We start from the raw sequence: 115,343 nt of genomic DNA on the forward strand, positions 1-115,343 counted from the left end.
CATCGCCGCTTAAAAGCAGGGAAAAGATGCCGCCGGAGCGACCCGCCGTTTCTCGCGGCAGGCTTCGCTGCCGGTAAGGCTGAACAGCGAAGGGGGCGAATCTTAGCGCTACCCCGGCCAAGTCGCAAGGGATAGACGCAATCAGGTCGCACTCCCGGCCACCTCAAACGCCAGCCACCGCGCAATCCAACTTTTTTATCTGATAGGAAACAATTAAGTCCGTCGAGAACCACAAACCGGACGATAACGGCGCCATCTGGCGACGTTCAAGTCTGTCGGGCCTTACTGGACGAGGGCTTCCGCTGTCGTTTCTCCACATCACGGCGCCACCGAATCTTTGTAGACCACTTTGTGAGCCGCCACATGTAGTTCCCGTACCGCTGGCTTACCTGGCCAGCGTAGAGGGGGTATCGGTTGCAGCTGTCGAATCAGGCTGAACCTTGGGCGTCGAGGTGGGAGCAGTCGTCTCGGCATCGTGAGCAATAGACGGCGTTACTGGCTTGCCGAACGAGACCGTGATGTCGTCGGGGTACGCGAAAAGGCCCCCGTTAGCCCGGTCGATTCCCAACGTAATTGGCGTCAGAAGACCCAGCCAGGCTACGTCTCCGACGACTGCACCTGCGCGGGTTGAGGACTGCACTGAAGTAAGCGCCGGCTCTTCACCACCCTTCGTGCAATGAACGCTAAGGTCGTCCTTGCCGCGATGCACCTTGACCTTGCCCGGCGTCACCACTTTGTAGGTTCCCTCCGAATTGGCCAGGACACAGTCCGCGCCGGTGACGTCCACGGAATCTTTTTGAGTCTTCACCGACACGTTCTGCGTGGTACCGCCAGTGACAGTCGCACAGCCCGTAGTCAATGTGACAAGTCCAATCGACGCGACCAGCGCAGCGCATTGCACGTATTTCATGGGATTGGCCTGCTCTGTGTTTGCGTTGTTTTGATTTGCCCGTCCTATCGGTCATAAGAATTCGGGCGGCAAATGGGATATCCAGCTAGTTGGTTTGTGCAGGCGCTGGGTTGGTCAAGACCGTCGACTGAGTCGTAACCAGCGGTGTTGACGCGGCAAGAGGCACAGATGCACCGGCAACCGGTTGCTGCGCCTCAGGCTTTCCGAAAGAAACAGTGATGTCGTCTGGATAAGCCCACCACGCACCGGTAGCACGGTCGATGCCGCCAGTGACGAGCGTGCCGACGAAACCGGTCATGAGGAGGTTACCGGCAAGCGCACCCTTGCGAGTTGATGACTGAACCGTAGTCGTCGCGTCCACATCTCCGGGCTTGTTGCACTTGATGTTCAGGTCATCTTTCTCGCGGCGCACCTTAACGTTGCCGGGCGTTGTTACCTCATACCTGCCGCCGGAATTGGTCAGTACGCAGTTTGCTCCCGCGACGTCAGTAGCAGCTTTTTGCGTTTTTACTGACACATTTTGCGTTGTTCCACCCGTGATGGTTGCGCATCCGGTAGCCATCGAAACAAGCCCAACTGAAGAAAGTAGCGCGGCGATTCGTATATATTTCATGATTTTTACCGCCTCTTATTTCTGATACCGTCACATCCAATTGGCGTGACCGGTCATATCGAAGCCCGCGCATGAGCCGTCGACGTTGTCAAACGCAGACCTCGTCGACGGGTTGATACACGCGGTGAATGGCACTCGACGGCCATCGTCATAGGTGCGCACACAATTCGCGTTGACGCACCGGGTCACCCATCGCTGCGGGGTAGGAGGAGTCAGGCGCCCATCGCTAAACACCTCGGCGGTATTGATGGGGCATCCCGTGCCATCGCGCTCGCATCTTTGATATGCCGTCTCGATAGCCTCCTGCCGATCTGGCGAGAAGCCGGCTGCAATGCCGCCCGCGTCTGCGTGATAAATCGCCCACCACCCTTTCCGTTTGTCCGAGGCAAACACCTTGCATCCACCGGCCGACGCTCCGTCTCGTGAAGCACCTTCGCGGCAGGAAGTCATGGCGCAGCTCTTTGCGACCGCCACGGATTTCTTGTCCGTGCACCAGTAGTACGCAATTCCTTCCGCAGTTTCAGACGTCGCAATTGCGCTCGCTGCGTGAGCCACGGCATGCGTCAGAAGCAAACCGACTGCAAGTGCAATTCGAATGAAATATTTCACTTCGGCGGCAATGATTCGCAATGAAAGCGTGACCGATTGCATTACGGTTGAACCCAATCGGTCCGGATTTTCTGTGACGGGGCGTCAGTGCGTGCCGAGCTTGTCCACCCACGGCAACTGGTCGCCGGCGATTTTGGGCTGACCTTCGATTTGCATGACCTGCGCGTGCGAAGCCGACGCAATGTTGCGAACCGTATCCACAATCGTTTTGTTCACCCACTGGTCGGGCGTGCCAACCAGGCTACCTGCGAGACCTTGCTCGAGACCCGACAGGCCGCCGGAATTTTTCTGGAATACACCGTAGACATCCAGCTGGTAGCCGCCCTTGTAGGCGTACAGGCAGCTGTAGAGATTGAGATTGTTGTATCCGGGAATAGCGCGCGTCGCCTTCGACGTCCAGACGGCACCGTCGCATTTCGCTATGCGCATTGTGGTACTGCCGGCCTGCGACTGTGCGGCTTGCAGAAATGCGCCCATGCCGGTTCCGGCGAGCGCCGACGCCGCGTCGACGAGCTGGAATCTTCCCGGCTTTGCCGGGATATCCGTGGACATCATGAGCGGCCGGTTCTGCTGAATCCTGTTTGTGTTCTGGGCGAGCCCATCGGCAGCGGCCGTGGCTACCGTATCGATATCAGCCGACGTCTTGATGTCAAAGACATGGTACAGCTCGGTGGTCTCGCTACGGTCCGCAAGATACTGGTTGACACCGCCGCATGCGGTCAGTGCGAGCACGGGCGCAATGCCGGCAATCACAAGTCTCGTTCGCTTCAATTCTTACCCCGTTTGGTGAAAAGCTCTCAGATTATTTTGGTCCGCCCATGCACCATGAAATCAGGGCGGCATGATGGATATCGGCATGCTATTTGTCAGACTTTAGGCCAACAGAGTCGCGGAAAGGAGGCGTGGGCCGAAACGCACCGTCTATCAAGCCGAGACTCAGTCCAGGGTATCTGGTTTTCCGCACGAGCAGAGTGACAGCACTGAGAATCAGGGGCGATGCGCGGTGCCGCGCTCTTGATGCTTCATCGTTAGCAGTTCGGTCACCAGAACGCCCACCTCGAATCTGAAGCAAAGTCGCGCCGGGCCGGGCATGGTGTGGCTATTCAGGTCATTACGCACACGTTCTGAACCGGGTGCTCGCTTGCCCATCGCCGTATCATCGTGCCTGTGCGCCGCCCGTCGCGGCATTTCCCGTCTTTCACCAGTCACGCGACGTCCAAGTCTGCAAAGCTTTCCGAAGTTCTCACGCTTGCCGAAGTCCAGTCGCTGGCCGACACGAAAACGTTTGTGCGCGGCAAGCCCTATTTCCACGATGGCGCCGTCTCCCGTCTGGACGAGCGCGACGAATCGGTTCGTGCGACCGTGCACGGCACGCACAGGTACCGAGTCGAACTCGCCGTTGACAATGGCGAACTCGTATACGACGGCAACTACCCCGTGGGCGACGACGGCGTCATCTTCAAGCACGCTGTTGCCGTTGCGCTCTCCTGGCTCGAAAACTACGGTGAAGAGGTGTTTCACGCCGATGAGCCAGCGCCGGGGAAGCCGCGCAAGAAGCGGAAAACCTACGAGGAAGTCATTCGGGGATATCTGGCGACGTTAGGCAGGGACGCGCTTCAGGAATTGTTGATGGACGCCGTCGAACAGGACGTTGCTCTGCGCGACAAGCTGCTGCTCGCCGCGCGCGCGGCGGGGCCTCCGACCTGCGCGGCATGAAGGCCGCCGTCAAACAGGCGACGCGCATTTCACGCCCGCTGGACTGGTGCGAGTCTGGTGCGTACGGCGACGGGCCGATGTCGCTGGCCGACATGCTGCGGCAAAGACTTTCCGGACCTCACGCCGCGCAGGTGGTCGAGCTATGCGAGCTGGCGATTGCCGGTGCGGAAAAGAGTCTCGAACAGATTGACGACCCCGATGGCGAGGTGATGCCGGCGATTCTGCGGCGCAGCGAATTCGACAAGGCCGATGCGTCCGCGCGGCGTCGTTTCGAGATGCATCCGACGGCTGCCTGCCGACAAGTTCCTAAATACGTCCCGTCTCAGTCGTCCCTGCCATGGCGACCGGGTCGAACGTCACTATCGGCGAACTGACGCGCCCCGAGCGGTCAAACATATCCACGCCAACAAAATGCCGGCTTCCGTCCTCGGTCTCGAAAACGCGCCATCGAGACAATGGAATCCTCCGCAATTCGGAAACAGCACGGGGTCTCCAGACGGGCATCGCAATCTCCTGTGAGCGCTAAAAACCTATCTATCCTCTCGACCTGACGGGACTACGTGCAAGCTCAACGATGTCCCGACCTGCGCATACCTTGACCGCAGCATGGTCGCGCAACGTCCTGCAACCCACTCTCCGCTTATACAGCAAGCGAAGCTGCGGAAGCCTTGTCTAAAGAACCGCATGGCATAGCGGCAGCGTACTTCGCAGATACTATTGAGACAGTGCCTTGAGCTGGCTAATGCCGCCTTCGCAGCCAACCTCCTGCACCTCTCTCAGCAGCACAGTCGCAGGAATCCAATGCAGCCCGTCAGGTATCTGCCGAGAGAATAAAAACTATTTATATATAATTCCCATAGCCATAAACTAATGCGTCCGTTGTTCTCGGGTTAAGGCTATCTACGGTCACGGTCCAAGCCCCGACAAACCTTATCGTCGTCCGACAGACTTAATCGTTTCCTATCAGTATCAACCCTATTGCAATCAGTGCCATCGCCCATATCGTAGATTTGCGATATACAATTCGCACAGTAACGATGTAAACCCCATGAACATCCCACAACCTCCAGCCATCGACCTCGACGCAATCTACAAAGCGCTCGCCAATCCCGTGCGCCGCGAGATCCTCGCTTGCCTGCGTGAGCCGCAACTCCATTTCGCCGATCAAGCCCTCCCGCTCGACCACGGCGTCTGTGCGGGACGGCTCGACGCACACTGCGGGCTATCTCAATCGACGGTCTCCGCGCATCTGGCCGCATTGCAGAAAGCCGGGCTCGTCACGTCGAAGCGGGTTGGCCAATGGGTGTTCTTCAAGCGCAACGAGCCGGTCATCGAGGCGTTTCTCGCCCATATGCACCAGCAGTTGTGACGGCACGCATCGTCGGAAACTCCGGTTCATTCCCTTTACGCTTCAAGGCTGCGGGCCGCGCCCGCTACAAGGTACTCACATGCCAACGCTTTTCGACCCCATTCAGATCGGCGCTCTCACGCTCCCTAACCGCGTCATCATGGCGCCGCTCACCCGTCAGCGCGCCGGCGAGGCACGCCAGCCCAACGCACTGATGGCGAAGTACTACGCCGAACGCGCGGGCGCCGGCCTCATTGTCAGCGAAGCAACGTCGGTGACGCCGCAAGGCGTCGGCTACGCAGAAACGCCGGGCATCTGGTCGCAAGAGCAGGTCGAAGGCTGGAAGCTCGTCACCGAAGCCGTGCACGCCGCCGGCGGGCGCATCTTCCTGCAGTTGTGGCACGTGGGCCGCATTTCGGACCCGATCTTCCTCGATGGCGAACTACCTGTCGCCCCCAGCGCGATTGCCGCAGCAGGCTTCGTGAGCCTCGTGCGCCCGCAGCGCGCATTTGTGACCCCGCGCGCGCTCGAATCCGATGAAATCGCCGGGATCGTCGCCGCTTACCGCCAGGGCGCGCTCAACGCGAAGGCTGCGGGCTTCGACGGCGTTGAAGTTCACGGCGCGAACGGCTACCTGCTCGATCAATTCCTGCAGGACAGCACCAACAAGCGCACCGATGCCTACGGCGGCCCGATCGAAAACCGCGCACGCCTGCTGCTCGAAGTGACCGACGCCTGTATCGACGTGTGGGGCGCGGATCGCGTCGGCGTTCATATCGCGCCGCGCGGCGATGCTCACACGATGGGCGATTCGAACCCGGCCGCAACCTTCGGCTACGTCGCGCGCGAACTCGGCAAGCGCAAGATCGCCTTCCTCTTCGCTCGCGAATCGCTTGGCGACAATCGCCTCGGACCGCAATTGAAGGCCGAGTTCGGCGGCCCGTACATCGCGAACGAGAAGTTCACGCTGGAATCGGCGCAAAAAGTACTGGCAGATGGCGAAGCCGATGCCGTCGCCTGGGGTCAACTCTTCATTGCGAATCCGGATCTGGTGCGCCGTTTCGAACTGAACGCGCCGCTCAACGAGCCGAATCCGTCGACCTACTACGCGCGCGGCGAAACGGGCTACACCGATTACCCCGCGCTCGAAGAAGACCTCGCGTAACGCGTCGAGCGCGGCGTCCAACGCGTAACCCGCGAACTACCCACTATCCAGGTAGCGCGGTATCGCCCTGAAACAGAGCCCCGGCCAAGGCAATCGCCTTCGCCAGGGCTCTTTCATGCGAAGCGGCGTATTCGACAGAACTAAGCACAAGCCCCATTTCGTTCAGCGTGTTCCCGATAGGACGTTTCAATTGGCATCGCAAGCTGAGGTGTCCTTGAATTCGAATCCTGTCTGCCCGCCCACCCGCTGACCGGAGGACCGTCATGCCGCAAGTCGACGCCGCGCAAATCGTTCACAGCATTGCCGAAGAGACTCACACGCCTGAGGAAACGGTAGCCCGCATCTACGCCGACGCACTCGATCAATACCGCGCCGACGCGCGCATTCACGACTATCTCCCGCTATTCGCGGCACGCAAGGTACGCGCGACGCTGCGGCAAAACGGCACAGACACGCACTGAAATCGCGCCGGATTCCCAGGGAATCCGCACCGCCCGGCCCGTCTCTTCCGATCCACCTGGTTGCAGCGTCCCGCACGGATTTGCAGTCCGCGCGGGCGTCTGCGCGCGCGAAAGTCCTTGCTGACAGGGCTTAAGCGCCCTGGCGCTTTTAAGGCTGGTTTAATTCTTCGCTGCAACCATACGCTCACCCCTGTTGAGCCGCCGGAACATCGGCGGCGTTTTTTTAAGCGGTTAGTCGAGGAGGAGCGAAGCCATGATGGAAGACAACGACGTGCTGGTGCACCTGCAGTCCCTGCTGCGCGACGGCTCGACGACTCGCGTGGCGTCGTGCCGCGTCTCGACGCCGTTGCAGCATCCCTGGGGCCGCGCCTACCGGCTGGTCGAATGGACCACCCCGCTTGACGACGGCGCGCGCCGCCAGGTCGTGCCGGCAGAAAGTTCGGCGTTCGAAATTGCGAGGCTCGTCGCGGAGCATGTGCCCGGTCGCCGGATTCTGCTCAATGGCGAACCCGTCGACGCAGAACGCCCGCGCACGCGACGTCGCGCACGCAGCAGCGCAAGCGCACGCGCCATTCGCTAGCCGCGCGCGGCCACAGCCGATCGATCGTCGACGATCGAAGCGCGGCGCGTCCCGTCATCCGGGCGCGCCGCGCTTGACCATTTCAGGCCAGCAGTTTATCCAGCGTTTCTTCCAGCTCATCGCTCACGCGCATCATCGGCGCGCGCAGTTCATTGCGCAGCAAACCATGTCGCGCGAGCGCGGCCTTGACCGGTCCCGGATTCGGTTCGGCGAACATGGCGCGCACCAGCGGCACCAGCGTGTGCCAGAGCGCGCGCGCTTCGTCCAGACGCCCTTCGCGCAATGCACGCTCCATCGCCACGAAACGCTCCGGCAGCACGTGCGCCGATGCCGCGATCGCCCCGCTCGCGCCCGCACACATCATCCCGAACATATCGAGATCCTCGCCGCACAGCACCTGCAAGCGGCCATCGAGAATCAACGCCAGCGTCTTGTCGAGCGAACCGCCGCAATCCTTCACCGCGACGATGCGCTCGTGTCCAGCGAGTTCGAGCAGCGTCGGCAACGCCAGCGCCACGCCGGTACGCGCGGGAATGTCGTAAAGGATCACGGGCTTGCGGCTCGCATCGGCGAGCGCCGTGAAGTGGCCGATCACGCCGGTCTGCGACGGCCGGATGTAATACGGCGCGGCCGCCAGCACGCCCGCAACAGGCGTGTCGTTGAGCGCGGCAATGCGCTCGCAGACCGATTGCGTGTGATTGCCGCTCACACCCGCGACCACCGGCAACGCGCCCGCAGCGCCAAGCACGGTGGCGAACACCGCATCCTGCTCGCGAACATCCAGCGCGGCGGGTTCGCCGGTCGTACCGAGCGCAACGAAACCCGCCACGCCCGCCCGCACGTAGCGGCGCACCAACACGTCGAGCGCATCGTGATCGACAGCGCCACCGCTGAACGGCGTGACGAGCGGAATCCAGATACCTGAAAACGAAGACATGACTATCCCTTGAACGCGACCGCAATAAAAGGTCCGTCGAGCGGTGCGCGGGAGTCAGCGAGCCAGGGAGAAGAGAGAGGCGGGGTGCCGGCAGGCCGTTCCATCGCAACATCCGACGGAACAGCAAGCTCCGGTCAGATGAGCGACTGTTTTTTGGCTTTGGCTTTCACGCCGACCGAGGCTGCCAGCACGCGCGCACTCGTCGCGCGCGATGCATACGCGGCGGCGAAGGGCGAGGCGAGGAGGCTCGGTTGACGTGACATGCCCGCAAGTGTAACTGCAAACCACGCGATTCACGAAATTGCGAGATAACGCGCCGCGTGCCGCATCCCACTACGTTGCTCAATCCACCGCATGCACATCGACGATCGACGTGTCGAGCAGCAGGCTCGGCGCATCGGCAGGATCGCGGCGCGTGAGCTTGCCGTCCACGGTCGCCCCACACTCCATCTGCAACTGCTGATAGTAGATATTGCCGACCACATGCGCGTTCGCCTGCAACTCGACGAAATGATCGGCGATCACGTCGCCGACGATACGCCCGTTCACCACGATGTCGTAGCCGTGCACGTTGCCCTGCACCGTGCTGCGCTCACTGAGCACGAAGAGCGTCTGCGCGCCCGGTTTGCTGCTGACGTTGCCGGTGATCTGGCCATCGAGACGCATACCATCGGCGAATTCGACGTTACCCGTGACGCGAACATCTTCGGAGATCAGCGTCGCGAGTTTGGTTTGCTGGATGCCCGGCTGGGGCTTCTTCTTGTTGAACATGGAGGTGACCGTTGTGCGATGAGCGTTGCGTTGATTGTCGAAATCCGGATCGATGCTCTTTGAGGAGCGACTGCTTTAATGCGCGCCTAGTGCGTGCCTTCGCGGCTGCCGTGGCTGCGCAGGAACATCACCTCGGTTTGCAGCGAGGCAGCCTGGGCCTGCGCTGCCGAAGCCGACTTCTGCAGGGCGTCGCGCGCCGCCCGTTCCTGTTCCAGCGCGAGTTCGGCGTTGGTCAGGCGAATTTGCAGGGCGTCCGGCGCGAGCACGGGGCAGCGCTGCGCGTCATTGACGTGGTGAATCCACGCCACCGTTCCCGCGCCCGCACCGGCAGCCAGCAGCGTCCAGACGAACGCGATGCTCCAGCGCGAGGCGCGCGAGCGCACCGGCTGCAATTCGAAAGCGCGCTGTGCATCCCTGCGCGCGCGGACCGTGCGGCGTGCGTCAGCCATTGTGGTAGGCCCCAAACAGCGCGAGATAACCGGCGGGGTTGACCTGGGTGCCGCTCACGATCACCTCGAAATGCAGGTGCGGCCCGGTTGAACGGCCAGTCGAGCCGACGTCGGCGATATGGTCGCCCGGCAGCACGATCTGCCCCACCTGCACGTCGATCTTCGAGGCGTGTCCGTAGCGCGTCGCAAAACCGTTGCCATGGTCGATATCGACACAATTGCCGTAGCCGGCCTTCGGTCCCGCAAAGACCACGCGCCCGCCTGCCGCCGCGAGAATCGGCGTGCCGGTGGGCGCGACGATGTCGAGCCCCGGATGAAAGCTCAAGCGCTGGGTGAAGGGGTCGATGCGGTTGCCGAACGGCGACCCAAGGCGGCCCGTCCCGGTCGGACGGCGGCCCGGAAACGCCTGCCAAGCGGCCTCGTGCTGCGCCACCGCCTGTTCGAGCGTGGCAAGCGTCGCCGCCATGCAATCGACCGCGCCGCTGACCGCGCGCGCATTCGTGCGCGACGCCGAAGCCTCCACGCAACGGCGCGGCGCGAGCGCCGGACCACCCTCGCCCGCCCTTGCCCCTGCGCCCGCCGCAGCGTCGTGGCCGTGATCCGCTTCGTCGGGACCCTCTTCGTCGTCATCGCCCGAACGCGCGCCCGGCGCGGCGGGGGCCACCACCGCGCCGCCCCGTTGCGGCTGTGTGCGCAGCCGCTGGTCGAACTCGCGCAATTCGGCGATCTGCGCGGAAAGGCGGGCGATGCGCGGATCGAGCAAGGAAATCGACGCGTTCATCCGGCCGATCTCGCCCACGACGTAATGATGCGTGGCCACGCCCTCCGGGCCGGGGCCGGTGGGCACATCCACGACGCTGCTGTAGCGGCCAATCGCGACGCCGCCCGCGAGCGCGGCGACGCCTACCGCGCAGGCGGTGCAGATGGCCGTGCGACGCGCGGCGCGATGCGTGACGAAACGGGTATCGCCGCTCGAAAGTTCATCGACCGAACTGGTCCAGGGCATCTTCATGACCGGTCCCGGTGGCGGCGCTTTGCGCGCGCGAGCGAGGCGCACGAGAACAGGGTGCAAAACAGTGCGTACATCAGGCTGCAACGGCCGCCAGGGCGGCCCGTCGAAAATCAAAACGGCGATTATCGCGGCGTCTGAAAAATCGCCATCCCGATAAAACGTCTAGCCTGAACAGGCGAATCGACGCGGCTGAGCCGCGGTCCTGCCGCGAGGACACGCAAAACCGCTTGACTTCTCGCGCCACCGAACTAATATACGCACCGCGTATATCAACCAGCTATCACGGGTGCCAGCATGAGCGTTCCGCAACAAGCCTTCCTTCGTGACGCCATGCGGCGTCTGAACATGACCCGCGACGCCTTCGCGAGCCGTATCGGCGTATCGCGCCGCGCGCTCGACACCTGGCTGCTGCCGGAGGAATCGCAGGAATCGCGCGCCATGCCCGAGATCGTCGAACGTTTCGTCTCGGAGATCGTCGGCAATGTCGAACCGCGCGAAGGCTATACGCAAAGCGTAGATTCGCACTCGCTGATTAGCCAGATCCAGTTCGAGGGCCGTCCGCAACTGCTTTCGACCAATCAGTTCTCGCGCGATTCGGTGGAAGCCCTGTTCCGCGTGGCCGACATCATGCAGCCCATCGCGCGCCGCCGGAAAATCTCGCGCGTGCTCGAAGGCGCGGTGCTCGGCAACCTTTTCTTCGAAGCCAGCACGCGTACCCGCGTGAGCTTTGGCGCTGCGTTCTGCCGTCTGGGCGGCTCGGTGTGCGACACCACCGGCTTCACGTTCTCGTCGATGGCCAAGGGCGAATCGATCTACGACACGAGCCGCGTGATGGCCGGCTACGTGGATGCGATGGTGATTCGGCATCCTGAACAAGGTTCGGTGGCCGAGTTCGCGCGCGCCGTGAACATCCCCGTCATCAACGGCGGCGACGGCCCCGGCGAGCACCCGAGCCAGGCGCTGCTGGACCTCTACACGATCCAGCGCGAGTTCTCGCGTCTGGGCAAGATCGTCGACGGCGCACATATCGCGATGGTGGGCGACCTCAAGTACGGCCGCACGGTGCACTCGCTCGTGAAGCTGCTCGCGCTCTATCGCGGCATCAAGTTCACGCTCATCTCGCCGCCGATGCTGGAAATGCCGACCTATATCGTCGATCTGATCTCGACCAACGGTCACGTCGTCGAACAAACCACGGATCTGCGTCAGGGCCTGCGTGGCGCCGACGTGGTGTACGCCACGCGCATCCAGAAAGAACGCTTCACCGACGAATCGTTCGAAGGCTACACGCCCGACTTCCAGATCAATCAGGCGCTGCTCGACGAATGCTGCAGCCCGGAAACGCTCGTGATGCACCCGCTGCCGCGCGACAGCCGCCCGGGTGCGAACGATCTGTCGACGGACCTGAATCACGATCCGCGCCTGGCGATCTTCCGCCAGACCGATAACGGCATTCCGGTGCGCATGGCGATCTTCGCGGTGCTGCTGGGTGTGGAAAACCTCGTCCAGCATTCGATGCGCGACGCGGCATGGCGCCCGCCCGCATACCTCGGCCCGGACGACGCCGTATTCCACGGCATCGACTGATACGCCATTCGCATCAAACAAAAATGCCGGTACTTTCCCGGCATTTTATTCAGGCAGATTGATTCGCCATCCTTATCGTCTCAAAACAGCGTGAATTCGCCGCCGCGCTTGAGCGCACGCTGATACGCGGGCCGCGCGTGAATACGATCGACAAACGCGCGAATCGATGGATGCGATTGCGCGCCCGCACGCTTCGCGCCGGCTTCGACGGGAAAGCTCATCTGCACATCGGCAGCCGTGAACTCGCTACCCGCAAACCAGCCGGTTGCCTCAAGCTCGCTGGCGATATAACCAAAATGCAGCTTGAGCTGCGGATCGACGAATTCGCTTTCGAGCGATCCGGCGATCTTGCGCGTAATCGGCTTCACGAAGAACGGCACTTTCGCATTGGCGATCCGACTGGCAACCAGCTTGAGCAGCAGCGGCGGCATCGCCGAGCCTTCGGCGTAGTGCATCCAGTAGCGGTAGCGCAGATACTCGGCCGTATCGCGCGGCGGCACGAAGCGGCCCTTGCCGTAGCGCTCGACCAGATATTCGAGGATCGCGCCTGATTCGGCGAGTGTGAAATCGCCGTCCGTCACGACCGGCGACTTGCCGAGCGGATGCACGGAGCGCAGCGCGGGCGGCGCGAGCATCGTCTCCTTGTTGCGTCTGTACTCCACGATCTCGTAGTCGACGCCCAGCTCTTCGAGCATCCAGAGGATGCGCTGCGAGCGCGAGTTGTCGAGGTGGTGAACCGTCAGCATGGGGTCTCCTCCCGGTAGCCTGGACTGCGAGCATTGTAGGGTGCACCGATCGTCTGTCACACGTCGAAACCGGGCATCCGAGGCGGGCCTCTATTTCGCCCGGCCCAATCATTCGCGCATCATGCCAGCGCCACAATCTGTCCGCCGCGCCAGCTCGCGGACCGCCTCGCGTCAGGCGTCAGACAGCCCTGCGCCAGAAGGCGCGCTGTTACGAAAGTTTCGCCCGCAACGCCCTCCAGACGCTTTACTTTCGCGCACGGCGCGCGCAACGTGCAGATCTGTCGCGAGGTGATCGCAGCCAATCTCGCGGCATCGAAATTGCTCCAGCCGTTGTTGCTCCACCCGTTGTTGCTCCACCCGTTGTTTTCCCCGATACGCTGCAAACGAGTTCCGCACGCTGCGCGACGACGGCTCACGCGGCATCGCGTCATAGGCGTGCGCATGCGAAATCATCGCCATCCCATCCCCAGATGGAGCCTGCGAACGCCATGTCCCTTACTCCGCACGATGCGCGTCGCGACGCGCAAACCGAAGCCACCGGCGAACCCACTGCCCCCAGCGAACCCTCCCGCCGACGCTTTCTTCAATCGGCGGCAGCGGCTGCAGCACTCGGCGCCGCGCCCCATCTGCGCGCGCAGAACGCCCCCGAACCTGCGACCGCCGCCGATACGCCCACGCCACCGCCCGTGCCTGCGCAGCCCGTACGCCTGAACATCAACGGCCGCGAATACGCCCTGCATATCGAACCACGCGTGACGCTGCTCGACGCGTTGCGCGACTACGCAGGCCTCACCGGCACGAAGAAGGGCTGCGATCGCGGCCAGTGCGGCGCGTGCACGGTGCTGGTGGAAGGCCGGCGCATCAACGCCTGCCTCACGCTGGCCGTGATGCACGAAGGCCAGCGCATCACCACCGTCGAAGGACTCGCCAGCGCGAGCGCACCCAGCACGATGCAGCGCGCCTTCATCGAACGCGACGCCTTGCAGTGCGGCTTCTGCACACCGGGCCAGTTGTGTTCGGCCACGGCATGCCTCACCGAATTCGCAGCGGGCGCGGCGAGCGCCGCCACCGCCGACGTGCGTGCCCGCCCGCCCGAGTTGAGCGATGCGGAAATCCGCGAGCGCATGAGCGGCAATATCTGCCGCTGCGGCGCCTACGCGAACATCGTGGCCGCCGTGCGCGACGCGCACTCGGCCAGCGCCTGAGCGCGGAGGCCACGTCATGGACGCACTCGCCTACCAGCGCGCCGCCGATATCGATGCCGCGCTCTCAGCCGCCCAGCAGCCCGGCGCAGCCTTTATCGGCGGCGGCACGAATCTGCTCGACCTCATGAAAGGCGGCATCGCGCATCCGCTCAGACTGATCGATATCACGCGCATCGCCGCGCTCGACGGGATCGAGGCGCTGCCCGACGGCGGCCTGCGCATCGGCGCGCTCGTGCGCAACAGCGACGCCGCCAATCACACGCTCGTGCGTACGCGCTATCCCTTGCTATCGCAGGCTTTGCTCGCGGGAGCCTCCCCGCAACTACGCAATATGGCGACCGTGGGCGGCAACCTGATGCAACGCACACGCTGCGGCTACTTCTACGACACCGCCTTCGCGCAATGCAACAAGCGCGCGCCCGGCAGCGGCTGCGCCGCGCGCGACGGCTTCAACCGGATGCACGCGATCCTTGGCGCGAGCGCGCAATGCGTGGCGGTGAATCCATCCGATATGAGCGTGGCGCTTGCGGCACTCGACGCCACGGTGCAGGTGCGCGGGCCGAATGGCGCGCGTGCGATACCCATCGCGCAGTTTCACCGGCTGCCGGGCGATCGGCCCGAACTCGATACCACGCTCGCGCACGGCGAACTCATCACCTCGGTCGATCTGCCGCCGCCCGCCTTTGCCGAGCACGCGCACTACCTCAAACTGCGCGATCGCCAGAGCTACGCGTTCGCACTGGTGTCGGTAGCGGCGGCGCTGCAACTGGACGGGCGACGCGTGCGCGCCGCGCGCATCGCGCTGGGCGGCGTCGCGCACAAGCCGTGGCGTGCGAGTCTTGCGGAACAACAGCTGATCGGACAGACACTCGATGCGGCCACGCTGCGCGCCGCAGCCGCCACCGAGCTGGCTCACGCGCAGCCGCTTGGCGACAACGCGTTCAAGGTCGAACTCGCGCAGCGCGCGATCGTGCGAGCGGCGCTGCAAGCCGCAGGCGGCGCCGAAAACTTCGCCGATAACGCCTTCGGAGGTCTCGCATGAGCCAACTGATCGGACAACCCGTCGACCGTATCGACGGCATGCTCAAGGTAACCGGCAACGCGCGCTACGCAGCGGATTTCCCCGAAGCGCGTCTCGCGCATGCGGTTCTCGTCACGAGCACGGTGTCGAGCGGCACGATCGCATCGATCGACACGCGCCGCGCGCAGGCGCTGCCCGGCGTGCTGCTGGTGATAACGTGGCAGAACGCCATGCGTCTGCCCAACGGCGGCCGCACGCCGCTTGCGCCGCCCGCTGGACGACACATCACGCTGCTGCAGGACAACGTCGTGCGCTACAGCAACGAACCGGTCGCGGTCGTTGTGGCCGATACCCTCGAACACGCCAGCGACGCCGCGCAGCACGTCAGCGTGACCTACGCCGCCACGCCGTCCACGCTCGATTTCGCGCAGGCGAAAATGCAGGCGCATAAGCCGCCGGAGCAGCCGGGCAGACCTGTCGATTCCCAGCGCGGCAACGTCGAAGCGGGCCTGCGCGAAGGCGCGGTGCGCATCGACGCGGTCTACACCACGCCGATTCAATTCCACAATCCGATGGAGCCGCACGCCAGCATGGCGCGCTGGGACGGCCCCGAGCTCACGCTCTACGACTCGACCCAAGGCGTATCGGGCGCGCGCACCGCCGTGGCGGCCGTGTTCGGCATCCCCGCCGACAACGTCCGCGTGATCTCGCCGTTCATCGGCGGCGGGTTCGGCTGCAAAGGCTCGTCGTGGTCGCATGTGAGCCTGTGCGCGATGGCCGCGAAACAGACGGGCCGGCCGGTGCGCCTCGCGCTGGCGCGCCCGCAGATGTTCGGTCCGGTCGGCTCGCGCCCACGCACGGAACAGCACTTCTCGCTGGCCGCGCGCCGCGACGGCACGCTCACGGCGATCCGCCACGACACCTTCTCGCACACCTCCACCTTCGAGGACTGGACCGAAATGTCCGGCCTCGTCACGCGCATGATGTACGCCACGCCGAATCTGAGCACGAGCCACCGCGTCGTGCCGCTCAACGTCGGCACGCCCACTTTCACGCGCGCGCCCGGCGAAACCACCGGATCGTTCGCGCTCGAATCGGCGCTGGACGAGCTCGCGTGGCGGCTGGGCATGGACCCGATCGCGCTGCGTATGAAGAACGACGCCGAAGTCGAGCCGCAGGAAGGCAAGCCGTGGTCTTCGAAGGCGCTGCGCGAGTGCTACGCGGCGGGCGCGGAACGCTTCGGCTGGTCGCGCCGGGTGAATGCGCCGCGCGCGATGCGCCAGGGCAACACGCTGATCGGCCTCGGCATGGCGGGCGCGACCTACCCCGCCAACCGCAGCGAAGCCGCCGCGCTCGCGCGCATCCTGCCCGACGGCACGGCGATGGTCGCCTCGGGCACCCAGGACATCGGCACCGGCACCTATACGGTGATGACCCAGGTGGCCGCCGATGCGCTCGGCTTTGCGCCCGAGCGCATCCACTTCGCGCTGGGCGATTCGAGCTTGCCGCGCGCGCCGGTCTCGGGCGGCTCGCAGTCGGCCGCGAGCGTCTCGCCCGCCGTGCAGGCCGCGGCGAGCGCGGCGCGCGACAAGCTGGTCGCGCTGGCCGTGGCCGATCCGGCCTCGCCGGTCCACGGCGCAGCGAGCGCCGATGTCGCGGTCGTCGACGGCTGGGTCGTGCTGCGCGCGGATGCGACCCGGCGCGACCCTGCCGCCGCCATCATCGCCCGCGCGGGCGGCCAGCCCATCGAGGCGCAGGCCACCGCGAAACCCGGCGCGGAAAAGCAGCAGTTCGCCTTTCACTCGTTCGGCGCGGTGTTCGCCGAAGTGCACGTCGACGCCGATCTGGGCACGCTGCGCGTGGCGCGCATCGTCGGTGCCTACGACGTGGGGCAGGTGCTCAACGCCAAGACCGCGCGCAGCCAGTTGCTGGGCGGCATGGTCTGGGGCGTGAGCACGGCGCTGCACGAGCACGGCCAGCTGGATACGCGCACTGGGCGCTTCGCCAACGGCAATTTCGCCGATTACCACGTGCCCGTGAATGCCGATATCGGCGATCTGGACGTGCTGTTCGTCGGGCCGCCCGATCTGCGCTTCAACGCGCTGGGCGTGCGCGGCATCGGCGAAATCGGCATTACGGGCGTGCCGGCGGCGATTGCCAATGCCGTCTATCACGCGACCGGCGTGCGCGTGCGCGACCTGCCCATCACGCTCGACAAGGTGATGCTGCCAGCGCACACGATGACGTAGCCGCTTCGGTGCCTTGGTGATTTAGTGCTTTAGTGATTTAGTGCTTTAGTGCTTTAGTGCTTTAGTGCTTTAGTGCTTTAGTGCTTTAGTGCTTTAGTGCTTTAGTGCTTTAGTGCTTTAGTGCGAGGAAAGCGCGTGAAGAGAACGCGTGAGGCAGCGCCACGCACCGCGCGCTTGCCTCACGCGCGGTTGCGCCGCACAATCTGCGTTCACCCCTCTCGCGCGGCGCACCCGCGGTACACCCCATGGCCTATGCATCGCTCGCCACCGGCGTACTGCTCGCCGCCGGCACAGGTTCGCGCTTCGATCCCGAAGGTCTGCGCAACAAACTCCTCGCACCGCTCCCGAACGGCATCGCCGTCGCCCATGAGGCCGCGCACCGGCTGCTGCTCGTGGTGTCGCGCGTGATCGCGGTCGTGCGGCCGGGCGCGGAAACGCTCGCGCACACGCTCAACGAAGCGGGCTGCGATGTGGTGTTCGCGCCCGGCTCGGTGCGCGGCATGGGCGCGAGTCTCGCCGCCGCCATCGAAGCCGACACCGAAGGCGAAAGCTGGATCGTGGCGCTCGCGGACATGCCGCGCATCGCCGTCACCACCATCGAGGCAGTGGCGCGCGAACTCGACGCGGGCAAACCGCTCGTCGCGCCGTTCTACGACGGGCAGCGCGGCCATCCGGTGGGCTTTGGCTTCGGGCACCGCGAGGCGCTGCTCGCGCTGGACGGCGACGCAGGCGCGCGCGCGCTGCTGGGATCGCAGGCGCTCACCCGCATCGACGTGAACGACCCCGGCATCCTGCGCGACGTCGATACGCCCGCCGATCTCGACGGAATTTGAAGCGCCCCGGCACTCGCCGGGAACCGGCATTGCGCGCGGGGTGACGGGCCAGAAACTCCGCGCACGCGGTTTTTCATCGCCTACGCTAGTAAGACCACCCACACGTCCTGCGCGGCTCCAGTGGCTCACGCAGTTGCCGCACGAGGTATCCGCGATGATCTGCTCGCATACGAACCCGATCCCCGATCCGCTCGCCGATCCGACGCGCGATCCCGAACGCGATCCGCTCACGCCGCCGCCGCCGGGCCACGTCGAAGAACCGCAACGACCTGACGGGCCGCCGAACAAAGACCCGGTCTAGGCGCCTGCGCGCCTCGCCCTGCTCTCCCGTCGTTCCCGTTCCCCCACCCGCCGCGAACCTGGCTCGCGGCGCGGTCTCCATGCCTCACTCTGCCCCTCAAGCAGCCTGCTTGATCTCTGCCACCCATGCTTTCGATAAGCTTTCGATGAAGCTTGCATCCGTCACGCTCACTCCGTAAAATGCAAACGATTCGCATTTGCGATCAACTATTTGCAGCCATTCCGACCGCCGACGCCATCGTGACCGTCTTACTCCACGCGCCCGTTTCAGTCCGTCGGCGCACGCGCCGCCACGCCAGCGCCACTGCCCTATGAGACCGCTGCTGGTACGCCTGCATCGCTGGTTCGGCCTGGGCATCGCGGCCTTCCTGTTTCTGGCCGGCATCACGGGCGCCGTGATCGCGTGGGACCACGAACTCGACGCCGCGCTCAATCCGACCTTCTACCAGGCCGTCACGGTCGACGCGCAGCGCACACCGCTCGCGCCGCTCGATCTGGTAAAGCGTTTCGAAGCCGCCAATCCGCACGCCGTAGTGTCGTTCATGCCGCTCGCGGTCGAGCCGGGGCAAACGTTCATCGTGCGTGCATCGCCGCGCCTCGATCCGCAAACGCAACAACCCTACGCACTCGACTACAACCAGGTCGCGCTCGATCCCGTGACGGGCGACGTGCAGGGCCGCCGCATGTGGGGCGCGCCCTCGCTCGCGCGCCTGAACCTCATCCCCTTCCTGTACCAGCTTCACTACACGCTGTTCCTGCCGACCAAGATGGGCATCGACTTCAGCGTCTGGACCATGGGCGTGGTGGGAATGGTCTGGCTGCTGGACGGCTTCATCGCCATGGTGCTGGCGTTTCCGAACCTGAAAAGCTGGCGCAAATCGCTGGCGTTTCGCGTCAAGCGCGGCGGCTATGCGCTCACGTTCGACCTGCACCGCTCGGGCGGCGTCTGGCTGTGGGGCCTGTTGACGGTCGTTGCACTGACATCGGTTTCCATGAATCTGGGCAGCCAGGTCGTGCGCCCGGTCGTTTCGGTGTTTTCGACGCTTGCGCCGGACCCGTTCCGCACCGTCGCGCCCGGTCCGGCGCTCTCGCTCGACGAGATAGTTCAGGCGCGCGATCGCATCATTGGCGAAGCCGCCGAGGTGGGCCGCCGCGAAGGCATCAGCGCGCCGCCGGGCGGCCTGTTCGCGGTGCCGTCGCTGGGTTACGTCGGCGTGGGCTATTACGAGCCCGGCAAGGATCACGGCGATGCGGGTCTGGGCAATCCGTGGCTCATCCTGAGCGCGCGCACCGGTCAGGTGCTGGCGAGGCAGATTCCCGGCGAGGGCAGCGCGGGCGACATCTTCATCCAGGCGCAGTTTCCGCTGCACTCGGGCCGCATTGCCGGCTTGCCGGGGCGTATCGCCGTCAGCTTTGTGGGCGTCATGGTCGCGGTGCTCAGCGTGACCGGCGTGCTGATCTGGCTAAAGAAAGCGCGTGCGCGGCGCAAAGCCGCCGCCAAGCCTGCGAAAAAGGCCTCGGCCGTGCGCGCAAGCGAGCGCGCGACGGGCTGAATCGCAGTAGAAACCTCGCGCGAAAAACACAAAAGGCCTCGCTGCGATCGCTCGCGGCAAGGCCTCTTTTTCGACTATGGCGTGCGCTTAGTTCGCGATCTCGTCGAACGACGCCAGCAGGCGCTCGACGTCGTCGGCGTGGATGTCGCCCATCGTCGAAATACGGAACAACTCCTTCGACAGGCCGCCCTGGCCCGCATAGATCACGAAACCGCGCGCCTTGAGCGCGTCATGCAGCTTCGGATAGTCGATCCCCGCGGGCAGGCGGAATGCGCGCAGCACCACCGACGACTCTTCCCTGGGCAGCACGCTAGCCATGCCGCGTGCGGCGAGACCCGCGCGCACCTGCTCCGACAGCGCCGCATAGCGCGCGTGACGCGCCTTCCAGCCGCCTTCATCGGCGAGTTCGCGCAGCGCTTCGACCAGCGCGTAGTACGCGTGCACCGACGGCGTGAACGGCGTATTGCGCTGATCCTGCAAGGTGGCCAGGCGCTTGAGGTCGAGGTAATACGTGCGGCTCGCAGCCGTGGCGAGCGCCGCGCGGCGCGTCACCACGAAAGCCGCGCCAGGTACGCCGTGCAGGCACTTGTTCGCGGTCGCGGCCACGGCGGCAATGCTCGTATCGTCGAAATCGATCGCCTCCGAACCGAAGCTGCTCACGCCATCGACGAGCATCTGCACGCCGCGCGCGCGGCACGCTTCGCCCAGCGCGCGCAGATCGTTCAGGCGGCCCGTGGTGGTTTCGTGATGGATGATCGCGACGTGCGTGAACGACTTGTCGGCGTCGAGCGCGGCGGTGATGCGCGCGAGGTCCGGCGCGTCCATCCATTCGTGCTTCACGACTGCGTGCGCGATGCCGTACTGCGTGGCGATCGCGGTAATGCGCTCGCCGTACACGCCGTTCTCGACGACCAGCAGCTTGCCGTCAGCGGGCACGAGCGAGGCAATCATGCTCTCGACCGCCGCCGTGCCGGAGCCGGTCATGAGCACCGCTTGCCACTGCGCCGGGTCGAGCTCGTAGACGCCGACAAGACGCGTGCGCGCCTCTTCCTGCACGTCGAAGAACTCGCTTTCGCGGTGGCACAGATCTTCCTGCAACAGGCTGCGGCGCACGCGTTCGGTGAGCGTGACCGGGCCGGGATTGAGCAACAGCATGGGCGGAATGTTCCTTAATTGGCGGCAGCGCCGATGTGGCGCATCAAACGCGTCTTCACGTCGGGCGGCGTGATGGTCGGACGCGGCAGGCCATCGGGCGTGCCGCGCTTGATCTTCAGGCCTACGAAGCGAGTTCCGGCGACACCGCTTGGGCCCGTCGCGCGTTCCTGCGCGGCGGCCAGGACGGCGTCGAGCGTGGCGAGATCGTCGCCTTCCACGGCATCGGCATAACCGCACGCCGCCGCCACGTTGGCGAACGAAACCTGCTGCGAGACGGTGGCCTGGCCGCCGGTCGAATCGTGCGCGCCGTTGTCCAGCAGCACATGCGTGAGGTTCGACGGACCATAAGCGCCGAGCGTCGCGAACGCGCCCATGCGCATGAGCGCCGCGCCGTCGCCGTCGAGCGCCACCACGTTGAGATCAGGGCGCGCGAGTGCGAGACCCAGCGCGAATGACGTCACGCAGCCCATCGAGCCCACCATGTACAACTGGTTCGAACGATCGTCGATAGCGTAAAGCTCGCGGCCGCAAAAGCCCGTCGATGCCACCACGACCGTCGATTCCGCGGGCGTCGCCGCGATCACGCGTTCGAGCGCCTGCTGGCGCGTTGGCAGTTCGTCGTAGCCACGGCCCGTGAACTTCGACTGCGCAACCGGCAGCGCATGCTTCGCGGGCATCGCGCCGCCGCCCTTGAGTTCGTACGACGCCACGCTGCCCTTCTGCATCACGAGCGCATACGGGCGGCCCGTTTCGTCCATGTGCTTCACGGCGCGTTCGAGCGCGGGCGCGATCTGGTCGGCTTCCGTGGGGAACAGCTCCCAGGGAATTTCCATCGTGTCGAGCATCTGCGGCGTGACCGGGCCCATCAGCGCATGCTGCGGTTCGTCGGCGACGCCGGGCTGGCCGCGCCACGTCACGATCAGCAGTTGCGGCAGACGGAAGGTCCAGGTGAGCGAGGTGAGCGGGCTCACCGCATTGCCCAGACCCGAGTTCTGCATCATGGCGATACCGCGCTTGCCCGCGAGCGCCACGCCCGCCACCAGTGCGACCGCGTCGCCTTCATTGGCCGCCGAAACGTAGTGCAGGGTGTCGTCCTGCAGCACGTAGTTGATGAACGGCGTGAGGTACGAGCACGGCACGCCTGCGTACCATTCGAAGCCGCGCTCACGCGCCGCTTCGACAAACTGTGCCGCTTCGATCATGCCTTTGCCTCCGGCTTCGCGCTGGCCGTGCCGCCACCCGCATTGCTGCCGATAGGCGATTGTGCGTGCGCGAAGTCACCCGCGCGACGGAAATCTTCGAGGTCGTTCACGCCGCGCCAGTGGCCGCGCACGAATTGCACTTCGATCTTCTCGCCGTCATCGATCAGCGCGTTGAGCAGCGCCGGCATGTCGAGCGTGTCGAAATCGGCGCGCGTCTGCAGTTGTGCGAGCTTGGCCTTGAGCTTGTCGCGGCCCGCGCCGCGCACGCTCGTGAGGCCGATCCAGCGACCGCCCGGCGCAGTGGCTTGCGATGCTTCATCCGACGACACGCGTTGCAGGTACACCTTGTTGCCGAACAGACCGCGATCGTCGCCCGCCGAGCACCATGCGAAGTCGCGCACGCTGGCGTTTTCCGAAGCCGGCGACGAGTCGATCACGACGCTGAATTCCGCGTCGCTTTCCACCAGGTCGCGCAGGATGTAGCTGCGGAACAGCAGATCGCCGTACGAGATCACCGTGTCGTTATCGAGCGCATTGACGGCGCACGCGAGCGAGGCGAGTTCGTTGGTCTGTGCATAGCGTTCGTTGCGCGCGAGCTTGATGCCGGCCGTATCGATCGCTTCGGCCTTGTAGCCGCCCACCACCGTGATGTCGTTGATCGATTCCTTCTTGAACGCATCGACCAGCCAGCGCAGCAGCGGCTTGCCCGCGACCGGCAGCATGACCTTCGGCTTGTCTTCGGTGACGGCGTCGAGGCCCGATCCGCGGCTGGCCGCCAGCACGATCGCCGAACCCGACGAACGCGTGGTCGACAGATAGCGGTTTTCCGCTTCCGAGTATTCGTCGGCGTCCTGCAGGCGGAAAATTTCGTTGACCGTAGCAATGCGGTCTTCCACGTCGACGAGCGTCTGCGTTTCGTAGATCGTCTTGGTCACGGCCTGCATCGCCGAAACCGCCGCGCGGATCTGGTGATTCGCCCAGATGATGGTGCTGATGCCCGCCTTGCGGAACACATCGGTCGGCGTGCTGTAGTACTTGGTCGGCACGATCACGAGCGGGCCACGGCCAGCCCATTCGCGCGCGAACGTGAGGATCTCGTCGGCTTTCGAGAGCTTGCTGTGGATCAGGATCGCGTCGGCGCCCGCCTGGCGATAGGCCTCGGCGCGCTTGAGCGCTTCGTCCATGCCCCAGCCGGCGATCAGCGCTTCCACGCGCGCCACGATCGAGAAGTTCTCGTCGGTCTGCGAGTCCTTGCCGGCCTTGATCTTGCCGCAGAATTCGTCGATGTCGGCGAGCGGTTGCGCTTCGCCGCCGATGAAGCTGTTGGTCTTCGGGAACACCTTGTCTTCGATACAGACGCCGGCGATGCCGCGTTGTTCGAGCTTGCGCACGAGGCGGCGCACGTTGTTGAAGTTGCCGTAGCCGGTGTCGCCGTCGAGCAGGATCGGCAGATCGCTGGCGTCGGCCATGAATTCGAGGTTGTCGACCACCTGGGTCCAGCTGGCTTCGTTGTTGTCCCGCACGCCGAACTGCGCCGAAATCGACAGGCCCGAACCCCAGATCGCCTTGAAGCCCGCCTCGCGCGCGATTCGCGCCGACAGGCCGTTGTGCGCTTCCATCAGGAATTCGAGCTCGTTGCTCAACAGCATCTGACGCAGGCGTGCACTGCGCGAGGTGGAAACAGTTTGGGGAACCAGTGAGGGTTCGCGTGCGTTCATTTTTCTAGCTCCAGTGGACGTCGTCGCGCCGCGCTTTTCAAGCTGCGTCGCGTGCGTCGCATCGTTGGTTAAACCGGATTCAGATCCGAGGTTCGCCGCTGTGAGAGTCGATTTTTCATCGCCGCATTGGCCGCCTGTAAAGCGCCATTCAGCGCGGCAATCGATGCAAAGACTCATAAAAAGCGAGCCCAAAAACATCACGGGCTTTGGACCGAAGCCGCGACTATAACGGAAATGATTCGCACTTGCCGTCGATCCCCGCCAGAAGTGGCAAATCATGGAGTTGCTGTGAAATTTGTGGCTTTTAAGGGATTTTTCCGCCACTTTTTGTGCACTTTCGCGGCATGTGCTCCAACCCGTCCCACGCCCGGAGATTGGGTCGGTTTCCTATGAGGAAACAGGGTTCGTCCCAGGTCACGCGGCGGTTTGCGCGGGCCGTAAACACAGGAAGGCGAAGCGTCTCATTCGCCGGATTAAAGCGGCTTCGAAGCCAGATTCAAGCCGCCATGAAGCCCACGCCCCTCTGACCGACCAAGCAGACGATGACTCTCAACAAGAAACTCCGCTCGATGATCGCGATCCTCTGGATCGGCCTGCTCCTGATCGTTGCCTTCGGCGCCTGGCAAAGCCGCGACGGCATGATCCGCGAACGGCGCACACAACTGACGACGCTCGTGGAAGAAGCCACCAGCATCGCCAACTATTATTACGGACTCTCGCAGCACAACGTCATGCCCGAAGCCGATGCGCAAAAGCAGGCGCTCGCCGTGATCGGTTCGATCCGCTACGGCAAGGACGGTTATCTGAGCGTCAATAACTCGCAGGCCGTGATGCTGATGCATCCGATCAAGCCCGAACTGAACGGCAAGACGCTCACCGATTTCGCCGATCCCTCGGGCAAACACGTTTTCACGGCGCTTTCGGCGGCGGCCAACCAGCCCGGCGGCGGCTTCGTCGACTATCTCTGGTCCAAGCCCGGCCATAGCGAGCCGGTGCCCAAGCTGAGCTTTGGCAATCGCTTCGCGCCGTGGGACTGGGTGATCGTCACCGGCATGTATATGGACGATGTGAGCGCCACGTTCTACAGCAGCCTGCTGCGCTGGCTGCTCGTGACCTTCGTGCTGGGCGGCGTCGCGACCGTGGTGATGGCGCTCGTGGTCAGGAGCGTGCGCGGCAGCATCGGCGGCGAACTGGAAACCGCGGTCGACACGGCCCGGCGCATCGCCCAGGGCGATCTCACTTCGCGTGTCGACGTGCACGGCTCCAACGAGCAAAGCCTGATGCACGCGCTCGCCACCATGCAGGCCGCGCTGGTGCAGACGGTCGCGCGCGTGCGCAGCGGCGCGGAAAACATCAACGTGGGCGCGAACGAAATCGCCGCGGGCAACACCGACCTCTCGCAACGCACCGAGGAACAGGCCGCAGCACTGGTACAGACCGCGTCGAGCATGGACCAGATGACGGCCAACGTGCGGCAGAACGCGGACAGCGCGGAGCACGCGGCGACGCTCGCCAGCCAGGCCGCCGACGTGGCCACGCGCGGCAGCGTCGTGGTGGACGACGTGGTGCGCACGATGGGCGACATAACGCACAGCTCGCAGCAGATCGGCGACATCATCGGCGTGATCGACGGCATTGCCTTCCAGACCAATATCCTCGCGCTCAACGCCGCCGTGGAAGCGGCGCGCGCGGGCGAACAGGGGCGCGGTTTCGCGGTGGTCGCGGCGGAAGTGCGCAGCCTCGCGCAGCGCTCGGCGGCGGCGGCCAAGGAGATCAAGGCGCTGATCGAAAAGTCGACCGGAACCGTGACCGAAGGTCAGCAACTCGTGACCCATGCGGGCACGACGATGAGCGAAATCGTGCAATCGGTGCGGCGCGTGCACGAAATTCTCGAAGAGATCAGCAACGCCTCGCGCGAACAGAGCGCGGGTATCGAGCAGGTCAATCGCGCGGTGGGCGAGATGGATCAGGTGACGCAGCAGAACGCGGCACTGGTGGAACAAGCGGCGGCGGCGGCGCATTCGCTCAAGGATCAGGTGAGCGGGCTGCGCGAGTCGATCGCGAGTTTCAGGCTGCCGGCGATGGGGTGAGGCGGATGTAGCGAGGGAGTGCGGACGCCACGGGTCGGGGAGGCTGTGGCGCTTAGCTTTATGGGATAAGTCGGGTGCGCACCTAAAATTTCATTTTAATTACTCTATGTTTACAATAATATTCTAGCCACCCCCTGCTCCACCCCGATGATCCGTTCCAGGAAACCGCCGCGCGATCCGCACGCCACCGCGACCCGGCATCCGATGCTGGCGCCGCAATTGCCCGCGTGGCGCTCGAAACTCGTCGTGTTCATCACCTTTGCGGCCTTCGCTGCGCTCGCGGGCCGCGCGCTCTGGGTCCAGGTCGTCAATCACGGGTTCTACGTCAAGCAGGGGCAAAAGCGCTATCAGCGCACGCTCGAACTCGACGCCATGCGCGGTCGCATCGTCGACCGCAACGGCGCGTTGCTCGCGGTGAGCCTGGAAACCTTCGAAATCTGGGCCAATCCGAAGCTGCTCGACGAAGCCGCGCACGGGCCGCTCGCGAAGCTGCTCGACATGCCCGTCTCCGAGCTGCGCCGCCGTCTGCCGGCCGAGCGCTCGTTCGTGCTGCTCAAGCGCCAGGTGGACGCCGAAACCGCCGCCCATATAGACGAGATGGCCACCGGCGGCATCACGCTGATCGCCGATTCGAAGCGCTTCTATCCCGAGGGCGAATCCGCCGCGCACGTGGTGGGCTTTACCGATGTCGAGGATAAAGGCCAGGAAGGCGTCGAGCTGGCCGCGGATAAACGCCTGCACGGCACGCCGGGGCAACGCGAAGTGATCCGCGACCGGCTGGGCCGCGTGATTTCGGAGCCGAGCGAGCGCGTCCAGCCCAGAAACGGCGACACGGTCCAGCTCACCATCGACCGGCGCGTGCAGCAGCTCGCTTATTCGCAGCTCAAGGCCGCCGTCGCGAAAAATCACGCGGAAGCCGGCAGCGTCGTGGTGCTCGACGCGCAGAACGGCGACATTCTCGCGCTCGCCAATTACCCGTCGTTCGATCCGAACAATCGCTCGCGGCTCACCGGCCGTCAGCTACGCAACCGCGCCGTGATCGACACGTTCGAGCCTGGATCGACGATCAAACCCGTGGTCGCGGCACTCTCGATGGATCTGCGCAAGGTCAACGCCAACACCATCATCGATACCACGCCGGGCACCTTCCGCATTGGCCCCGCCGTGATTCACGATACGTCCAACCACGGTCGCATGACGGTGGCCGAGGCGATCCAGAAGTCGAGCAATATCGCGCTTGCGAAGATGGCGCTCAACCTGCCCGCGCAGACCATCTGGAACAAGTATCAGGACTATGGCCTTGGCTTGCGGCCCGAAGTGACGTTCCCCGGCGCCGCGGCGGGCCGCGTGCGGCCGTGGGCGCGCTGGCGTCCGATCGAGCAGGCGACCATGGCCTACGGATATGGGCTGTCGGCTTCGCTGCTGCAGATCGCCCAGGTCTACACGGCTTATGCCGGCGACGGCACGATGTACCCCGCGAAGCTCTTGCATGACGGCGCGCCCGGTTCCGCCGCGACGCAGCCGCGCACGGTCACCACGCCCGCTACTGCGGCCGCTTTGCGCACCATGCTGGAATCGGCCACGCGTGAAGGCGGCACGGGCCGCGCGGCGAACGTCGAAGGTTATCGCGTCGGCGGCAAGACCGGCACGGCGCGCAAGCAGATCGGCGCGGGCTATGCGAAGAACCGCTATCGCGCGCTGTTCGTCGGCATGGCGCCGATGAGCGCGCCGCGTGTGATCGTCGCCGTCATGATCGACGATCCGGCGGGCGGCTCGTTCTATGGCGGCACCGTTGCGGGTCCGGTGTTCTCGGGCGTGATGCAAGGCACGCTGCAAATGATGGGCGTTGCGCCCGACGCATGAAAAAAGCGCCGCATCGATGCGGCGCCTTCGCTTGCAACCTGCTCCTGCCGATCAACCGTGCGGCTCAATGATGGCTGTAGGCCGCCGGTTCCGCGCTGCGCGCCGCTGCTGCCGGGCCGCCCGCTTCGCTCGTCTGAGCCGGCTGTGCGCCATAGCCCGATCGCGCGATATCGTTCTGCGGCTGCTGTTGCGCGACGCGCGCTTCGCCGGCGCGCTTCGCTTCCAGGCGGCGCAGGGCGGCCTGGATGTCATCGGGATAGTTGACTTCGTTGCCCGACGCCGGGCTGTAGCCGACCGATTCGAGGTCGACCAGCTCCTGCACCACCTGCGCACGCGTCAATGGGCCATTGTGGTTCGATTGTGCAAACGACATCGCCGGAATCACCGCGATCATCGAAACCAGCGCCGTGCGTAGCATTGCGTTCTTCACCGTACTCTCCTGTGGTCTGAACGGACTCGCTGCGCGGGCGATCTGCCGCGCGAGCGGCGAGTCGATGCGACAAGTCTACGCAGCACCCGCGCACCTAAAAACCGGGCTACGAGGGGAGGACTGTTCCAGTCTGCGGAAGATTGGTGAGGACTTCTGCGCGAGGCATGCCGTGCGGGCGCGCGCGCTTCAGATCTGGTCGCGCCCGAAGGCCCGCAGCGCGTCGAGATCGGCGACATCCACGCGGTTATACGAAAGCGTGACAAGACCTTCGCGTTCGAGCGTCTGCAAAGCCTGATTGACGCGCTGGCGCGACGCGCCCGCCAGCATGCCGATCTCCTCCTGCGAGATCTCCAGCGCGTGGCCGGTCTCGGGATAGAGATCGGGATTGAACATCTGCGCGAGTGCCTGCGCCACGCGTGCATCGACATCGAGCAGGCGGCTGTTCTGGATCAGGCCGATGAATTCGCCCATGCGGTTGTTGAGCTGATGGATCACGAAGCGGTTGAACGGCAGGCTGCTATCCATGAGCCGATGGAACGTATCGGCGGGTACGGCCATCACGAGCGAGGGCTGCAGCGCAATCACGTCGTATTTGCGTGGCTCGCGTTTGATCACACTGCCCTCGCCGAACCAGCCGCCATGCGGCACGCCCGAAAACGTGCAGCCGCGCCCCGACGCATTGAAAATCGCCAGCTTGACGAGCCCGCTGCTCACGCCCAGCCAGTACGCCGACGGCGCTTCGCGCGCGGCCACCGTCGCGCCCGGCGCATACGACTGCGCGTGCGAGGTTTCGAGCACCCACGCGCGATGTTCGGGCGCGAGAGCGCGATACCAGGCGCAGCGCTCGAAGAGCGCCGCGAGTCGCGCGGCGGTGTCTTTTTCCGGGGGCATAATGGTTGAATCAGTGGATTGCATCGCGGCCGACCTCGCAAAGAAGCGCCCCGCGCACCGGCTCTGTCGCGCCAGCGACAGACTCCCGTACACGGTCCTGCTACGGTAGAGCGAATCATACCGGCAGCAGACAAGCCCACAGCATAAGCCGATAAAACCCGCCAGGAGACAGCACCATGCCGAACCCGTTCGAACAAGGACTTGCGCAGCGCGAGGCCAACTACGTGCCGCTCACGCCCATCGACTTCATCGCGCGCGCCGCCGAAGTCTACGGCGAGCGCCTCGCGATGGTTCACGGCGAGGTGCGCCGCAACTGGCGCGAGACCTACGCGCGCACGCGGCGCCTCGCGAGCGCGCTCGAACGCGCGGGCATCGGTCGCGGCGACACCGTCGCCGTGCTGCTTCCCAACGTTCCGGCGATGGTCGAAGCGCACTTCGGCGTGCCGATGCTCGGCGCGGTGCTCAATACCCTCAACACGCGCCTCGACGTCGCGACGATGCTGTTCATGCTGCGTCATGGCGAAGCAAAAGTGCTGATTGTCGATACGGAATACGCCGCGCTCGCGCAACGCGCGGCGCTCGAATTCCCCGAGCTGAAAATCATCAGCGTCGCCGATATCGCACCCGCCGATGCCGAACACTTCCCGCGCGCCACCGACTACGAAGCCTTCCTCGAACAGGGCGACCCCGAGTACGTCTGGCAGCCGCCCGCGAATGAGTGGGATGCCATCGCGCTGAACTACACCTCGGGCACGACCGGCGATCCGAAGGGCGTCGTTTATCACCATCGCGGCGCCTATCTGAACGCGGTGAGCAATATCCTCGAATGGGATCTGCCCAAGCATGCGGTCTATCTCTGGACGCTGCCGCTGTTTCACTGCAACGGCTGGTGCTTCGCGTGGACCGTGGCGGCGCGCGCGGGCGTGAACGTCTGCCTGCGCAAGTTCGACGCAAAGCTCGTATTCGATCTGATACGCAGCGAAGGCGTGACGCACTATTGCGGCGCGCCCATCGTGCAAGGCGCGCTCGCCGATGCACCGGCCGCGTATCGCGAAGGCATCGCTCACACGGTGCGCACCATGGTGGCGGGCGCGCCGCCCGCACCGGCCGTAATCGCGAAGATGAAGACCATCGGCATCGAACTCACGCACGTCTATGGACTCACCGAGGTCTATGGCCCGGCGTCGGTGTGCGCCGTGCAGGAAAGCTGGAAGATGCTGCCCGACGAGGAACAGGCGCGACTCGCCGCGCGTCAGGGCGTGCGTTATCACCTGCAAAGCGGCATCAGCGTGCGCAACCCCACGACGATGGAGCCGGTGCCCAACGACGGCGAAACGCTCGGCGAAATCATGTTCCGCGGCAACATCTGCATGAAGGGCTATCTGAAGAACGAGCGCGCCACCGACGACGCGTTTCGCGGCGGCTGGTTCCATACCGGCGATCTCGGCGTGATGACGCCCGACGGTTACGTGCGCATCACGGACCGCAGCAAGGACATCATCATCTCGGGCGGCGAGAACATTTCGAGCATCGAAGTCGAGGACGCGCTGTACCGCCACCCCGCCGTGGCGCTCGCCGCCGTGGTGGCGATGCCCGACGCGAAGTGGGGCGAAGTGCCCTGCGCATTCGTCGAACTGCGCGCAGGAGAAAGCGCCACGCCGGAGGAAATCATCGCGCATTGCCGGGCTCTGCTGGCCCATTACAAGGTGCCGCGCGTCGTGAAATTCGGCGAGTTGCCGCGCACCGCAACGGGCAAGATCCAGAAATACGAACTGCGTGCGCAAGTGGGATCGCAGGCGGCAATCGACGTCGCCAAGGACGTCGCCAAGGCAGGCGACACCGGCAAACCCGTCGAATGAAGGGTTTTTGAATTTAAATCGAAACCTTATTGAAATGTTGTGGGCGCAACGGTTGCGAGGCATTGAGCGCAGCCGGGCGTCGAATGTAACGCCTCTTGACAATCTGACCCTTTGAAAACGAACGGCAAGGTTCAGAAACGGCCTGTAATCCTTTTTGCATCAAGGCCTAAACGTTAATTCGCCCATTTCGTGTGTCGGTGGGCTCGAAATGAAAGCTTACAAGTGCTCACGTATTCACGGACTTCCGCCCGATAAGCTTTGTTCCATGGTCGAACGCAACGCAGCGCACCGCGCACTGCAAGAAGCGGACGACGGACTTCGATGAGGAGGAAAGAATATGAATACGAAGAGCTGGAAGACCCCGGCACGCGCTCTCGCCGCTGCTCTACTGGCAGGCGGCGCGCTAATGGGTGCCTCGAGCGCCTTCGCCCAGTCCGCGCCGTATGGCTTGCGCGCCGACTCGGCGCCGCGATACGGTGAAGCGCACATGATGCCGGTGGGCGTGCAACTGTCGATCGGCTGGCATGACAACCGTTACTGGGACGGCCACCGCTACTGGGAACATGACGAGTGGATGCACCACCATCCGCACGATCCGGGTCCCCCGCGCTGGCACGACGACCATCGTCCGCCGCCCCCGCCGCGCTATTGATCGGCTAGCCGATCAGGTGTGACGCCACCGAGGCCGGTTGCTTGTTCGCGCAAGCAACCGGCCTCGGTGCATTTCGCAATCTGAAGCGCTCCGCGTAAGCAAACTTCTGAGGACTGTCTCATTTCACTTGCTTACTCGATACATTTGAATACGTTTGATCGAAACCCCATTAAATTGATTCGATATCCGAATTGATTTTCAGGCCGATAGCCCGTGAATAATGCACTCACCCTGCCGCACCATGACCGAATAATCGCTTTCTGGCGAACATCGGCCAAGGCCGGACCTATGCTGAACGCACATCCGCGGTAATGCAGGGTAATGGTCCGGCGTTGCTTCGCTCGCGCGGTGACGGTAACGTAGTTGGGCGTTTCGTTCCCCGGAGCGCACGGTGTATTCTCATTGCCCCGACCACCATTGGTTGGGGCTTTTTTCTGGTTCATCGCACATATCACCGAACCAGGCGAATCACGCACAACGATCAGTCGATGAGCTTGTTCAACGTAGCGAATTCGATCAGCGCCGCCAGCGACGATACTCCCAGCTTGTCGAGCACACGCGTCTTGTAGGTGCTCACGGTCTTGTCGGACAGACCCAGACGCGCAGCCACGCCCTTGTTGCTCATGCCGCGCGCGAGATACTGCAGCACTTCGACCTCGCGCGGCGACAGCCCGTTAAGCGCCACATCGCGCCCGCCGCCGCAACTGCCCGCCGGGAAGCAGTCGTAGCCCAGCAGCACCGCCTTCACCACGCTGCACAGTTCTTCCACGCCACGGCTCTTGCTCACGTACCCGTTCGCGCCCGCGATGCGCGTGTGATTGGCCATGACCTGCTCGGGTTTCGCGGACAGCACCAGAACGCGCGTGCCGGTCTGCTTCGTGCGAATGCCGCGAATGACCGAAAGGCCATCGAGCTTCGGCAGTTCGAGATCGAGAATCACGAGATCCGGCTGCAAGGCGTGGACGAGACGCAAGCCTTCCTCACCGTCACCGCATTCGCCCACGAGTTGATATTCGGTATGCAGGACGTTGGCGAGCATCTTGAGGACGATCGGGTGATCGTCGATAACCACGATGCGCTTCATTTTTTGTTCCATGTTTTCGGAGGCGTGAATGCGAAGCACCTTTCGGCGCGAAAACTACAGCCTGAACGACGCACTCCCCTTTTTGGATAGGAAAAATCTGAAACGCTTCCAGCCGATTGTCAGGCGGGTTAACCCGCAAACCGGGCGACAACCCGCCAATCAGCCGTCATCCCCTGGCGGCAACCGCCGCTTCACGCGGCAACCAGCCGTTACCTTTCGCTCGCGAGTTTGACGCGCGACAATAAAGCGCCCCCTGTTCCATCCGCAACCCATCGTTAAATCCATCGCCCACGAGAGTCACGCATGAATCAGGCATCGCCCGCCACCCCCCAGGACATCGTCGCCGCCGACGCCCTCGATCTGTCGCAGTGGATTCGCCTGCGCCGTGTCTCGTGCCGCGAAGTCATGACCGCCTTCCTCGATCACATCGCGCGCGTGAATACGCCGGCCAACGCGATCGTGTCGCTGCGCGATCGCGCGGTGCTCCTCATGGAAGCCGGCGAGCGCGACGCGCAGCTCGCGCGCGGCGAGTATCTGGGCTGGCTGCACGGCATTCCGCAGGCGCCGAAGGATCTCACCGCCACCGCGGGCATTGCCTCGACGCAAGGTTCGCCGATCTTCCGCGACGAAGTGCCGAAGGCCGATGCGCTGGTAGCCGCCCGAATGCGCGCGCAGGGCGCGATCTTTATCGGCAAGACCAACTCGCCGGAATTCGGGCTTGGCTCGAACACCTACAACACGGTGTTCGGCGCCACGCTCAACGCCTATGACGCCACGCGCAGCGCGGGCGGCAGCAGCGGCGGCACGGCCGTGGCGCTCGCGCTGCGCATGCTGCCGGTGGCCGACGGCAGCGACATGATGGGTTCGCTGCGCAACCCCGCTGGCTGGAACAACGTGTTCGGCTTCCGTCCCTCGCAGGGACGCGTGCCGTCGGTGCCCGCCGTCGATCTCTACTACAACCAGCTCGGCTGCGCCGGTCCGATGGGCCGCAGCGTCCCCGACCTCGCCATGCTGCTGTCCACGCAAGCCGGCTACGATGCGCGCGCACCGCTCTCCATCGCGCAAGACGCGGCGCAGTTCGCCCAGCCGCTGGCGCGCGACTTCGGCGGTGCGCGCATCGGCTGGCTCGGCGATTACAACGGCTATCTGGCGATGGAAGACGGCGTGCTCGCACTGTGCGAAACGGCGCTCGAAGATTTCGGCGCGATCGGCTGCACGGTCGAGGCCGCCCGCACCGACTATCCGCTGGAAAAGCTCTGGGACTGCTGGCGCACGCTGCGTCATTTTTCCGTGGCTGGCTCGCTGGGCGCGCTCTATCGTGATCCCGCGAAGCGGGCGCTGCTCAAGCCGGAGGCGCAATGGGAAGTGGAAGGCGGATTGGCGCTCTCGGGCGAGGACGTGTGGAACGCGTCGGTGGCGCGCAGTCAGTGGTACAACGCGCTGCTCGCGCTGTTCGAGCACTACGACTATCTGGCGTTGCCAAGTGCGCAGCTCTTCCCGTTCGATGCGAAGCTGCATTGGCCCAGCTCGGTCGCGGGCCGTGAGATGGACACTTATCACCGCTGGATGGAAGTGGTGATCGGCGCGAGTCTGGCTGGCTTGCCGGTGATCAGCGTCCCGGCGGGCTTCAATGTGCAAGGCTTGCCGATGGGCCTGCAGGTGATCGGCAAGCCGCAGGCCGATCTATCGGTGCTGCAGATCGCGCACGCCTACGATCAGGCGACGCAGTGGGTCAAACGACGCGTACCGTCGATTCTCGCGGCATAAAACAGAACGAGGCGCGCAGCCACGCCACGCGCCTCGTTCGCCATTACTTGATCGCCAGATCGGCGAGATCACTTCAAGCCGAAATCCACCCGCGTCGTCGCACCCTTGTCGTCGATACCCTTGGCATCGAGTCTGGGCGCGACCACGAACACGCGGCTCGGGTCCACCTTGCCTTCGAAATACTGCTGCACCGCCTGCGCGCGCTTTTGCGCCAGGTTGCGCAGCGCGGCGTCGTCCACCGGCGCATGTTCGGCGAGCGCCTGTTTCATGTCGTCGACCGGCAAGGACTTGGTGAAACCGATCATAGTGTGCGGCTTCTTGAAATCAGCGGATTTATAAGCCCTGGTCAGATATTTTTCGTATTCCTTCTGATCGACCTGCACCTCGGACGTATCCACGCTTTCACCGTTGCCCACGGTGTCCTTGACCTTCTGCAAACGCACCAGACGATCCACGTATTGCTCGCGCAGGGCTGGCGTGTCTACGGCCGGATCGACGCGGCCGATCAGGTCGATCTTGATCGACGGCTTGTCGTCCAGCGCCCGGGCGATGGTGTCGAGCTTCGTGCCGTCGGCGTCGGTGAGTTTCGCCGAGCCCGCGGCGAATTCCACATACCCCAGCTCCTGCCCGCCGCCGCCGAATGCATTTGCGAGCAGCGAGAACGGCGCGGTCACGGCCTTGGCGATCAGGTTGAGCACGGCCTTCCAGATCAATCCGCCCAGGCTGAACTCCGGATTCGAGAGCGAGCCGGACACCGGAATATTCACGTCGATCTCGCCGCGCCGGTTCTTGAGCAGTGAAATCGCCAGACGCACCGGCAGTTTGGTCGCCGTGTCGTTATCGACGTGATCGCCAAAAGTCAGCTGGTCGATAAAGATATGGTTGTTCGCCGAGAGCTGGTCATCCGCAAGCTGGTAATGCAGATCGACGTTGAGCTTGCCCTTGGTGATCGGATAGCCCGCGTACTTGCTTGAATACGGCGTGAGATTGGTCAGCTCGATATCGTGCGCGCTCGCGGTGAGATCGAGCGACGGTTTGGCGATCAGCGGATTCACCGAGCCCTTGATCGAAATCGGGCCGTTCGCCGCGAGCTTCGCCGATACGTCCACCGGCGCGGGCGTGGTCGATTCAGTGCCGAATGCGCCCACCGTGCCCTGGATCTGCACGAGGTCGGCGGTGTAGTTTGGCTTGATGAAGTTGTCGGTGTAATTGACGCGGCCGGCCTGCAACACCAGTTGGCCGAAGTGCAGGCGCACCGGTTTCGACGGCGGCTGCGCAGCGGTCACGGTCGTCGAAGCGACCGAAGCCGGCACGGGCGCGGACGCCATCTCCGGCGCGCTCGCAGCCTGCGGCGTGAGCGGCACCGGTTCGCGGCCGCGCTCGGCGGCGCTGGTGTCGCGTGTGAGCGATTGGGCCTGGCCGCTTTGATGCGCCACCACGTCCTTGAGGTTGAGCTTGCCTTGCGCGTCCAGCAGGACGCGGCCATAGAAGCCCGCGAAGGTCACGCGGCTCGCGTCCACGTCGGTGCCGCGCGCGTCGTCGAAGCTCACCTTCATGTTCGACAGCGCGAGCGAGCGCCAGCCCGCGAACGGGTCGGAGGTCGCCTTGTCGAGCATGCGCACGTCCACCAGCGCCGCGTCGCCGCGATAGTTGGCCTTGAGCGCCTTGCCCTGCTCCACCGCCAGTTGCCCCTTCATGTTGAGCAGCGCGCTTGCAATCACGGCGTTGAGCTGGCTGCCGAAATACGGCTCGAAGGCGGCAGCGTCGAGCCGGTTCGCGTCGATCTTCAGTTGCGCCTTGAGCGGCGCCGGGTTCACATCGCCGTTGAGCGCGAGCGTGCCCTTGCGGTTGACGGTCGCCTTGAGATCGATGGGCAGCGCATGACGCATGTCGTCGCTGATCTGCTGGACCTTGAAGTCGAGCGGCGTGATCGCGAGCTTGACCGGACGCGGCGTCGTACTGTCCGTGAAGTTAACCAAGCCGCCACTCACGCTGACGTTATCGATCTTGTAGTGCCATGCCGGGCCTTCCTGCACCGACTTCTGCGCGGCGTGAATGGCGGTGCGCTGCGGCGCGGCTTCGTGAGGCGCCGCCAGCTTCAACAAATCGATGTCGCCGCTCTTCAGGCGCTCGACATTCAGGGCGAGGCCGTTCGCTTCCACCGATGCGATTTGCGCCGTGCGCGCCGCAATGTCGATTTTGCTGACCTGCACCGTGCCTTTGGCAAGCGCCAGCGCGGGCGCCTTTGCACCGCGCGCGGCGATCTTGAGCGAATCGAGGCCGAGCGTGCTCGCGCCCACCTGCACTGCGGCGGGCGATTTCGACCAGTCCGCCGTCACGGTCGAATCGAGCGTGAGCTTGCCGTCCACCACCTGCGCGGCAGTCGCGCTATCGATATAGGGCTGCCAGACCGGCAAAGGCAATCCCTTCACGGCGATCTTCGCGTCCGCGCGCTTCGCCGCCATGCCGAAGTTGCCCGCAACCTGCACCGTGCCGCCGTTACGGTCGTCGAGCGCAAGCGTGTACGGCGCGCTCGCTTGCGCCGTGGTCGAGAAGTGGGTGAGCGTCGCGGTGACGTTGTTGAGTTCGTTATCGACGGGCCGCGACGCGGCTTCGTCATGCACATGCAGCGTGCCGCCGGCGATCGCAAGCTGATGAACCGAGAGATCGAGCGGCGGCGCTTTTTCAGCCGGTTCAGCCGGTCCAGCGGCTCTGGCAGTCTCGCCCGATGCGGGCGCGGGGGCGCTCGCGGTCTTCGCCTTTGCTGGATTTTCGCCCTTCGCTTCGGCCTTCGCCGCCGGCGCGCCCACGAGTTTTTCGATGCTCAGCACGCCTGCCTTGTCGCGCGACAACCAGACCGAGGGCGCATCGAGACGGATCGCGTCGAAGCGATAGACGTTGCCAAACGGTTCGAGCGAGGCCGCCGCCACATGCAGCCCGTGCGCGCCGAACAACGGCGCATTGGCATTGTCGGTCGCATCGATATCGTTCAGATCGGCCGTACCGGAAACCCGCAAGCTGGGCTTCTCGCCCGTCATCACGAAATCGAGTTTCAGATTGGTCGAGAGCAGACCGCTTTTCACCGTGACGGGCAGCTTCGTCGGCGAATAGGTGAGCAGTTTGGGCACGTCGAGATCGGTCAGACGAAGTTCGACTTCGGACTCGCGCGAGGCGGCGAAGGGCTTGGTCTTGCCGTCGATGGCGAGCGTGCTCGCGCCGTCGATACGCGCACGCAACAGCGGCTTGACGAAGATATCGGTTTTCGACGCCAGCGTGGCGATGAACGGAATCCCCAGCGTCCAGCGGTCGACCAGATGCTTCTCGTTGAGCAGTCGATCGTCGAAGGTGATCTGGCCGTTTTCGACACGGATGTTCGACACCGAAAACTGCGCGGGCTTGCTGCCGGGCTTTTCGGAGGGCTTCGAGAATTTGTCGATCAGATCCGAGAAGTTGAAGCGCTGCGCATCCATGCGCACGATCGTCACGCGCGGCGAATCGAGCCGCACTTCATCGACGATGGGCGCAAGGCGAAAGATCGACGACCACGACGGCTTCACCACGAGCCGTTCGACATCGACGAAATCGCCCTGCCCGCCGCGCTCGCCGATATGCACGCGATCCGCTTCGAGCCGCAGCGTGTAGGGATTGAGCGCGATGCGCGCGATCGAAACGGGACGATCGAGCTGCTGGCCCAATTGCTGCTCGGCGATATGGCGAATCAGCGGCGGCGCGGCGAAGAAACCAAGCAGCCCGAAGATCACGAGGAAGATCACCAGCCCCGTGAAGATGCGGCGGGTACGCGGTGCGCGGGCGACGGCGCGCACCGATTGCAGGGAGGTTGTCAGCGATGCTTTGTTGAGACTTGCCATGCTTGCTGGCCAATGACGCGGCGACAGGCGCACCGCGGATGGTGAAACGGCTTGGGCCGCGCCCGGCCGAACAGGCAGCCCCCGCAACAACGGGCAACGGCAGGCGGCATTCGGCAGACGGACTGGCCCGACAAGCGGGAAGTATAGGCCCGATGCCGCCTTGCGCGGCTGTAAAACGCCGGGTGGCGCAAGCGTGTTGGGGCACGAAAGCACACGACGCAGAACGCAGCGCGCAAAGAAAAAAGCGGCGTGGCCGCCGCTTCACGAGGTTCGAGGAGCGGCGTGCGCGCCGCTCCGCTGACACCTTATTGACGCATTACTGACGCTCGATTGCGGGCGGCTGCCAGCTGCCGTCGGTCGCCTGCGGCTTCGGTGCGTACATGCGCAGCACGAGACGGAAATCGCCCTTCGGCGCGGGCACCCAGTTGCTGCCGCCGCGCGCACGATCGGCGCTCACATGCACGTCGATCGAACCGTCGCGGTTGCGGTGCGCGCCATTGCGATCGCCAAACGCAATGCGCACCGGCGCGTCGCCGTCGAGCGCGCCGTCCGTCGTATAGGCCGTGATCGACCAGAAGCCGCGCACTGGCGGCACCTGCTTCGCCGGGAAGTGGATCACATAGCGGTTCGCGCCGTTGAGCGCGTGACCATCCGCATCCTGCGCGACGCGCGCGCGCACTTCGTCGCGACTCGTCGGCAGGCCCGGCGACGCCCACGCCGCATAGGCGCGCAGCGCGTAATCCGGACCGTAGTTGCCCGCATCGTCGCCGATCCAGCTCCAGCCGTTGCCGGCCAGCAGATTCGACGGCGGCGTCGCGACGCGCATGCGGCCATCGGCCAGACCCGCATTGACCAGCGCCATGTCCTTGCTGCCCGAGGGCAGTTGCGCCGCGTCGCCGGCGTGCACGCCGATGTCGCCGAGAATCTTGATCGCGTGCTGATCGTCGGGCACCGGCGCATTGTCTTCCATCGCCAGCGCGAGGCGGCTGAAGAAGCCATTGGCGTCGAGCGCCGCAACCTGCGCCGACGGCGCGCCCGACGCGACCGGATCGCCGCTCAGACCCGCGCCCGCCTGGGCGTCCGCCTGCCCGGCGCGCTTGCCATGGGCGTCCCACGCCGACAGCGGCGCCACACGCAGACCGCGCTGCAGACGGCGCACCGCGTTCAGATCCGCGCCGCCGCGCGTCTGGATGCGCGCGATGAACCATGCATAACGCGTGCTCACGTCGATACGCTTCACGCGCGCGGGCAGCGTGCCCTTCCAGCCAGCGGGCACGAACGCAATCGTTTGCGCCTTCAGACCGTTCACATGTTCGTTCAGTTGCGACGCCGTCGACCAGAGCACATTGGTCCACATGTCGAGCGCGCGCGCATCCATGTATCGGCCATGCGTGTCGGGCAGCGAAATCAGCACCGGCTCGCTACCCAGATCGAGCCAGCCGGATGACACCAGCGTGTCGAGATTCGGTTCGGGCGGGCTGGAGGCGCCAACGGGCGGCAGCGACTGGGCGTTGCGCAGCGTGTTCGGCGCCGCCTGGCCAGGCGCGCTGCCGGTAGCGGCCGCGCGCGACACGTCCATCAGCACGAGCGGATAGCCGAACACGTAAGAATCGGAGACTTCGTCCTTGACCCAGCCGTTGCTTTTGGGCGCAACGCTTTCAGGCGTGGACGCACATCCGGCGATGAGCGCGACGCCCGCCAAAGCGGCGCAGGCGCGAAAGAAAGGAATAGTGCGACGTTTTGTTGTCATTTGTTGGTTCTGTACGAAGCGGGCGGCCCATGAAGTGACGTCGACCGGCCTCAAGCGCCACGCGCCAGCCCCCCGAAGGGCTGTTGGTCCGGTGCGCGCAGCAGGGCCAATGCCGCCGGATGGTATCGTATCGTCGGCTTTGGCCCAAGAAAAGTGTGAGGGGCGAAACGCTGAGTTACGCAAGCGACGCATGATCGCAGCGTTCAAAACAGGCGATATCAAGGGGACAGAACATACGCCTCTTGACCTTCCCATCATGGGAACGTAGATACTGCTTCACATCGAATCAGATCGCCTTTGCGTTTGAACATCATGAACGAACCCCTTCTCGTCGCGAGCGCCGAAAAACCCGGGCAGACGCAACTCGACATCGGCGGCATGACCTGCGCGTCGTGCGCGATGCGCGTGGAAAGGGCGCTGGCGAAGGTGCCGGGCGTCACGCGCGCCAGCGTCAATCTCGCCACTGAACGCGCCACCGTCGAAACCACCGTTGATCCGCACGGTGTCAGCGCCTTGAGCCAGCAACTCGTGGCCGCCGTCGAGAAAGCAGGCTATGAAGCCACGCCCGTAGCGGCTCCCGAACCCAGCGCCGTCGAGAACGGCAGCGCCAGCTTCGCCATCGGCGGCATGACCTGCTCCGCGTGCTCGAATCGCGTCGAAAAAGTGCTCGCGCGCGTGCCGGGCGTGACCAGCGCCAGCGTCAATCTGGCCACCGAGGAAGCCTCGGTGCGCCTGAACGCGCCGCTCGACGACGCCATGCGCGAGCGCCTCGTGGCCGCCGTGCACAAGGCCGGCTACGAAGCCACGCCCATCGAAAAGCACCCGCCCGCGGCCGCCGAGCCCTCGTCCGGCGCAGAAGCCCCGCCCTCGCGCGCGGCGCTCGCCGAAAGCGCCGCGCGCCGCGAACTGCGCGCCGTGCTGATCTCGGGCGTGCTCACCGTGCCGCTGGTCGTGCCGATGTTCGGCCACTGGCTCGGCCTGCACTGGATGCTGCCGGCGGCCGCGCAGTTCGTGCTCGCCTCGATCGTGCAGTTCGGCTTCGGCGCGCGCTTCTACCGCGCCGCCTGGAAAGCCGTGCGCGCGTTCGCCGGCAATATGGATCTGCTGGTCGCACTGGGCACGTCGGCGGCCTGGGGCGTGAGCGTCTACGCGATGCTCGCGCATCCTGGCCAGACCGCGCATCTGTACTTCGAAGCCTCGGCGGTCGTCATCACGCTGGTGCGCTTCGGCAAATGGCTCGAAGCGCGCGCGAAGCGTCAGACCACCGACGCGATCCGCGCGCTCAACGCGCTGCGCCCCGAGCGCGCGCGCATTCGCGAACACGGCGTGGAGCGCGAGGTGCCGCTCGCCCAGGTGCGCGTCGGCGCGATCGTCATCGTGCGGCCCGGCGAGCGCCTGCCAATCGACGGCGTCGTGCTCGAAGGCCGCAGCCATATCGATGAATCGCTGATCACAGGCGAAAGCCTGCCCGTACCGAAGTCGCCTGACGACAGCGTCACCGCCGGTTCGATCAACGGCGAAGGGCTGCTGGCCGTGCGCACGAGCGCCATCGGCGCGGAAACGACGCTCGCGCGCATCATCCGTCTGGTCGAAAACGCCCAGGCGGAAAAAGCGCCGATCCAGCGTCTGGTCGATCGCGTGAGCGCCGTGTTCGTCCCGGCCATCCTCGTGATCGCCGCGCTCACGCTGGGCGGCTGGCTGCTCGCGGGCGCCTCTGCCGAAACGGCCATTCTCAACGCTGTGGCCGTGCTGGTGATTGCCTGCCCTTGTGCGCTGGGGCTTGCCACGCCTGCCGCGATCATGGCGGGAACGGGCGTCGCGGCGCGCCACGGCGTACTTATCAAGGATGCCGAAGCACTTGAAACCGCACACGACGTCGGCGTGGTCGCCTTCGACAAAACCGGCACGCTGACGCTCGGCCGGCCTTCGCTTGCAGCATTCGAAACGGCGGATGGCGTCGCGCACGCCGATGCGCTTGCGCTCGCGGCGGCCGTCCAGCAGCACAGCGATCACCCGCTTGCGAAAGCGGTCGTCGGTGCTTTCACGGCGCAGGCGCTGGGCGCGGCGCTCCCTGCGGCCGCCAACGCGCGCGCAGTGCCTGGGCGCGGCGTGGAAGCCGTTGTCGATGGTCGCCGCCTCGCGATCGGCAGCACGCGCTGGATCGACGAACTCGAACTCGCGATTGCGCCTGCGCTCGACGACCGCGCGAAAGCGCTCGAAGCGCAAGGCAACACGGTCTCGTGGCTGATCGACATGCAAGCGCCAACCGTGCTCGCCCTGCTCGCTTTCGGCGACACCATCAAGCCGACCGCACGCGACGCCATCGCGCGCCTGACGGCGATGGGCATCCGCAGCGTGCTCGTGACCGGCGACAACGCAGGCAGTGCGCAAACCGTGGCAAAGCAGCTCGGCATCGACGAAGTGCATGCCCAGGTGCTGCCCGACGACAAGGCGCGCACGGTGCGCGACCTGAAGATCCGCACCGGTGCGATCGTCGCGATGGCCGGCGACGGCATCAACGACGCACCGGCGCTCGCCGCCGCCGATATCGGCATTGCCATGGCCACCGGCACCGACGTCGCCATGCACGCCGCCGGCATTACGCTGATGCGCGGCGATCCGGCGCTGGTGGCCGCCGCCATCGACATCTCGCGACGCACGTGGCGCAAGATCCAGCAGAACCTGTTCTGGGCTTTCGTCTACAACCTGATCGGCATTCCGCTCGCCGCTTTCGGCCTGCTCAACCCTATGCTCGCGGGCGCCGCCATGGCGTTTTCGAGCGTGAGCGTGGTGACCAACGCGCTGCTCCTGCGCAGCTGGCGCGAGCGTCGCTGAGGCGATCTCTCAAGGCGCGGCTTCGAACAGGCCGCGCCTGGCCCCATTCCCGGACGATTGCGCACGCAACAATTCATTATTTCAGCGTACGAAATATCTCGCTGGTTATAGCGCTCTTCCACCGCGCATCCGGTGCAAACCCTCGCGCTCTGGCGTCTTGCGTTCGCGCCCCACATAGACGCATTCCTCTATAGCGGCGCAAACGTTCGCGCTTTTTGCGTCGCGACCCTCAAGGATCGCAAAAGCTGGCCGTAATCCGTATGCCAGCGCTTCGAAAGCGCCAGTTCCCAGCATCGCTTTTTCAGGAACCGCTTCCATGATTTCTTTCGTCCTGCGACGCACCAGTGTTGGTGTGCGCCTCGCGCTGCTCTCCTGCGTGATCGTCGCGGCGATCTTTATCGCCTTCACCCTGGCTCTCACCCATGGCGCCTCCACCCAGGTTGGCGAGCAGGTGCGCGCGCGCATCGCCGAAAAGGACAGCTCGGTTGCCTCGACGATCTCGCTGATCGACAGCGCGCTCGACGCCGAAGTCGACCGCGCGATGACGCTTTTCGCGAGCTTCCTGCCCGGCGACTTCGTGCTCGATCCGACGCAGACGGTCGATATCGGCGGCAAGGCCACGCCGACCTTCAAGGTGGGCGATCACGTGCTGAACCTCGATTTTTCGATTCCCGATCAGTTCCTTTCGCGCAGCGGCGCGATCGCGACGGTGTTCGCGCGCAGCGGCGACGACTTCGTGCGCGTGACGACCTCGCTCAAGAAGCAGGATGGCTCGCGCGCGATCGGCACGCTGCTCGACCGCAAGGGCCCGGCCTACGAGCCGATCATGGGCGGGCGCAGCTACGCAGGCCTCGCGCAGCTGTTCGGCAAGCAGTACATCACCGAATACAAACCCATCACCGATGCAAGCGGCAAGGTGATCGGCGCGCTCTTCGTTGGCGTGGACGTGGACCGCCAGATCGAGGCGATCAAGGCCGAGATCGGCAAGCTCAAGCTCGGCGACACCGGCTACTACTTCGTGATGGACGCATCCGGCGGCCCGGCGCGCGGCACCTTCCTCGTGCATCCGGCGGCAGCGGGCAAGCATTTCGACGATGCCAACGCGCCGTACTCGCGCATGCTGGACGCGCACGACGGCACCTTCGACTACACCAGCGCCGACGCCACGCTCGGCGAGCACGACCCGCGCGCGAAGCTCGTCTCCTTCGTGAGCGCGCCGCAATGGCAGTGGATCGTGGGCGGCGTGGTGCCGCGCGACGAAATCATGGCCGAGGTGAACGCCACGCGTAACCGTTTCCTGACGATCGGCTTCGCGCTCGTGGTGCTGTTCGCGGCGCTGTCGATCTACGCCGCGCGGCGCATGGTGAGTCGGCCGCTCGACGCCGCCGCGCAAGCCGCGGGACGCCTGGCGGCGGGCGACCTGACGGTGCGGATCGGCGCGGCGCACGACGCGAATGCCTCGCACGGTGCTCTCGATGCGCTCTCCGGGGCTTCGGGCGCATCGGGCGCAGCGGGCGCGTCTCCGGCCGCGCAGAGCGCCGACGAAATCGGCCGCCTCACGCAGGCCATCGACGGCATCGGCGTGGGTCTTGCGCAGATCGTGGCGCAAGTGCGCGGCGCGAGCGCGCAGATGAGCGACGACACCGGACGCATCGCCGCCAGCAGCGGCGAGATCGCCGAGCGTATCGCGAGCCAGGCGAGCAGCCTCGAAGAAACGGCGGCGAGCATGGAGGAAATCACCTCGACGGTGCAGCAGAACGCCGATCACGCGCAGCGCGCCAATGCCGTGGTGACGGGCGCCGCCGATGCGGCGCTCGATGGCGGCCGCGCGGTCGAACGCGTGGTCGCGACGATGCAGGACATCAGCCGCGCCTCGCAGAAGATCACCGACATCACCAGCGTGATCGACGGTATCGCGTTCCAGACCAATATCCTCGCGCTCAACGCAGCGGTGGAAGCGGCGCGCGCCGGCGAGCACGGCAAGGGCTTTGCGGTGGTGGCGAGCGAAGTGCGCGCGTTGGCACAACGCAGCGCGGCGGCGGCGCGTGAGATCGCGGTGCTGATTGCGGAATCGTCGCAGACGGTCGACACGGGGTATCGCATCGCGGGCGAAGCGAGCACGACGATGCGCGACATCGTCACGCGCGTGGAGGAAGTGCGCTCGATCATCGCGGAGATCAGCGTGGCGTCGCGTGAACAATCGGGCGGCATCGAGCAGGTGAACATCGCCGTTTCGCAGATCGGCGAGGCGACGCAGCAAAACGCCATCCTCGTGGGCGACGCCGAGCGCGCCGCGGCGGCGCTGTCGGAGCAGGCCGCCACGCTCGCGCAGCTCGTCAGCGTGTTCAAGCTGCGCGGCGAGCGGTAATCCAGCATGGGCGCCTGAGCGACATTCAGGCGCCCAGCTAGCGACTCGCGCTCGTTACTGAACGATGGTCGCGCTCTGCACCAACGATTTGACGAGCTTTGCTGCGCCCGCGTCCATCGCCTCGGCGGTCAGCTCGCGGCGGATTTCGTCCTTAACCTCGTTGAACGGCTGCACCTTCATCGCGCGCTTGTCCTGGAGCTTGACCACCACCCAGGCCTGATTCGAGCGCACCGGCTGCGGCGCCACGCCGCCCACCTTCAGTTGCGCCAGCGCGCGCGCGAAATCAGCCGGCACGCCGTGCGTCTGCCCTTCCTTGACCGGCGTCTTGAAGCTGACCCACGGCATTTCGCCGCCATTCGCCTTCGACGGCACCATGCTGTAGTCGCGCGCCAGCGCGTCGAACGGCTGGCCCGCCTTTGCCTTTGCGATCACGTCCTGAGCGAGCTTCTGGTCGGCCACCACGATCACCTGCGGCTTGAATTCGAACTTGCCGAGTTCGATGTTGGTGCTGTCATAGCGCGCGCGGATTTCACGTTCAGTGGGCGCGGGCACATGCACGTTGTCCTGCATCCATGCGCGGATCTCGATGTCGGTCTTGGCGGCGTCATTGGCCTGGACGACTTCAGGGCGCTGGTCGTAATGCGCCTTGACGGCTTGCTGACGCATCACTTCACGCACGATCAACTGCTGCTTGAGCGCCTTGCGCAACTCGGGCGTATCGGTTGCGTCCTGGTTGCGGCTGATGACGGTCTGCACTGCCGAATCGAGCGCGCTTTGCGGAATCTGCACGCCGTTGACCACGGCCATCGCGCCGGCCGGCAAGCCAGAGGACGCACCCGCGCCTGCTCCAGTGGAACTGGCGGCGCTGGCCGGGGCAGCCGGAGTAGGCAGCGCCTGCGCGAAGGTCGGCAGCGAGGTGGCGAGCACGGCACACGCACCGAGCGCACGCAGGAGAGAGGACTTACAGAACATCGTGTTGGACTCCAAGGGTGGGAGGGCCAGCGGCCCGCGCCCGGCATTATCCCCCGTGCTGGGTCGCGCGGACGAAATGGGCATGGCGACGCCAATGCGCGCTGTGTTGGCGCGCTTCGTGGCCGTTGGGGAAAAAGGCCATCGGATCAATAACTTGAGCAGGATGCGGACAGGTTTTCCACAAGGCTGTGAACAAAAACTGTGGATATCCCCCCTCCCCCTGCGCAACATAACGCAACGTTTTGCCGCGGCGCCCCACCAGCCCGCTTGCGCCTCAGCCCCTTACCGGGCATAGAACCCGCCCGGCTTTCGCTTGCGCAGGATCAACCGCCTCCGCGCGACCCCATGGGCGGCTTACGAGATGCTGCTAACTTTCGCCGTCATTTTCAGCTCGCATCCAACCGCGCGCCTCGCCCCAAACGTCATGCCCAGACTCACCCGCTTTTCCGGCCCGCCAGCCGCCGCTTCACTCTCGTCTCGCAGCCAGGGCGCCGGCATCGGCCTGCCCGCGCGCATCGTCTGCGCCGAAGGTCTCGCCGCGCAAGCCGTGACGCGCCACGGCGCCTGCGCGCTGGGCCTCGCGCATACCGGCCCGCTGCCCGCGGGCGCCTGGGTGCTGGCTTCGGGCGGCGCGGCGCGCGCGGTGATCGATTCGGGGCGGGCGCGAGCAATCGACGCTGCGCTCGATTTGCTCGACGCCATCGCACGAGGCGATCTCGACGAGGCTCTAGCGTCAGGCTGCCTCGCCCGCTACTTCGCCATCGTGAGCCGGCACGCTGACATCTGATATCACACACTCAAGATGAACAAAGGATTCCGAAGCGACTCCGAAATCGCGCATCCGGGCGATTCCGGCGAGATCATCCCGCCATGAAACCCACCGACGACCTCCTTCACTCCGTCCTCGCACGCGGTCTTTGCGCACGCATCCACGACGCCGTCGAACTGCGCCGCCAATATCGTTTAATGAGTTTTTGCCGCTGCCACGCGCTGGCGATCGCGCGTCACGGTCTCGCCGCGCTGCTGCCGCCGCAGGTCGAGCTGATACACGGACCGGGCTGCCCGGAGTGCGTGCTGCCCGCCACCCAGGTCGATCGCGTCATCGAGCTGGCGCGTGGGCACGGCGTCACGCTCTGCGTGAGCGATGCCATGCTGCGCGTGCCGGGGGCGGTCCATGCGAATCTGCTGGAAGCCCGCGCGGCGGGCGCGGACATCGTCGTGCTCGACGCGCCCGGCGATGCGTTGGCGCTCGCATCTGCCCAGCCCCAGCGTGAAATCGTCTATCTCGCAGCCGGCTTCGAAGCGACCGCGACCGCGACCGCCGACGCGCTGATTCAGGCGCGCGCCCTCGCGTGCCCCAACTTCAGCGTGCTCTGCGGCCATCTGCTGACGCCCGCGGTCATGCGTTATCTAGCCGCCGACGATGCCATCGGCGAACGCGCGCAACTCAACGGTTTCCTCGCGCCCTCGCACGTCAGCCGGGTGATTGGCGTGGCGCCTTATCGGTCGATTTCGCTCGACTTCGTCAAGCCGGTCGTGATCGCGGGACCGCAGCCCGTCGATGTGCTGCAAGCCGTGCTGATGCTCGTTACACAGATCAACGGATGCCGCGCCGATACGGAAAACCAGTACGCACGCGCCGTAACCCAGGCCGGCGACACGCACGCACAGAGTCTGGTGGAAGAGGTGTTCGAGATCCGCGAGTCGTTCGTCTGGCGCGGCCTCGGGCGCGTGCCGCGCAGCGCGCTGGCGCTGCGGCCCGCGTTCGCCCAATGGGACGCCGAACGGCGTTACGGGTTCGCATGGACCGAGAGCGCCAGCGCCGCAGCGGCCAATACGTTGACGTTTGCAGCATATGGGCAATCGGGCGCGATATGCGCGCCCTTCACACCCTTCACACCCTTCACGCCCTTCATGCCGTTTGCCCTGCGGCCCGGTTCAAACGCCTCCGGTTGCGACGGCCAGGCGTCCTTCCGGGCGCGCACGTCCTGAGCGCCGGCCGCGCGCCGCCGCCTCAGTTGTTCTGCGGCGGCGTGTACTGAGCCGGTGCGCCGCCGCTCGAATCGTTGTCGTCGGGCGTGGGCGTCGGCGCGAGCGACGGCTCCTGCGCCGGATACGGCGGCTGTTGTGACGACGGCGGCGTCGCAGGCTGCGCGGCGGCAGCATGCGAGGCTCCCGACGGCCCGAGAATCGGCGGCAGATTCGAAGCGGGCGGCGAAACGCCATTCAGGATCGCGGACGCAGCAGCAGCCTCCGATGCCGCCGCTTCCGAAGCCGCCGCACTCGCAGCCTGCACGCCGCTCGACGGCGGCACCTCGGACGGCTCCGGCGCCGGAGCACGCTTGATCGGCGTAAGCGGACGCGGCGCTTCAGCTTGCTTCGACCCGAACAGCGAATCCATCCACGTCTTCAGACGAGCGCGGAACTGCTCGAACGCGCCCGGCGTCACTTCGGTATCGAAGCGCGCACGCGGATCGACGATGCGCTGACGCAGCGCGCGCTGGAAAAAGTCGCCGACGATCGGCAGTGCGCTGCGCGCGCCCTGCCCCCAGTAATCGCTGTTGAGCGTCACGCGGCCATCGTCGAAGCCCACCCACGCGCCCGCCACCAGTTGCGGGTCCATCAGGATGAACCAGCCGTCCGCGTTGTCCTGCGTCGTGCCGGTCTTGCCCGCCACATCGGCGCGAATGCCAAAGCGCGTGCGGATGCTCGAACCAGTGCCGCGATTCACCACGTCGCGCAGGGTGTCGAGCAGCGTGCGATCGGCGTCCGCCGAAAGCGCACGCTCGGGCGAGGCGCTGCCGAATTCCGCGAGCACCTCTCCCTTGCTGTCCTCGATGCGCGTGACCATGCGCGGCTCCAGATAGACGCCGTCGTTGGCGATGGTGCTGTACGCCGACACCATTTCCTTGAGCGTGACCGGGCTGGTGCCCAGCGCAAGCGACGGCACCGCGTTGAGCTGGCTGTCGCGCACGCCCATTGCCCGCGCGAGACGCGCGACCTTGTCCGGGCCCACCGCCTGCATGACCTGCGCGGTGATGCGGTTGCGCGAAAATGCCAGCGCGTCGCGCAGCGACATCGGCTTGTTGCTGGGCGGCACGTCATCGTTAGGACGCCAGATTTCGCCGCCTTCGAGCGGCATTTCCACCGGCTGGTCGATGATCGTATCGGACGGCTTCGCACCATTGGCGAATGCCGCGCCGTACACAAAGGCCTTGAACGTCGAGCCAGGCTGACGGCGCGCCTGCTGGACATGATCGAAGGGCTCGTCCTGGAAGTCGCGGCTGCCCACCCACGCCTTGATCTGGCCGTCACGCGGGTCGATGGCGATGAAGCCCGCCTGCACATCGGTTTTCGCCTTGCACAGGCCGCGCATGAAATTGCGGTCGGCGGCGAGCTTCTTGAGTGCATCCGCGTCGCTTGCGCCCGCGTCGTGCGCGGCCTTGTAATCGGGCGTCTCGCGCATGAAGCTCTTGAACAGATCGTTATCCGCCGAGCAACCGTTGCGCCCGCTCCACGCCCCGTTCGCGATGCCCTGCAACTGATTGGCGTGCTGCTTGAGCGAGGCCGTGGCCATTGCCTGCAGACGCGAATCGATCGTCGTGCGAACGATCAGCCCATCGGAATAGATGTTGTAGTCGTTGCGGTCGGCCCACGCGATCAGCCACTTGCGCAACTGCTGCGCGAAATGCGGCGCGGGTCCGGGCGGCTCGGTCTGACGCTCGAAATCCAGACGCAGCGGCTTTTTCGAAAGCGTCGCGAATTGCGCGGGCGTGAGCTTGCCGTACTTCACCATCTGCGACAGCACGGTGTTGCGGCGCGCGAGCGCGCGCTCGGGATTGATCACCGGGTTGTAGTAAGCATTGCCCTTGAGCATGCCGGTAAGCGTCGCGGCCTGCAGCACCGTGAGCTGATCCGCCGACACGCCGAAGTACGTGCGCGCCGCCATCTCGATGCCGAACGCGTTGTACAGGAACGGCACCGTGTTCAGATAGGTTTCGAGAATTTGCGGCTTGCTGTAGACCGCCTCGATCTTGAAGGCCGTGATCGCCTCCTTGATCTTGCGCGTGAGCGTGGGCGCGCGGCCGATTTCATCGGGATACAGATTGCGCGCGAGCTGCTGCGTGATGGTCGAGCCGCCCTGGCGGTCACCCGAGAAGGTATGCAGCGCCGCGCCGGCCGTGCGCTTGAAATCGATGCCGTGGTGTTCGTAGAAGCGGTGATCCTCGGTCGAGATCAGCGCGTCGACCATATGCGGAGAGATCTGCGCGAGCGGCACCCATTCGCGGTTCGAGGGCTTGAATTCGGCGAGCACCTTGCCATCGGCCGAGAGAATCTGCGCCGGTTGATCGACGCGCGCCTTGCGGATGTCGCCGATGCCGGGCGTAAACGGAATCAGCACCAGCACGTAGAGCACCACGGCGGCGGGCAAGGCGGCAACCGCCATCAGCACGACGCGCCGGGTCGGATGGCGCAGATGATGGAGGCCTCGCTGGGACAAATACGCCAGACGCGGGCGCGCGAGCGCGCAGACTCGCGACATCAAAGGCTTCAGGCGGGAGGACCACTTCGCGGCTTGGGCGCGGATAAACGACACGGAACGCTTCACGCGGGCAACAGGATGGCTGGCAAAGCGTGCATCGTACCAAAACTGCGCGGGCCGCCTTTGAGGCGATCTTCAACCTTCGACCGGCGCCCGCCGCTAGAGCACCAGCGACAAGGCGATCGAAATCCACACCGCGCCCGCGCCCGCCGCGAATGCGCGGCGCGCCAGCAGGAAGCGCCGCTCGTCGCCGGGCGGCGCGGGCGAGGTGGCCAGCCACGGCACGCTGCCCAGGCACGCGAAGCCCGCAAGCGCCAGCAGCACGATCACGCGGTCGCCGAAGCGCCACGGCGACGGCTCGTGCAGCCCCCAATAGCCAAGAAAGATCATGCCGATCGAAAACATCGTCGAGGCCGCCGAACTGAGGGCCACGACCGAGCCGGTCGGTGATTGCATGGACGCTCTCCCCCGCGCGACGCGCGATGTGGGGCCATTATCGGCGCGAGCGGCGTGGGGAGCAATCCGCGCGGCAAGCGCGTCGGCCACGCTCAAGCGCTGGGCCGCACCATCTGGAACATCTCGCCGATCTGCGCGTAATCGGCACGATAACCGGCGCGCATGATGGGCTGTGCGGCGTGGGTATCGAACAGACCGTCCTTCAGATATTCCTGGCGGATATGTACGCCCACCACCTGGCCGAGTGCAAGCCAGTTGTCCATCGGCGTACCGTCGAGCGCGTTCAGCCGCACGATCTGCAGCAGCTTGCATTCGAGCGCGGCGGGCGCTTCGGCCACGTGCGCAACCGCAACATTGCGGCCCGGCGCGGGCGTGAGGCCGGACAGCGCGAATTCGTCGACATCGGCTGCAACGGGCGCGGAACTGCGGTTCATCTGTTCGGCGAGCGGTCGCGAGGCGAGGTTCCAGACGAACTCGCCGGTGGCTTCGATATTGCTTATGCTGTCCTTGCGGCCTTCGCTGCAAAAGCCAATCACAGCGGGAAAGGTGGCGAACGCGCCAAAGAAGCTGTACGGCGCGAGGTTGAGCACGCCTTGCGGCGACTGGCTGGAGATCCAGCCGATCAGACGCGGCGCCACGATGGCCTTGAAGGGATCGTGGGGCAGGCCGTGGCCGGCGGCGGGATCGTAGAAGTAGGTGTCGGACATGATGCGGGCTCTGATTTAAGGCGTCTCACACTATGACATGAGGTGCGCGATCGTGCAGGGGACGGCAATCCGGGAGAGGCCGCGTGGCGCTCACGGTATACTTCTGCGCTCGTTTTTTGTCCCGGTTCGTACCAAGGATCACCGCCATGAGCACCCTCCCCGCCTGCCCGCAATGCAACTCCGAATTCACCTATGAGGACGGCGATAACCTCGTCTGCCCGGAATGCGCGCATGAATGGCCGCGCCACGCGGCTGAGCCCACCGACACGGCGAAGGTCTATCGCGATTCGGCGGGCAACGTGCTTCAGGACGGCGATACGGTGACGGTCATCAAGGACCTGAAGCTCAAGGGCTCCTCGGGCGTGGTCAAGATGGGCACCAAGGTGAAGAACATCCGCCTGGTGGACGCCGACCACGACATCGACTGCAAGATCGACGGTTTCGGCGCGATGAGCCTGAAGACGGAATTCGTCAGGAAGGTGTGAGGTCAAGGGGTGCCAAGGCTCCCGGTTATCCACAGAATTTCTGGACAGCCTTGTGGGCAACTCCGGGAAATCCGCAGCAAGTCGCTGATGTAAAAGAACAAATCCTCAAACATCGCGCTGCAGGCGCGCCGCACCCAAAAAAGTTTTCCACAGAAATTGTTGAGAGGCTTGTGGATAAGCTCTGGGCGATTCACCCAAGTGTCTGAGCCAAAACGTAAACCGCGCCGTGCACCGGCGCGGCGTTCCCAGCCCGTCACGCGCCCGCGAATCAGCGGAAATACGCCTTGGTGTTCTCGTGAACGTCGTCGCGCGCGAGCAGCGCGTCGGGCCACAGCCAAGCATATTCGCTGTGCTGCTCGGGCCGCCCGAGGCTGCGCGCATCCTCGATCGTCATGATGTGCGCCAGCACCACATAGTGCGTCGGCACGCCTTCGCGGCCCGCGAAGTTGTCGGGGTAGTGATGCTCGTAGAGCCCGTAGAACGACGCCTGGCTGCGCACGACGTCCGCCACGCCCAGTTCGGCCTCGACGATGCGCGTGAACGCCGCGTCGAGCGTCTCGTTCTTGCGGATGCGCCCGCCCGGCACGAACCAGCTGCCGCGCGCGGGCCGGTTGCGCCGATAGCCCACCAGCACGCGGCCCGCCTCGTCGGCGACGATCAGGTCGATGGCCACCAGCGGCGTGAGCCGCACTGCGCTCAGGAACTCGCCTTCGTCGAGCGCAGGCGAATCGCCGCGCGGCACATCGCAGCTTTCGATGCCAGCGCCATCACTCGCCCGCACCAGCGTCAGCGGCGCGCTGCTCATGCCACCTTCGCCCGCTGCGCGGCCGCCTCCGTCTCGAACGCCAGTTCTTCGAGGTAACGCTCGAAGCCCTCGGCCACCTCCGGGTGGCGCAGCGCGAACTCGACGGTCGCCTTCAGATAGCCGATCTTGCTGCCGCAGTCGTAACGCTTGCCGCGAAAGCGATAGGCCAGCACCTGTTCACGCGCGAGCAGCGAGAGGATCGCGTCGGTCAGCTGGATTTCGCCGCCCGCGCCCGGCGTGATGCGGCGCAAGTGCTCGAAAATGCCCGGCGTGAACACGTAGCGCCCCACCACCCCCAGGCGCGAGGGCGCATCGGCGGGATCCGGCTTTTCGACGATACCGTTCATGCGGAAGATACGGTCGTCCCACGCGCGACCATCGATCACGCCATACGAGCGGCTCTCGTGCGGCTCGATCTGGTCGACGCCCACCACCGAACACGCGTAATGGCCGAAGACGTCGAGCATCTGCGCCAGCACGGGCGGCTGGCCATCGAGCAGATCATCGGCGAGGATCACGGCGAACGGCTCGCCATCGACGATCTTTTCCGCACACATCACCGCGTGGCCGAGACCCAGCGCTTCGGCCTGACGCACGAACAGGCAGGTCACGTGACGCGGCTTGATGCTTTGCACGACACGCAGCAGTTCGGTCTTGCCGCGGCTCATGAGTTCGGCCTCGATTTCGTAGGACTTGTCGAAATGGTCTTCGATGGCGCGCTTGCTGCGCCCCGTCACGAAGATCATTTCCGTCACGCCCGCCGCCGCGGCCTCTTCCACGGCGTACTGGATCAAGGGCTTGTCCACGATCGGCAGCATCTCTTTGGGGCTTGCCTTGGTGGCGGGGAGAAAGCGCGTGCCAAGACCCGCAACCGGAAAAACCGCCTTGCGTATTGTGCGCATTGTTATTTCCTCGACGTAATGGTGGGTATTTCCGGTGCTTTTTCGCTCCGTGGTTCGAGCGTATGGTCAACGCCGCCAACGCGCTCGCCATTGCCTCGCCGGTGGCGGCCACCGCGCCGCGATCTGTCTATCAACGTGCGCAAGCGCACATGGGCCACTGCACTTCGCAACGCCGATGGTGTCGATGTCGCACAACGCCGAGACCGTGGCGCACAACGGCGCCTTTGCGGCAGTAGCATCGTTCGAACCATTCAGCCTTTGCGAACGGCCGCTGGCGTTCGCCCCGACATTCGCATGCATTCGCCACGATGAAGCCAGGGCTTAGCACCTTCCTCGATCTATCGCGCTGGTTCGCCGCGTTGCTGGTGGTCGTCAATCACGCACGCGCGCTGGTGCTCGCGGATTTCGCGGCCGCCGCTTCTGCGCCCGGCGGCGCTGGCGCGCATGGGCCGATGCTGCGTGCGCTGTATTTCTTCACCGGCCTCGGCCACGAAGCGGTGGTGATTTTCTTCGTCATCAGCGGCTTTCTGGTGGGCGGATCCACGTTGCAACGCTGGCAGCAGCGCGGCCCCGATATGCGCGCCTATGTGTCAGCGCGCGCGAGCCGCATCTACACCACGCTGATTCCCGCGCTGATCGCGGGCATCGCGCTCGACAGCATCGGACTGCGCTGGTTCAACGCGAGCGGCATCTACACCACGTTGCCCGAGCCGCCCATCGCGACGATCACCTACGTGATCGCCTCCACGATGAATCTGCCGACCTTCCTCGGCAATCTCTTCATGATGCAGGGCGTGCTCACGCAGACGCTCGGCAGCAACGGCCCGCTCTGGAGTCTCGCGTGCGAGTGGTGGTACTACTGCGTATTCGCGCTCGGCGCGTATGCGCTCACGAGCGCGAAAGGCCGCCGCATTGGCTGGGCGACGGCCGCTTGTGCGCTTGTCGTACTCTTTCCGCTTTCGGTCATGCTATGGGGCATCGTCTGGTTGATCGGCGTCCTGACATTTCGCTGGGTGAACTCGGGCGCCTGGCGTCCCCACCCGCTGGTGGGCTTCGCCCTGTTCGCGCTGGCCCTGGCCGCTTCGCGCATGACACACGGCATCGGCGCTATCGAGACCAATCTGTTCGCCGCCTTCGCACGCGACTTCGTGCTCAGCATCGCCTATGCGGCGGCGCTGGCGAGCGCAAGCCGCCTGGCGCAAGCGCTGCCGCTCGCGGCGTGGCACCACCAGCTCGCCGAGTTCTCATACACCACCTATCTGTTTCATTTCCCGGCGCTGCTATTGATTTGCGCGGCAGCCGCGCAAAGCTTCGGTTTGCATTTCACGCAGCGCCCCGACGCGCGCGGCATGGCGCTGTTTGCCGCGGCCGTGGTGCTGGTCTACGCGTACTGCTACGCCGTTTCGCTGCTCACCGAGCGGCACACCCCGCGCGCGCGCCACGCACTCGATACGCTGTTGCGCGCGCGCCCCGCCTTACAGGTCGAGCCGTCACGCTCCCCCGCGTCCGAAGCCTGAAGAGGCGGACGAACGGAGGATCGCTCCAGGAGAGAAGAAGATGGCGCCAGGTGCCCTGCGGTTTTTGCTCGCAACCCTTGTCGTGGTGTTTCACTACACCAGCTTCGGCATCGGCCATATGCCGGTCTATCTGTTCTTCGCACTGAGCGGCTATTGGGTCTTCACGATGTGGCAGAACAAGTATTCGGCTACGCGCGAGCCCTACACAACCTTCATCGTTTCGCGCGTGTGGCGGCTTGCGCCGGTGTTTCTGCTGTGCAGCTTCGCGGCGCTCACCATCGTGTTCGTGCTGCCGCTCGTCGTCGCGCCCGCGGTGCCGGTCACGCCACCCGAGCCGCTCGCACTGGTCTCCAGCGTCGTCATCCTGGGCTATAACACCGCCGTCAACGCACCGCTCGTGCCCGCGTGGTCGCTCGATATCGAATTGCAGTTCTATCTGGTCGCGCCGATCCTGATTGCGCTGCTGCAACGGCGCGCCCTGTTCGCCGTCGTGCTGTGCGCGGGCGTGAGCGTGGCGTCGTTCGCACTCTTCCACGATCGCGCCGCTACCTCGTATTTGCCGTGGTTTCTCGCGGGCATGCTGGCCGCGCGCTTTCCCGCGCTGCTGCCGCGCCGCCGCGTGGCGCTGACATCCGCCGCGATCACGGTGGGCGCGCTCGCGCTGTTTGTCTGCGTGCCGGCGCTGCGTCCCGTGCTGTTTGGCGGCGCGCATCGCGGTGCGATCTATCTCGCGTGGAATCCGCTTCTCAATGCCGCGCTTGCAGCCGTCGCGCTGCCTTTTGCGCTGGGTACGCTCAGCGTGCGAAGCGGCAAGCTCGATCGTCTGCTGTCCGACGCTTCGTATTCGCTCTATCTCGCGCACTGGCTGCCGTTGCTCTTCGTTTCGTATTACGTCCCGCAGATCGCGGCGCTATCGCACTCTGCACGCGCGCTCGTTACGCTGCCGCTCGTGCTGTTTGCCTATGCGGCTGCCTTCACGATTACCGTTTATGTGGACCGTCCTTGCAGCCACGCGCGCGAGCGCTTCGTCAAGGCGCGGCGGGCGGCGCGTGAAGAACCCGCTGCCGCAACGCTCGCACGTTGAATTTTCCATCTTCAATCGCACCGCATGAGCGACTTGCGTTACTGACTCGCGGCATCGACGAACCGCAGCTTGCCCCATAGGTTCGGCGTCAATTCAGCCTCGCCTGGCAAGTCGCTGACCAAACCCCCGGCCTTGTTCGACCAGTACGCACGCTGCAGCGTCTGAAAGCCATTGCCGCGCAACACGCCGATATCGCCGGCCAGCGTGCGTCCCGCCGTGGCATTCAGACCCAGCACGCCCAGCGGCACCGACACCTTGTACAGCACCTCAGGCGCACGCTGCGCCGCAGTTTGGCCATTCCCCGCCTGCAGGCGCTCGATCGACACATCGACCTTGTCGCTCACCTCATCGACGCGATCGAAATGAATCGTGCGCAGCGGCGAGCTATACGTGATCGGCGCAAGCCCATCGGAAGCCGCCACGGGACGAAAAAGCATGGCCTTGGTCATATCGTGCACGCGCGAAACCACCAGGCGCTCGTCGCCTTTCACGGCGTTGCTGCGATTCGGGTCGGAGTCGGCATTCGCGCCCAGCATCAGGTCGATGCCGCCGCCCGTGGCGAACAGGTTCTGCAAGGCCTCGCCACTATTGTCGAGCAGCGTGGGCGTATCGGTCGTTACCGCGATATAGAGCCGGTCGCCGAATATCGCCAGCGCGGCTTTTGTTTCGCTATCCTGATGACCCCAATCGCCCACCTGAACCGACCGCGTGTCGATGCTCGCCCACTGCGTGGCCGAGTCGGGCCAGTTCTGCGCACTCGCTTCGGCGTGAATCGCAACGTCCAGAACGGTGTTGCCCGCGCTCGACCCGGCGACGCGCGCGGCGGATTCGCGTGTTTCGCGCTGCGCGTCCACGAGTTGTTGCGCGCTCAAGGTAATCTGCCGATCCGGCAAACGACGCACACCCTCCAGCCCGACAATGCGCAGCAAAGGCGCGGTGGAACCGGCCTGCATATAGACGTTGCCATCGTCGGCGCGCACGATGGTCGGATGAAAGCACTCCGGTCCGAGGCTCGTTGCGGCAAGATCGAGACCGCGCGTGGCCCGGGCCGGCGGCGGCGCGGTATCGAGGCGCGTGTCCTTGAACAGCGTCGCAACGAACAGGCCATCGGTCGTGAAGAGATAGACACTGCCTTCGTTGCCGTTGATCGCCCATAGTTGCCCGGCGTCCGAAGGTGCGGGCGCGTCGAACGGGTTGCCCAGCACGCGTGTCGTGCCGATCAGTTCGCCGGGCTTCGCGGGCACCGGCGCGGCGTGCGAGGCGTGCAAACCCGGCCACAGACTCGGATACGACCACGCAGCGCCGCTCGCGTGAATGCCACTGACGCCTTGCGGCGCGAAGGGCGCGGGCGGCGTGGTGGCGATGGTCCAGCCGTCGCGCGCCACCAGTATCTGGCCGCCGCCCGTGCTCACCGGCGCCTGCACATTGCTGACGAGCGTTTTCGCGTGCACGAGATCGTAGACGGGCACGCCGCGCGACCCAGTCGAGGTGGCGGGCACCATCAGCGCCCCATTGCCCGCGTAGGCAATCGCGAACGAAAGATCGTCGAGCACGGTGACATTGCCGAGCATCGCCGCGTTGCCGCGCGCCTCGCCCGGCGGCTGCCAGAACGTGACTTCGTCCGGCGATAGATGACCGTCGCCATTAGCGTCGCGCCACAGAAACAGCAGCGCACGGTGCTGCGGATCGCTGCCGGCCGGCATGCGCGCGCGCATTGCGTCGCTATTGAAGGCGGGCAGCAGCTTGCCCGCGCTGTCGAAGGTGCTGCCCGCAGCCGCCACCGCATGCGCTACGCCATCGGCGCCCAGATGCCAGACGATCGCACTCGGCCTGCCCGTCACCTGGGCGCTGTGCGCGTTGGTCAGATAGCGCTCGCTGCCGCGATAGAGCGGATAGTCGGGCATTGCGCCGGTATCGTTGCCGCTCAGGCCCAGGTCGTCGCCGTCGGCACGGTAGGGAATCGCCCATGGCACGCTCGTGCCGTGCGTCCAGTCCAGCCTGAATTCGATAGCCCCCGCTTCATCGGCGTAATAAAAGCGTGTGCGGTCGCGCGGATCGAGCGCGCCGCCGCCACCGTAGCGCGGCGGCCCATAGAACGCGTTCACGAGGCGGCCAGTGGCGGCGTCCCATACGCTCACGCGCTTGGGCGTCTTGTCGTTTTCAGCGACCCAGAGACGCCCGTTGCCATCGAGCGCAATACCGGCGGGATGATTCATATGCTGCGGATCGTACAGCCCCACAGCAGGCGCGCCTGCGTGGCCGATAGCGCGCAACAGCTTGCCGGACCCATCGAATACCCTCACCTGATGGCTCTTGCCCCAATCGCTCACATAGATCGTGCCGCTCGGATCGATGCATAACGATTGTGGATCTTCGAGCCCCGATGCGATGACCGCTTGCGGCGCAGAAACATGCAACTGACCGCCAGCGTCCAGGCTCGCATCGAGCCGCACCAGATGCACGCCCGACAAAGCCAGCAAATGTCCCTGCGCATCGAACGCAAGACCGCGTGGATCAGCGAGAGGCGCACGCTGAACGACGCGATGCCGCGCGGCGTCCACGAACAGCAATTGATTCAGCGCCCGCAAGGACACGACGACGAGACCATCGTGCGCCGCCAGCCCGGACACCGCAGCGCGGCGCTCGGGATACGGATCGTCCGCCGATGGCTTCGCCGTATCGGGCGGCTCGTCGATCCGATAAGCGGGCGTGAGCACGGGCGCATCCTCGCCCGTGCCCAGGCGCGCATCGGCAGGCGCGTTGCGTTGCCCGCCCACCGTCATGAGCGCGCTCAGACGCAGTTCGCTGGCGTGGTCTCCCGGCTGATCGCCGCGCCACGACGTCGCCGCGTAGGCATAGACGCCCGGCGCGGCATGCGGGCCCGTGTCGCGCGCGAGTTGCGTCGCTCCGGTCCACACGCCCCCCATCCACGTCTGTCCCCAGCGCTTCCTGCCTTGCGTATCGAGCCACGCCAGCCCGCTACCGCCTTCGGTGACATAACTGCCTACGAGTAGCGTGCCATCAGCGCCTGCATGCGGCGAGCCATTCGCACCGCCCGGCACGAACAGCACCGCCGAAGGCGCGGCGTGATTGGCCAGCCACTCGCTGTCGCGCTGCGCCGTCTTCCACGGCGGCTGGCCCGGATCGTAGGGATTGAATTCGTAAAGCGCCTTCAGCGCCGGTCTCACCAGCCCACGCACGCGATATGTACCCGGCGCAACCAGCCGCCCAGGAATGCGGTATTGCGCGTGCGCGGCCGCATCGGGGTCTCGCCCCAGATCGTCGAGGCCATCCCACCACGCGGTGTTATCGCCTGCGGGAAACGGTGTTTCGCTGATGAGGTTGCGCACGCGGTGCCCGTCCGTGGTTTCGATCACGAGCGTCACGTAACCCGGCTGGGCAAGCGAGAAGTGAATGGCGATGGGGGGATGATCGATCACGGCGTTGGCGGCGGCGGCCCCGGTTGGCGCATTCGATGCGCTCACAACTTCCTTCGCGCTGGCATCGCTCGCCGTGCTCACTGCGTCCGCCGCCTGCACCACGGCTGAAGAGCGCATCATATCGAGCGCGATCCACGCAGCGTAACCGAGCGCAATCGCCACGCAAATCGACAGGCTCCAGCGTACGATGCGTCTGCGCGACGCCGTCCGTTCGCCGTGTCGTGAACGCTGCCGCTGCATCATTTGAAAGGCTGCCGGTGACGCGTGCTGTCTTCGAGTTGATCGTCACGCCGCCCGATCGCGCGCGCGGGCACGCCCGCAACGATCGCATACGGTTCGACCGATGCCGTCACCACCGCGCCCGCCGCCACCACGGCGCCCTCGCCTATCATCACACCCGGCATGATGAGTGCATCCAGGCCGATCCGCGCGTAGTCGCCAATCACCACGCCGCCTTCGTAGCCGGCGGACCCCGCACTGTTGGGATCGCGCGAGGCGGTGAGAATCGTCGCGCGCGAACTGATCGACACATTGCACCCGAGCACGATGCCGCCGCGCGTATCCATGCGCGCCTCTTCGTTGACGACCGAGTTCGCGCCCATCGCAAAGCCGCGCCGCGCGTCGAAGGTCACGCCCATCAGGATCGCCGAACTGGGCGCGACGCTGAAGCCCATGACATTGCGATACCAGATGCGTCTCACGCACTGCCAAGGCAAACGGCTCGCCAGGGCGTTATTGAGGTAAACGAGCAGTTCGCCGATGACGGTTTTCATCCTTCCATCCTGCCGAAATGAAGCACGGCCGAAGCCAGATACACGGCGATCGACACCACCGGGCTGATCGACGAAAAGATCACGACGCGCGCAATCGAATCGATGGGCATGAAGGCGAGCAAGACGGCCTGTAACGCCAGCGTGACGACCACCTGTATCCACGACGGCGTGATCCACGCGCGCGCCATATTCAACGAGTAAATCAGCGCCTCGATCACGTAGAGCGCGGCAGAGCCGAGAACCAGCAGCAATTCGCCGTGCATCCCCGCATACTGGCCGCCAAGCACCGACAACACCACGCCGGGAAATAGCCAGGCCACGCAGAGGAACGCCGCGATCAGCGCCAGAAACGCCGCCAGCGCGAGCACGTACTTGCGCTTCATGTCGGCCTTCTCTTTCAGAACGGCAAAACGCGGCATGACGATACTGGTGAACACCGACTGCGCGACCATCAACAAGGCTGAAATACGCCCCAGCGCGCCCAGTTGCGCGACCTGCGTGGCGCTGCCGAAATAGCCAAGCAACAGCACGTTGAGCTGGCCTTGAATGCAGAAGTAGATCGATGCCGGCGCCTGGCGGCGCGCGACTTTCGAAAACTCCGCGCGCGCTTCGTCGAGCGGAAACTGCATATCCTGATCGGCGATGTCATAGCGGCGGCGCAGCGCCCACGCCTGCCAGGCCATGGCGACGAGCGCCGCGCACAATGCAGTGAGCGTATTGGCCGAAACGAGCAAAGCGGCCAGCAGTACCAGCCGCAGCGCTGCGCCGGAAATCGTGATCTGCTGCAGCGCCTTGAGGTTCTGCTCAAGCTTCGGCAGCACGGAAAGCAGGCTGAAATTGAGCTGGAAGAACGTCGCCGCCACCACGCACGCCATGATCGCGGCGGCCCATAGCCACGAAGCCTGCGCTTTCATCAGCAAAAAGAAGCCCGCGGCAAATACCGCCGTGCCGAACAAGGCAAAGAATTTCGCGCGCGCTTCGTACGCCACCGTGAAGATCCGGTTCACCTTGGGGAGATCGGGCCACAGCCGCCCGGCCAGACTGATGAGCGCGGCGCTCACGCCCATATCGCTCAACACAGCGCCCGCCCCCAGCATGGTGATGGCGATGGTGTACCACGCGTATTCATGCACCGTGAGCGCGCGCACGACCCAGATGCCGCCAACGAAGTTGAGCCCCTGCACCAGCGCCTCGCGCGAGAGAAACTTGGCCACAAAGACCGGCAGGCCGCCCGACTTGCGCGCAGCGCGCGCAGAGGCGGCGTCGTCGGCCAGATAGTGCGCTTCGCCTGAGGTCTCGCTGTGTGGAGTGCTCATCGTGACCGTCGTTCCCGGAAAGGGTTTGGTTTGCCGACCGGCGATGCCTATAATCGTGGCGACCGGCTGCGGATTCTTTCGCTCAACGCTTGACTCAATTTAATTCGGACTACGATGAAACACTCGACTCTATCGATGGCGCTTCTTTCTGCCTTGATCATCCTGCTGAGCTGCGCGCAGGCCAATGCCGCCTCGGGCGATAACACGGCTCACGGGCAAAGCTCCGGCGCAACGGCCCCGCCTGCGCCTGAGGATTCGCTTGAGGCGTCGCTTGAGGCGTCGCTTGAGGCGTCTTCTCCCACGAGCGACAGCGGACTGGCGGCCAAAGACGCGTCGCGCACCAACGAGCAACCACTCCTGGGCTTGCCGCGCGTGCCGAAGGACAACAACCCAGGCGCGTCGGGCGATGGTGACGCCACCTCCGCCACGCGCGTCGCGACGCGCCGCTCGACGCCAACGCGGCTGGCTACTGCGAACCGCGCGGAAGTCTTCCCCGCCCCCTTCCCGACGTCCATCTACTCGAACGGCGCAAACCGCACCGTCTACAAAGCCCCCTGGTAAGCACCTCGCCGAACTGCCGCGCTTAACTACCGAGCCTACTGCGGCTGCGGCACGCGCCGCCTCACCGGCTGGCACGGGTGGCCAAAACACACCATGCCCTCGGGCATATCGCCGAACACGCTGCTGCGCGCGCCCACGATCGCCCCTCGGCCGATCGTCACGCCCGGCCCCACAAATACATCCGATGCCACCCACGCCTGCTCAGCCACACGGATATCGCGCGCGCGAATCGGGAAGTTCTCCTGCGTGGCATCGTGATCTCCCGCGCACAGATAGCAGCCCTGCGAGACCACTGCGTGATCTCCCACGACGATTTCGCCCAGGCTGTACAGCACGGAGTTATCGCCAATCCATGCGTAATCGCCGATGCTGACCTTCCACGGATACGTGATCGTCACGGAAGGCCGTATCACCGTATTGCGCCCCACGCTCGCGCCAAAGCGGCGCAGCAGCCACGCGCGAAAGCCATAGGCGAATTGCGGCGAGGGCTTGAACAGCAGCGCCTGCGCAATCCACCAGCACTGCACGAACCATTTCGAGCGGCCGCGAAAACCCGCCGGCACGCTGAATTGCGAAAGATCCTGATACATGGCGCGCTCCATCCGGTTCACGCGAAGCGCTCGACGGCGTCGATCAGGCCGTGCGCCATCGCCTTCACGGTGAAGTGCGATTCGTAGAGCGATTGCGCGCGCACTTTCATGCGTTCCTTATCGCCCAGTTTCAGTCTCAGCCAGCGGTCCAGGCTATGTTCGACGCCATCCACAGTGTCGTCGCTGACGAAACCGGCCTCGTTTTCCAGCACCTCTCGCCAGATATTGACCTTGTTGGTAATGAGCACCGGCAACTGGCAGGCCAGCGCCTCCGCGATCACGATGCCGAAATTCTCCTGATGCGAAGGCAGTACGAACACGTCGCTCGCATAGAACGCCGCCCATTTATCGTCGCCTTCGAGCATGCCGGTCCAGGTGATGCGCTCGCTCAAGCCCAGCTCGCTCGCACGTGCGCGCAGTCGCTCGCCCAGGTTGCCGCTTTCGGGCCCGGCCACCACGAGCTGCCAGTCAGGGTGAGCCTGAGCCCGACGTGCGAATGCCTCGATCAGCAGATCGCAGCCCTTCTTCGGATGCACACGGCTCAGGAACAGCATCAGGCGCTTGCCGCGCAAATGCGGATGACGCGCGAAGAACGCATCGCGCAGGGATTCGCCTTGCACGGGCGGGCTCGCGGTTCCACAGGGCACGATGTGCTCCTTCGCGCGATACAGCCAGAACGAATCGCGCGAGAGCAGACGTTCTTCTTCGCTGGTGAACAGCACCGCGCTGGCATCCCTCAACAGCCGGTATTCGGACCACGGCCAATAAAGCCACTTCTTCAGATGCTTGAGCGGATACGTGCGCTTGAACCACGGATCGAGCATGCCGTGTGTGAACACGAAATACGGCACGCGCGAGCGCCGCAGAGCGCGCCACGCGCCAAAGCTGTGGTATTGCCACAGCCCGTTGACGATGACGGCGTCGTAGCGCTGCGCGTTCGCGCGCAGCCACGGCACGAGGCGCGAGTTATAGCGATAATGCCCGGCCGAAGGCCCGATTGCATGCACCGGCAGCGAGAACGCGGCAACATGCGCCTCGCCGGGATCGTCGAGCGACAGCACGTCGACGGTATGGCCCGCTGCGCAAAGCCACGCCCCCGACTGGCGGACCGCTTCCACCGTGCCGCCCAACTGGGGATTCGTCGAAGGCAGAATATGCAGTATCTTCATGCGTGCGTCCCTATGGATTCCTCATGAATAACGGTAGATCGCGATGCATGCAGGCCGAGCGTGGCGATAAGCCTGCGGGTCATCTCTTCGATGCTGAAGCGCGCCGCGTTATCCAGCCCGGCCAGCGTCATACGCTCGAAGTTCGCCGCGGCCACCAGTTCCGCCGCGCGCGCCGAATCGGCGGGATCGAAATAGAGCGCCGCCGCGCCGCCCACTTCGGGCAATGGGTCGATGCCCGATGCGAAAACCGGGCAACCGCACGCCTGCGCCTCGATCACGGGCCAGCCGAAACCTTCGTTGAGCGATGGAAAAATCATCGCTTGCGCACCCGAATAAAGCGCCACGAGCAGATCGTGCGAAACGTCTTCGATCGAATGCACGCGCGTCGCGAAACCGCCTGTGGCGATCACCTCTCGCATGGCGGCATTGGGCGGCGGCCCAATGAAGACCAGTTGAGCATCGGCGAAACGCGGCAGGCGCTGCAGATGCGCGAAGATGCGTGCGACGGCCACACGATTCTTGCGAGGATGTTCGGAGCCGACATGCAGAAAATACGGATGCTCGCCCAGCGCTGCGTAGCCGTTTTTGGCGAGCGTGTCGCGCCAGCCCGCATCCGGATGAAACGCGCTATGCAGCGCATTGCGCACGACAAAAGCACGCTGCGTGAAATCCTCGCTGAGATCCAGCAGATGCGCGCGGGTCAGATCCGACACGCAAACGATGCGCCGCGCGCGCGCCATGCCGTGAAAATTCAGCGCCTGCAGCACCTTGCCTGTAAAACGCGTCTGCCAGCCATCGACCAGTCCGCGCGCCGCCTGAATCGCAATCACATCATGACAGGTGATGCTGCTGCGCTCGCGCGGCAGCCAGAACAGATACATGCCGTTCGAGTGGTCGCAGACATGCGTGCGATCGAAGCGGCGCGCCGCACGCGCCAGAAAAAACGGAAAAATCACGAACTTGTCGATATAGCCGATCCACTTCGCGAGCCCCTCCTCCGATGCATTCGCGCGCAACAGCACCGCGCGCGGCGCAATCAATTCCACTTCCACACCTGCCGCGCGCAGCCCGCTCAACAGCATTTGCGCGTAGGCTTGCATGCTTTTCTGGCCATCGGAGGGATAGTTGCCTACCAGCAGCAATTTCATGAGCGCGCTCCCCAGTTGAGCACCGGTTCGCCGAGCGGCAAGGTCACCGGCAGGTCTCTCGTCGCGCACAGCGCCAGCCCCAAAGCGATATAGCCGAACGCGTTCGCGCTCACCTGCCCGCTCACCGGCCACGACGACATGCCGTATGCGGTGGTAGCCCACATCAGCAGCGGCAAGGTCTCACCGCAGCGCACGAGCCGCACGAGGCTGCGCGATATACCCACCGCGAACATCAGGCACTTCGCAAGCAGCCACGCGAAGCCCACCACGCCCATTTCCAGCAGCACGCGCGCGGGTTCGGACTCGGCCAGCTCGAACGCGTTCTCGCCTGTCAGCAGCACCGATCCCGCGTTGGTGCCCGCGCCCAGCCCGTGGCCCACGAAGGTCATTTCCTTGCGCGCCGCTGGCTCGCCCAGCAATTCGGTTTCGATACGGCCCATCACATCTTCATCGGCGGCCGCGGTCTGGAAGCGCTCCTGGGTGGCAACGAGCGCATCGCTAAAGAGTCCGAGCGTCACCACGAGGGCCACCACGGCGAGCACCGTGCGCGCGATCGACTGCATCAACGCCTTGCCGGTTTTCGCGGCGCCAAAGCCCGCGAGCGTCTGCACCGCGAGCAGCCCGCCGAAGAACATGATGGACGCGCGCGAACCGCTCACGAGCGTGGAAATTGCCACGGCGATAAACGCCACCACCGCGAGCCAGCCGTGGCGGTACAGGCGTATGCCCCGCCATGCCGTGCTGATCGCAAGCGGCGACACCACCGCGATGAAACACGCAAAGCCCATCGTGAACGTGAAGGTGCCGCTCACACGCACGATATCGGCGCTCACGCGAAAGATGGCGTCTTCGTCGGTATCGGGCTGCACGTTGAGCGGCGACGACGGCGGCAGAAAATGCTGGAGCATCACGAGCGGCGTCATGACGATGCCCAGCGCGATCATCACGCGCATCACGCGCACGACCTCCGTATTCGTGAGCGTGCAGGCCATCGCCAGCGCCATCCAGAAGTACAGCAGCCAGAAGCGCAGGCCCAGCAGAAACAGCACGATCGGCCCTTGCAGCACGATGATCTGGAACAGTCCCCAGCCCGCCACCACGAAGGTCCACGCCAGCAGGCATTGGGTCGCGAATGGCATCGCCGCGAAGCGCCCGCGCAGCGCGCTGCGCATGACCAGCACAAACGCGGCGGCGTCACGGCAAAGCAGCAGCGGGCTCGTCAGGCCGGGCGCGATCCATTTGCGCACCGCGCCTTCGAACACCGTTACGAGGATCACGGTCAACACGAGCACGAAATCGAAGCGCAGCGGCTCGCGCTCGATCACATTCGCGTGGGGCATAGGCATGCGCATCGGCTACTCCAGCGTTTCGGCGATCAGGTCCGCGACGCGTCCGCGATACGCGCGCCACGTGAAATAGCGCGAGGCCGCGAGCGAACTTTCCGATGCTTCGCGTATCGAAGCGCGGTCCATCACTTTCTCGCGCATCGATTGATAGATCGCTTCTTCGGTGGGCTCGACCACCCATCCGCTACCGGGAAAGCGCGAGATGACTTCGCGTGCGCCCGTCATCGTCGAAACGATGGCCGGCGTGCCGGTCGCCATCGCCTCCACCACGACCATGCCGAAAGCGTCGAAGCGCGAAGGCAGCAGCAGGCAATCGGCGTCGGCAAACAAGGCGTAAAGCTCTTTCTGCGGTACGCCCGCGAGACAGCGCACATGCAGCACCTGCTTCGCGAGCGTGAGCCATTGCGGCTCCTCGGTGCCGCCCACGAGCGTGAGATCGGCGCAATGGCGCTGCGCGTTCAGGCGCGCGAACGCATCGAGAATCAGATCGATCGACTTGCGCGAAGACAGCGTGCCCGCAAAGATGAACTGCACGGGCCGCGCCGTTTCCGCACGCCGCGCAACGCCCGCCGGCAGCTCTGCGCCCAACAGCACCGAGCGCACCTTGCGTTCGTCCACGCCCGCACGCAGATACGATTCGCGCGCCATATCCGAGCAGGTGATGACGAGATCGGCCAGTTGCACCTCTTCGTCCTTGCGGCGATTGATCTCGTCGATATAGCCGTTCGAGTGCACCTCGATCAGGCGCTTCGCATCTTCATGATGCAGCGACGGGGCGTCGAGGATGCAGGTCGCGCCCACTTCACGCGCGGCCTTGAAGGTATGCCAGGCCGAATTTTCATAGCCCACCACGGCGGCCGGCTTCAACGCTCGCACCTGTTGTGCCACCCACCAGTCGAACCAGTGAAACACGCGATGCGCGTAGTCGTGGCGCGTCGGCGCGGTACGTGCGAGCGAACGCGCGCGCAACAGCATCTGCCACCAGACAGGATGGCGGCGCAGCGCCTGCGGAACGGCCGTGCTGCGTATCTTCTTGCGCCATTGTGCGGGAATGTATGCGGGCGGCTTGTCATCCACACATTGCACCGGCACGCCGGACCAGAACGTCTGCAGCATGCCGCGCTCGTAGAGCCCCCAGGCAAGCTGATGCGAATGCTGCAAGCCCGGATGAAAAACCGCGACTGTCTTGCCGCGCCGCGCGCTACCCACCGCTGCACCGTTCATGAGGTAATCTCCACGATCTTTTCGATCAGTTGGGCGCTGCGCGCGTGCTCGGCGAAGACGCGTGCGCCAATCGCCGCCGAGGTCGTATCGAGCGAATCGTCTGCTTCGCGAAACGCGTTGCGCGTGAGGAAATGACGCTCCGGCAGCGGGTAATTCGTCGGCACCGGATAGTTGCCCACACCGTCGAAGATCGACACGGGCGCGACGCCGTGACATGCGTAGGCCGCATAGACGCTCGACTTCGACGCCTGGCCCCACGGCGTGTTGAACAAGCCCCACTTCGCTCGCATCAGGCGTTGCGAGATCACTTCGGATGGCAGCGGGCCGGTCGCTTCGAAGGGCCAGGGCATGAAGGCCTGCGCCACCTTGTCGAGCCACGGGCCGCCGCTGCCGATGTCGACCACGCGCTCGATGTGGCCGCGTCCCAGTTGCTCCGTCAGCGCCGGCAAGACTTCGCGATAGATCTCTTCACGTGTGCGCGCCGAACCGAACACCACCGCCACGTCGTCTCGATCGCGCCAGGCGCTTACCGCATCGGGTTCGCCCACGTTGGAGAACGTGGGCGAGTAGATCGCGCGTTCGCCCATGCGTTCGACGCCCCACGTATAGGCCCAGTCGGTGTTGAAGAACGCGTAGTCCGCAAGTTCGGCGATGCGTTCGCAGATGCGCCGCTGCATTGGCGCGAGCCAGTACGCGCTCGACAAGCCGCGCGCGACCAGCACCCAAAGCTCGTGAAAGTAGACCACCACCCTCACGCCCCGCGCGCGCGCCGCATCGACGAAGGCTGGCAGCCAGAGCGGCACGCCCTTGCGGCTAAAGCCGTAGATCGACAGTTGCAGGATCCACACGTCGCCCGCCACCACCGGCACGGTGCGCGCGGCAGCGCGATTGGGCACCGCGTAGCGCTGCGCCTCGCGCTGGCGCTCGCGCAACAGCCGCACGAGCACGCCGGAGTGATCCGACACGCCGCAACCGTGCTCCTTGATCTCGGGTTGAACGATGCGAAAGCTGGTCATATGCGTGGCATTCGTCGGATTCAGGCGCTCACCAGCCCGCGCACGGGCTGCGCTTCACGTGCTTCATGCGCTTCGTGCGCTTCGTGCGCGCCAAGGAAGGCGTTATAGGCGCGCGCGAGACCATCCGCCAATGCCACCGTCGGCTGCCAGCCCAGCGCGCGCAGGCGTGCGCTGTTCATCAGCTTGCGCGGCGTGCCATCGGGCATCGACACATCGAACTGCACCTCGCCGCCGTAATCGACCACGCCCGCAATCGTCTGCGCGAGTTCGGCGATCGTCACATCGCTGCCAAAGCCGACGTTGATATGGCTTTGCATCGGCGAGGTGCATTGCCCATAAAGCGCGCGATCCATTTCCATGACGTAGACGCTCGCAGCCGCCATATCGTCGACATAGAGGAATTCCCGACGAGGACGGCCCGATCCCCATACCTGCACCGTCCGATCGCCCTTGCTGCGCGCTTCGTGAAAGCGGCGGATCAGCGCCGGCACCACATGACTGGTCTGCTGGCTGTAGTTGTCGCCGGGGCCGTAGAGATTGGTCGGCATCACGCTGCGATAGTCGGTGCCGTGCGACTCGCCGAACTGGCGGTTATAGCTCTCGCACAGCTTGATGCCCGCGATCTTGGCGATCGCATAAGGCTCGTTGGTGGGTTCGAGCTTGCCGCTCAGCAACGCTGCTTCGTCGATGGGCTGGTCCGCGAACTTCGGATAGATGCAGCTGGAGCCGAGAAACAGCAGGCGCTGCACGCCCGCACGCCACGCTTCGTGAATCACGTTCGCTTCGATCATCAGGTTCTGATAGATGAAGTCGGCGGGATAGTGATCGTTGGCGAAGATGCCGCCCACCTTCGCAGCGGCAAGGTAGACCTCATCGATCGATTGTTCGCGAAAGAAGGCGCGCACCGCCTCCTGGCTCGTCAAATCCAGCTCGGCATGCGTGCGCGTAATGAGTTGGACATCGGGCCGAAGCGCCAGAATGCGGGCGATGGCCGCGCCCACCATGCCGCGGTGGCCCGCGATGTACACGCGCTTGCGTTCGTTCTCCATGATCCGCTCCTTGCTCTAGCAGTGACTCACAGTCACTCGCACTCATTCGTGGTAGTCGTAGGCGATGTAGCCGTGCTCTTTCACCAGCTCGTCGCGTCCGGCCAGCTCGTAGTCGGACCAGACCATTTCCTTCACCAGCTGCTCGAAGCTCGTGGTCGGCTCCCAGCCCAATTTCTCCCTCGCCCTGGTGGGGTCGCCCAGCAGCGTCTCCACTTCGGTCGGGCGGTAGTAACGCGGATCGATGCGCACGATCACGTCGCCGGGCTTCACGTGCTTGCCGTCGCTCACGCCGGCCACCGTGCCGATTTCCTGCGCGCCGTCACCACTCCATGCGATCTCGATGCCCATTTCCGTCGCCGCCGCTTCGACGAAATCACGCACGCGGTACTGCACGCCCGTGGCGATCACGAAATCCTCGGGATGTTCCTGCTGGAGCATCAACCACTGCATCTGCACGTAATCGCGCGCATGGCCCCAGTCGCGCTTTGCATCGAGGTTGCCCAGATAAAGCGTCTTTTGCAGGCCCAGCTTGATGCGGGCGATGGCGCGCGTGATCTTGCGCGTGACGAAGGTTTCGCCGCGATTGGGGCTTTCATGATTGAAAAGGATGCCGTTGCAGGCGTACATGCCATACGCCTCGCGGTAATTCACCGTGATCCAGTAGGCGTACAGCTTGGCTACCGCATACGGGCTGCGCGGGTAGAACGGCGTGCGCTCGGTCTGCGGGATTTCCTGCACCAGACCATAAAGCTCCGACGTCGATGCCTGATAGAAACGTGTTTCCTTAGTCATGCCAAGGATACGGATGGCTTCCAGAATGCGCAGCGTGCCCACTCCGTCGGCATTGGCCGTGTATTCCGGCTCTTCGAACGAGACCGCCACATGGCTCTGCGCCGCGAGGTTGTAAATCTCCGTGGGCCGCACCGTCTGGATGATGCGGATGAGGTTGGTCGAATCGGTCAGGTCGCCGTGATGCAGCACGAAGTTGCGGCCCTTCTGATGCGGGTCCTGATAGAGATGGTCGATGCGGTCGGTATTGAACAGCGAGGCGCGGCGCTTCACGCCGTGCACCTCGTAACCCTTGTCGAGCAACAGTTCCGCGAGATAAGAACCGTCCTGCCCCGTGATGCCGGTGACCAGTGCAACCTTGCGTTCCATGATGGCGCTCTCCAGTGTGCGCGCACGTCCCGTGCGGTGTGATTTCAGTGCAGTTCCACGGCATCTGCCGCGTAGGTGGGGAAATTCGAGCCGTATCCAAAGGGGCCGCGCGGCACATCGGTGAGCACCACGCCCTTCACGGCAATGCCGCCATGACGCAGCCGCCGCACCGTCTCGCCGATGCCGGACAAGGCATCGCGGCCATGACGGCAGACAAGCAGCGTGGCGCCCGCGCGGCGCGCGATCAGCGCGGCATCGGTCACGGCCAGCACCGGCGGCGTATCGATCAAGACCACGTCGTAGCGCGCGGAAAGCTCGTCCAGCAGCGAGCGAAAGCGCTCGCTCATCAGCAATTCGGAAGGATTGGGCGGCACGGTGCCTTGCGGCAGCGCGTCGAGACCGGGCAGCACGTTGCGGACCAGCGCACTATCGAGATCCGCACCCGCGATCACATCCGATAGACCGGGCCGGCGGCGGATGTTGAGATACTCGTGAATATCGCCGCGCCGCATATCGCCGTCGACGATGACGGTGCGCTTGCCGCCCAGCGCCAGCACCGCGGCAAAGTTGACCGACACGAACGACTTGCCGACCTTGTTGCGCGGGCCCGTGATCGCGACGATATTGTTGCTGGCCGCCAGTAGTCCGAACTGCATCGCGGTACGCAGATTGCGGATCCCTTCGATCGCCACGTCGTGCGCCGCGCAACCCGCGAGCACATGCTGGGCGCGGGTGCCGCGCTTCATCGCTTCGTAGATCTTCAGTTGCGCCGGGCTGCGCGGCACCACCGCGTAGACCGGCACGCCGATCACATGCTCGATCTCCTTGGAGTGCTCCACGCCGCCAAACACCATCTTGCGGCACAGCGCGATGCCCACACCGACGAGCACACCCAGCAAGGCGGAGAACAGCAGGATCACCGATCGATTCGGCCGCACCGGATATTCCGGCGTGGACGCATGATCGACCACGCGCACGCTGCCCACCTGCCCGGCCTTCACCACACGCAACTGCTGCGCGTTGTTGAGCAGATTGGTATAGAGCTGCGTGTCCACGCGCACGTCTCGCATCAGGCGCAGCGCGTTCTGCTCGGTATCGGGCATCTTCTCCACCCGCGCGGAGAGATCGGCCATCTGCTGGCGCAACGTGCCCATCTGCGCATCGAGCGCGGCGACCGCCGGATGCTTCGGCGTGAAGCGCTGGATCATCTCGTCGCGCTGCTGCTGGAGATCGACGAGCTTGGTCTTGTCATCCACCACCTGTTGCAGCAGCAGACGGCTTTCCTCGCTCAGATCGACCGAGCCGTTTTCATTGCGAAAGCGGTTGTACTTCTCTTCGGCGTCTTCGAGTTCCGCGCGCAGTTGCGGCAGCTGCTGCTCAAGGAAGGCGAGCGTATGCTCGGCTTCGCCGGAGCGGCTATCGATGTTCTGCTTGACGTATTGCTCGGTGATCGTGTTGAGGATCAGCGCCGTGCGCGCGGCGTCGTTGCCATGCAGACTCACGCCGATCATGCCGGACTGCTTGGCCTTTTCCGCCACGGTGAGATGGCTTTGCAATTCGCTCGTGGCATGTTCGAGCGACACCCTGGTCACGCCGAACTGCGTGCCGGGGCGAGCCACCAGCGTATCCACGCGCACCGTCACCGTATCGCCACCGGATTGCGCGGTCGCCGTCGTGCCTGCCCGGCCGTTGAGCACGAGTTGTCCGCCCTTCGTGACGAGGCTGTACGCCTCGCCGCCCTGCGCGACCAGCACCACGCCTTCGCGCATCAAGCGCGGCGGCAGATCGAGCGCGCTGATCACCACCTGCTCGCCGCCCCACGCGTACTGCGAGAGACCGAAGCGCGGCGGCGCCAGCTCGCCCGCCGGTACATGCCGCGCGAGCGCTGCACCTATCAGCGGAAAGTAATGCGGCTGCACCTCGATATCCAGATGCAGCCGCGAGACGGCCTGGCCGACCACGAGATCGGAGCGCAGCAGCTCGATTTCCGCCGCTGCCGTACCGCTTCTGTCGAAGATCGAAGCCAGCTCGCCCAGCGAATCGCGGTCTTTCGACGACAGCTGGTTGTCGAGAATCTGGATCAGCGACTGCGCTTCATACACAGGCGTCGCGACGAAGGCATAGAGACCGCCGAGCAGCAAGGCGAGCACGGTCATCGCGAGAATCAGCCGCCAGCTTTCCGCGATGCGCGAGAACCACATCGATAGCGGCACATCCATTTGCGCGGCGAGCGGCTGCGTTTCCACCGGCGGCACGGCGCTCAGGTGATCGGCAGCGGGCTCTCGAACGAGGCGAGGAGTAGGTGCGTTCATTTCGTCAACACCGCTGCGGTAAGGCCCGCGTTAATGGCCGGAAGAAGGAGGTTCAGCACGCGCGAGAGGCGTACGAGCCCGTTGCTGTCGACATAGACGACATCGTTCGATTGCAGCTGGAACTGGTTGGCGAGAATCATCGACACCGGCGAGCGCGCGTCCAGGTGATAGACCTGCGGCTGGGTGCCTTCCGCGCCGCGAATGACATAGAGCTGTTGTGGATCGGCTGTGTTGGAGTCAATGCTGCCGGCCTGCGAAATCGCATCGCTGAGCATCAGCTTGCCGTTACGCATGGGTACCGCCGTCACGGGCTTCGACACTTCGCCCATCACATAGACGCCGTTGTCTTCGCGCGCCACCACGCGCAGCAGGTCGCCCTTTTGCAAGCGGATTTTCGCGGGGTTTTCGTTGCGCGCAAGCATGGCGGGCAAATCGAGCCGATACGACTTGCCGTCGCGCACCAGCACCATCTGGCTTTGATCGGCATTCTTCGTGAAGCCGCCGGCGCGTGCCACGGCCTGATAGAGCGTCATCGGCACGTCGTTGATGGCAAGCGAGCCGGGCGACTGCACTTCGCCGTCTACGTAGATCTGCTTCGAGCGATACGAAACGATGCGCACCGTTACCTGCGGTTTCTGGTAGACCTCGGAAAGCCGCGATTGCACGAGACGTTGCACGTCTTCGATATGCATGCCCGCAACGTGCTCGCGACCCACATAGGGAAACTGTAGATAGCCGTCCTGATCGATCACGAAGCCGGGCGCCGGATCCGCCGAGCGTTGCGCCGACACGCTATTGGCCTGGCCGCTCTGCGCGGCGATCAGTTCCGGGTGGTCCCAGACGGTAATGTCGAGCACATCGCCGGGTCCCAGCGTGTAATGCAGGGGCTGGCTGGAGGCTTCGAGCATCGTCCAGGTGTTGTCAGGCGCGGCGGCGGCGCGCAACTGCTGGATCAGCCGCAGATTGATCTCGGTGATGGGAATCTGCTGCTGGGCCTGCGCGGAATCGCTAGACGCGCCATCCGCGCTATCCGTGCCTTCGCCCGTGGGCAAGGTTGCGGGTTGCGACATCCGCATACCCGGCGCGCTCGAGCAGCCCGCGAGTGCGCCGGCAAGCGCAAGAATGGCGATGAGCGCCGCCAGTCCGCCGCGGCCCAGGCGGCGAGACTGCATTGAACGGCGTAAAACGCGGCGCGCCGCGCGCATCGCGCCGCGTGCTCTCTGGCACGCGTGCAGGATGGCGGCAACGATAAACCCTTCCAGCATCTGGATGAACACGATCATTCTTCCCCAACGTTGAGAGGATACTCAGGACAACGATCGAAGACCCCGGATCAGACGCGATTTCCCCCCGCGCCCGCCATTTCCCGATCGCTGCACCCATGAAGGCGCGATCAATATGCGTTGCTATGCACGAGCCCCTTGAGAACGGTGGCCGCCACGATGCGCATGTCGAGCGCGAACGACCAGTGGTGAAGGTAGTAGAGATCGTGCTCGACGCGGCGCTCCATTTTTTCCACGCGATCGGTCTCGCCGCGATAGCCATTCACCTGTGCCCAGCCCGTGATGCCGGGCTTGATGCGGTAGCGATGGATATACCCGTTGACGACCTTGCGATAGAGTTCGTCGTGCTCGATCGCGTGCGGACGCGGGCCGACCACGGACATTTCACCGCGCAGCACGTTAAGGAACTGCGGCAATTCATCCATGCTCGTGCGGCGCAGAATCCCGCCAATCTTCGTGATGCGCGAGTCGTTGCGCGTAGCTTGAACGACCTGTCCCGCCACTTCGGCGTGCTGGCGCATGGTGCGAAACTTGTAGATGCGAAATACGCGGCCATCCGCGCCCATGCGCTTTTGCGTGAAGAACACCGGCCCGGGCGAAGAAAGCTTCACGGCAATGCTTACCGCGATGAACACGGGCAGCAAGGCAAATAGCGCCGCAGCCGCAAAGACGCGGTCGAAAATCTCTTTCTTCGCCAGCGCATGAGCGGGCATGGGCGACGCCACCAGATTCATCGCCGGCATCCCAATCAGATCGATCATCGCGCTGCCGAACAGCGCCATGCTGCGCACATCGGGAATGAAGCGCACGTTCACCAGGTCGTCGCGAAACGCATTCACGCATTGCAGGATCGCCTGCTCTTCGCAGAGCGGAAGCGCGAGCCATACTTCCTGAATGCCGTTACGGCGCACGAAATCGACAAAACTCGCAAAGTTATCCGGGCCTGCATAGGCCGGCACGCCGATGATTGAAGCGCCGCCCGCGGGCTTCGCGTCGTAAGCGGCCATGGCGCGAAAGCCCGTGGCGGGGGCCTGCTGGATACGCTCGACGATATGCTGGCAATGCTCGCCGTAGCCCACGATCGCCACGTTGCGCAGGTTCATGCCCGCATGACGCGCGCGGGACAGCGCCGCGCGCACGATCAGCCGCGCGCCCACCATCGCCACCGCCGTGTAGCCGATCCACCAGCTGAACCACAGGCGCGAGACGGCGTCGGCGCGATGCACCGCGAACATCATCACCAGCGCGCAGACGTCCACCACCATCCACGCCAGCACGACCCGCGAAACCAGCCGCAGGATCGAGCGCCCGCGCCACGACTGATACACGCCGAACACCGGGAACACCGCCAGCGTGAACGCGCAGGCAAAAAGCGTAAATGCGCCTTCCACGCCCTGCGAAATGCTATCGGTGGCATGCAGGCTCGTAGCCAGCCGCGCGCAGACGACGATCAGCGTGACATCCAGCACGCGCGCCAGCAAGCCTTGCACGCTGCCGAACGAGGCCGGCGATTCCGGCACGAACTCAATGGTACTCATGGCCCGACTCTCCAGTTGCGAGCGCAACGAGTGCGCTCATTGCATGCTCAGGTGCATTCAGGCCCGGCCATAGGTGTCGTCGAAGCGCACGATGTCGTCCTCGCCCAGATAGGCGCCCGATTGCACCTCGATGATCTCGAGCGGCAATTTGCCGGGGTTTTCCAGCCGATGGCGCACGCCGATGGGGATAAAAGTGGATTCGTTCTCGCTCAGCATGAACTGCTCGTCGCCGCGCGTGACCAGCGCCGTGCCGCTCACCACCACCCAATGCTCGGCGCGGTGGTGATGCAGTTGCAACGAAAGCTGCGCGCCGGGCTGCACCACGATGCGCTTGACCTGGAAGCGCGCGCCCTTGTCGATCGAATCGTAATAGCCCCAGGGACGGCGTACCTTGCGGTGTGTGTTGGCTTCGGGTGCATGCAGCGCCTTGATCTTCGACACCAGGCCCTTGACGTCCTTCACCTGCGAGCGGTCGGCGACCAGCACGGCGTCGTCGGTTTCCACCACCACCACGTTGCTCACGCCCACGCAGGCCACCAGACGCCCCTCGGAATGCGCAAGACTCGAAGTCGAGTTCTCGAACATCACGCGGCCACGGCCAACGTTGCCGTCCGCATCTTTATCGAGTGCGTCCCACACGGCATCCCAGGAGCCCAGATCGGACCAGCCCGCATCGAGCGGCACCACCACGCCAGGCGCGAGCGCCGGATCGGTGCCCAGACGCTCCATCACCGCGTAATCGATCGAGTCGGACGGCGAGGTCTTGAAGTAGTCGCGTTGCGGGCGAAAGAAGGCGCCGTCGTGCTGGCCCGACACGTAGGCCGCCATGCAGGCCTCATGCATCGCGGGCTGCAGGTGCTGGAGTGTGTCCAGCCAGACCGATGCGCGCACAACGAAAATGCCGCTGTTCCACCAGTAGTCGCCGGTATCGACATAGTGCGCCGCCAGTTCCGCGGCGGGTTTTTCGACGAAACCCGCGATATTGCGCGCGCCATCTTCGAGCGGCTTGCCCAGACGGATATAGCCGAAGCCAGTATCGGGCCGGGTGGGCGGCACACCCAGCGTGGCGATGGCGCCCGCTTCCGCATAACGCGCGGCGCGGCTGACGGCGCGCTGGAACGCCGCCAGATCGCCGATCGCATGATCGGCAGGCATCGCCACGACGATGGCGTCGCTGCCTCGCGAGCAAGCCGCGGCGCAGGCCAGCGTCAGTGCGGGCGCGGTATCGCGCCGTTCGGGCTCAACGATGATCTCCGCCTTCGTGCCGCCGGCGCGTGTCTGTTCGGCGGTCAGGAAGCGATGTTCGTCGCCGCAGACGACGATCGGCTCGGGCACGATCTCCCACGGCGTGGGGAAACCTTCCAGACGGCGCATGGTCGATTGCAGCAGCGTGTCCTGGCCGATCACGCCGATCAACTGCTTGGGGAACTGTTCGCGCGACATCGGCCACAGGCGCGTGCCCGCACCGCCCGCCAGCACCACAGGCACGATGCGCAGCGTCGGAACATGCGTCATGGGCGCGCCAGGCGTACTCACATCGAGCACGTCGACGGTCACGAACACCGGCGCCGCCTGAAGCCCCGCATGAGTGGTTTCCACGGGCTTTGCGATTTTTCCGTAATCGATTTCCATCGTTTCGTACTCCTATCATGTGTAGCGAGTTGAAACCGCCGGGGCAGCGCTGCGCGTGCGCGCAGGCGCCTCGCCCGTCGTCGAAATGGAATGCGTGTGCTGTCTTCGCCCCGCACGGCGTTGCGCCGCGCGCTACGTACAGTTAGCGCTGGACCGCGCTATTCAGGTGAGTTCGCCCAAGCGGCGCTCATTGACCTTATTGACCTTATTGACCAATCGCGTCGTCCACCCGAACCCGGTGGCGGCTGCGATATTCGGTAGGTGAAACGCCCAGCCGGCTGCGGAATACCTTGGAGAGACGGTCGCCGTCGCGCATGCCGCTGCGACGCGCGATCTTGTCCACCGGCAGATCGGTGTTGACGAGCAACTGGCAGGTCAGTTCGAGCCGCACTTGCAGCAGGTAATCCGAGGGCGTCATGCCCAGCACGTCCTTGAAACGCCGCAGGAAATTACGCTCGCTCATCGCGAAGGCCTGGGCCGCGTCCGCCACCGAAATCGCGCGTTCGCAGTTCTCCTGCAGCCAGCGCGCCGACGCCCACACCTTGTCGCCCGAGGTGGGCCGCGAGGCATCGGCAAACAACGCCGAAAGCCGCGTGGAAAGACTCGGCAGCGCGCGCTCGCCCACCTTGCGCGCGGCGTCAGCGCCCATGTCGCGGCGAATCAGCACGAGCGCCGCGCGCAGCGCTTCGTGATGATCGTCGGCGCTCGCGTCCTCTTCCGAGCCCGCAAGACGCACGCGCTGACCGAACGGCGCGCCACCCTGCTCCGATTCGAGCCCGGCCGCTTTCAGCAACTGATGCCCTTCACCGATCGCGCGCACCTCGTCGCTCGCGGGCACCACGCGATGCAACCATGCCTTCAGGCGAGCGTCGCCCAGTGCATTGGCCACCGCGCGGCCACCGCCGATGAAAAGCGCGTCGAAACCGCGGATAGTCGAATCGCCCACTTCGTCGATCGCGGACGTCGCCAGCTTGAGCGACGACGAACAGGCCACGGCGCCCCCGTCTACCGAGAGCAGCCACACACGATAGGGCAGCGTCCTCGCGCCTTCGGACATTGCAAGATCGTTGGCCAGCTGGAATACCTCTGCCACCATCCCCGCGCCAAGCAGGGAAAAACCTTCAAACAGCACAATCCCGATTTGTCGGGTAACCCTTTCCCGGGTGACGCGCGTCGCGGTGTTTCTGGCCGACAGCGACGCGGCCGAACCTCGATCATCTATAACGACGTATGCCATGACTGTTCCCCAATGTGGACGGTCCGCTGGCTCCCTTGTTTCGCATTCCGCGATGCGATTTTATTGTTCCGTGTGCAGTGCATCATAGCTGGTCGAAATGCATTGCGCGTGACGTGACCGATTATGGCGAGGTGTTGGCGGATCAATAAATCGGATATTTATGTGGGGCTTCGCACATTGATAAGACGAGTATCGAACGCAATCCACCATTAAAAAATCCGAAAGTGATTCGATGAAAAAGTACTCGCTGGCACGGTTGCAGCATCGCAGCCCGGGCATTTGTGGAACCCATTCCGCTGCATCGCAGCATTCCATTCGAGCCCATTTTATAAGGCTTTTTGGCCGATTTCAGCGGATTCATGACGCATCGAACCTGGATAGATTGATTTGTCTGATTAAAACCCTGAATGCGTTTTCGGTCTCCCGGAAATTTTTGGCTATGGGCATCCAAGCAGTAACTGTTCCATTCAGAGGGATTTGCCGTGTTTTCCATCTGACGAATAAAGTTATCAATCGAAAGTTAAAAACGGGTTTTCCCCTACATTTCCTTTCCACGTCGATAAAGTACGAAAAAAACCACGGGAAAAATTGCTTTTGTATGGTGCATGGCAAAAAAATTCGGGTGCATTTACCGCGCGCGAACTCCCGGGTGGCCGATTAAGCCGAAGACTTGGCGACGGAGGCATTCTCGCGCGTAGTAAGGTGGTCCGAAAACCTTGAAGCGGGTCACGTCTTGTCTGGCGTGGCCATTCCCGGCGGCGCGCCATCTCGATACGACAAGAAAGGCCCGGCCATGAACACAGGGGTAAGGACTGAGAGCGGTCTCATGGACGAATTCATCAGGGAATTCGTTGGCGTCGTGCCGGCCGATCTGCTCGCAAGCATCAATGCGGCCATCGAGGCCGCGCGGCATGAATGGCAGCCGCCCGACGGGCGGCGGGCTTCGGCGGCCGCACGCCAGTTTGCCGATGCGATGCGTCTGCACGATGCATTTAGCGCGATGGAAGCGCAGGTTTGCGCGGCGGCGCGACAGTGGATCGGCCAGACCATGGCGCGAGAGCCGAACGACGCGCCCATTCATGTGCTGCGCTGTGTCGGGCCTCGTATGTCCGCACAGAGTTATTTGCGCCATTTCGATTCGCATGTGCTGACCGTACTGATTCCATTGCAGCGCGCGCCCGACGGCGATCAGAACGGTGACCTGATCGTGCATGTGCGCCGGAACCAACCGCTCGCGCCGCTCATGCATCTATTCACCAAGGCATGGCTCTTTTTCGAACACGGTCTGCCATTCGCACTGCGGCGCGCGATCGTCAATAGCGGCTTCAGCATGCGTCATTGCCGCCGCATTCGCTGCGAGCCGGGCAATGCCTATGTGTTCAACGGCCTCGTCACGCTCCATCACAATCTGCACGTTGCGGATGGCGAGCGCCGCTCGCTCATCATCCACCACTACGACGCGGGTCTCGAAGCGAGATTGCGCACCATGCTGCGCGTCGTGCGTCAGGTGCGCGACCGGCTTGCCGGGTACTCCTGATCGGTGAATGACCGTCTTGCGTCTGCGGGCGATTGTCCGATCGCCGCGAGATCGTGGCGGTCGCGCCGGTGTTTTGCCGCCTCATAATCGGCCACTCATGAGCGATATTCCGGCAATCCCCACAGCGCGCACGGAGGCCCAGTGAAGATCCTGATCTACGGCATCAACTACGCACCGGAAATGACCGGGATCGGCAAATATACCGGTGAGATGGCCGCGTGGCTCGCCTCGCGCGGCCATGAGGTGCGCGTGGTGACGGCGCCGCCCTACTATCCCGAGTGGCGCGTGACGCAGCCGTACTCGGCAAAGCGCTATACGAGCGAATCGCGCGACGGTGTCCAGGTCTCGCGCGCGCCATTGTGGGTGCCGTCGAAGCCGCGCGGCAAGGCGCGTCTCGTGCATCTCGCGAGTTTCGCGCTGTCCAGCCTGCCGCTGATGCTGCGCTTCGCCTTCTGGCGTCCCGACATAGTGTTCTGCGTCGCGCCCAGTCTGCTGAACGCGCCTACGGGATGGCTTGCCGCGCGGCTGTGCGGTGCGCATGCATGGCTGCATATTCAGGACTTCGAAGTGGATGCCGCATTCAAGCTCGACATTCTGCGCGGATCGTGGCTCAAGCGCACCGCGCTTGCGATCGAGCGCACGCTGCTCAAACGCTTCGACAGCGTTTCGACGATCTCCGGCAAGATGCTCGAACGCGCCGCCGACAAGGGGGTGCGCGCCGCGCAACTCGTGCGCTTTCCCAACTGGGCCAGCACGGATGCCGTATTTCCGCTCGGACGCACGAGCCGTCTGAAGGCGGCGCTTGGCATCGCTTCTGACGCCGTGGTGGTGCTCTATTCGGGCAACATGGGTCTGAAGCAGGGCCTGGACGTGCTGACCGACGCTACGCTCGCGCTCAAGGATCAGGCGGATCTGGCCTTCGTGTTTTGCGGCAGCGGCCCGGCGCGCGCGGCCATCGAAGCGGCTTGCGGCGAGCTGCCGAATTGCCGCGTGATCGACCTGCGGCCCGTCGAGGAGCTGAACGAACTGCTCAATCTCGCCGATATTCACGTCCTGCCGCAACGCGCCGATGCCGCCGATCTGGTGATGCCATCCAAGCTCACCGGCATGTTCGCAAGCGGTCGCGCGGTGATTGCAATGGCCAGCCCCGGCACCGAATTGCACGACGCGGTCGCGCCGCGCGGCATGGTGGTGCCTCCCGGCGACGCCCATAGCCTCGCCCACGCGATCCGCACGCTGGCCGACGATCCGGCGCGACGCGAGGAGTACGGCAGCGCGGGCCGCACATTCGCGGTGGCGTCGCTATCGCGCGATGCGGTGCTGGAGGATTTCGAGATGCGGCTACGCGCGGTAGGGCCTGCACGCAAGCAGCCGGCGATTGCGCGTGCCGGGGAAGAAAGCGCATCCGCGCTGGAACGGGTGCAAGACGCAAAGCATCCCGGCTGAAGTCAGCACGGCACTTTTTTCAGGCTCCAGAAGCAACAAAGCCGGCTCCTTTACAAGAACCGGCTTCGTTCGCTTCGTTTCGGTCGACCAGCAGATGGGCGGATAGTGCCCCGATTGCGGTCAGATCGTCGTAGCGATGTACAACAGTGATGAACAGCTTAGTCGCGCGGCAGGCCGAACGGCGCGTAGTGCGAGCGGCGGATGCGTTCGGCTTCGCGGGCACGCGCAGCATACGAATAATCGGCATCCATCGGCAGGTAGGGCGACGCGAAAAAGTCGTCCACCTTCTGGAGCAGTGCGAGGATAAAGCTCATGATGACTCCTGGTGAGGCGGAAGTTAAGGGTTTTCCCTGACTGAAAGCATTATAGGGTTTTCCCTGAGCCAACACCAGTGCAGTGCAACAAAAAAAGCGCGGCGCCGCGTCGCAGTCCGTCAGTAGGCCTGCCTATGCGTTGCCAGCGTTGCGCCGAGGCAACACATAGGCATCCTGCTATTTAGGGGTCGGAAAAAACGGCGAAACGATCAGTTTTTCGTCGTCTGATGCGTGCCCGACTGGGCGTGCGCCTTGGCTGCGGCGTGGGAAGCCGACTTGTCTTTCTCGGCCTTTTCAGCAGCCTTGGCCCTGGCGGCGCGTGCGGCATGGCGCGTGGGCGCGGAGGCCGATTGCGCACGGGCCGGCGCCGCAGCGGCCGGTGCGGCCACCGACGCAGCCGCCGCAGCGCCGGTTTCGACAGGCGGCGGCGCGTCCAGGCGGGCCGTGAGCTTGTCCAGCGCGGCCTGCTGGTTCTGCAGCAGAAGCTCGATGCGTTGCTGCTGGGCTTGTGAATCGGCCGAAAAGTTGGCCAGCATGGCGGTTTCCACCACCGCCACGAGCGTCGTCACCACGAGGGCCGCCACGGCCGCCGTGAGCATCCACCGGGTTCTGCGCGCCTGTACGGCCAGCGCGCCGGCAAGATCCGCCCGCGAGGTTTTATCCGCGTGCTCGTGGACCGGACCATGCACCGCCGCCTCGAAATCCGAGGCATGCACCACCGAGTTCAAATGCGCCGGACTGCCGCTTGCGCTCGTCGGCGCATAGGAGAAGCCGTTTGCGGGCTTCGCCGCGGCCTCGAGCGCGATTTCGGCAGGTTTGGGCGTCTCGACCGCTTCAGCGGCTGGAGCGCTTTCAGCGCTCGCAGGCGCCAAGGCCTGGTCAGCCTCGTCAGCCACGGCGGCAGGATGTGCAGGTTGTGCGGATGCGTCTGGTTGCAGCGGATCGGCGTGGAAAAACGGCTCGGCGGGATCGAGAACGGGGTCGAGCGCCGCTTCCTGCGCGAGCGGTGCGGTCTTCTGCCGCGCTGCGCGGCGCGCGGCGAGCGACGCCATCGCGCGGCTGACTTTCGGGCTCACGCCCTGGGTCGCGCCGACGAACTCCGGCACGGGGCCGTCCCCGGCGTGCCCAAATAGATCGAGGGTAGGCTCGGCGGGCTGGGCGTCCAGCGGGGCGCCGATCGTTGCGTCAGGCGACGCTGCGCGCCGGCGGGAAGTCGTGCCGCGCGCACTGCGCCCAGCTTCCGACGATTCATTCTCTGCGTTGTCTGCGTAATCTGCGTGATCGGCCATGGGTCAACGATGAGGCTCGCTTCGGATGAACTCGCGTCGCACGGCGGTCTAGCCTGGCCGCAGCCCGACAGCCGCGATCGCTCTTCGGGCGCCCGTGCGTCGATCTCGTCGATCGGCCTTTGCGCCCTGGACAGGCATCTTAGCCGCAAACGTTGCCGGTGTGCGTCCCTAAAATATGAAGTATCCATGACGCATCGACGCATCCGTCAAACCGATCAGTTCCGCAGCCCGTCCTCGCCGAACTCCTTGACGACTTGCAGCTTGCGCAGCGCCGTGCAGATTGCCTTGTACTCCATCGACGGCACGCGCGCCAGCACGATCATGATGAGCCGCGAGACGAGTTCGTTCCCGGCGGTTGAGCAGGGTGCGGTTTTCCTTGTCGTTGGCTGGCGCGAGCAAGCTTTAGAAAGGCATCGATTCGAGACGGATCGCGCCGCAGCGTACAATCGGCGGCACCGTATTCGTCCTGCGCACACGTCTTTCATGAACGCATTCACCGGCGCAGCCAGCCTGCGCGAACATTACGACCGCACCATCCTGCCGCTGTGGCGCGGCCCCGGCTTCAACGCCGCGTTGCGCCTGCCGCACGAAGCGCTAGACGCCAGCGGCGCGGCGTCCTTGCCCGACGCGCGCTACCGCGCCATGGCCTGCGCCCGCCAGCTTTTCGTGTTTTCGCAGGCCGGCGACGCCACGCACGCGCATGCGCTGTTCGAATCGCTGCGCCATTACTTTCAGGACCGCACGCATGGCGGATGGTTCTACAGCGTCGATCCGCAAGGCGCGCCGCTCGACACCACCAAAGACCTCTACACGCACGCGTTCGTAGTGTTCGCGTGCTCCGCCTACGGCCAGCGCTTTGGCGTAAGCGAAGCGCTCGACACGGCGCGCGAGACCTCCGCGCTGATCCTCGACCGCTTCAAGGCGCCCGACGGCCTGCTGCAATCGGCCCTCGACGCCTCGTTCGCGAACGTCACCGGCGGCCCGCTGCAAAACCCGCTGATGCATCTGACCGAAGCCTGGCTGGTGGCCCGCGAGGCCACCGGCGATGCCGCCTTCGACACCGCCATCACGCGGCTGTGCGAAGCGCTCGCGCGCGGCTTCCTGCACGCGCCCACGGGCTGCATCGCCGAATTGCCGCTCGGCGCGGCTGGCAACCGGCTGGAGCCGGGGCATCAGTTCGAATGGTTCTGGCTTGCCGCGCAGGCAGGCGAGAAGCGGCTGGGCGAATCCGGGCTGCAGAAGGCACTGGTGCGCGCCTTCGCGTTCGCGGTGAAGCACGGCGTGGACCCGCTCACGGGCGCGGTGGCGGCGGCGACCGACGAAAGCGGACGCGTGACCGACGCCACCCAGCGCATCTGGGCGCAAACGGAATACTTGCGCGCGATCGCCACGCACGGCGACACCGTTGTGCGCGCAACCTTAAACGGCCAGATCGAAAAATTCTCCGCTCGTTTTCTGACGCCGCAAGGCTGGATCGAATGCCGCGCCGCGAACGGCGACATCGCCCGCGCCGATATGCCTTCAACCACGCCCTATCATCTGCTCACGGCGTACAACGCGCTGGATCGATAGAAAGCAAACAGGGCGGCTCACTTGCATGGCCGCCCTTTCGTCAGGCTGAAACCAGACCGGTCTGAAACGCTCAGGCCGTCGCGAACGCCCCCTCCGGTTCCTTGCGCAACGTGCTCGCCGTCATCTCCGCGAGACGGCGGCCTTCGGCCAGCACCGCCGGCGAAATCTCGAATGCCGCCACGGCTTCGGCAAGCTGGCGCGTCTGCTGATGCAGCGAAGCCGCGGCAGCCGCCGCTTCCTCCACCAGCGCCGCGTTCTGCTGCGTCATCTGGTCCATCTGCGACACGGCCGTGTTCACCTGATCGATCCCCGCGCTCTGCTCCAGCGACGATGCGCTGATGCCCGCCATCATCTGCGTGGCGCGCGAAATCGAGGTGGACACTTCGCGCATCGACTCGCCCGCGCGCTCGACCAGTTCCGAACCGCCGCGAATCTGCGAGACCGATTCACTGATCAGCGTCTTGATCTCCTTGGCCGATTGCGCGCTGCGTTGCGCGAGTCCGCGCACCTCGCCCGCCACCACGGCGAAGCCGCGGCCCTGCTCGCCCGCGCGCGCTGCTTCCACGGCGGCGTTGAGCGCCAGAATATTGGTCTGGAAGGCGATGCCGTCGATCACGCCGATGATCTCGGCGATCTTGTCCGAACTTTGCGCGATCGCATGCATGCGCTCGACCACTTCGCCCACCACCGCGCCACCGCGCGAAGTCGCGTCGAGCGCGGCTTCGGCCAGTGCATTGGCTTCGCGGGCGTTTTCGGCGGTGTTGCGCACCGTGCCCGTGAGCTGCTCCATGCTGGCTGCGGTTTCTTCGAGCGAAGCGGCCTGCGATTCCGTGCGCGCCGAAAGATCGGCGTTGCCGGTAGCGATTTCGTCCGCGCCCACGTTAATGCCGCTCGCCGTCTCGCGCACCGTATGCACCGTGCGCGCAAGGCTCGCCTGCATCATCGCGATGCCGCGGAACAGCCGGCCGATTTCGTTATCGCCGCGCGCAGCCACGGTTTGGTCCAGACGCCCGCGAGCGATGCGGTCGAAGTGACGGCCCGCCTCCTCGAGCGGCACGACCACGCCGTTGCGCAGCCCGAAGTACACGCCGGTGGCCAGCGCGATCAGACCCAGCAGGATCACGATGCCCACGCCCTCGAATACGGCGAGGCGCGAATCGATCGACTCCAGCGAGCTGCGGCTGGCCGCGGCGCTAAAGCGCGCGAATTCCTGCAGCTCGGCCAGGTAAGCGTCCTGATACGACTGCGTCGGCTGGTCGAGGAAGGCCTGGATGTTGTTGGCGTTGAGGTCGTCCACCAGTTCGGCGAGCGCCTTGTGATAGACCTGATAACGCTGGCCGAGCGCCGCGACGCGGGCGCGGTCCTCGTCGTTGATCGGCTCGACCGCGTTGAGCGTGGCGAACGACTGGTCGGCCGCGCTCAGTTGCTCCTGGGCGTGGCCGATGATGTCGCTCGGCGCCGCGCCGCCGCGGATCAGGCGCGTGCCTGCGCGCGAGAGGTTGATGCGGGCGTCCATCAAATGCTGGGTGGTTTCGTTGGCGGCGCTGGCCTGGCGCAGCGCGACCTTGGAGAGATCCTTGACGTCGTCGTGGGTGCGGGTGAGCGACCAGAAGCCCAGCCCCTCGGTCACGAGCTGAAGTACGCAGAATGCGACTAGAACGCATAGAAGGCCGGAAGCGACCTTGATCTTGCTGAACATCTTGAACACCTGGGATGGCAGTGAGTGTGGGATCGGCGAACGCATGGGTATCGCGCGCGCCTCCACTGGGGTTTACGGCAGGAGCAAACGTTGTATTGAGCCTAAAAGTGTGAATTTTCAGCATTAAAACGGCGACAGATCGTTTCAAAACTGCAATGAGCCCGTTTTCGCGGCGATTCCATTCGTTTCCCACAACAATTTCTCGCGCGGCGGCCTTCGATTCACCTTGCGCCGCCGCAACTCGCTTCCTAGAGTGGTTATGAATTCATGCGGGCACAGTCCCGGGGAAGGCCGCCATGACCGATCTCGTTGACCGCGCACGCGGCGCGCTGATGGCGCAGCCGTTCAGCATGTTGCTGGGCACTGAATTGATGCACGTCGGCCCCAACGAGCTGACGCTGCGCCTGCCCGTACGCGACGAACTCAAGCAACAGCACGGCTTCGTGCACGGCGGCGTGATCTCGTATCTCGCCGACAATGCGCTGACCTTCGCGGGCGCGCTGGCCCTCGGGCCGCGTGTCGTTACAGGCGAATACAAGATCAACTATCTGAGGCCGGCGCTGTCGGGCACGCTGATGGCGCGGGCGCGCGTCGTCCACGCGGGGCGTCAGCAGGCGACCTGCCAGTGCAGCGTGTTTGTGATGGAGGACGGCAGCGAGCGGCTTGTGGCGCTCGCGCAGGGAACCGTCAGCAGGATGGCGGAAGCGGGCCGCCCGGAAGAATATGCGTCATATGCGTCATATGCGTCCGTCAAATGACGGAGAAAGCGCACGGGCCAACGCGCGGCCAGATTGCCTGAAAAGTTTCCGGATCTGCAAAACAAGGACAAATCCGCGCGCGCGCCTCATATTTCAAAAGCATTACGCTTGACCCTGATTCCTTGCAACCTCTAACCTCCGGCGCGTGATCAACCAGCCAGCGCCGCCGTGTCACCCTCCAGCAAGACCACCTTCGCCGCCGCCGCTCTCGCGATATACAGCCTGCCCACGCTCGCGCAAAGCGAGGGCGCGTCGTTCGTCGACGGCCTGCCGGGCGTCGATACACAACGCCTGCAGCAGCAGCGTCTCGAAGCGACCTCGAACAACGGCGCGCTTGGCGATGCGCTCGACGGCAATGCGCACAGCCGCGAAGCCGGCGCCACGGACCTCGCGCATCTGCCCGCAGAAACGCCGTGCTTCCAGATCGACAAGATCGAGATCGCCAATAATCCGTTCCGCTCGCTGTCTGGCGTGGTCGCGCCGGTGGCGGGCCAGTGCGTGGGTGCGCTCGGGCTGAAGGCGATCCAGGACGCCGCCACCAATGCGCTGATCGCCAGAGGCTATGTGACGTCGCGCGTGAGCGTGCCGCTGCAGTCGCTCGCGTCCGGCGTACTCAGGCTCGATGTGCAGGCGGGACGTGTAGGGGAAGTGCGCGACGAGTCCGCCGCGTTCGACGAATCGCCCGACGCATCGCCCGACGAATCGCCCGACGATCTCGCCCAGGCATCGGCGGCCGCGGCGCGGCCCGAAGCGATCGGCGCTCTGGCGCGCGCCCTGCCGCTGCAGCGCGGCGATCTGCTCGATCAGCGCGGCATCGACCAGGCGCTGGAGAATATCCGGCGTCTCTCCTCGCAGGCCAACGCGCGTTTCGACATCCTGCCGGGCGCGGTAGAAGGCGAATCCGACATCGTTCTGTTTCCCGGCGATCAAAAACGCTGGCACGCGGCGCTCGGCTATGACAACGCCGGACAGGCGGTCACCGGCAAGAACGAACTGTATGGCATGCTAACGATCGACTCGCCGCTGCATCAGTACGACCAGTTGCAGGTCGCCGGCCTGACGAACGCCGATCGCGGCGCGCCCGGCAAAGGCTCGACTCAGGCAAGCGCGTCCTACAGCGTGCCGTTCGGCTATTCGATGCTCACGCTCGATGCCTCGCGCAGCAGCTATCTGCAAACGCGCGCCTTCACGTTCGGCGAGGCCCAGTTCACCGGCGAGCAAAAAGGCGCGGGTGTGAAACTCGCGCGCGTCGTGCAGCGCGGCGCCACGTCGCGCACCGAACTGAGCGCACGCCTCTATCGGTCGATCAATCATCATTACGTGAACGACAGCTGGATCGACGTACAGGACCGCGACGTCTATGGCTACGAGCTTGGCGTATCGCATCGTCATTATTTTGGACGCGTGCAGGTGGATGCCTCGCTCGGCTGGCGCGCGACGTTGCGCGGCCTTTCGCGCGAGCCGGGCTATGTCCTTGACGATCCCCATTTCAATGGGCGCGAGCAGATCGAAACGGCCTGCGTTTCGGTGCTGGCGCCGTTTCGCTTGGCCAATCAACCGTTCTCCTGGCAGTTCGCATGGACCAGGCAAAACGCGCGCACACGCGTGACTTCTCCCGACTTTTTCACGATCGGCACCCGCTACGCCGTACGCGGCTTCGACCAGCAGACGACACTGGCGGCGGAAAGCGGCTGGACCGTATCGAACGAACTCGACTGGTACGCGCCAACGTCCTTTGGCGTGCAGGCGTTGTACGCGGGGCTCGACGCAGGGCGCGTCAGCGGGCCGACGGCGCAGTATCTGGCGGGTAACACGCTGGTGGGGACAGTGGTGGGCATCCGGGGCACGCTCGCGCCGAAGAATCGCTTTGCGGCCAGCGTCAATTACGACGTTTCGCTTGGCTGGCCGCTCTATCGGCCCGCAACGTTTCCCAATCGCACACCTACCATGCTGGTTCAGATAAGCGCACTCGTCTGAGCGCGTCTCCACGGCTTCCTCAATGCTTTATCCATTCACAATATTTAGCATGACAAAACATATCGACAATACCCGACTCTCCGGACACCCCCTCTGGTTCGCGGCCCGTGCCAGCGCGTTTGCCGCGCTCTGCGCCTTCGGCATGCAGCCGTTCGCCGCCAGCGCGCAGATCACGATAGACACCGGCGCTGCCGCCCGCGCGACGCTGGGCGCCTCGGGCAACGGCACGCAGCTCGTCAACATCGTGGCGCCGAACGCGGCCGGCGTGTCGAACAACCGCTTCACGCAGTACAACGTCGGCGCGAATGGCGTGATTCTGAATAACGCCACGCAAAACGTGCAGACGCAAACGGGCGGCGCGGTGCTGGCGAATGCCGCGCTAGGCGGGCGCAACGCCAATCTCGTGCTCATGCAGGTCACGGGCGGCCAGGCGTCCCAACTACTCGGCACGACCGAAGTCGCGGGCCGGGGCGCCAATGTCGTGCTCGCCAATCCGGCCGGCATTACCTGCTCGGGCTGCGGCTTCCTGAACGCGCCGCGCGTCACGCTCGCGACCGGCACGCCGATGCTCAACGCCGACGGCTCGCTCGGCGTCATCGACGTCAGGCAAGGCGCGATCGCCGTGCAGGGCAAGGGGCTGAATGCGTCGTCGAGCGCGGTCGATCTGATCGCGCGCGCGATCACCGTCAACGCCGAAGTACGCGGCAAATCGATCGATGCGATCGCGGGTGCAAACCGCGTGGACTACGCCTCGAACGCCGCCGCCGCGCAACAAGGCGCGGGCGCGAAGCCGCAGGTGGCAATCGACGTGCAATCGCTCGGCAGCATGTATGGCGACGGTGCGGTGCGGCTCGTCGGCACCGAGGCCGGTGTCGGCGTGCGCGACAATGGCGCGCTCACTTCGTTGACGGGCAACCTCAGCATCGCATCGAACGGCGACGTCTCGATCGGCGCGCCTGCGCGTCTGAACGCGGGCAGCGGCGTCGACATCCGGGGCGTCAACGTGCGTAACGACGGCGCCATCGCGGCTCAGGCGGTGGGCATGGTCGGCCAAAGCTCGTTGACCCAGACCGGTACCCTCGCGGCGACGCGCGACGCCACGCTCTCCGGCGAACAATTGACGCTTTCCGGCGGCAGCATCAAAGGCGCGGCAGTCGCGCTCCAGGGCGGCAACATCAGCAATCAGGGCGCGACGGTGAGCGCCGTCCAGCAACTTTCGGTCAACGGCGCGCGCGTGAACAACGCGGGCACGCTCAGTTCCGGCGGGGCTGTCAGCATTGGCGCAGCGGATACGTTCACGAACGCGAAGGGTGTGGTGCTCGCCCAGAACACCGTGCAATTCAACGGCGGCACGCTCGACAACAGCAACGGCAGGATCGACGTCGCGCAAGGCGACGTGAGCGCGCAAGCGCAGCGTATCGTCAACGCAAATGGCACGCTGCGCGGCGCTAACGCGTTGCGGCTCGACGCCCAGAATCTGGACAACACGAAGGGCACGCTCGCGACGGCAGGCAATGCGACGATCGGCGCATCCGCCGGCATCGTCAACACGGACGGCGTGATCGACATCGGCAACAGTGCATCCGTTCGCGCGGGCACGACGTTCCTGAACACGCGCGGCAGCCTGAAAGCCGGCGAACTGGCGACGCTGGAAGCCGCCACCATCGATAACGGCAACGGCGTGATCGCCAGCACGCGCGGCACAGCGCGGCTTGGCGCAGGCACGATCCTGAACGGCAACGGACGCATCGCCTCGGCGGACCGTCTGAACGTGACGGCGGGCGCGCTCGATAACGCGCACGGCACGATCGCGGCACAAGGCTTCTCGACCGTCGAGGTCAACGGCAAGTTGAACAACGACGGCGGATCGATCGTCTCGAAGGAAATCGTCGCGGGCACGGCGGGTTCGCTGTCGAATGTCGGCGGGACGATTTCCGGCGACATACGCGAACGCGGCGGCAATGGCAGCAATGGGGGCACGGTGCCGCCGCAACCGCAACCCGAGCCGAACCCGAACGCCTTCGATCCGGGCCCGGGTTACGTGCGCGTCGCGATGCAGGACTATGACGCGAACCGGTACCAGTCCGGCTTCTTTGGACCGGACGGCTACTTCTACGCTTATGTCGGCAGCGTCGTGCAAGCCATGCGCTAAACGCTGATCGCCACGGCACCGCATTGCGCCATCCGCGCGATGGCATGACGCAAACGGGCCCCGCCATGCATCACCGCATGGCGGGGCCCGTGCCGTTGCGGCCAACCGCGCTTACTGCGCCGCGCGCGTCTTCTGCTGTTGCACGCCCAGACCTTCGATACCCAGGCGCACGGTCTGACCCGCCTTCAGATACACGGGATTCGGCTTCACGCCCATGCCCACGCCCGGCGGCGTGCCGGTGGAAATCACATCGCCTGGCTGCAGGCTCATGCACTGCGAGACATACGAGACGATCTTCGCGACCGTGAAGATCATCGTGCGCGTATTGCCGTTCTGGTAGCGGTGGCCGTCCACTTCGAGCCATAGCGAAAGATTCTGCGGATCGGGCACTTCGTCGCGGGTGACGAGCCACGGGCCGGTCGGGCCAAAGGTATCGAAGCCCTTGCCCTTGTCCCACTGGCCGCCGCGCTCGATCTGCCATTCGCGCTCGGACACGTCATTGACGATGCAATAGCCCGCCACATGGTCGAGCGCCTCGGCCTCGCTCACGTTCTTCGCGTGCTTGCCGATCACCACGCCCAGTTCCACTTCCCAGTCGGTTTTGGTCGAGCCGCGCGGGATTTCGATATCGTCGTTCGGGCCGACGATGGCGCTCGTCCATTTGTTGAAGATGACCGGCTCGGCGGGAATCGGCATGTTCGATTCGGCGGCGTGATCGGCGTAATTCAGGCCGATGCACACCATCTTGCCGATATGGCCCACGCACGCGCCGATGCGCGGATCGCCCCCGACCAGCGGCAGCGTATGCGGATCGATCGTGCGCAGTTGCGCGAGGCCCGCGTCGCAGAGCACGTCGCCCGCGATATCGGCCACATTGCCCGAGAGTGCGCGGATACGGCCTTCGGCGTCGAGCAGGCCCGGTTTTTCGTGCCCCTTCGGGCCATAGCGAAGCAGTTTCATCGTCTATCTTCCTTGTCTCTTCACAGATTATTTTGCGCAGCGCAGCGTCAATTCGACCAGCCGCCGTCGATAACATGGGCCTGGCCGGTCGTAAACGCCGATTCGTCCGACGCAAGATAGAGCGCCAGCGCGGCGATTTCCTCGGTCTTGCCCACGCGGCCCATGGGCTGGCGCGCGACGAAGGCGGCGCGCGCCGCCTCCACGCTGGTACCCTGCGCCGCCGCCTGCGCGGCGATGCGCTCCTCCAGCGACGGCGAAGCCACGGTGCCAGGACAGATCGCATTGCAGCGGATGCCGCGCGTCACGAAATCGGCGGCCACGGCCTTGGTCAACCCTATCACAGCCGCTTTGGACGCACCGTAGACGAAGCGGTTGGGCACGCCCTTCACGCTCGACGCCGCCGACGACATATTGATGATCGAGCCGCCGCCCGCCTCCAGCATCGCGGGCAGAAACGCGCGGATGGTGCGGAACATGGCCTTGGCGTTCAGATCGAAGGCGAAGTCCCAGTCGGCCTCGCTCGCTTCGAGAATCGATCCCGCGTGCACGAAGCCTGCGCAGTTGAACAGCACGTCGATGGCGCCCAGTTCCTGCGCGAACGAGGCGATGGATGCGCTGTCGCGCACGTCGAGCGTGCGCGCTTCGACGGGCAGTTTCGCGAGCGCGTCGATGCGCACGTCCGTGGCGATCACGCGCGCGCCTTCGCGTGCAAACAGTTCTGCGGCCGCGTAGCCGATGCCCTGGCCCGCCGCGGTGATCAAGGCCGTCTTGCCGGCCAGTCTTTGTCCCATCGTCCACTCCGGTCGATACGGTTAAAAGCGTGAATCCCGCGAATGCGGCCATTATGGCGAGCCGCTTTACGTCGCGGCGCTTTCGGCGGCCTTGTCTAACCGCCTGGACGACGGCGCAAAGCTAAGCCGTCGCGCCCGCACGATAAAACGCCGCCGCGTTACCGCCAAAGATCGCCGCCCGTTCGTGCGCGCTGAGATGGGCGAACAAACGCTGTGCGCTGGCGTGCCAGCGCGCGTAATCGCCGTTGAGATTGAGCACGGGCCAGTCGCTGCCCCACATCAGCCGATGCGCGCCGAAGCTCGCCAGCAGATGCGCAATGTAAGGGCGCAAGCTGTCATCGTCCCAGCCGGGCGCCGCTTCGGTGGCGAGGCCCGAGACCTTGCAGTGCACCTGCCCGAACCGCGCGAGCCGCGAGACGGCGTGCGACCAGGCTTCGAAACCCGCGGCGCCTGCGCGAATCGGCGGCTTGGCGCCGTGATCGATCACCACGCGCAGCGCGGGATAGCGCGCAAGAAAGCATTCGAGCGCAGCGGCATGACGCGTGAAGATCAGCGCATCGAAGGCGAGGTCGTGCGCGATGAGCGCCTGTACGCCGCGCGCGATGTCGGCGGTGGCGATCCAGTCGTCGGCAGGCAGGTCTTGCAGCATCGGGCGCACGGCGCGCAGTTTGGGATCGCACGCAAGATCCGCGATGATTTCAGCCGCGCGCGGATCGTCGAGCGGCGCCCAGCCCACCACGCCCGCAATCGACGCGTCGTTGCGCGCAAGGTCGAGCAGATAGCGCGTTTCTTCGATCGTGGGCGCGGCCTGCACGACTACCGTGCGCGCCACGCCGCAACGCGCACGCCATGGCGCGAGATCCTCGGGCAGAAAGCGCCGATAAAGCGCGCTGAGTTCAGGCGTGAACCAGCCATAGTCGCCGCGCGCGGGGTCCCAGTAATGCTGATGCGCGTCGATCTGCCCGGCGTCCACTTGCGGGTTCATCGCGCGGCGCATCCCGTTCCGGGCAGCGGCGCGCGCGCATCGATCAGCCCTTCGTCGCGCAAGGCCAGCCAGAAAACGCGCGGTAACGGCGTCTCGAACGACGCCGCGTTCTCGCGCAGTTCCATCGCACTGCGCGCGCCGGTTAGCACCGTCGCCACGGCAGGATGCGCATAGGGGAATTGCAGCGCCGCCGCCGCGAGCGGCACCTTGAAGCGTCGGCATACGGCATCGAGTTTCGCCACGCGCGCCACGACCTGCGGCGGCGCGTCGCCGTAATTGAACTTGCGCTCGCCCTCCAGCCCGCGCGCGAGAATGCCTGAATTGAACGCGCCGCCCAGCAGAATACTCACGCCGCGTTCGACGCATTCGGGCAGCAGATCGTCGAGCGGCGACTGTTCGAGCAAGGTATAGCGGCCCGCCAGCAGCGCGCAATCGAGATCGAATTCGCGCATCGCAGCGCGGATCGCTTCGCGCTCGTTGACGCCAAAGCCCACCGCCTTTACCGCCCCCGACGCACGCAGTTCGTCGAGCGCGCGAAAGCCGCCGCCTTCGCTCAGTTGCCGCCAGTAGTGCGCATTGCGTTCGCCGTGCGTGAACGTGCCGATGTCGTGCACCAGCAGAATGTCGATATCGACCATGCCCAGACGCTGCTGGCTATCTTCATACGAGCGCAGGATGCCTTCGCGCGTGTAGTCGTAAATCGCCTCGAACGGCAACGGATTCTGCCATCCCTCGCTGCCGTCGTAGGCATGCGTGCGCGGCACGAAGCGGCGGCCCACCTTGGTCGACAGCACGTACTCGTGGCGCGGATAGCGCCGCAACGCCGCGCCCAGCCGGTGCTCGGCCCGGGTGTGGCCGTAATGCGGCGCGGTATCGAACAAACGCACGCCGACTTCCCACGCGGCATCGACGGTTGCCTGCGCCTCTTCATCGGACAGGTCGCGATACAGGCCGCCAAGCGGCGCCGTGCCAAGACTCAGCGCGCTCACCTCCAGCTTTGTTTGGCCGATGCGGCGACGTTGCGCGATATGCGGGGCGTGCTGCGGCGTCATGCGGACGAACTCCTTGCGATGCGTGTGCTCAGATCAGTGTTCAGTCGTGTACTCGACCCAGCTTCAATGCGATGCAACGACGGGAATCGCCACACGCGCGCTCGCGGGCAGGCACGCGGGGCCCACCGGCTCGAATGTCTTGTAGGTGAGGATGAATTCCTGATGCCCGAGCGACTCGGACTTCGAGCGCGCGCCGCGTGACACCTCAAGCGTGACGTCGTACACCTCGCGCCCCACCTCTTCGAGCGTGGCGCGGCCTTCGAGGATACGGCCCGCGTCCACATCCATATCGCCGGCAAGATTGCGATACGTAAGCGGATTCGCGCAGACCTTGATGACGGGCGAGAGCGCCGAACCCACCACCGAACCGCGTCCGGTCGTGAAGAGGATCACATGCGCACCGCACGCGATCAGCTCGGCAATTTCTGCGTTGTCGCTGATATTCGGGAATCCGAAGCGTGGTTCGCCGTCCGGCACCACGTCGAGCAGATAGAGACCGCCCGTGGGCGGTATGTCGCCTGGCTTCACGATGCCGACAATCGGCGATGCTCCGCTCTTGGCGTATGCGCCCAGCGATTTTTCTTCCTGGGTGGTGAGGCCGCCATCGGCATTGCCCACCGCGAACGAACCATGCCCGAGGATCGAGTAATAGCGCGCCGCCTTCGCCACGCACGCGACGATTTCCTCGCCTAGCTCGGGCCGCGCCGCACGGCTTTTCATGTGGTATTCGCAGCCCACCAGCTCGCCCGTTTCCTCGAAGAGACATGCCGCGCCCGCCTCGATCAGGCGATCGAAGGCGCGCCCCACCGCGGGATTCGCGGTGATGCCGCTCGTGCCGTCCGAGCCGCCGCAAATCGTGCCGACCACCAGTTCGTCCAGCCGCATCGGCACTTTCTTTTGCAGCGCCAGTTGCGCGCGCGCCTCGCGCACCCAGTCCATGCCGTACTGGATCGTACTGCGCGTGCCGCCCTTTTCCTGGATCGTCAGCACCTCGACGGGCCGGCCGCTCGCGCGCACCTGCTCGACGAGATAATGCTTGTTCATGCTCTCGCAACCCAGCGAAACGAACAGCACCGCGCCCACGTTGGGATGCGTGGTGAGGCGCGTCATCATCTTTTCCGCATAGCCGTTCGGATAGCAGCCCGGGAAGCCGATCAGATGCACGGGCGCTTCGCCTGGTCCATCGGCATCATTGAAGGCATCGAAGGGTTCGCGAAACTGTGCGACGATTTCGCGCGCCACATGATGCGCACACTCGACCAGATAGGCGACGGCGACCACGTTGCGGATGCCCTTGCGGCCATCGCTGCGCGGCCAGCCTTCGAGCATCGGCGACGGTTCATTCGGCGAAGGGAAGTGCGTTTCGCTCATGATGTTTCCTGGTGCGGGATGAACTCGCGGCCCGCGTCGTGCGTGTACGTTGGCAGATAGTCGCTTTCGAGGTTGTGCGTATGCAGATGCTCGCCGCGCGCCACATCCATCGTCACATGACCGATGCGCGCGCCGTAGCGCAGCACTTTTTCTTCCTTCGACAAGGCGCGCCGCGCGACCTTGTGGCCAAGCTCGATGGTCTTCGCGAGCGTCACGCGTTCGCCCTCGATATCGAGCGTCTCGCCAGCGGGCAGGCGCGCTGCTGCGATCAGACAGTTGTCGTCGGGCGCGAGCAAGATGAGGCGGGCATCGGTGCCGCTTTTTATGACGCGATCGTTCAAGGCGTGTCTCCGGGCTGCCGTTCCAGGCTTCGGTTTCGGGCTTCGGCTTCGGACTTCAGTTCTGGGCCTCGCCGCCCGCCAGCCGCGCCACCATCAGCGAGCCGAGGATGATCGCGCCGTAGATCGCCTGCACCCAGAACGACGGCACCTGGGCGAGCGTCAACAGGTTCTGCACCACGCCAAGCAGCAAGACGCCCAGCAGCGCTCCGAACATCGTGCCCTTGCCGCCGTCGAGCGAAATCCCGCCGATCACCGCCGCCGCGAACACCGTGAAGATCATGCCGTTTCCCTGATTCGCGTTGATCGCACCGACATAGCCCGTCACGATCAGCCCACCCAGCGCCGCCAGAATGCTGCCAAGCACGAACACGCCCCACGTGATGCGCTCCACACGGATGCCTGCCGCGCGCGCCGCATCGGGATTGCCGCCGATCGCGTAGAGCGCGCGGCCAATGCGGTGGTAGCGCAGCATGAACGCCGCGAACGCGAAAGCCGCCGCCGCCAGCCACACCGAGAGCGGCAAGCCCAGCACGATGGTTGTCGCCAGCGCGAAAAACGACGGCGGCATATCGAACAGCGTGCCGCCCCTGGTCGCCCCAACCAGCATGCCGCGCAACACGATCAGCATGGCCAGCGTGACGATGAAGGCGTTCAGACGCAGCCGCACGACGAGAAAGCCGTTGACGAAGCCAATCAGCGCACCCACGCCAACAATCATCAGCAATCCTGCCAATGTGGGCCATTGCGTGCCGAATCCCGCCGATGCTGCCGGCATCACCAGCATCGCTCCCACGGCAGGCGCAATGCCCACCGTCGATTCGAGCGAAAGATCGAACTTGCCCGTCAGCACGATCAGCGATTCGGCCAGCACCACCAGCGCGAGCGCGGCCGATGCGCCCAGCACGCTGATCAGATTCGCCTTCGTCAGAAAGCTCGGACTGACAAAGCCGCCAATCGCAATCAACAGCACCAGCGCAGGCAACAACGCAAGATCGCGCAGGCGTGCGAATTCGACGCGCGGCCTGGCGCGGCGGCCGCCCGTGTAAGCCACATCGGCTTGCGCCGCCGCGAGCGCCGGACTGGAAAGACTAGGCTTCATGAAGATCGACTCCTTCAACCGATGCAATCAGTTCGTGGTCCTGCCAGCCCGCTGCGAATTCCGCCACCACGTTGCCGCGAAACATCACGAGCACGCGGTCGCAAGTGCGCAGATCGTCGAGTTCGCTCGACACTACGAGCACGGCCTTGCCTTCGTCGCGCACGCGGTCCACGACCGAGAGCAGCGCCTCCTTCGATTTCACGTCCACGCCTGCGGTGGGATCGATCAGCACGAGCACTTCGGGATTGCTCGCCAGCGCGCGCGCCATCACCACTTTCTGCTGATTGCCGCCCGACAGCCCCGACACCACATGCTCCGGTCCCTGCGCGACGATGCCGAGCGCCTCGATCATGCGTCGGCCAACCCGATGCTTTTTCGCGGGCGGCGCAAAACCCAGACGCCCGAGCAAACGCGCAATCGTCATCGAAGCGTTTTCAGCAATCGATTGTGTGAGCACGAGCCCCTGGTGATGGCGATCCTTCGGCACGCAGCCCACGCCATGCGCAAGGGCGTGCGGCACGTCGCCGGGCTTGAGCGCCGCATCGTTCACGCGGATCTCGCCTTGCGTTTGCGCGGTGAGGCCGGCGATCGCTTCGCCCACGCTCGTGCGCCCGCTGCTGGTCGCGCCCGTGAGGCCCACGACTTCGCCGCGCCGCACCTGAAACGACACGCCGCTGTAATCCGCGCCGTCAATGCCGCGCACGTCCAGTGCGATGCGCGCATCGGCAGGCAAGGCTGGACGCGCCGCCGCATCGGCGACATTGAGGCCGCCGCTCTCGCCCGTCATCGCCTCGATCAGACGTTCGCGCGGCAATTCGGCCACGCTCGCGCTGACGATATGGCGTGCATCGCGTAGCACCGTCACGGCCTGGCAAATCTCGTACACCTCCTGTAAATGGTGCGAGATGAACAAAAACGTCACGCCTTCGCGCTGCAGTTCGTCGATACGGCGAAAAAGCCGTTTGATTTCTTCGCCGTCGAGTTGCGCGGTGGGTTCGTCGAGAATGATGAAACGCGCGCCGTACGAGAGCGCCCGCGCGATTTCCACCAACTGCCGCGCCTCGACCGTGAGATCGCCTGCGCGCGCGTTCTCGCGCACATCGATGCGCCAATGATCGAGCAGCGCGCGCGCATCGCGGCGCATGGTGGTCCAGTCGATCATGCCGCGCCTGGAGGGCTGACGATTGATGAACAGATTCTCGGCGACGGTGAGATCGCGAATGATCGTCGAGTGTTGATAAACGCAGGCGACACGCTCGCGCCATGCATCGCGCTCGGCGATGGAAGGCGCGGCCTCGCCGTTGAAACGCACCGTGCCTTCGTCGGGCTTGCGCAGGCCCGTGAGGATCGACACGAGCGTCGATTTTCCCGCGCCGTTGCGTCCCACCAGCGCATGCGATTCGCCCGCCATCACGCGCAGGCTCACGTTCGAGAGCGCCGCCGTGGAGCCAAAGCGCCGCGTCACGCCGGTCGCTTCCACCACGGGCGGCAGCGCTTTCGCCGCGCGCTCGCGCGACAGGGTGATCGACGCGGGCGGCGCGGGCGGCGCGGGCTCTAGACGACCATGACTTCGATCGTGCATCTGATCGCTCATTTAATCGTGTTACCCCAGAGGTTCTTGTCGTCGACGTTCTGCTTCGTCACGAGCGGCGCGGGCAACTGGTCTTCGAGCACGCCGGGCTGCAACTGGATGATATTGCTGTCGTGATCGGTCTTGCCCGGCTTGAAGGTCTTGCCCTCCAGCGCGGCCTTGATGTAATAAAGGCCGTATTTCGCGTAAAGATCGGCGGGCTGCGAAACCGTGGCGTCGATCTCGCCCTTGCGGATTGCATCGTACTCCTGCGGAATGCCGTCATTGGAGACGATCACGATATGCTTCGCATCTCCAGCGGGAACCAGCAGTTGCTTGCGGCGCAGCGTCTGCAGCGTGGGCGAGAGATAGACGCCGCCCGCCTGCATATAGATCGCCTTGAGATCGGGATTGGCCGTAAGCAGGCTGTCCAGCGCGCTCGCCGCCACATCGCCCTTCCAGCCCGCCGGAATCTCCAGCAGCGAGAGATTCGGATAGCGCTTCAGGCAGGCGCGAAACGCCTCCGATCGATCGCGCCCGTTCACCGAGGCGAGATCGCCCATGATCTGCACCACCTTGCCCGACTTCACATGGTCGCCGATGTACTGGCAGGCCTTTTCGCCGTAGGCGCGATTGTCGGCGCGCACCACCATCGTCACGGTGCCCTGGGTGGGCGCGACGTCGACGGCCACCACCTTGACGTTCTTCTGCGCCGCGTTATCCAGCGCGCGGCTGATGGCGGCCGAATCGATCGGCCCCACCACGATGCCCTTGGCGCCCAGGTTGATCATGTTGTTCATGTCCGTGATCTGCTGCGCGGGGTCGTTGTTCGAATTCACGGGCGCGAGGATGTCGATGCCCATCTGCTTCGCGTAGACGCTCAGGTAGTTGTTGTACGACTGCCAGAACGGCGAAGTCAGCAGCGGCAGGCCGAGTCCGACCTTGCCCGGATCGGCGGCGCGCGACGCAGCGGGCGCGGCGAGCGTCGCGATGCACGCAGCGACGGCGCAGATCGTCTTCGAGAAAGCGCGCGCCTGGCGCCTGGGAGTGGTGCGACGGGCCGTGGGAAGCCCGGATGCGAACGCCATGACTGTCTCCTGTCGACGCTGATTTCGTCGGTTCTTTCGTTGTGGAACCATCCGTATGCGCCGCGCCCGCGAAATACAGCGAAGCGCGCCTGCGGCGCTGCGACTGCTCTTTCCCATTCAGACGACACTGGTGTATGTTCACCAGTGAACCTATTATTCATATACGCACGATACAAGGTCAAGGAATGTGCGCTGCAGCAACCGTCCGTGATTTCCCTGGGAAAAACCAAGAATGAAGACCAACGCACGCAAGCCACGCGACGAAGCGCCGCCAGGCGCACCTGAAGCGCCTGAAGCACCTGAAGCGCCTGAAACACCCGAAGCGCCGGAATCGCTGGAATCCGAGGAAAGGGACGACGCGGACCGTTATCGCGCGCCCGCGCTCGACAAGGGGCTGGACATTCTGGAACTGCTCGCCGAACAGCGCGGCGGCCTCACGCGCGCGGAGATCACCAAGGCGCTCGGGCGCAACGCCAGCGAGATCTACCGGATGCTGGAGCGCCTGGTGGCGCGCCAGTACGTGATGCGTTCGGAAGCCGGCGACCGTTACGCGCTCAGCCTCAAGCTCTTTGCCCTCGCGCACCGCCATCCGCCGATGGAGCGCCTGATCGCCGAGGCGCTGCCGCTCATGCAGCGCTTTGCCAACGATGCGGAGCAGTCCTGCCACCTCGCGGTGTACGACCGGGGCAATCTGCTCGTGATCGCCCAGGTGGACGGGCCGGGCACGTGGGGGATCGCGGTGCGGCTGGGCTCGCGCGTGGGTCTGGTCGACACGAGTTCGGGGCGCACGATCCTCGCGTATCAAAACCCGGAGCAACGCGCGCTGATGCTCGCGGAACACACCAAGGTGAAGGGCGAAGTCGCCATCGACCACGCCGCGCTGGAGAGCGCCTGTGCGCAGATTCAGGCGGCGGGGTTCTCGCGCAAGGACAGCCAGCAGATCTTCGGCGTGACCGATGTGACGTTTCCGGTGCTCGGGCCGTCCGGGCAGGCGATTGCGGCGCTCACCTGCCCGTTTCTCAAGCGCATCGACGATTACGTCGCGCCGTCGCTCGAACAAGCCACGCAGATGCTCGGGCAGATCGTGCAGGCGTTGTCGATGTTCGGGCAGGGGTAGACGTGTGATCCCCTGTGTCACCCCACCGTCACTGCCCCCTCGCCCCCTTCCACCTCGCGCTTCACAATCGCCAGATAGAGACGTTCCAGATCGCGCGTGAAGCGCAGCGTGTCGAACAGCGCAGCCTCGCTTCTGGCCTGCGCCAGACGCTTGCGTATCTGCGCGTACCACGCCGGATCACTCGCCAGCGCCAGTGCGATCTGGAAATATCCTTCGAGGTCGGGCGCGACCAGTTCATCCAGCCCCACCGCGTGCAGCAGGCTCGCGCCCACGCGCCCCGCGAACAGCGCACCAACGGCCGACACCATCGGCACCCCCGCCCACAGCGCGTCGCTGCCGGTGGTGTGCGAGCCGGTCGGCAAGGTATCCAGCGCGAGATCCGCCAGTGGCAGCCGCGCGAGATGCGCCTCCTGGGCGACACGCGGCGCAAAGATCACACGTGCGCGCGCCACGCCCTGCGAGTCGAAGAAAGCATGCAGATTGGCACGCGCGCGTTCGCTGCCAGGATCGAGGAGCCACAGCACGCTCGCCGGCATCGCACCCAGCAGACGCGCCCAGACCGACGCCATCGGCGCATTGAACTTGAAGGTCTGATTGAAGCTGCAAAACACGAAGCCGCGTTCCGGCAAGCCTGCCGCAGCGCGCGTGGGCGGCTGGACATCGCGCTCGCGCCGATGATCGTGCGGCTGGTAGCAATGCGGCATCAGCGCCAGCGTTTCGCTGTAGTGCGTCGCGGCGGCGGGTGGCGTCACCACGGCGTCGCCGATGATGTAGTCGGCCAGGCGCGGCGCGCCCAGCGATCCCGGGTAGCCCAGCCAGCTCACGATCACCGGCGCGGGCCGCAATGCCGTGATGCCCATGCGCGTATCCGTGGTGTAACCCTTCAGATCGACGAGCAGATGGATACCGTCGCGCGCGATCTGCGTGGCCGCCTGCGCGTCGGTCAAGCCACCAATCGCGTGGAAGGTGGCAGGCAAGGCGTTCAGCCGCATCTGCCAGAATGCATCGGGCGCATGGTTTCCATAGGAATACAGATGAATATCGAAGCGCGTGGCGTCGTGCAATTCAAGCACGCCCGCCAGCAGCCGCAGCGTGGCGTGCTCGTGGAAATCGGCGGACAGATAGCCGATGCGCAAACGCGCGCCCGGCTCGCCGGCCGCCAGCGCCGCATCGATTTGCGCCAGACCCGCGCCGCGTTCGACCAGCGGCGCGGCAGCCAGTTCGCCACGCCAGCGCGATTCGGCGAAGCGTCGGCCGGCTTCGCGATGCAACCCCGGGGTGAGCGACGGAATGCCCAGCAGTCCCCACGGCGTGAGGTTTTCCGCCGCGCCTGACGCGATCATCTGGAGCGCGGCTTGATCGATACGTTCGAGCTCCTGCCAGTGCGCCACGCGCCGCCGCAGGAATTGCACCGATTCCCAGCGCCCGCCCCGGCAATAGGCTTCGTCGGCTTCGTCGAGCCGGTTCTGGCGTTCGAGCAGGCCGCCATAGCACAGCCAGAGGTGGTTTGCTTTCGGATCGAGTTCGAGCGCTCTTTTCAGGCTCGCCTCGGCGGCCTCGCACTGTCCCGCGTCCTGCTGCAGTATCGCCAGGTTGCCGTGCGCGAGCGCATAGGCGGGATCGGCGTCGATCGCCGCGCGGTAGGCGGCTTCGGCCTGCACGGTCTGGTTGTGTTTCTTGAGCAGGTTGCCGAGGTTGTTGAACAAACGCGCTTCACGCACGCCTTGCTGGATGGCCGCGTAGTATGCGGCGACCGCTTCCCCATCGCGGCCTTGCCAGAGCAGCGCCCACGCCAGATCGCGCTGGAGTTCGCCGCTCTCGTGCAGCGCCAGCGCGCGGCGCATCGCCGCCTCGCCCTGCGCGAACTGATGCTGGCGCGCGAGCGTCACGCCAAGCTGATGCCAGGCCTGCGCGTGATTCGGGTCCAGCGCCACGATCTCGCGAAAGAGCGCTTCAGCAAGCGTGTATTGTCCGGCGTTCAGGCGATCGACGCCGCGCTTGAACAGATCGGCTGAACGGGAAGAAATGGTCGGTTGGGTGATTTTCATCCCCCGATCATAGAAAGCGCTTTGGGGCGCGAACATCAGATCGTTCCTGGTTTCGGCGCGACGTTTCGGCGCCACCGGCCGCACGCGTGCGGGACGATCCTGGCGACTGGAAGCGTGCCGCGCAAACCGGGTAAAATGGCGGCCCTCTCAAATTCCGTCCGGCGCGTGACGCCAGCCTGGCACTCGCACGGACGCGCACGCAAACCTCATGGCGAAACTTCTCACCGATCACGAATTCCAGCGTTTTTCCGAGCTTCAGCAGAAACAGGCGAGCTTCACGATTTCGGCCGAGGAAGCCGACGAGCTGCGCGATATCGTCGCGCGCGCGCAGAAAAAACGCGATGACCGCGCCGACGCGATGAAGACCGTCGAAACCGCCATCGCGCAATTCGAGATCACGCCGGACGAGCTGTTTTCGGCCGAGCAGATCGCCGAAGCCGCGCGCAATTTCGGTCTGATCCCGGCTACGCGCAAGGAGCGCGTGCTGCCGCCGTCGCTGACGTTCAACGGCAAGACGCACCAGTGGACCACGCGCGCGCTGCCGGAAGAGATCCGCGCGCCGCTGTTCGAGGCGTTCCAGGGCGGCCAGTCGGTCAAGACCTTCATCGCCACGCCCAAGGACGCCGCGCGCTGCGCCGCGACCATCGCGCGTCTGGAGAAGGAAACCGGCGCGCAATACGCGCAGGCGTGGCTCGAAGAGCTGTCGCTCACGCGCGCGCAGGTTGACGAAGCACTGGCGAAGCTCGCCGCCTGAGGCTTCGCGCATCAGACAGGATGCCGCTTCAGTCGAGCGGCATCCTGAACCCCACCACGCCCGGATCGTCCGTCGGCGTGACCGTGAAGCCCATCGCCCGCGCCAGACCGATCATCGGCGCGTTCTCGCGCAGCGCCTCGCCCAGCAGCCAGTGCGTGCCGCGCGAGCGCGTATAGGCGATGATGCGCTCCATCAGCAGGCGGCCCAGCCCGCGCCCCTTGAGCGTCGAGAGAACCGCCACGGCGAATTCGGCGGTCTCGTTGTCCGGATCGGATACCGCACGCGCCACTCCGAGCGTGCGCGGCTTGCCGTCCTCGCCCACCACGCTCGCGATCAGCGCCATCTCCCGGTCGTAGTCGATCTGCGTCATGCGCGCGAGTTGCGAATGATCGAAGCTGCGTACCGCCGAGAAAAACCGCAGACGCAAATCGTCGGGCGTCATCGATTCGACGAAGGCGCGGTGCATGTCCTCGTCTTCGGGGCGGATCGGGCGGATCGTCAGCGGTTCGCCGTGCCAGTCGATGGTTTCTTCCAGACGGCGCGGGTAGGGCATGATCGCGAAACGGCTGCGCTTTTCGGCCAGCCCGATGCGCGGCGCGACCAGCGCGACGCCGCCTGGCCGCACGCGCAGCGTCAGCTGCAGCCCGACGATCTCGCGCACCTCGCACACCGTTTGAGACAGCTCCGTGAGCGCGCGCAGCGCCGGCTCGGGCGCCACGCGCCGGGCGTACGGCGACTGCGCGATGATGTCGCGCGAGAGCACCGGATTGAGCGGCGGCAGGCTGTAGACGCGCAGCGGCGGCGAATAGCCGTCCGGCGAGGGCGCGGAGAAGCGGAACACGGGGCCGAAGTTGTCGTCGTCGCGAAACTCCACGTTGACATCGACGATGGTGTCCGAAGGCGGCTCGATCTGCGTCACCGTTTCCAGCCCGAACGCCGCAAACAGCCGCGCGGCCTCCTCGCCTTCCAGCGTATCGCGTCCCGCCGCCAGCGCCGCACGCGCGATGCCCTGAGCCGCTTCGATCGCCGCCGCGCCCTGCGCGGGCAAGCTTTCCGGCGTCTGCATCAGCAACTCGCGGCCCAGCCGGTAATCGACCAGACGTGCAAACGCGCGCGCCAGCCGCCGCGGCGTCGTATGCACCGGAATGCCGTGCGCGTGCAGCGCGTCGCGCGTGGCTTCGTCCACGCCGCCGAAAAAGCACGCCAGCATGCCGCGATACGCAAAGCGCTGATGTTCGATCAACGTGCGCGCCACCGCATCCACCGGCGCGCTGTGCGTGGGCGCGTGCACCACGAAGGCCGTGCCGCTCGAACGCTGCGAGGCCAGCGTCTGCAGGGCCTGGCCGAAATGCTCGGGCTTCGCGGTATCGCCGAGCACGAGCGGATTAGCCGCCTGCGCGTGCGGCAAGGCGGCCTCCACGGCCGCACGGGTTTCGTCGCTCCATTGCGCGAGGGTGTCGCCGGCCTTGTTGAAAGCGTCGCGCGCGAGCGTCGCCACGCCGTGGTCGCTGGTGATGAGCGTGGCGGTGTCGCTCGCGGCCACGCGGCCCACGCCCAGGGTTTCGATTTCGTCGAGCAGGTCGTCGAGCGTATCGACGCGCACCAGCCCCGCGCGCCGGAAAGCCGCCGTGTAAAGCGCGTCGCCGGGCTCGTCGCGACCGCTGCGCAGCGCCAGCACCGGCTTGTTGCGGGCCGCCGCGCGCGCCGCCGACATGAACTTGCGCGCCGCCCTGATGCTGTCGACTTCGAGCAGGATCGCGCGCGTCGACGGATCGCTCGCCAGATAATCGAGCACGTCGCCGACGTCGATATCGGCTTCATCGCCCAGCGCGACCGCGTGGGAAAAGCCCAGGCCGCGCGCATCGGCCCAGCGCAGCACCGCGTTGGTGAGCGCGTTCGACTGCGAGACCCACGCCACGCCTGCCTTGCGCGCGACCGTGGCGGCCGCGCCCAGTTGCGCGTTGAGCGCGGGCGTGAGCGCGCCCAGACTGCCCGGGCCGAGTATGCGCAGCAAATGCGGGCGCGCCGCCGCGAGCGCGTGGCGCAGATCGGCGCGATCTTCGTCGCTGCGCACCTCGCCGACGATGATGGCCGCGCGCGTGCCCATGCCGCCCAGCCGGTGCACCAGCGCGGGCCAGGTGGCCGGGCGCGTGCAGATGATCGCGACACTGGGCGCTTCGGGCAGATCGCCGGCATCGGCAATCACGGGGCGGCCGTCGAAATCAGCCACCTCGCCGGCATGACGCGGATTGACGGCCCACACCGGCCCGCCGAAGCCGCCTTCGATCAGGCGCTGCCAGACCATCTGGCCGATGCTGCCCTCGCGCTGCGAAGCGCCGATCACGGCCACGGACTTCGGCTGGAATATCGCGTCGAGATTGCGTACGGTCACTGTCCCTCCTCGTTATTTTCAATATGCAGCGCGGCAGGCGCATCGCCGCTACCCATCGTGACGATGAGAATAGGCGAATCGGTGCCGCCATGCGTCGATCACGCGTGGATATTGCCGCGAGGCAACCCGGACGCCGCGGCGGCATGGCGTCGCGGCGCCAGCATCATTCAAAACGTGGCCAGCAGGACAGGCCAAAAGCGGAAAACGTTACCGGTATCGAAGGCCCTGCCGCACGGTATCTGTTGCAAATGCGCAGCCTTCTGAGGCCATCATTCTGATATCGAAAAATCATCGTAAAATGCGCCAGCCGCCGGGATGTATCGGCGTAGCGCTTTTACGCCCGCGATGCACGTCGACCTTCTCACCCTATATTTCCTCGCGATCGGTACCCTTCTCGCCAGCTCCGCGATGACCTTCTGGGAGGTCCGCACTCATCCGCTGCGCAGCAAGGAACTGAAAATACTCGCCGCAGGCTATGCCACGCTAGCCATTGGCTGCGTGGGCATCATCTATCGCTTCGAATTGCCGGGCGTTTGGGGCTCGGCGCTCAGTAATCTGGTCATGCTGTGCGGCTATCTGTTGATCGCTCACGGCGTCGCGGTGATGAACGGGCGGCGCTACCGCCTCCTGTCCGCGCTCATCCTGCTGGCCCAGGCGATCGCCTGGGCGATTTCCGGCGCGCGCGACCTCAACCTGATGTGGATGTATCTGACGGCGATGCCGCTGTCGCTGGCTTCCGCAATGGCCGCGCGCGAACTGCTGCGCGGCGAAGGCCGCAAATGGGGGCACGCGCGCAATATCGCCGTGCTGGTGACGGGCACGCATGCGGCGCTCTACGCGTTTCGCGCGGCGGTGCTGCCTTGGCTGGCCATACGTTACGGCCAGGCGATCCTGCCGACGCTCAGCAAGATCACCCTGTACGAAGGCGTGCTGTATTCGGTCGTGCTGCCGATGACGCTGCTGCGGCTCGTGCGCGAGGAAACCCATAGCCAGCTTTTGCAGGAATCCCAAACGGATTATCTGACCCGTCTGGGCAATCGCCGCTGGTTCTTCGAAGAAGGCGCGCGCGTGCTGGCTCACGCGGGCAAACACGAGACGCTTGCGCTGCTGGCCTTCGACCTCGACCACTTCAAGGCCATCAACGACCGCTACGGCCACAATACCGGCGACGAAGTGCTGAAATCGTTCTCGGCGATCGCACGCGGCGTAGTGGGACCGCAGGCGCTGCTCGCGCGCATCGGCGGCGAGGAATTCGCCGCGCTGTTGCCGGGCCTCGAAAGCGCGCCCGCGCAAGCGATGGGCGAGTTGATCGTGCGGCGCTTCGAACAGACGTCCGCACCCGGCATCGACGGCGCGGGCATGCGCACGACCGTGAGCATCGGCCTCGCGTGCAGGGACGGCAACCGGGCAACGCTCGCCGATCTGCTCGCCGCCGCCGACAAGGCGCTCTATCGCGCGAAATCGCTGGGCGGCAATCGCCTGGAACACGCGGACAGCGATACGCGAACCACGCACGCATAAAAAAACGGGCCACTGGGGCAAACCCAGCGGCCCGTTTCACTTCCAGCGGCCAGCCCTTTTAAATCGACTTCTTGAACGGCGCGCCCGAGTGTTCGCGCAGTTCGTTGAAGACGATCTTCGGCCAGGCCTTCTGTGCGACGTCGATTTCGGAGACGTGCGAAGCCAGATATGTCGGCGCATTCGATGCGTCGTAGGCCATGCGCGCCTCGTACGAATCCGTGAAGCGGCGCAGCTCGACCGGATCGTCGCAGGTGACCCAGCGCGAGAGGCGATAGCGCGCCGGCATCAGGCGCACCGCCACCTTGTATTCAGCCGCGAGGCGGTGCGACACCACTTCGAACTGCAGCTGGCCGACCGCGCCCAGAATCGTCGCGCCGCCGTGAATCGGGCGGAACACCTGGATCGCGCCTTCCTCACCGAGCTGCTTGAGCGCTTCGCCCAGCTGCTTGGCGCGCATCGGATCGACCACTTCGACGGTCTGGAAAATTTCCGGCGCAAAGAAGGGCAGACCGGTGAATTGCAGGTCTTCGCCTTCGGTCAGCGTGTCGCCCAGGCTCAGCGTGCCGTGGTTAGGAATACCGATGATGTCGCCAGGGTACGCCTCGGCCACGGTTTCGCGGCGCTGCGACAGGAAGCTCACCACGTTGTTGGCGCGGAAGGTCTTGTTGTTGCGCGTGACCTTCAGTTGCATGCCGCGCTCGAAATGGCCCGAGCACACGCGGATGAACGCCACGCGGTCGCGGTGCGCCAGATCCATATTGGCCTGCACCTTGAACACCACGCCCGTGAACTTCGGCTCGTCGGGCGACACGGCGCGCTGCACGGCCGCGCGCGGCGAAGGCGGCGGCGCGAGATCGACCAGCGCGTCGAGAATTTCCTTCACGCCGAAGTTGTTGATCGCCGAACCGAACAGCACCGGCGACTGCTCGCCCGCCAGGAACGCGTCGCGATCGAAGGTGGGCGTCGCGCCCGTGATCAGTTCGACTTCTTCCTTGGTGCGCTTCCAGTGATAGCCAAAGCGCGCTTCGCCGTCGGCATCGCTGATGTTCTGCAGCGTTTCCACCGCGCCGCCCAGCGACTCCTGGCCCGCGCGGAACACGCGCACCTGGTCGCGCTGGATGTCGTAGACGCCCTGGAATTCCTTGCCCATGCCGATCGGCCAGGTGAACGGCACCGCCGCCACGCCAAGGTGCTGCTCGATTTCGTCGAGCAGGTCGAGCGGCTCGCGCACTTCGCGGTCGAGCTTGTTGATGAAGGTGAGAATCGGCGTCTTGCGGCTGCGGCAAACTTCGAGCAGCTTGAGCGTCTGCGCTTCCACGCCGTTCGCGCCGTCGATCACCATCACGGCCGCGTCAACGGCCGTCAGCACGCGGTACGTGTCTTCCGAGAAGTCCTCGTGGCCCGGGGTGTCGAGCAGGTTGATGACGGCATCGCCGTACTCGAACTGCATCACCGAGCTGGCGACCGAAATGCCGCGCTGCTTTTCGATCTCCATCCAGTCGGAGGTCGCAAAGCGGCCGCTTTTCTTGCCCTTCACGGTACCGGCGATCTGAATCGCGCCCGAGAACAGCAGCAGCTTTTCGGTGAGCGTGGTCTTACCCGCGTCCGGGTGAGAAATGACCGCGAACGTGCGGCGGCGTCTGAGTTCGGCAACTGACATGGATGGAGCGGGTATCACGGATGAATTCGGGCAACCTGCCGCGCGGCGGGGGTTGCGGATGTGGCCGGCGCATCGGCGGCAGCCGGCCCGGTGGCCAGCGCGGCGGCATGGCCGGCTGCGGCACGGCAGGCGGGCAGCCTGCGCGTCGCGGCCTTCGAGGCGAATAGCACGATCGATCTGAAAAACGCGATCGACGTCCGCAGCAGGAAGGCGCCGGGGACGAATGATACACGGCATTACCGCCCACGACTAAGAGTTCGCTGCACGCGCCTGTGAAGCGGCCTGAGTGGTTGAAACGCTCAAGGTGAGCTTTTACGGGAGGCAAGCGCAAGAGCCGCGCGGCGGTACCGGATGGGGAAGCCCACGTTTGCGATGTGTCGAGCGAATGCTTCGGAAAGCAGGCAGCGCTGCGGCGTCACGCAGGATCGAACGTGGAAAGAAACCGTTGTGATTCAGTCACATGGACGTTCCGCGTGCCGAAAACGGCTGCAGAGGACCGCAAAGGGCCGGACCCGGCCGGAACCTTGAGAAGCGCCCCAGGCGCCGCGCGGATGCGACGCCCTGCGGGCTGCGGCGCGTTTGCCAGGCCACGCGCCGCTCAGAGGTGAGGATTTACGGGATGCACCGGAGCGCGCTTAATCCTTGATCAGGAAGCGGTCACGGTTCTTCACACCGGCGAGCCAGGCCGGGGCGCGACCACGTCCGCTCCAGGTTTCACCCGTCTTGGGATTCACATAGCGCGCGGGCAGTGGCGTCTTCTTGCGCGCGGACGCTGCGCCCGCGCTGGTAAAGCCGAGTTCTTCCGCCGTGATTTCGTATTCAGCGATCTTTGCCTTGATTTCGGCGATCGCCTGCTCGACTTCCTTTTCGCGTGCCGCGGCAACTTCCTTGTGCAGCTTTTCGAGTTGGGCGGTCAGTTGCTTATAGCTCGGCATGAATAGAGATCTCCAGAAGGGATACAGATGGCTATTGTGGCCCTTCTCGCGCGCGAAAGTACCAAATTACGCGTATTTTTCGCTTATCTCCGTCAAATATTGCCAAGTTTTACACGCACAATCCGAAGTCCTGTGTTCGTTAACGAACGGTTTCGCGATCGGGGCAACCCTTCGCGCGCCGCTCCAGGGCGCACAGCGCCTCGGAAAGGCGCTTGACGCGCCGCATCTGCGACGGCACGAGATCGGCGCCCGAAACCGCAGCGACACGGCCGCGCAAGTAAGAAAGGGGAATGCGGTCAGTATCGGAGAGCCTTGCAACGACCTGTTCGAGATGCTCAATATCTTTTTCGAGTTGTTGATGATTCATTCCTGGCCCCGGGATTTATCCAACCTCAGAAAGACGCCAGTCAAACGGCGTCAGCGCATTCAATGCGGCGCGAAGAAAAAAGATTAATTCGGCGCATTATTCTAATTTCGCCGGATTGCAGAATGGAGACAGGCCGATTGACCTGTTTTTTTGGTCATTTTCTCTGCAAGCTTGCTGGTCAAACGATTTTCACCAGCTTCGCCAATCGAGATTAAAACGGAAGTGCCCGACCATCCGTTGCCTACCGCACGGAACACCCTGCGCGGTTCGTCCAATCTGGCGATAATTAGTCACAAACAAAGCGAAGATTAACGGCGGCTGAAACCGCTGTATATTCCACAGTTGTGCAAGGAATATGCGCCGCGCATTTTTAGCGACCGGGTCTTCGCGGTGGGTTTGAAAACGGGGTCGGCGTGAAATTGAATGAATCGGAATACGATTGCCTGTTACACGGCATTTACGCCACGCTCGAACGACCCGCGGCCTGGAAAGATTTTTGCGCCCAGTTGCGCGCGGCGCTGGACGTCGCCTCGATCCAGCTCAGCGCATTCGACCGTCAGCGCGAGCTGTTCTCCTGGGCCGACGGTTTCACGCTGATGGAAACCGAGCCGCTCGAATTCATACCCTCGCTGTACCGCGACGACGCCCGGCTCGAATGGCTGCGCGCCTGTGCGCCCGGCAAATGGCTCTATTGCTGCACCGATGTCGGGCACAGTCGCGGCCAGGCGGTGTTCGAGCCCTGCGTGCTGGCGGGCGGCGGTCGCTTCGTCTCGCTATGCAAGCTGATCGATAGCGGCACGCTCACGGCGATGATCGCCTGCCGCCGCAACGAGGCCGACGGCCCGCTTCCCGAAGCCGGACGCGCGCTGCTCGAACGTCTGACACCTCACCTGATACGTGCGATGCGGCTGAGCCTGCGCCGCCTGCTGCCCGACGCCGATTCGCTCGCAGGCCAGCCGCGTGCGCCCGCCATGCTGGTGAGCGCGATCGGCGAAGTCCTGCACAGCAACGAGCCCGCGCAACGCCTGCTGCGCGCGACCTCGCTGGTGCGCGTGCGCAGCAAACGCATTGCGCTGGCAGCGCCGTTTCAGACGCGCTTTCTGGAGGATATGGCGATCAGCGAGGCGCGCCTGAAGAACCGTGTGAGCGGCGCGCGGGCCGCTGCGGCGCGGCTGCGGGCACTGCGTATCGTCAGCGCGGCAGATCGCGCCGCTGCGAAGGAAAGCAGCGGTGACGAAGCCGGAACACCGCTGCCGGCCGCTCCGGAAGTGCTCTACGCGTTCTACAGCGTGGTGACGCCGGGCGAGGCCTCGACGGCCGATCTGCGCGCCATGGCGGCGGTCACGTTCTATCACCCGCGATCGGCGCCTGCGGTGGACGAGCAGGTGCTGGCGACCGCTTTCGACCTTTCGCCAGCCGAATGCCGCATCGTGCATCTACTGGTGGACGGCTTCACGCCCAAGGAAATCGCCGCACGCGTGAGCGTTCAATACGACACGGTGCGCAAGCAACTACAGTCGATTTATCTGAAAACCGCCACGCGGCGGCAGCCCGATCTGCTGCGCCTGCTGATGAACCTGCCGACGCGCGGCCGGCCCGGCGCGGACACCCACTGACGCAGCCCGGACTCATCCCGGCCGCGCCGCTATCCGGCGCTGCTCCCGGATGTCTTATTTGCCCTTGCAGGCGAACACGAGCGTATAGGTGTCGCCGGTCGTCGAGGTATCGACGGTGTCATAACCTGCGCCTGCGCAGCGCACGCGCGCCTGCTGCACGCACGAATCGCGGTCGCCGCCCGCCGGGCATTGCACCTGGACCGTGGGACGTCCATCGGAAAGGAACAGCGGCGGACCGCTGCTGCACGCGGACAGCGCCGCGAGCAACGCGCAGGCACCCGCCGCGAACGGCAGCCAGCGAAGGGACGACTTGCGAGACGACAACGAAGCAAAACGAGTCATGGAGTACCCCGGGGGCGTTCTAGTTTTTCGACGTTGCGATTGTGCCATGCCGCGTGACGCCTGAGCGCTGTGCGGCTGGCATGGGTCGCGGTTCGCCATCCGGCTCTGTCAACGCGATGGCAGCATCGTTTTGTAAGGCGGCCGCGCGTGCGGATCGGCGCTTAAGCGCACGAACACCTGCTCGACGTCGGCAACTGCCGATAGCCGCCGCTCCAGCGCCGCGCGATCGAATTGCGCGCCCGCGCAGCCCTCCGCATAAACGAAGCGCCGCTGCACCGTGATCCACAGACTGGTGCCAGCGAGGCTCGCATCGCCCTCGAACTGCGTGCGGATCGCCTGGGCGATATCGGCATCGTAGAGATAGGAATTCGGCTTCGTGCACTTGTGCGCGAGCCAGCAGGTCGTGCCGCGTTCGACGCGATAGTGGGCGTCATCATCGGCATCGGCCCTGGTCATGCGTGGGCCGCGCGGTTGCGGGCAAGCGTCGACCGCATTCGACAGCGCGAAAAACGGGTCGTTATACCAGTTGCGGATTTCGTTCGGATCGGCGGTCGTGGACTGCGCGTTCGCCGCTGCGGAAAACGTCGCGAAAATCGCTATGGCGAGCGTCGCAGCCCTGAGCGCCTGCGCATTCGCGCGCCTTGGCGCCTTGTGTTTATGCATAGCCGCCTCCTGATTGCCGATCCCGTCAAGATAGGGCTGCGTCGCGCGCGCCGCAATAGCGAAGCG

95 protein-coding genes and 1 pseudogene are annotated in these 115,343 nt (G+C 64.9%); 37 read left to right on the forward strand and 59 right to left on the reverse strand.

Annotated features, from left to right (window positions below; translation table 11 throughout):
- Nucleotides 1–385 precede the first annotated feature (385 nt).
- From F4827_RS28390 to F4827_RS28405, 4 genes are all read right to left on the reverse strand, one after another.
- Nucleotides 386–910 carry a hypothetical protein gene (locus F4827_RS28390; RefSeq protein WP_183730167.1) on the reverse strand — a complete coding sequence of 175 codons (525 nt, stop codon included), beginning with the start codon at nucleotides 908–910 and terminating at the stop codon, nucleotides 386–388.
- Between the two features lie 85 nt (nucleotides 911–995).
- Nucleotides 996–1,523 carry a hypothetical protein gene (locus tag F4827_RS28395; protein ID WP_183730170.1) on the reverse strand — a complete coding sequence of 176 codons (528 nt, stop codon included), beginning with the start codon at nucleotides 1,521–1,523 and terminating at the stop codon, nucleotides 996–998.
- Nucleotides 1,524–1,553: 30 nt separating this feature from the next.
- A complete protein-coding gene (locus F4827_RS28400; RefSeq protein ID WP_183730173.1) occupies nucleotides 1,554–2,174 on the reverse strand; it encodes a hypothetical protein in 621 nt (206 codons plus the stop codon).
- Nucleotides 2,175–2,216: 42 nt separating this feature from the next.
- Nucleotides 2,217–2,885: a hypothetical protein gene (locus tag F4827_RS28405; protein WP_183730175.1), complete on the reverse strand. Its 669-nt coding sequence runs from the start codon at nucleotides 2,883–2,885 to the stop codon at nucleotides 2,217–2,219.
- A gap of 408 nt (nucleotides 2,886–3,293) precedes the next feature.
- Here F4827_RS28405 and F4827_RS28410 point away from each other — a divergent pair, with 408 nt between their 5' ends.
- The 6 genes and pseudogenes from F4827_RS28410 to F4827_RS28430 all read left to right on the forward strand — a co-directional run.
- Nucleotides 3,294–3,848 carry a hypothetical protein gene (locus F4827_RS28410; protein ID WP_311674652.1) on the forward strand — a complete coding sequence of 185 codons (555 nt, stop codon included), beginning with the start codon at nucleotides 3,294–3,296 and terminating at the stop codon, nucleotides 3,846–3,848.
- Nucleotides 3,845–4,222 (forward strand): hypothetical protein, encoded by a 378-nt coding sequence (locus F4827_RS35900; protein WP_311674654.1) that lies wholly within the window; start codon nucleotides 3,845–3,847, stop codon nucleotides 4,220–4,222. Before F4827_RS28410 ends, F4827_RS35900 begins: the two co-directional genes overlap by 4 nt.
- A gap of 674 nt (nucleotides 4,223–4,896) precedes the next feature.
- Nucleotides 4,897–5,217, forward strand: coding sequence for a helix-turn-helix transcriptional regulator (locus F4827_RS28415; protein ID WP_183730178.1), 321 nt, complete (start codon nucleotides 4,897–4,899; stop codon nucleotides 5,215–5,217).
- Between the two features lie 79 nt (nucleotides 5,218–5,296).
- Nucleotides 5,297–6,361: an alkene reductase gene (locus F4827_RS28420; RefSeq protein WP_183730181.1), complete on the forward strand. Its 1,065-nt coding sequence runs from the start codon at nucleotides 5,297–5,299 to the stop codon at nucleotides 6,359–6,361.
- Nucleotides 6,362–6,624: 263 nt separating this feature from the next.
- Complete coding sequence (locus F4827_RS28425; protein ID WP_183730184.1) at nucleotides 6,625–6,822, forward strand: DUF3562 domain-containing protein; 198 nt, start codon at nucleotides 6,625–6,627, stop codon at nucleotides 6,820–6,822.
- A gap of 253 nt (nucleotides 6,823–7,075) precedes the next feature.
- Nucleotides 7,076–7,309 (forward strand): annotated as a pseudogene (locus F4827_RS28430) (DUF2866 domain-containing protein); the annotation flags it as partial.
- 175 nt (nucleotides 7,310–7,484) lie between these two features.
- On the opposite strand, the gene dapA reads toward F4827_RS28430, so the two are convergent.
- From dapA to F4827_RS28450, 4 genes are all read right to left on the reverse strand, one after another.
- Nucleotides 7,485–8,339, reverse strand: a complete 855-nt coding sequence (gene dapA / locus F4827_RS28435) for a 4-hydroxy-tetrahydrodipicolinate synthase (RefSeq protein ID WP_183730190.1) — start codon at nucleotides 8,337–8,339, stop codon at nucleotides 7,485–7,487.
- A 342-nt stretch (nucleotides 8,340–8,681) separates the two neighbouring features.
- The gene (locus F4827_RS28440; protein ID WP_183730193.1) at nucleotides 8,682–9,110 is read right to left on the reverse strand and encodes a polymer-forming cytoskeletal protein; all 429 of its coding nucleotides are present in this window, start codon (nucleotides 9,108–9,110) and stop codon (nucleotides 8,682–8,684) included.
- 86 nt (nucleotides 9,111–9,196) lie between these two features.
- Complete coding sequence (locus F4827_RS28445) at nucleotides 9,197–9,559, reverse strand: hypothetical protein (protein ID WP_183730196.1); 363 nt, start codon at nucleotides 9,557–9,559, stop codon at nucleotides 9,197–9,199.
- The gene (locus F4827_RS28450) at nucleotides 9,552–10,571 is read right to left on the reverse strand and encodes a M23 family metallopeptidase (protein ID WP_260175464.1); all 1,020 of its coding nucleotides are present in this window, start codon (nucleotides 10,569–10,571) and stop codon (nucleotides 9,552–9,554) included. The genes F4827_RS28445 and F4827_RS28450 overlap by 8 nt, the downstream gene beginning before the upstream one ends.
- Nucleotides 10,572–10,865: 294 nt before the next feature.
- Here F4827_RS28450 and F4827_RS28455 point away from each other — a divergent pair, with 294 nt between their 5' ends.
- Nucleotides 10,866–12,158, forward strand: a complete 1,293-nt coding sequence (locus F4827_RS28455; RefSeq protein ID WP_183730198.1) for an aspartate carbamoyltransferase — start codon at nucleotides 10,866–10,868, stop codon at nucleotides 12,156–12,158.
- 80 nt (nucleotides 12,159–12,238) lie between these two features.
- Here F4827_RS28455 and F4827_RS28460 read toward each other — a convergent pair whose 3' ends face one another.
- Nucleotides 12,239–12,904 (reverse strand): glutathione S-transferase family protein, encoded by a 666-nt coding sequence (locus F4827_RS28460; protein WP_183730202.1) that lies wholly within the window; start codon nucleotides 12,902–12,904, stop codon nucleotides 12,239–12,241.
- A gap of 470 nt (nucleotides 12,905–13,374) precedes the next feature.
- Between F4827_RS28460 and F4827_RS28465 the strand changes: the two genes are divergently transcribed.
- The 6 genes from F4827_RS28465 to F4827_RS28490 all read left to right on the forward strand — a co-directional run bounded on the left by F4827_RS28465 (nucleotide 13,375) and on the right by F4827_RS28490 (nucleotide 20,065).
- Nucleotides 13,375–14,109, forward strand: a complete 735-nt coding sequence (locus F4827_RS28465) for a (2Fe-2S)-binding protein (RefSeq protein WP_183730205.1) — start codon at nucleotides 13,375–13,377, stop codon at nucleotides 14,107–14,109.
- Nucleotides 14,110–14,125: 16 nt separating this feature from the next.
- On the forward strand, nucleotides 14,126–15,151 hold the full coding sequence (locus F4827_RS28470) for a xanthine dehydrogenase family protein subunit M (protein WP_183730209.1): 1,026 nt from the start codon (nucleotides 14,126–14,128) through the stop codon (nucleotides 15,149–15,151).
- Nucleotides 15,148–17,379, forward strand: coding sequence for a xanthine dehydrogenase family protein molybdopterin-binding subunit (locus tag F4827_RS28475; RefSeq protein ID WP_183730212.1), 2,232 nt, complete (start codon nucleotides 15,148–15,150; stop codon nucleotides 17,377–17,379). Before F4827_RS28470 ends, F4827_RS28475 begins: the two co-directional genes overlap by 4 nt.
- 245 nt (nucleotides 17,380–17,624) lie before the next feature.
- Nucleotides 17,625–18,212, forward strand: coding sequence for an NTP transferase domain-containing protein (locus F4827_RS28480; RefSeq protein WP_183730215.1), 588 nt, complete (start codon nucleotides 17,625–17,627; stop codon nucleotides 18,210–18,212).
- Nucleotides 18,213–18,366: 154 nt separating this feature from the next.
- Nucleotides 18,367–18,513 (forward strand): hypothetical protein, encoded by a 147-nt coding sequence (locus tag F4827_RS28485; protein ID WP_183730218.1) that lies wholly within the window; start codon nucleotides 18,367–18,369, stop codon nucleotides 18,511–18,513.
- Between the two features lie 310 nt (nucleotides 18,514–18,823).
- Nucleotides 18,824–20,065 carry a PepSY domain-containing protein gene (locus F4827_RS28490; protein ID WP_183730221.1) on the forward strand — a complete coding sequence of 414 codons (1,242 nt, stop codon included), beginning with the start codon at nucleotides 18,824–18,826 and terminating at the stop codon, nucleotides 20,063–20,065.
- An 87-nt stretch (nucleotides 20,066–20,152) separates the two neighbouring features.
- Here the strand turns inward: F4827_RS28490 and F4827_RS28495 are convergent, their stop codons facing one another.
- Genes F4827_RS28495 through aepX form a run of 3 tightly spaced genes read right to left on the reverse strand, consistent with a single transcriptional unit; the run spans nucleotide 20,153 to nucleotide 24,140 of the window.
- On the reverse strand, nucleotides 20,153–21,220 hold the full coding sequence (locus F4827_RS28495; protein ID WP_183730225.1) for a 2-aminoethylphosphonate aminotransferase: 1,068 nt from the start codon (nucleotides 21,218–21,220) through the stop codon (nucleotides 20,153–20,155).
- 14 nt (nucleotides 21,221–21,234) lie between these two features.
- Complete coding sequence (gene aepY, locus F4827_RS28500) at nucleotides 21,235–22,422, reverse strand: phosphonopyruvate decarboxylase (RefSeq protein WP_183730229.1); 1,188 nt, start codon at nucleotides 22,420–22,422, stop codon at nucleotides 21,235–21,237.
- Nucleotides 22,419–24,140 (reverse strand): phosphoenolpyruvate mutase, encoded by a 1,722-nt coding sequence (gene aepX, locus F4827_RS28505; protein WP_183730233.1) that lies wholly within the window; start codon nucleotides 24,138–24,140, stop codon nucleotides 22,419–22,421. The genes aepY and aepX overlap by 4 nt, the downstream gene beginning before the upstream one ends.
- Nucleotides 24,141–24,682: 542 nt before the next feature.
- On the opposite strand from aepX, the gene F4827_RS28510 reads away from it, so the two are divergent.
- Nucleotides 24,683–26,230: a methyl-accepting chemotaxis protein gene (locus F4827_RS28510; RefSeq protein WP_183730237.1), complete on the forward strand. Its 1,548-nt coding sequence runs from the start codon at nucleotides 24,683–24,685 to the stop codon at nucleotides 26,228–26,230.
- A 147-nt stretch (nucleotides 26,231–26,377) separates the two neighbouring features.
- Nucleotides 26,378–28,093: a penicillin-binding protein 2 gene (locus F4827_RS28515; protein WP_183730239.1), complete on the forward strand. Its 1,716-nt coding sequence runs from the start codon at nucleotides 26,378–26,380 to the stop codon at nucleotides 28,091–28,093.
- Nucleotides 28,094–28,157: 64 nt separating this feature from the next.
- Here F4827_RS28515 and F4827_RS28520 read toward each other — a convergent pair whose 3' ends face one another.
- A complete protein-coding gene (locus F4827_RS28520; RefSeq protein WP_183730431.1) occupies nucleotides 28,158–28,511 on the reverse strand; it encodes a DUF4148 domain-containing protein in 354 nt (117 codons plus the stop codon).
- A 198-nt stretch (nucleotides 28,512–28,709) separates the two neighbouring features.
- On the reverse strand, nucleotides 28,710–29,414 hold the full coding sequence (locus F4827_RS28525) for a Crp/Fnr family transcriptional regulator (protein ID WP_260175466.1): 705 nt from the start codon (nucleotides 29,412–29,414) through the stop codon (nucleotides 28,710–28,712).
- A gap of 176 nt (nucleotides 29,415–29,590) precedes the next feature.
- Between F4827_RS28525 and F4827_RS28530 the strand changes: the two genes are divergently transcribed.
- On the forward strand, nucleotides 29,591–31,273 hold the full coding sequence (locus F4827_RS28530) for an acyl-CoA synthetase (RefSeq protein ID WP_183730246.1): 1,683 nt from the start codon (nucleotides 29,591–29,593) through the stop codon (nucleotides 31,271–31,273).
- A 337-nt stretch (nucleotides 31,274–31,610) separates the two neighbouring features.
- Nucleotides 31,611–31,925, forward strand: coding sequence for a hypothetical protein (locus F4827_RS28535; RefSeq protein WP_183730250.1), 315 nt, complete (start codon nucleotides 31,611–31,613; stop codon nucleotides 31,923–31,925).
- Between the two features lie 481 nt (nucleotides 31,926–32,406).
- Here the strand turns inward: F4827_RS28535 and F4827_RS28540 are convergent, their stop codons facing one another.
- On the reverse strand, nucleotides 32,407–33,009 hold the full coding sequence (locus F4827_RS28540) for a response regulator transcription factor (protein ID WP_183730253.1): 603 nt from the start codon (nucleotides 33,007–33,009) through the stop codon (nucleotides 32,407–32,409).
- 303 nt (nucleotides 33,010–33,312) lie between these two features.
- On the opposite strand from F4827_RS28540, the gene F4827_RS28545 reads away from it, so the two are divergent.
- Nucleotides 33,313–34,776, forward strand: coding sequence for an amidase (locus F4827_RS28545; protein ID WP_183730256.1), 1,464 nt, complete (start codon nucleotides 33,313–33,315; stop codon nucleotides 34,774–34,776).
- Nucleotides 34,777–34,844: 68 nt separating this feature from the next.
- Here the strand turns inward: F4827_RS28545 and F4827_RS28550 are convergent, their stop codons facing one another.
- The gene (locus F4827_RS28550) at nucleotides 34,845–38,645 is read right to left on the reverse strand and encodes a DUF748 domain-containing protein (protein WP_183730259.1); all 3,801 of its coding nucleotides are present in this window, start codon (nucleotides 38,643–38,645) and stop codon (nucleotides 34,845–34,847) included.
- Nucleotides 38,646–38,961: 316 nt separating this feature from the next.
- Nucleotides 38,962–40,395, reverse strand: coding sequence for a DUF1254 domain-containing protein (locus tag F4827_RS28555; RefSeq protein WP_183730262.1), 1,434 nt, complete (start codon nucleotides 40,393–40,395; stop codon nucleotides 38,962–38,964).
- A 312-nt stretch (nucleotides 40,396–40,707) separates the two neighbouring features.
- Here F4827_RS28555 and F4827_RS28560 point away from each other — a divergent pair, with 312 nt between their 5' ends.
- Entirely contained in the window at nucleotides 40,708–43,230 is a 2,523-nt protein-coding gene (locus F4827_RS28560) for a heavy metal translocating P-type ATPase (protein ID WP_183730265.1), read from the forward strand.
- Between the two features lie 105 nt (nucleotides 43,231–43,335).
- On the opposite strand, the gene F4827_RS28565 is transcribed toward F4827_RS28560, so the two are convergent.
- Complete coding sequence (locus tag F4827_RS28565) at nucleotides 43,336–43,548, reverse strand: hypothetical protein (RefSeq protein ID WP_183730268.1); 213 nt, start codon at nucleotides 43,546–43,548, stop codon at nucleotides 43,336–43,338.
- On the opposite strand from F4827_RS28565, the gene F4827_RS28570 reads away from it, so the two are divergent.
- Complete coding sequence (locus F4827_RS28570; protein WP_183730271.1) at nucleotides 43,547–45,598, forward strand: methyl-accepting chemotaxis protein; 2,052 nt, start codon at nucleotides 43,547–43,549, stop codon at nucleotides 45,596–45,598. The two genes, F4827_RS28565 and F4827_RS28570, sit on opposite strands and share 2 nt — an antisense overlap.
- A 54-nt stretch (nucleotides 45,599–45,652) precedes the next feature.
- Here F4827_RS28570 and F4827_RS28575 read toward each other — a convergent pair whose 3' ends face one another.
- A complete protein-coding gene (locus tag F4827_RS28575; RefSeq protein ID WP_183730274.1) occupies nucleotides 45,653–46,570 on the reverse strand; it encodes a peptidyl-prolyl cis-trans isomerase in 918 nt (305 codons plus the stop codon).
- Nucleotides 46,571–46,994: 424 nt separating this feature from the next.
- Between F4827_RS28575 and F4827_RS28580 the strand changes: the two genes are divergently transcribed.
- Together F4827_RS28580 and hypD are read left to right on the forward strand one after the other, a co-directional pair.
- Nucleotides 46,995–47,357 (forward strand): hypothetical protein, encoded by a 363-nt coding sequence (locus F4827_RS28580; protein WP_183730277.1) that lies wholly within the window; start codon nucleotides 46,995–46,997, stop codon nucleotides 47,355–47,357.
- A gap of 83 nt (nucleotides 47,358–47,440) precedes the next feature.
- Nucleotides 47,441–48,562 carry a hydrogenase formation protein HypD gene (gene hypD / locus F4827_RS28585; RefSeq protein WP_183730280.1) on the forward strand — a complete coding sequence of 374 codons (1,122 nt, stop codon included), beginning with the start codon at nucleotides 47,441–47,443 and terminating at the stop codon, nucleotides 48,560–48,562.
- 22 nt (nucleotides 48,563–48,584) lie between these two features.
- Here hypD and F4827_RS28590 read toward each other — a convergent pair whose 3' ends face one another.
- The 3 genes from F4827_RS28590 to F4827_RS28600 form a co-directional block, all read right to left on the reverse strand.
- Nucleotides 48,585–51,113: a penicillin-binding protein 1A gene (locus F4827_RS28590; RefSeq protein ID WP_183730283.1), complete on the reverse strand. Its 2,529-nt coding sequence runs from the start codon at nucleotides 51,111–51,113 to the stop codon at nucleotides 48,585–48,587.
- 159 nt (nucleotides 51,114–51,272) lie between these two features.
- Entirely contained in the window at nucleotides 51,273–51,569 is a 297-nt protein-coding gene (locus F4827_RS28595; RefSeq protein ID WP_183730286.1) for a hypothetical protein, read from the reverse strand.
- A 92-nt stretch (nucleotides 51,570–51,661) separates the two neighbouring features.
- Nucleotides 51,662–52,276 (reverse strand): flavin reductase family protein, encoded by a 615-nt coding sequence (locus F4827_RS28600; protein ID WP_183730290.1) that lies wholly within the window; start codon nucleotides 52,274–52,276, stop codon nucleotides 51,662–51,664.
- Between the two features lie 146 nt (nucleotides 52,277–52,422).
- Here F4827_RS28600 and F4827_RS28605 point away from each other — a divergent pair, with 146 nt between their 5' ends.
- Entirely contained in the window at nucleotides 52,423–52,761 is a 339-nt protein-coding gene (locus F4827_RS28605; protein WP_183730292.1) for a zinc ribbon domain-containing protein YjdM, read from the forward strand.
- Between the two features lie 268 nt (nucleotides 52,762–53,029).
- On the opposite strand, the gene F4827_RS28610 is transcribed toward F4827_RS28605, so the two are convergent.
- Both F4827_RS28610 and galU read right to left on the reverse strand, forming a co-directional pair.
- Entirely contained in the window at nucleotides 53,030–53,566 is a 537-nt protein-coding gene (locus F4827_RS28610) for a GDP-mannose mannosyl hydrolase (protein ID WP_183730294.1), read from the reverse strand.
- The gene (gene galU, locus F4827_RS28615; RefSeq protein ID WP_183730296.1) at nucleotides 53,563–54,468 is read right to left on the reverse strand and encodes a UTP--glucose-1-phosphate uridylyltransferase GalU; all 906 of its coding nucleotides are present in this window, start codon (nucleotides 54,466–54,468) and stop codon (nucleotides 53,563–53,565) included. The genes F4827_RS28610 and galU overlap by 4 nt, the downstream gene beginning before the upstream one ends.
- 308 nt (nucleotides 54,469–54,776) lie before the next feature.
- Here galU and F4827_RS28620 point away from each other — a divergent pair, with 308 nt between their 5' ends.
- The gene (locus tag F4827_RS28620; protein WP_183730298.1) at nucleotides 54,777–55,985 is read left to right on the forward strand and encodes an acyltransferase; all 1,209 of its coding nucleotides are present in this window, start codon (nucleotides 54,777–54,779) and stop codon (nucleotides 55,983–55,985) included.
- A 40-nt stretch (nucleotides 55,986–56,025) separates the two neighbouring features.
- Nucleotides 56,026–57,069 carry an acyltransferase gene (locus tag F4827_RS28625; protein WP_183730300.1) on the forward strand — a complete coding sequence of 348 codons (1,044 nt, stop codon included), beginning with the start codon at nucleotides 56,026–56,028 and terminating at the stop codon, nucleotides 57,067–57,069.
- A gap of 38 nt (nucleotides 57,070–57,107) precedes the next feature.
- Here the strand turns inward: F4827_RS28625 and F4827_RS28630 are convergent, their stop codons facing one another.
- The 3 genes from F4827_RS28630 to F4827_RS28640 all read right to left on the reverse strand — a co-directional run bounded on the left by F4827_RS28630 (nucleotide 57,108) and on the right by F4827_RS28640 (nucleotide 62,598).
- Nucleotides 57,108–60,671 carry a hypothetical protein gene (locus tag F4827_RS28630; protein WP_221303850.1) on the reverse strand — a complete coding sequence of 1,188 codons (3,564 nt, stop codon included), beginning with the start codon at nucleotides 60,669–60,671 and terminating at the stop codon, nucleotides 57,108–57,110.
- Nucleotides 60,672–60,748: 77 nt separating this feature from the next.
- Nucleotides 60,749–61,282 (reverse strand): DapH/DapD/GlmU-related protein, encoded by a 534-nt coding sequence (locus F4827_RS28635; protein ID WP_221303851.1) that lies wholly within the window; start codon nucleotides 61,280–61,282, stop codon nucleotides 60,749–60,751.
- Complete coding sequence (locus tag F4827_RS28640) at nucleotides 61,279–62,598, reverse strand: lipopolysaccharide biosynthesis protein (protein ID WP_183730305.1); 1,320 nt, start codon at nucleotides 62,596–62,598, stop codon at nucleotides 61,279–61,281. Before F4827_RS28640 ends, F4827_RS28635 begins: the two co-directional genes overlap by 4 nt.
- 135 nt (nucleotides 62,599–62,733) lie before the next feature.
- Here F4827_RS28640 and F4827_RS28645 point away from each other — a divergent pair, with 135 nt between their 5' ends.
- Nucleotides 62,734–63,159 (forward strand): hypothetical protein, encoded by a 426-nt coding sequence (locus tag F4827_RS28645; RefSeq protein WP_183730307.1) that lies wholly within the window; start codon nucleotides 62,734–62,736, stop codon nucleotides 63,157–63,159.
- A gap of 35 nt (nucleotides 63,160–63,194) precedes the next feature.
- On the opposite strand, the gene F4827_RS28650 is transcribed toward F4827_RS28645, so the two are convergent.
- From F4827_RS28650 to F4827_RS28710, 13 genes are all read right to left on the reverse strand, one after another.
- Complete coding sequence (locus tag F4827_RS28650; RefSeq protein WP_183730310.1) at nucleotides 63,195–63,749, reverse strand: putative colanic acid biosynthesis acetyltransferase; 555 nt, start codon at nucleotides 63,747–63,749, stop codon at nucleotides 63,195–63,197.
- 17 nt (nucleotides 63,750–63,766) lie between these two features.
- Complete coding sequence (locus F4827_RS28655) at nucleotides 63,767–64,918, reverse strand: glycosyltransferase (protein ID WP_183730313.1); 1,152 nt, start codon at nucleotides 64,916–64,918, stop codon at nucleotides 63,767–63,769.
- Nucleotides 64,915–66,066, reverse strand: a complete 1,152-nt coding sequence (locus F4827_RS28660) for a glycosyltransferase family 1 protein (RefSeq protein WP_183730316.1) — start codon at nucleotides 66,064–66,066, stop codon at nucleotides 64,915–64,917. The genes F4827_RS28655 and F4827_RS28660 overlap by 4 nt, the downstream gene beginning before the upstream one ends.
- The gene (locus F4827_RS28665) at nucleotides 66,063–67,412 is read right to left on the reverse strand and encodes a hypothetical protein (protein ID WP_183730319.1); all 1,350 of its coding nucleotides are present in this window, start codon (nucleotides 67,410–67,412) and stop codon (nucleotides 66,063–66,065) included. Before F4827_RS28665 ends, F4827_RS28660 begins: the two co-directional genes overlap by 4 nt.
- Nucleotides 67,413–67,421: 9 nt before the next feature.
- A complete protein-coding gene (locus F4827_RS28670) occupies nucleotides 67,422–68,636 on the reverse strand; it encodes a glycosyltransferase (RefSeq protein ID WP_183730322.1) in 1,215 nt (404 codons plus the stop codon).
- Nucleotides 68,633–69,652 (reverse strand): hypothetical protein, encoded by a 1,020-nt coding sequence (locus F4827_RS28675; protein ID WP_183730325.1) that lies wholly within the window; start codon nucleotides 69,650–69,652, stop codon nucleotides 68,633–68,635. Before F4827_RS28675 ends, F4827_RS28670 begins: the two co-directional genes overlap by 4 nt.
- Before the next feature lie 20 nt (nucleotides 69,653–69,672).
- Nucleotides 69,673–70,701 carry a GDP-L-fucose synthase gene (locus tag F4827_RS28680; protein ID WP_183730328.1) on the reverse strand — a complete coding sequence of 343 codons (1,029 nt, stop codon included), beginning with the start codon at nucleotides 70,699–70,701 and terminating at the stop codon, nucleotides 69,673–69,675.
- Nucleotides 70,702–70,743: 42 nt separating this feature from the next.
- On the reverse strand, nucleotides 70,744–71,859 hold the full coding sequence (gene gmd, locus F4827_RS28685; RefSeq protein WP_183730331.1) for a GDP-mannose 4,6-dehydratase: 1,116 nt from the start codon (nucleotides 71,857–71,859) through the stop codon (nucleotides 70,744–70,746).
- A gap of 44 nt (nucleotides 71,860–71,903) precedes the next feature.
- Nucleotides 71,904–74,171, reverse strand: a complete 2,268-nt coding sequence (locus F4827_RS28690; protein WP_260175467.1) for a polysaccharide biosynthesis tyrosine autokinase — start codon at nucleotides 74,169–74,171, stop codon at nucleotides 71,904–71,906.
- Entirely contained in the window at nucleotides 74,168–75,376 is a 1,209-nt protein-coding gene (locus tag F4827_RS28695) for a polysaccharide biosynthesis/export family protein (RefSeq protein WP_183730440.1), read from the reverse strand. Before F4827_RS28695 ends, F4827_RS28690 begins: the two co-directional genes overlap by 4 nt.
- 188 nt (nucleotides 75,377–75,564) lie before the next feature.
- Nucleotides 75,565–76,992 (reverse strand): undecaprenyl-phosphate glucose phosphotransferase, encoded by a 1,428-nt coding sequence (locus F4827_RS28700; protein WP_183730334.1) that lies wholly within the window; start codon nucleotides 76,990–76,992, stop codon nucleotides 75,565–75,567.
- Nucleotides 76,993–77,049: 57 nt separating this feature from the next.
- Nucleotides 77,050–78,507: a mannose-1-phosphate guanylyltransferase/mannose-6-phosphate isomerase gene (locus F4827_RS28705; RefSeq protein WP_183730443.1), complete on the reverse strand. Its 1,458-nt coding sequence runs from the start codon at nucleotides 78,505–78,507 to the stop codon at nucleotides 77,050–77,052.
- Between the two features lie 322 nt (nucleotides 78,508–78,829).
- Nucleotides 78,830–79,681 carry a helix-turn-helix domain-containing protein gene (locus F4827_RS28710; RefSeq protein WP_409258869.1) on the reverse strand — a complete coding sequence of 284 codons (852 nt, stop codon included), beginning with the start codon at nucleotides 79,679–79,681 and terminating at the stop codon, nucleotides 78,830–78,832.
- Nucleotides 79,682–80,093: 412 nt separating this feature from the next.
- On the opposite strand from F4827_RS28710, the gene F4827_RS28715 reads away from it, so the two are divergent.
- The 3 genes from F4827_RS28715 to F4827_RS28725 all read left to right on the forward strand — a co-directional run bounded on the left by F4827_RS28715 (nucleotide 80,094) and on the right by F4827_RS28725 (nucleotide 82,844).
- Nucleotides 80,094–80,522 carry a hypothetical protein gene (locus F4827_RS28715; protein ID WP_183730340.1) on the forward strand — a complete coding sequence of 143 codons (429 nt, stop codon included), beginning with the start codon at nucleotides 80,094–80,096 and terminating at the stop codon, nucleotides 80,520–80,522.
- Between the two features lie 81 nt (nucleotides 80,523–80,603).
- Nucleotides 80,604–81,398 (forward strand): hypothetical protein, encoded by a 795-nt coding sequence (locus F4827_RS28720; RefSeq protein WP_184123846.1) that lies wholly within the window; start codon nucleotides 80,604–80,606, stop codon nucleotides 81,396–81,398.
- 141 nt (nucleotides 81,399–81,539) lie between these two features.
- Complete coding sequence (locus F4827_RS28725; RefSeq protein ID WP_183730346.1) at nucleotides 81,540–82,844, forward strand: glycosyltransferase WbuB; 1,305 nt, start codon at nucleotides 81,540–81,542, stop codon at nucleotides 82,842–82,844.
- A 158-nt stretch (nucleotides 82,845–83,002) separates the two neighbouring features.
- On the opposite strand, the gene F4827_RS28730 is transcribed toward F4827_RS28725, so the two are convergent.
- Nucleotides 83,003–83,158 carry a hypothetical protein gene (locus F4827_RS28730; RefSeq protein WP_167068239.1) on the reverse strand — a complete coding sequence of 52 codons (156 nt, stop codon included), beginning with the start codon at nucleotides 83,156–83,158 and terminating at the stop codon, nucleotides 83,003–83,005.
- Nucleotides 83,159–83,367: 209 nt separating this feature from the next.
- Nucleotides 83,368–84,447 (reverse strand): hypothetical protein, encoded by a 1,080-nt coding sequence (locus F4827_RS28735; RefSeq protein ID WP_183730349.1) that lies wholly within the window; start codon nucleotides 84,445–84,447, stop codon nucleotides 83,368–83,370.
- 483 nt (nucleotides 84,448–84,930) lie between these two features.
- Between F4827_RS28735 and F4827_RS28740 the strand changes: the two genes are divergently transcribed.
- Entirely contained in the window at nucleotides 84,931–86,019 is a 1,089-nt protein-coding gene (locus F4827_RS28740; RefSeq protein ID WP_183730352.1) for an AGE family epimerase/isomerase, read from the forward strand.
- A gap of 70 nt (nucleotides 86,020–86,089) precedes the next feature.
- Here the strand turns inward: F4827_RS28740 and F4827_RS28745 are convergent, their stop codons facing one another.
- Nucleotides 86,090–87,718 carry a methyl-accepting chemotaxis protein gene (locus tag F4827_RS28745; protein WP_183730355.1) on the reverse strand — a complete coding sequence of 543 codons (1,629 nt, stop codon included), beginning with the start codon at nucleotides 87,716–87,718 and terminating at the stop codon, nucleotides 86,090–86,092.
- Nucleotides 87,719–88,014: 296 nt separating this feature from the next.
- On the opposite strand from F4827_RS28745, the gene F4827_RS28750 reads away from it, so the two are divergent.
- The 3 genes from F4827_RS28750 (at nucleotide 88,015) to F4827_RS28760 (ending at nucleotide 92,605) form a co-directional block, all read left to right on the forward strand.
- Nucleotides 88,015–88,476, forward strand: a complete 462-nt coding sequence (locus tag F4827_RS28750; protein WP_183730358.1) for a PaaI family thioesterase — start codon at nucleotides 88,015–88,017, stop codon at nucleotides 88,474–88,476.
- Between the two features lie 168 nt (nucleotides 88,477–88,644).
- Nucleotides 88,645–90,453 carry a ShlB/FhaC/HecB family hemolysin secretion/activation protein gene (locus F4827_RS28755; RefSeq protein WP_183730361.1) on the forward strand — a complete coding sequence of 603 codons (1,809 nt, stop codon included), beginning with the start codon at nucleotides 88,645–88,647 and terminating at the stop codon, nucleotides 90,451–90,453.
- A 49-nt stretch (nucleotides 90,454–90,502) separates the two neighbouring features.
- Nucleotides 90,503–92,605: a filamentous hemagglutinin N-terminal domain-containing protein gene (locus F4827_RS28760; RefSeq protein ID WP_183730364.1), complete on the forward strand. Its 2,103-nt coding sequence runs from the start codon at nucleotides 90,503–90,505 to the stop codon at nucleotides 92,603–92,605.
- Nucleotides 92,606–92,716: 111 nt separating this feature from the next.
- Here F4827_RS28760 and F4827_RS28765 read toward each other — a convergent pair whose 3' ends face one another.
- The 9 genes from F4827_RS28765 to F4827_RS28805 all read right to left on the reverse strand — a co-directional run bounded on the left by F4827_RS28765 (nucleotide 92,717) and on the right by F4827_RS28805 (nucleotide 101,862).
- On the reverse strand, nucleotides 92,717–93,565 hold the full coding sequence (locus F4827_RS28765; RefSeq protein ID WP_183730367.1) for an ureidoglycolate lyase: 849 nt from the start codon (nucleotides 93,563–93,565) through the stop codon (nucleotides 92,717–92,719).
- A gap of 47 nt (nucleotides 93,566–93,612) precedes the next feature.
- A complete protein-coding gene (locus F4827_RS28770) occupies nucleotides 93,613–94,356 on the reverse strand; it encodes an SDR family oxidoreductase (protein ID WP_183730370.1) in 744 nt (247 codons plus the stop codon).
- 121 nt (nucleotides 94,357–94,477) lie between these two features.
- A complete protein-coding gene (locus F4827_RS28775; protein ID WP_183730373.1) occupies nucleotides 94,478–95,341 on the reverse strand; it encodes an amidohydrolase in 864 nt (287 codons plus the stop codon).
- Nucleotides 95,338–96,393, reverse strand: coding sequence for an aldo/keto reductase (locus F4827_RS28780; protein WP_183730376.1), 1,056 nt, complete (start codon nucleotides 96,391–96,393; stop codon nucleotides 95,338–95,340). Before F4827_RS28780 ends, F4827_RS28775 begins: the two co-directional genes overlap by 4 nt.
- Before the next feature lie 63 nt (nucleotides 96,394–96,456).
- Nucleotides 96,457–97,764, reverse strand: a complete 1,308-nt coding sequence (locus tag F4827_RS28785) for a UxaA family hydrolase (RefSeq protein WP_260175468.1) — start codon at nucleotides 97,762–97,764, stop codon at nucleotides 96,457–96,459.
- Nucleotides 97,761–98,105, reverse strand: a complete 345-nt coding sequence (locus tag F4827_RS28790; RefSeq protein ID WP_221303852.1) for a UxaA family hydrolase — start codon at nucleotides 98,103–98,105, stop codon at nucleotides 97,761–97,763. The genes F4827_RS28785 and F4827_RS28790 overlap by 4 nt, the downstream gene beginning before the upstream one ends.
- A gap of 55 nt (nucleotides 98,106–98,160) precedes the next feature.
- Nucleotides 98,161–99,204 (reverse strand): ABC transporter permease, encoded by a 1,044-nt coding sequence (locus F4827_RS28795; RefSeq protein ID WP_183730379.1) that lies wholly within the window; start codon nucleotides 99,202–99,204, stop codon nucleotides 98,161–98,163.
- Complete coding sequence (locus F4827_RS28800) at nucleotides 99,194–100,786, reverse strand: sugar ABC transporter ATP-binding protein (protein ID WP_183730382.1); 1,593 nt, start codon at nucleotides 100,784–100,786, stop codon at nucleotides 99,194–99,196. The genes F4827_RS28795 and F4827_RS28800 overlap by 11 nt, the downstream gene beginning before the upstream one ends.
- Nucleotides 100,787–100,794: 8 nt before the next feature.
- Nucleotides 100,795–101,862, reverse strand: a complete 1,068-nt coding sequence (locus F4827_RS28805; protein WP_183730387.1) for a sugar ABC transporter substrate-binding protein — start codon at nucleotides 101,860–101,862, stop codon at nucleotides 100,795–100,797.
- Nucleotides 101,863–102,094: 232 nt separating this feature from the next.
- Here F4827_RS28805 and F4827_RS28810 point away from each other — a divergent pair, with 232 nt between their 5' ends.
- The gene (locus tag F4827_RS28810) at nucleotides 102,095–102,979 is read left to right on the forward strand and encodes an IclR family transcriptional regulator (protein ID WP_183730390.1); all 885 of its coding nucleotides are present in this window, start codon (nucleotides 102,095–102,097) and stop codon (nucleotides 102,977–102,979) included.
- Between the two features lie 17 nt (nucleotides 102,980–102,996).
- On the opposite strand, the gene F4827_RS28815 is transcribed toward F4827_RS28810, so the two are convergent.
- Nucleotides 102,997–105,027 carry a tetratricopeptide repeat protein gene (locus tag F4827_RS28815; protein WP_183730393.1) on the reverse strand — a complete coding sequence of 677 codons (2,031 nt, stop codon included), beginning with the start codon at nucleotides 105,025–105,027 and terminating at the stop codon, nucleotides 102,997–102,999.
- Between the two features lie 208 nt (nucleotides 105,028–105,235).
- On the opposite strand from F4827_RS28815, the gene F4827_RS28820 reads away from it, so the two are divergent.
- Nucleotides 105,236–105,781, forward strand: coding sequence for a hypothetical protein (locus F4827_RS28820; RefSeq protein ID WP_183730396.1), 546 nt, complete (start codon nucleotides 105,236–105,238; stop codon nucleotides 105,779–105,781).
- A gap of 28 nt (nucleotides 105,782–105,809) precedes the next feature.
- Here the strand turns inward: F4827_RS28820 and F4827_RS28825 are convergent, their stop codons facing one another.
- Nucleotides 105,810–108,173, reverse strand: coding sequence for a GNAT family N-acetyltransferase (locus tag F4827_RS28825; protein ID WP_183730399.1), 2,364 nt, complete (start codon nucleotides 108,171–108,173; stop codon nucleotides 105,810–105,812).
- A gap of 345 nt (nucleotides 108,174–108,518) precedes the next feature.
- Between F4827_RS28825 and F4827_RS28830 the strand changes: the two genes are divergently transcribed.
- The gene (locus F4827_RS28830; RefSeq protein WP_183730402.1) at nucleotides 108,519–109,694 is read left to right on the forward strand and encodes a diguanylate cyclase; all 1,176 of its coding nucleotides are present in this window, start codon (nucleotides 108,519–108,521) and stop codon (nucleotides 109,692–109,694) included.
- 58 nt (nucleotides 109,695–109,752) lie between these two features.
- On the opposite strand, the gene F4827_RS28835 is transcribed toward F4827_RS28830, so the two are convergent.
- From F4827_RS28835 to F4827_RS35600, 3 genes are all read right to left on the reverse strand, one after another.
- Nucleotides 109,753–111,354, reverse strand: a complete 1,602-nt coding sequence (locus F4827_RS28835) for a peptide chain release factor 3 (protein ID WP_183730405.1) — start codon at nucleotides 111,352–111,354, stop codon at nucleotides 109,753–109,755.
- A 635-nt stretch (nucleotides 111,355–111,989) separates the two neighbouring features.
- Entirely contained in the window at nucleotides 111,990–112,289 is a 300-nt protein-coding gene (locus F4827_RS28840; RefSeq protein ID WP_183730408.1) for an H-NS family nucleoid-associated regulatory protein, read from the reverse strand.
- Between the two features lie 139 nt (nucleotides 112,290–112,428).
- Nucleotides 112,429–112,656 carry a hypothetical protein gene (locus F4827_RS35600; protein ID WP_260175469.1) on the reverse strand — a complete coding sequence of 76 codons (228 nt, stop codon included), beginning with the start codon at nucleotides 112,654–112,656 and terminating at the stop codon, nucleotides 112,429–112,431.
- 413 nt (nucleotides 112,657–113,069) lie between these two features.
- Here F4827_RS35600 and F4827_RS28850 point away from each other — a divergent pair, with 413 nt between their 5' ends.
- Complete coding sequence (locus tag F4827_RS28850) at nucleotides 113,070–114,272, forward strand: helix-turn-helix transcriptional regulator (protein ID WP_183730414.1); 1,203 nt, start codon at nucleotides 113,070–113,072, stop codon at nucleotides 114,270–114,272.
- A gap of 54 nt (nucleotides 114,273–114,326) precedes the next feature.
- Here the strand turns inward: F4827_RS28850 and F4827_RS28855 are convergent, their stop codons facing one another.
- The gene (locus F4827_RS28855) at nucleotides 114,327–114,614 is read right to left on the reverse strand and encodes a hypothetical protein (RefSeq protein WP_183730417.1); all 288 of its coding nucleotides are present in this window, start codon (nucleotides 114,612–114,614) and stop codon (nucleotides 114,327–114,329) included.
- Nucleotides 114,615–114,722: 108 nt separating this feature from the next.
- Nucleotides 114,723–115,277, reverse strand: coding sequence for a BON domain-containing protein (locus F4827_RS28860; protein WP_183730421.1), 555 nt, complete (start codon nucleotides 115,275–115,277; stop codon nucleotides 114,723–114,725).
- Between the last annotated feature and the right edge of the window lie 66 nt (nucleotides 115,278–115,343).

Origin of the sequence: Paraburkholderia bannensis (assembly GCF_014200455.1) — a bacterium.
Lineage (GTDB): Bacteria > Pseudomonadota > Gammaproteobacteria > Burkholderiales > Burkholderiaceae > Paraburkholderia > Paraburkholderia bannensis_A.

Bases quoted from the DNA above. Each gene is read 5' to 3' on its own strand.
- F4827_RS28390 (WP_183730167.1), bottom strand. From the start codon at position 910: ATGAAATACGTGCAATGCGCTGCGCTGGTCGCGTCGATTGGACTTGTC.
- F4827_RS28395 (WP_183730170.1), bottom strand. From the start codon at position 1,523: ATGAAATATATACGAATCGCCGCGCTACTTTCTTCAGTTGGGCTTGTT.
- F4827_RS28400 (WP_183730173.1), bottom strand. From the start codon at position 2,174: ATGCAATCGGTCACGCTTTCATTGCGAATCATTGCCGCCGAAGTGAAA.
- F4827_RS35900 (WP_311674654.1), top strand. From the start codon at position 3,845: ATGAAGGCCGCCGTCAAACAGGCGACGCGCATTTCACGCCCGCTGGAC.
- F4827_RS28415 (WP_183730178.1), top strand. From the start codon at position 4,897: ATGAACATCCCACAACCTCCAGCCATCGACCTCGACGCAATCTACAAA.
- F4827_RS28420 (WP_183730181.1), top strand. From the start codon at position 5,297: ATGCCAACGCTTTTCGACCCCATTCAGATCGGCGCTCTCACGCTCCCT.
- F4827_RS28425 (WP_183730184.1), top strand. From the start codon at position 6,625: ATGCCGCAAGTCGACGCCGCGCAAATCGTTCACAGCATTGCCGAAGAG.
- dapA (WP_183730190.1), bottom strand. From the start codon at position 8,339: ATGTCTTCGTTTTCAGGTATCTGGATTCCGCTCGTCACGCCGTTCAGC.
- F4827_RS28440 (WP_183730193.1), bottom strand. From the start codon at position 9,110: ATGTTCAACAAGAAGAAGCCCCAGCCGGGCATCCAGCAAACCAAACTC.
- F4827_RS28445 (WP_183730196.1), bottom strand. From the start codon at position 9,559: ATGGCTGACGCACGCCGCACGGTCCGCGCGCGCAGGGATGCACAGCGC.
- F4827_RS28450 (WP_260175464.1), bottom strand. From the start codon at position 10,571: ATGAAGATGCCCTGGACCAGTTCGGTCGATGAACTTTCGAGCGGCGAT.
- F4827_RS28455 (WP_183730198.1), top strand. From the start codon at position 10,866: ATGAGCGTTCCGCAACAAGCCTTCCTTCGTGACGCCATGCGGCGTCTG.
- F4827_RS28460 (WP_183730202.1), bottom strand. From the start codon at position 12,904: ATGCTGACGGTTCACCACCTCGACAACTCGCGCTCGCAGCGCATCCTC.
- F4827_RS28465 (WP_183730205.1), top strand. From the start codon at position 13,375: ATGGAGCCTGCGAACGCCATGTCCCTTACTCCGCACGATGCGCGTCGC.
- F4827_RS28470 (WP_183730209.1), top strand. From the start codon at position 14,126: ATGGACGCACTCGCCTACCAGCGCGCCGCCGATATCGATGCCGCGCTC.
- F4827_RS28475 (WP_183730212.1), top strand. From the start codon at position 15,148: ATGAGCCAACTGATCGGACAACCCGTCGACCGTATCGACGGCATGCTC.
- F4827_RS28480 (WP_183730215.1), top strand. From the start codon at position 17,625: ATGGCCTATGCATCGCTCGCCACCGGCGTACTGCTCGCCGCCGGCACA.
- F4827_RS28485 (WP_183730218.1), top strand. From the start codon at position 18,367: ATGATCTGCTCGCATACGAACCCGATCCCCGATCCGCTCGCCGATCCG.
- F4827_RS28490 (WP_183730221.1), top strand. From the start codon at position 18,824: ATGAGACCGCTGCTGGTACGCCTGCATCGCTGGTTCGGCCTGGGCATC.
- F4827_RS28495 (WP_183730225.1), bottom strand. From the start codon at position 21,220: ATGCTGTTGCTCAATCCCGGCCCGGTCACGCTCACCGAACGCGTGCGC.
- aepY (WP_183730229.1), bottom strand. From the start codon at position 22,422: ATGATCGAAGCGGCACAGTTTGTCGAAGCGGCGCGTGAGCGCGGCTTC.
- aepX (WP_183730233.1), bottom strand. From the start codon at position 24,140: ATGAACGCACGCGAACCCTCACTGGTTCCCCAAACTGTTTCCACCTCG.
- F4827_RS28510 (WP_183730237.1), top strand. From the start codon at position 24,683: ATGACTCTCAACAAGAAACTCCGCTCGATGATCGCGATCCTCTGGATC.
- F4827_RS28515 (WP_183730239.1), top strand. From the start codon at position 26,378: ATGATCCGTTCCAGGAAACCGCCGCGCGATCCGCACGCCACCGCGACC.
- F4827_RS28520 (WP_183730431.1), bottom strand. From the start codon at position 28,511: ATGCTACGCACGGCGCTGGTTTCGATGATCGCGGTGATTCCGGCGATG.
- F4827_RS28525 (WP_260175466.1), bottom strand. From the start codon at position 29,414: ATGCCCCCGGAAAAAGACACCGCCGCGCGACTCGCGGCGCTCTTCGAG.
- F4827_RS28530 (WP_183730246.1), top strand. From the start codon at position 29,591: ATGCCGAACCCGTTCGAACAAGGACTTGCGCAGCGCGAGGCCAACTAC.
- F4827_RS28535 (WP_183730250.1), top strand. From the start codon at position 31,611: ATGAATACGAAGAGCTGGAAGACCCCGGCACGCGCTCTCGCCGCTGCT.
- F4827_RS28540 (WP_183730253.1), bottom strand. From the start codon at position 33,009: ATGAAGCGCATCGTGGTTATCGACGATCACCCGATCGTCCTCAAGATG.
- F4827_RS28545 (WP_183730256.1), top strand. From the start codon at position 33,313: ATGAATCAGGCATCGCCCGCCACCCCCCAGGACATCGTCGCCGCCGAC.
- F4827_RS28550 (WP_183730259.1), bottom strand. From the start codon at position 38,645: ATGGCAAGTCTCAACAAAGCATCGCTGACAACCTCCCTGCAATCGGTG.
- F4827_RS28555 (WP_183730262.1), bottom strand. From the start codon at position 40,395: ATGACAACAAAACGTCGCACTATTCCTTTCTTTCGCGCCTGCGCCGCT.
- F4827_RS28560 (WP_183730265.1), top strand. From the start codon at position 40,708: ATGAACGAACCCCTTCTCGTCGCGAGCGCCGAAAAACCCGGGCAGACG.
- F4827_RS28570 (WP_183730271.1), top strand. From the start codon at position 43,547: ATGATTTCTTTCGTCCTGCGACGCACCAGTGTTGGTGTGCGCCTCGCG.
- F4827_RS28565 (WP_183730268.1), bottom strand. From the start codon at position 43,548: ATGGAAGCGGTTCCTGAAAAAGCGATGCTGGGAACTGGCGCTTTCGAA.
- F4827_RS28575 (WP_183730274.1), bottom strand. From the start codon at position 46,570: ATGTTCTGTAAGTCCTCTCTCCTGCGTGCGCTCGGTGCGTGTGCCGTG.
- F4827_RS28580 (WP_183730277.1), top strand. From the start codon at position 46,995: ATGCCCAGACTCACCCGCTTTTCCGGCCCGCCAGCCGCCGCTTCACTC.
- hypD (WP_183730280.1), top strand. From the start codon at position 47,441: ATGAAACCCACCGACGACCTCCTTCACTCCGTCCTCGCACGCGGTCTT.
- F4827_RS28590 (WP_183730283.1), bottom strand. From the start codon at position 51,113: ATGTCGCGAGTCTGCGCGCTCGCGCGCCCGCGTCTGGCGTATTTGTCC.
- F4827_RS28595 (WP_183730286.1), bottom strand. From the start codon at position 51,569: ATGCAATCACCGACCGGCTCGGTCGTGGCCCTCAGTTCGGCGGCCTCG.
- F4827_RS28600 (WP_183730290.1), bottom strand. From the start codon at position 52,276: ATGTCCGACACCTACTTCTACGATCCCGCCGCCGGCCACGGCCTGCCC.
- F4827_RS28605 (WP_183730292.1), top strand. From the start codon at position 52,423: ATGAGCACCCTCCCCGCCTGCCCGCAATGCAACTCCGAATTCACCTAT.
- F4827_RS28610 (WP_183730294.1), bottom strand. From the start codon at position 53,566: ATGAGCAGCGCGCCGCTGACGCTGGTGCGGGCGAGTGATGGCGCTGGC.
- galU (WP_183730296.1), bottom strand. From the start codon at position 54,468: ATGCGCACAATACGCAAGGCGGTTTTTCCGGTTGCGGGTCTTGGCACG.
- F4827_RS28620 (WP_183730298.1), top strand. From the start codon at position 54,777: ATGAAGCCAGGGCTTAGCACCTTCCTCGATCTATCGCGCTGGTTCGCC.
- F4827_RS28625 (WP_183730300.1), top strand. From the start codon at position 56,026: ATGGCGCCAGGTGCCCTGCGGTTTTTGCTCGCAACCCTTGTCGTGGTG.
- F4827_RS28635 (WP_221303851.1), bottom strand. From the start codon at position 61,282: ATGAAAACCGTCATCGGCGAACTGCTCGTTTACCTCAATAACGCCCTG.
- F4827_RS28640 (WP_183730305.1), bottom strand. From the start codon at position 62,598: ATGAGCACTCCACACAGCGAGACCTCAGGCGAAGCGCACTATCTGGCC.
- F4827_RS28645 (WP_183730307.1), top strand. From the start codon at position 62,734: ATGGCGCTTCTTTCTGCCTTGATCATCCTGCTGAGCTGCGCGCAGGCC.
- F4827_RS28650 (WP_183730310.1), bottom strand. From the start codon at position 63,749: ATGTATCAGGATCTTTCGCAATTCAGCGTGCCGGCGGGTTTTCGCGGC.
- F4827_RS28655 (WP_183730313.1), bottom strand. From the start codon at position 64,918: ATGAAGATACTGCATATTCTGCCTTCGACGAATCCCCAGTTGGGCGGC.
- F4827_RS28660 (WP_183730316.1), bottom strand. From the start codon at position 66,066: ATGAAATTGCTGCTGGTAGGCAACTATCCCTCCGATGGCCAGAAAAGC.
- F4827_RS28665 (WP_183730319.1), bottom strand. From the start codon at position 67,412: ATGCCTATGCCCCACGCGAATGTGATCGAGCGCGAGCCGCTGCGCTTC.
- F4827_RS28670 (WP_183730322.1), bottom strand. From the start codon at position 68,636: ATGAACGGTGCAGCGGTGGGTAGCGCGCGGCGCGGCAAGACAGTCGCG.
- F4827_RS28675 (WP_183730325.1), bottom strand. From the start codon at position 69,652: ATGACCAGCTTTCGCATCGTTCAACCCGAGATCAAGGAGCACGGTTGC.
- F4827_RS28680 (WP_183730328.1), bottom strand. From the start codon at position 70,701: ATGGAGAACGAACGCAAGCGCGTGTACATCGCGGGCCACCGCGGCATG.
- gmd (WP_183730331.1), bottom strand. From the start codon at position 71,859: ATGGAACGCAAGGTTGCACTGGTCACCGGCATCACGGGGCAGGACGGT.
- F4827_RS28690 (WP_260175467.1), bottom strand. From the start codon at position 74,171: ATGAACGCACCTACTCCTCGCCTCGTTCGAGAGCCCGCTGCCGATCAC.
- F4827_RS28695 (WP_183730440.1), bottom strand. From the start codon at position 75,376: ATGCGCGCGGCGCGCCGCGTTTTACGCCGTTCAATGCAGTCTCGCCGC.
- F4827_RS28700 (WP_183730334.1), bottom strand. From the start codon at position 76,992: ATGAGTACCATTGAGTTCGTGCCGGAATCGCCGGCCTCGTTCGGCAGC.
- F4827_RS28705 (WP_183730443.1), bottom strand. From the start codon at position 78,507: ATGACGCATGTTCCGACGCTGCGCATCGTGCCTGTGGTGCTGGCGGGC.
- F4827_RS28710 (WP_409258869.1), bottom strand. From the start codon at position 79,681: ATGTCCGAAGGCGCGAGGACGCTGCCCTATCGTGTGTGGCTGCTCTCG.
- F4827_RS28715 (WP_183730340.1), top strand. From the start codon at position 80,094: ATGAAAAAGTACTCGCTGGCACGGTTGCAGCATCGCAGCCCGGGCATT.
- F4827_RS28730 (WP_167068239.1), bottom strand. From the start codon at position 83,158: ATGAGCTTTATCCTCGCACTGCTCCAGAAGGTGGACGACTTTTTCGCG.
- F4827_RS28735 (WP_183730349.1), bottom strand. From the start codon at position 84,447: ATGGCCGATCACGCAGATTACGCAGACAACGCAGAGAATGAATCGTCG.
- F4827_RS28740 (WP_183730352.1), top strand. From the start codon at position 84,931: ATGAACGCATTCACCGGCGCAGCCAGCCTGCGCGAACATTACGACCGC.
- F4827_RS28745 (WP_183730355.1), bottom strand. From the start codon at position 87,718: ATGTTCAGCAAGATCAAGGTCGCTTCCGGCCTTCTATGCGTTCTAGTC.
- F4827_RS28750 (WP_183730358.1), top strand. From the start codon at position 88,015: ATGACCGATCTCGTTGACCGCGCACGCGGCGCGCTGATGGCGCAGCCG.
- F4827_RS28760 (WP_183730364.1), top strand. From the start codon at position 90,503: ATGACAAAACATATCGACAATACCCGACTCTCCGGACACCCCCTCTGG.
- F4827_RS28765 (WP_183730367.1), bottom strand. From the start codon at position 93,565: ATGAAACTGCTTCGCTATGGCCCGAAGGGGCACGAAAAACCGGGCCTG.
- F4827_RS28770 (WP_183730370.1), bottom strand. From the start codon at position 94,356: ATGGGACAAAGACTGGCCGGCAAGACGGCCTTGATCACCGCGGCGGGC.
- F4827_RS28775 (WP_183730373.1), bottom strand. From the start codon at position 95,341: ATGAACCCGCAAGTGGACGCCGGGCAGATCGACGCGCATCAGCATTAC.
- F4827_RS28780 (WP_183730376.1), bottom strand. From the start codon at position 96,393: ATGACGCCGCAGCACGCCCCGCATATCGCGCAACGTCGCCGCATCGGC.
- F4827_RS28785 (WP_260175468.1), bottom strand. From the start codon at position 97,764: ATGAGCGAAACGCACTTCCCTTCGCCGAATGAACCGTCGCCGATGCTC.
- F4827_RS28795 (WP_183730379.1), bottom strand. From the start codon at position 99,204: ATGAAGCCTAGTCTTTCCAGTCCGGCGCTCGCGGCGGCGCAAGCCGAT.
- F4827_RS28800 (WP_183730382.1), bottom strand. From the start codon at position 100,786: ATGCACGATCGAAGTCATGGTCGTCTAGAGCCCGCGCCGCCCGCGCCG.
- F4827_RS28805 (WP_183730387.1), bottom strand. From the start codon at position 101,862: ATGGCGTTCGCATCCGGGCTTCCCACGGCCCGTCGCACCACTCCCAGG.
- F4827_RS28810 (WP_183730390.1), top strand. From the start codon at position 102,095: ATGAAGACCAACGCACGCAAGCCACGCGACGAAGCGCCGCCAGGCGCA.
- F4827_RS28815 (WP_183730393.1), bottom strand. From the start codon at position 105,027: ATGAAAATCACCCAACCGACCATTTCTTCCCGTTCAGCCGATCTGTTC.
- F4827_RS28820 (WP_183730396.1), top strand. From the start codon at position 105,236: ATGGCGAAACTTCTCACCGATCACGAATTCCAGCGTTTTTCCGAGCTT.
- F4827_RS28830 (WP_183730402.1), top strand. From the start codon at position 108,519: ATGCACGTCGACCTTCTCACCCTATATTTCCTCGCGATCGGTACCCTT.
- F4827_RS28835 (WP_183730405.1), bottom strand. From the start codon at position 111,354: ATGTCAGTTGCCGAACTCAGACGCCGCCGCACGTTCGCGGTCATTTCT.
- F4827_RS28840 (WP_183730408.1), bottom strand. From the start codon at position 112,289: ATGCCGAGCTATAAGCAACTGACCGCCCAACTCGAAAAGCTGCACAAG.
- F4827_RS35600 (WP_260175469.1), bottom strand. From the start codon at position 112,656: ATGAATCATCAACAACTCGAAAAAGATATTGAGCATCTCGAACAGGTC.
- F4827_RS28855 (WP_183730417.1), bottom strand. From the start codon at position 114,614: ATGACTCGTTTTGCTTCGTTGTCGTCTCGCAAGTCGTCCCTTCGCTGG.
- F4827_RS28860 (WP_183730421.1), bottom strand. From the start codon at position 115,277: ATGCATAAACACAAGGCGCCAAGGCGCGCGAATGCGCAGGCGCTCAGG.